At 58.8% G+C, this 113,741-nt stretch carries 89 protein-coding genes, 3 tRNA genes and 1 pseudogene; 37 read left to right on the top strand and 56 right to left on the bottom strand.

Annotation, left to right across the window (positions count from 1 at the left end; translation table 11 throughout):
• The first annotated feature begins 187 nt into the window (after positions 1 to 187).
• From ACNA0I_RS18905 to ACNA0I_RS18885, 5 genes are all read left to right on the top strand, one after another.
• Positions 188 to 1,453, top strand: coding sequence for an aspartate kinase (locus ACNA0I_RS18905; RefSeq protein ID WP_415807576.1), 1,266 nt, complete (start codon positions 188 to 190; stop codon positions 1,451 to 1,453).
• 70 nt (positions 1,454 to 1,523) lie between these two features.
• Positions 1,524 to 1,616, top strand: a tRNA-Ser gene (locus ACNA0I_RS18900).
• 162 nt (positions 1,617 to 1,778) lie between these two features.
• Complete coding sequence (locus ACNA0I_RS18895) at positions 1,779 to 2,975, top strand: tyrosine-type recombinase/integrase (protein ID WP_415807575.1); 1,197 nt, start codon at positions 1,779 to 1,781, stop codon at positions 2,973 to 2,975.
• A gap of 193 nt (positions 2,976 to 3,168) precedes the next feature.
• Entirely contained in the window at positions 3,169 to 4,344 is a 1,176-nt protein-coding gene (locus ACNA0I_RS18890) for an STY4528 family pathogenicity island replication protein (RefSeq protein WP_415807574.1), read from the top strand.
• A gap of 1,051 nt (positions 4,345 to 5,395) precedes the next feature.
• Positions 5,396 to 6,259, top strand: coding sequence for a phage integrase N-terminal domain-containing protein (locus ACNA0I_RS18885; RefSeq protein WP_415807573.1), 864 nt, complete (start codon positions 5,396 to 5,398; stop codon positions 6,257 to 6,259).
• Positions 6,260 to 6,488: 229 nt separating this feature from the next.
• Here ACNA0I_RS18885 and ACNA0I_RS18880 read toward each other — a convergent pair.
• Positions 6,489 to 6,854 (bottom strand): annotated as a pseudogene (locus ACNA0I_RS18880) (ArsB/NhaD family transporter); the annotation flags it as partial.
• Between the two features lie 198 nt (positions 6,855 to 7,052).
• Here ACNA0I_RS18880 and ACNA0I_RS18875 point away from each other — a divergent pair.
• Entirely contained in the window at positions 7,053 to 8,021 is a 969-nt protein-coding gene (locus ACNA0I_RS18875; protein WP_415807572.1) for an arsenic resistance protein, read from the top strand.
• A gap of 232 nt (positions 8,022 to 8,253) precedes the next feature.
• Here ACNA0I_RS18875 and ACNA0I_RS18870 read toward each other — a convergent pair whose 3' ends face one another.
• From ACNA0I_RS18870 to ACNA0I_RS18840, 7 genes are all read right to left on the bottom strand, one after another.
• Positions 8,254 to 8,703: an ArsR/SmtB family transcription factor gene (locus ACNA0I_RS18870; protein WP_415807603.1), complete on the bottom strand. Its 450-nt coding sequence runs from the start codon at positions 8,701 to 8,703 to the stop codon at positions 8,254 to 8,256.
• A gap of 256 nt (positions 8,704 to 8,959) precedes the next feature.
• Positions 8,960 to 9,592 (bottom strand): cation efflux transmembrane domain-containing protein, encoded by a 633-nt coding sequence (locus ACNA0I_RS18865; protein WP_415807602.1) that lies wholly within the window; start codon positions 9,590 to 9,592, stop codon positions 8,960 to 8,962.
• A gap of 185 nt (positions 9,593 to 9,777) precedes the next feature.
• Positions 9,778 to 10,443 carry a DsbA family protein gene (locus ACNA0I_RS18860; protein ID WP_415807571.1) on the bottom strand — a complete coding sequence of 222 codons (666 nt, stop codon included), beginning with the start codon at positions 10,441 to 10,443 and terminating at the stop codon, positions 9,778 to 9,780.
• The gene (locus ACNA0I_RS18855; RefSeq protein ID WP_415807570.1) at positions 10,440 to 10,889 is read right to left on the bottom strand and encodes a disulfide bond formation protein B; all 450 of its coding nucleotides are present in this window, start codon (positions 10,887 to 10,889) and stop codon (positions 10,440 to 10,442) included. Before ACNA0I_RS18855 ends, ACNA0I_RS18860 begins: the two co-directional genes overlap by 4 nt.
• Positions 10,890 to 11,029: 140 nt before the next feature.
• Complete coding sequence (locus ACNA0I_RS18850) at positions 11,030 to 14,209, bottom strand: efflux RND transporter permease subunit (RefSeq protein WP_415789058.1); 3,180 nt, start codon at positions 14,207 to 14,209, stop codon at positions 11,030 to 11,032.
• A gap of 12 nt (positions 14,210 to 14,221) precedes the next feature.
• Positions 14,222 to 15,724, bottom strand: a complete 1,503-nt coding sequence (locus ACNA0I_RS18845) for an efflux RND transporter periplasmic adaptor subunit (RefSeq protein ID WP_415807569.1) — start codon at positions 15,722 to 15,724, stop codon at positions 14,222 to 14,224.
• 19 nt (positions 15,725 to 15,743) lie between these two features.
• Positions 15,744 to 17,015 (bottom strand): TolC family protein, encoded by a 1,272-nt coding sequence (locus ACNA0I_RS18840; protein ID WP_415807568.1) that lies wholly within the window; start codon positions 17,013 to 17,015, stop codon positions 15,744 to 15,746.
• A 747-nt stretch (positions 17,016 to 17,762) separates the two neighbouring features.
• Here ACNA0I_RS18840 and ACNA0I_RS18835 point away from each other — a divergent pair.
• Together ACNA0I_RS18835 and ACNA0I_RS18830 are read left to right on the top strand one after the other, a co-directional pair.
• Positions 17,763 to 18,452 (top strand): heavy metal response regulator transcription factor, encoded by a 690-nt coding sequence (locus tag ACNA0I_RS18835; RefSeq protein ID WP_415789067.1) that lies wholly within the window; start codon positions 17,763 to 17,765, stop codon positions 18,450 to 18,452.
• Positions 18,452 to 19,822, top strand: coding sequence for a heavy metal sensor histidine kinase (locus tag ACNA0I_RS18830; protein WP_415807567.1), 1,371 nt, complete (start codon positions 18,452 to 18,454; stop codon positions 19,820 to 19,822). The genes ACNA0I_RS18835 and ACNA0I_RS18830 overlap by 1 nt, the downstream gene beginning before the upstream one ends.
• A 618-nt stretch (positions 19,823 to 20,440) precedes the next feature.
• Here the strand turns inward: ACNA0I_RS18830 and ACNA0I_RS18825 are convergent.
• The 11 genes from ACNA0I_RS18825 to ACNA0I_RS18775 all read right to left on the bottom strand — a co-directional run bounded on the left by ACNA0I_RS18825 (position 20,441) and on the right by ACNA0I_RS18775 (position 28,698).
• Entirely contained in the window at positions 20,441 to 21,208 is a 768-nt protein-coding gene (locus ACNA0I_RS18825; RefSeq protein WP_415807566.1) for a 5'-methylthioadenosine/adenosylhomocysteine nucleosidase, read from the bottom strand.
• Positions 21,209 to 21,260: 52 nt separating this feature from the next.
• Positions 21,261 to 21,572, bottom strand: coding sequence for a chorismate mutase (locus tag ACNA0I_RS18820; protein ID WP_415807565.1), 312 nt, complete (start codon positions 21,570 to 21,572; stop codon positions 21,261 to 21,263).
• A gap of 91 nt (positions 21,573 to 21,663) precedes the next feature.
• A complete protein-coding gene (locus ACNA0I_RS18815; RefSeq protein ID WP_415807564.1) occupies positions 21,664 to 22,323 on the bottom strand; it encodes an NrsF family protein in 660 nt (219 codons plus the stop codon).
• A complete protein-coding gene (locus ACNA0I_RS18810; RefSeq protein ID WP_415807563.1) occupies positions 22,283 to 22,849 on the bottom strand; it encodes a sigma-70 family RNA polymerase sigma factor in 567 nt (188 codons plus the stop codon). Before ACNA0I_RS18810 ends, ACNA0I_RS18815 begins: the two co-directional genes overlap by 41 nt.
• A 163-nt stretch (positions 22,850 to 23,012) precedes the next feature.
• Positions 23,013 to 23,789: an alpha/beta fold hydrolase gene (locus ACNA0I_RS18805; protein WP_415807562.1), complete on the bottom strand. Its 777-nt coding sequence runs from the start codon at positions 23,787 to 23,789 to the stop codon at positions 23,013 to 23,015.
• Positions 23,790 to 23,822: 33 nt separating this feature from the next.
• Positions 23,823 to 24,296, bottom strand: coding sequence for a DUF4148 domain-containing protein (locus tag ACNA0I_RS18800; protein WP_415807561.1), 474 nt, complete (start codon positions 24,294 to 24,296; stop codon positions 23,823 to 23,825).
• A gap of 193 nt (positions 24,297 to 24,489) precedes the next feature.
• A complete protein-coding gene (locus tag ACNA0I_RS18795) occupies positions 24,490 to 25,266 on the bottom strand; it encodes a molybdopterin-binding protein (RefSeq protein ID WP_415807560.1) in 777 nt (258 codons plus the stop codon).
• On the bottom strand, positions 25,263 to 26,129 hold the full coding sequence (locus tag ACNA0I_RS18790; RefSeq protein ID WP_415807559.1) for a cytochrome b/b6 domain-containing protein: 867 nt from the start codon (positions 26,127 to 26,129) through the stop codon (positions 25,263 to 25,265). Before ACNA0I_RS18790 ends, ACNA0I_RS18795 begins: the two co-directional genes overlap by 4 nt.
• Before the next feature lie 57 nt (positions 26,130 to 26,186).
• Positions 26,187 to 26,822 (bottom strand): hypothetical protein, encoded by a 636-nt coding sequence (locus ACNA0I_RS18785; RefSeq protein ID WP_415807558.1) that lies wholly within the window; start codon positions 26,820 to 26,822, stop codon positions 26,187 to 26,189.
• 171 nt (positions 26,823 to 26,993) lie between these two features.
• On the bottom strand, positions 26,994 to 27,575 hold the full coding sequence (locus ACNA0I_RS18780; RefSeq protein ID WP_415807557.1) for a TetR/AcrR family transcriptional regulator: 582 nt from the start codon (positions 27,573 to 27,575) through the stop codon (positions 26,994 to 26,996).
• A 169-nt stretch (positions 27,576 to 27,744) separates the two neighbouring features.
• Positions 27,745 to 28,698, bottom strand: coding sequence for a M14 family metallopeptidase (locus ACNA0I_RS18775; protein ID WP_415807556.1), 954 nt, complete (start codon positions 28,696 to 28,698; stop codon positions 27,745 to 27,747).
• A gap of 316 nt (positions 28,699 to 29,014) precedes the next feature.
• On the opposite strand from ACNA0I_RS18775, the gene ACNA0I_RS18770 reads away from it, so the two are divergent.
• The 4 genes from ACNA0I_RS18770 (at position 29,015) to ACNA0I_RS18755 (ending at position 33,355) form a co-directional block, all read left to right on the top strand.
• Positions 29,015 to 30,160 (top strand): muconate/chloromuconate family cycloisomerase, encoded by a 1,146-nt coding sequence (locus ACNA0I_RS18770; protein WP_415807555.1) that lies wholly within the window; start codon positions 29,015 to 29,017, stop codon positions 30,158 to 30,160.
• A 47-nt stretch (positions 30,161 to 30,207) separates the two neighbouring features.
• Complete coding sequence (gene catA / locus ACNA0I_RS18765) at positions 30,208 to 31,143, top strand: catechol 1,2-dioxygenase (RefSeq protein WP_415807554.1); 936 nt, start codon at positions 30,208 to 30,210, stop codon at positions 31,141 to 31,143.
• Positions 31,144 to 31,215: 72 nt separating this feature from the next.
• Positions 31,216 to 32,559, top strand: a complete 1,344-nt coding sequence (locus tag ACNA0I_RS18760) for an MFS transporter (protein ID WP_415807553.1) — start codon at positions 31,216 to 31,218, stop codon at positions 32,557 to 32,559.
• Positions 32,560 to 32,575: 16 nt separating this feature from the next.
• A complete protein-coding gene (locus tag ACNA0I_RS18755; RefSeq protein ID WP_415807552.1) occupies positions 32,576 to 33,355 on the top strand; it encodes a 1,6-dihydroxycyclohexa-2,4-diene-1-carboxylate dehydrogenase in 780 nt (259 codons plus the stop codon).
• A 91-nt stretch (positions 33,356 to 33,446) separates the two neighbouring features.
• On the opposite strand, the gene ACNA0I_RS18750 is transcribed toward ACNA0I_RS18755, so the two are convergent.
• Positions 33,447 to 34,118 carry an O-methyltransferase gene (locus ACNA0I_RS18750; RefSeq protein ID WP_415807551.1) on the bottom strand — a complete coding sequence of 224 codons (672 nt, stop codon included), beginning with the start codon at positions 34,116 to 34,118 and terminating at the stop codon, positions 33,447 to 33,449.
• Between the two features lie 107 nt (positions 34,119 to 34,225).
• Here ACNA0I_RS18750 and ACNA0I_RS18745 point away from each other — a divergent pair, with 107 nt between their 5' ends.
• Positions 34,226 to 35,083, top strand: coding sequence for a LysR substrate-binding domain-containing protein (locus tag ACNA0I_RS18745; RefSeq protein WP_415807550.1), 858 nt, complete (start codon positions 34,226 to 34,228; stop codon positions 35,081 to 35,083).
• A 92-nt stretch (positions 35,084 to 35,175) separates the two neighbouring features.
• Positions 35,176 to 35,252: transfer RNA gene (locus ACNA0I_RS18740), tRNA-Arg, on the top strand.
• A gap of 141 nt (positions 35,253 to 35,393) precedes the next feature.
• Here ACNA0I_RS18740 and ACNA0I_RS18735 read toward each other — a convergent pair.
• Together ACNA0I_RS18735 and ACNA0I_RS18730 are read right to left on the bottom strand one after the other, a co-directional pair.
• Positions 35,394 to 35,738, bottom strand: a complete 345-nt coding sequence (locus ACNA0I_RS18735) for an EthD family reductase (protein ID WP_415807549.1) — start codon at positions 35,736 to 35,738, stop codon at positions 35,394 to 35,396.
• Positions 35,739 to 35,802: 64 nt separating this feature from the next.
• On the bottom strand, positions 35,803 to 36,555 hold the full coding sequence (locus tag ACNA0I_RS18730) for an SDR family oxidoreductase (protein WP_415807547.1): 753 nt from the start codon (positions 36,553 to 36,555) through the stop codon (positions 35,803 to 35,805).
• A gap of 86 nt (positions 36,556 to 36,641) precedes the next feature.
• On the opposite strand from ACNA0I_RS18730, the gene ACNA0I_RS18725 reads away from it, so the two are divergent.
• The gene (locus ACNA0I_RS18725) at positions 36,642 to 37,328 is read left to right on the top strand and encodes a TetR/AcrR family transcriptional regulator (RefSeq protein ID WP_415807546.1); all 687 of its coding nucleotides are present in this window, start codon (positions 36,642 to 36,644) and stop codon (positions 37,326 to 37,328) included.
• A gap of 154 nt (positions 37,329 to 37,482) precedes the next feature.
• Entirely contained in the window at positions 37,483 to 38,175 is a 693-nt protein-coding gene (locus ACNA0I_RS18720) for an aspartate/glutamate racemase family protein (protein WP_415807544.1), read from the top strand.
• A gap of 37 nt (positions 38,176 to 38,212) precedes the next feature.
• Here the strand turns inward: ACNA0I_RS18720 and ACNA0I_RS18715 are convergent, their stop codons facing one another.
• From ACNA0I_RS18715 to ACNA0I_RS18705, 3 genes are all read right to left on the bottom strand, one after another.
• Positions 38,213 to 39,325, bottom strand: coding sequence for an alkene reductase (locus ACNA0I_RS18715; protein WP_415807543.1), 1,113 nt, complete (start codon positions 39,323 to 39,325; stop codon positions 38,213 to 38,215).
• A gap of 62 nt (positions 39,326 to 39,387) precedes the next feature.
• Positions 39,388 to 39,681 carry an ArsR/SmtB family transcription factor gene (locus ACNA0I_RS18710; protein ID WP_094822372.1) on the bottom strand — a complete coding sequence of 98 codons (294 nt, stop codon included), beginning with the start codon at positions 39,679 to 39,681 and terminating at the stop codon, positions 39,388 to 39,390.
• A gap of 118 nt (positions 39,682 to 39,799) precedes the next feature.
• Positions 39,800 to 40,603 carry an AraC family transcriptional regulator gene (locus ACNA0I_RS18705; RefSeq protein ID WP_415807541.1) on the bottom strand — a complete coding sequence of 268 codons (804 nt, stop codon included), beginning with the start codon at positions 40,601 to 40,603 and terminating at the stop codon, positions 39,800 to 39,802.
• A 222-nt stretch (positions 40,604 to 40,825) separates the two neighbouring features.
• On the opposite strand from ACNA0I_RS18705, the gene ACNA0I_RS18700 reads away from it, so the two are divergent.
• Positions 40,826 to 42,133 carry an MFS transporter gene (locus ACNA0I_RS18700; RefSeq protein WP_415807601.1) on the top strand — a complete coding sequence of 436 codons (1,308 nt, stop codon included), beginning with the start codon at positions 40,826 to 40,828 and terminating at the stop codon, positions 42,131 to 42,133.
• A gap of 140 nt (positions 42,134 to 42,273) precedes the next feature.
• Here the strand turns inward: ACNA0I_RS18700 and ACNA0I_RS18695 are convergent, their stop codons facing one another.
• The 4 genes from ACNA0I_RS18695 to ACNA0I_RS18680 form a co-directional block, all read right to left on the bottom strand.
• The gene (locus ACNA0I_RS18695) at positions 42,274 to 43,266 is read right to left on the bottom strand and encodes a Bug family tripartite tricarboxylate transporter substrate binding protein (protein WP_415807539.1); all 993 of its coding nucleotides are present in this window, start codon (positions 43,264 to 43,266) and stop codon (positions 42,274 to 42,276) included.
• A 135-nt stretch (positions 43,267 to 43,401) separates the two neighbouring features.
• The gene (locus ACNA0I_RS18690; RefSeq protein WP_415807538.1) at positions 43,402 to 44,733 is read right to left on the bottom strand and encodes an NAD(P)/FAD-dependent oxidoreductase; all 1,332 of its coding nucleotides are present in this window, start codon (positions 44,731 to 44,733) and stop codon (positions 43,402 to 43,404) included.
• Positions 44,734 to 44,767: 34 nt separating this feature from the next.
• Positions 44,768 to 46,846: a hydantoinase B/oxoprolinase family protein gene (locus ACNA0I_RS18685; RefSeq protein ID WP_415807536.1), complete on the bottom strand. Its 2,079-nt coding sequence runs from the start codon at positions 46,844 to 46,846 to the stop codon at positions 44,768 to 44,770.
• Positions 46,846 to 48,897, bottom strand: a complete 2,052-nt coding sequence (locus tag ACNA0I_RS18680; protein WP_415807535.1) for a hydantoinase/oxoprolinase family protein — start codon at positions 48,895 to 48,897, stop codon at positions 46,846 to 46,848. Before ACNA0I_RS18680 ends, ACNA0I_RS18685 begins: the two co-directional genes overlap by 1 nt.
• 107 nt (positions 48,898 to 49,004) lie before the next feature.
• On the opposite strand from ACNA0I_RS18680, the gene ACNA0I_RS18675 reads away from it, so the two are divergent.
• Positions 49,005 to 49,652: a helix-turn-helix domain-containing protein gene (locus tag ACNA0I_RS18675; RefSeq protein WP_415807534.1), complete on the top strand. Its 648-nt coding sequence runs from the start codon at positions 49,005 to 49,007 to the stop codon at positions 49,650 to 49,652.
• 44 nt (positions 49,653 to 49,696) lie between these two features.
• A tRNA-Arg gene (locus ACNA0I_RS18670) sits at positions 49,697 to 49,773 on the top strand.
• 137 nt (positions 49,774 to 49,910) lie between these two features.
• Here ACNA0I_RS18670 and ACNA0I_RS18665 read toward each other — a convergent pair.
• Positions 49,911 to 51,281, bottom strand: a complete 1,371-nt coding sequence (locus ACNA0I_RS18665; protein ID WP_415807532.1) for a hypothetical protein — start codon at positions 51,279 to 51,281, stop codon at positions 49,911 to 49,913.
• A 126-nt stretch (positions 51,282 to 51,407) separates the two neighbouring features.
• A complete protein-coding gene (locus ACNA0I_RS18660; RefSeq protein WP_415807531.1) occupies positions 51,408 to 52,097 on the bottom strand; it encodes a GntR family transcriptional regulator in 690 nt (229 codons plus the stop codon).
• Between the two features lie 143 nt (positions 52,098 to 52,240).
• Between ACNA0I_RS18660 and ACNA0I_RS18655 the strand changes: the two genes are divergently transcribed.
• The 3 genes from ACNA0I_RS18655 to ACNA0I_RS18645 all read left to right on the top strand — a co-directional run bounded on the left by ACNA0I_RS18655 (position 52,241) and on the right by ACNA0I_RS18645 (position 54,660).
• The gene (locus ACNA0I_RS18655; protein ID WP_415807530.1) at positions 52,241 to 52,678 is read left to right on the top strand and encodes a carboxymuconolactone decarboxylase family protein; all 438 of its coding nucleotides are present in this window, start codon (positions 52,241 to 52,243) and stop codon (positions 52,676 to 52,678) included.
• 27 nt (positions 52,679 to 52,705) lie between these two features.
• Positions 52,706 to 53,593, top strand: coding sequence for an amidohydrolase family protein (locus ACNA0I_RS18650; protein WP_415807528.1), 888 nt, complete (start codon positions 52,706 to 52,708; stop codon positions 53,591 to 53,593).
• Positions 53,594 to 53,685: 92 nt separating this feature from the next.
• Positions 53,686 to 54,660 (top strand): Bug family tripartite tricarboxylate transporter substrate binding protein, encoded by a 975-nt coding sequence (locus ACNA0I_RS18645; protein WP_415807527.1) that lies wholly within the window; start codon positions 53,686 to 53,688, stop codon positions 54,658 to 54,660.
• 91 nt (positions 54,661 to 54,751) lie between these two features.
• Here the strand turns inward: ACNA0I_RS18645 and ACNA0I_RS18640 are convergent, their stop codons facing one another.
• The 9 genes from ACNA0I_RS18640 to ACNA0I_RS18600 all read right to left on the bottom strand — a co-directional run bounded on the left by ACNA0I_RS18640 (position 54,752) and on the right by ACNA0I_RS18600 (position 70,316).
• A complete protein-coding gene (locus ACNA0I_RS18640; protein WP_415807526.1) occupies positions 54,752 to 56,860 on the bottom strand; it encodes a TonB-dependent siderophore receptor in 2,109 nt (702 codons plus the stop codon).
• A 255-nt stretch (positions 56,861 to 57,115) separates the two neighbouring features.
• On the bottom strand, positions 57,116 to 58,783 hold the full coding sequence (locus tag ACNA0I_RS18635; RefSeq protein WP_415807525.1) for an AMP-binding protein: 1,668 nt from the start codon (positions 58,781 to 58,783) through the stop codon (positions 57,116 to 57,118).
• Positions 58,784 to 58,801: 18 nt separating this feature from the next.
• Positions 58,802 to 59,998: an acetyl-CoA C-acyltransferase gene (locus ACNA0I_RS18630; RefSeq protein ID WP_415807524.1), complete on the bottom strand. Its 1,197-nt coding sequence runs from the start codon at positions 59,996 to 59,998 to the stop codon at positions 58,802 to 58,804.
• An 18-nt stretch (positions 59,999 to 60,016) separates the two neighbouring features.
• Entirely contained in the window at positions 60,017 to 62,410 is a 2,394-nt protein-coding gene (locus tag ACNA0I_RS18625; RefSeq protein WP_415807523.1) for a 3-hydroxyacyl-CoA dehydrogenase/enoyl-CoA hydratase family protein, read from the bottom strand.
• Positions 62,411 to 62,494: 84 nt separating this feature from the next.
• Positions 62,495 to 63,787, bottom strand: a complete 1,293-nt coding sequence (locus ACNA0I_RS18620; RefSeq protein ID WP_415807521.1) for an OmpP1/FadL family transporter — start codon at positions 63,785 to 63,787, stop codon at positions 62,495 to 62,497.
• 63 nt (positions 63,788 to 63,850) lie between these two features.
• A complete protein-coding gene (locus ACNA0I_RS18615) occupies positions 63,851 to 65,812 on the bottom strand; it encodes a 3-hydroxyacyl-CoA dehydrogenase NAD-binding domain-containing protein (protein ID WP_415807520.1) in 1,962 nt (653 codons plus the stop codon).
• Positions 65,809 to 67,095 carry an acetyl-CoA C-acetyltransferase gene (locus ACNA0I_RS18610; RefSeq protein ID WP_415807519.1) on the bottom strand — a complete coding sequence of 429 codons (1,287 nt, stop codon included), beginning with the start codon at positions 67,093 to 67,095 and terminating at the stop codon, positions 65,809 to 65,811. Before ACNA0I_RS18610 ends, ACNA0I_RS18615 begins: the two co-directional genes overlap by 4 nt.
• Positions 67,096 to 67,118: 23 nt before the next feature.
• Entirely contained in the window at positions 67,119 to 69,467 is a 2,349-nt protein-coding gene (locus ACNA0I_RS18605) for an acyl-CoA dehydrogenase (protein WP_415807517.1), read from the bottom strand.
• Between the two features lie 84 nt (positions 69,468 to 69,551).
• Complete coding sequence (locus tag ACNA0I_RS18600) at positions 69,552 to 70,316, bottom strand: TetR/AcrR family transcriptional regulator (protein ID WP_415807516.1); 765 nt, start codon at positions 70,314 to 70,316, stop codon at positions 69,552 to 69,554.
• A gap of 302 nt (positions 70,317 to 70,618) precedes the next feature.
• On the opposite strand from ACNA0I_RS18600, the gene epsC reads away from it, so the two are divergent.
• Positions 70,619 to 71,566 carry a serine O-acetyltransferase EpsC gene (epsC, locus tag ACNA0I_RS18595; protein ID WP_415807515.1) on the top strand — a complete coding sequence of 316 codons (948 nt, stop codon included), beginning with the start codon at positions 70,619 to 70,621 and terminating at the stop codon, positions 71,564 to 71,566.
• A 13-nt stretch (positions 71,567 to 71,579) separates the two neighbouring features.
• Positions 71,580 to 72,437: an NAD-dependent protein deacetylase gene (locus ACNA0I_RS18590; RefSeq protein ID WP_415807514.1), complete on the top strand. Its 858-nt coding sequence runs from the start codon at positions 71,580 to 71,582 to the stop codon at positions 72,435 to 72,437.
• Between the two features lie 324 nt (positions 72,438 to 72,761).
• Here ACNA0I_RS18590 and ACNA0I_RS18585 read toward each other — a convergent pair whose 3' ends face one another.
• A complete protein-coding gene (locus ACNA0I_RS18585) occupies positions 72,762 to 73,610 on the bottom strand; it encodes an inositol monophosphatase family protein (RefSeq protein ID WP_415807513.1) in 849 nt (282 codons plus the stop codon).
• A gap of 243 nt (positions 73,611 to 73,853) precedes the next feature.
• On the opposite strand from ACNA0I_RS18585, the gene ACNA0I_RS18580 reads away from it, so the two are divergent.
• Positions 73,854 to 75,515 (top strand): L-lactate permease, encoded by a 1,662-nt coding sequence (locus tag ACNA0I_RS18580; protein WP_415807512.1) that lies wholly within the window; start codon positions 73,854 to 73,856, stop codon positions 75,513 to 75,515.
• 772 nt (positions 75,516 to 76,287) lie between these two features.
• Here ACNA0I_RS18580 and ACNA0I_RS18575 read toward each other — a convergent pair.
• On the bottom strand, positions 76,288 to 77,181 hold the full coding sequence (locus tag ACNA0I_RS18575) for a DUF72 domain-containing protein (protein WP_415807510.1): 894 nt from the start codon (positions 77,179 to 77,181) through the stop codon (positions 76,288 to 76,290).
• 83 nt (positions 77,182 to 77,264) lie between these two features.
• Here ACNA0I_RS18575 and ACNA0I_RS18570 point away from each other — a divergent pair, with 83 nt between their 5' ends.
• The 7 genes from ACNA0I_RS18570 to ACNA0I_RS18540 all read left to right on the top strand — a co-directional run bounded on the left by ACNA0I_RS18570 (position 77,265) and on the right by ACNA0I_RS18540 (position 87,843).
• On the top strand, positions 77,265 to 79,343 hold the full coding sequence (locus tag ACNA0I_RS18570; RefSeq protein ID WP_415807509.1) for an ATP-dependent helicase: 2,079 nt from the start codon (positions 77,265 to 77,267) through the stop codon (positions 79,341 to 79,343).
• A gap of 74 nt (positions 79,344 to 79,417) precedes the next feature.
• A complete protein-coding gene (locus tag ACNA0I_RS18565; RefSeq protein WP_415807507.1) occupies positions 79,418 to 80,422 on the top strand; it encodes a magnesium and cobalt transport protein CorA in 1,005 nt (334 codons plus the stop codon).
• A 157-nt stretch (positions 80,423 to 80,579) separates the two neighbouring features.
• Complete coding sequence (locus tag ACNA0I_RS18560) at positions 80,580 to 81,299, top strand: thermonuclease family protein (protein WP_415807506.1); 720 nt, start codon at positions 80,580 to 80,582, stop codon at positions 81,297 to 81,299.
• Between the two features lie 154 nt (positions 81,300 to 81,453).
• Positions 81,454 to 83,712 carry an ABC transporter substrate-binding protein gene (locus tag ACNA0I_RS18555; RefSeq protein ID WP_415807505.1) on the top strand — a complete coding sequence of 753 codons (2,259 nt, stop codon included), beginning with the start codon at positions 81,454 to 81,456 and terminating at the stop codon, positions 83,710 to 83,712.
• Complete coding sequence (locus ACNA0I_RS18550; protein WP_094822352.1) at positions 83,709 to 84,686, top strand: ABC transporter permease; 978 nt, start codon at positions 83,709 to 83,711, stop codon at positions 84,684 to 84,686. Before ACNA0I_RS18555 ends, ACNA0I_RS18550 begins: the two co-directional genes overlap by 4 nt.
• A 5-nt stretch (positions 84,687 to 84,691) precedes the next feature.
• Entirely contained in the window at positions 84,692 to 86,170 is a 1,479-nt protein-coding gene (locus ACNA0I_RS18545; RefSeq protein WP_415807504.1) for an ABC transporter permease, read from the top strand.
• Positions 86,167 to 87,843, top strand: coding sequence for an ABC transporter ATP-binding protein (locus tag ACNA0I_RS18540; protein WP_415807503.1), 1,677 nt, complete (start codon positions 86,167 to 86,169; stop codon positions 87,841 to 87,843). The genes ACNA0I_RS18545 and ACNA0I_RS18540 overlap by 4 nt, the downstream gene beginning before the upstream one ends.
• A gap of 101 nt (positions 87,844 to 87,944) precedes the next feature.
• On the opposite strand, the gene ACNA0I_RS18535 is transcribed toward ACNA0I_RS18540, so the two are convergent.
• From ACNA0I_RS18535 to ACNA0I_RS18490, 10 genes are all read right to left on the bottom strand, one after another.
• A complete protein-coding gene (locus tag ACNA0I_RS18535) occupies positions 87,945 to 88,475 on the bottom strand; it encodes a DUF1178 family protein (RefSeq protein WP_415807502.1) in 531 nt (176 codons plus the stop codon).
• Positions 88,476 to 88,563: 88 nt separating this feature from the next.
• Positions 88,564 to 89,121: an elongation factor P gene (gene efp, locus ACNA0I_RS18530; protein ID WP_415807500.1), complete on the bottom strand. Its 558-nt coding sequence runs from the start codon at positions 89,119 to 89,121 to the stop codon at positions 88,564 to 88,566.
• Positions 89,122 to 89,274: 153 nt separating this feature from the next.
• Positions 89,275 to 90,465: an elongation factor P maturation arginine rhamnosyltransferase EarP gene (gene earP, locus ACNA0I_RS18525; RefSeq protein ID WP_415807499.1), complete on the bottom strand. Its 1,191-nt coding sequence runs from the start codon at positions 90,463 to 90,465 to the stop codon at positions 89,275 to 89,277.
• A gap of 11 nt (positions 90,466 to 90,476) precedes the next feature.
• The gene (locus ACNA0I_RS18520) at positions 90,477 to 91,679 is read right to left on the bottom strand and encodes a DUF2863 family protein (protein WP_415807498.1); all 1,203 of its coding nucleotides are present in this window, start codon (positions 91,677 to 91,679) and stop codon (positions 90,477 to 90,479) included.
• 147 nt (positions 91,680 to 91,826) lie between these two features.
• Positions 91,827 to 94,526, bottom strand: coding sequence for an aconitate hydratase AcnA (gene acnA / locus ACNA0I_RS18515; RefSeq protein WP_415807497.1), 2,700 nt, complete (start codon positions 94,524 to 94,526; stop codon positions 91,827 to 91,829).
• 204 nt (positions 94,527 to 94,730) lie between these two features.
• Complete coding sequence (locus ACNA0I_RS18510) at positions 94,731 to 98,453, bottom strand: ABC transporter ATP-binding protein/permease (protein WP_415807496.1); 3,723 nt, start codon at positions 98,451 to 98,453, stop codon at positions 94,731 to 94,733.
• Between the two features lie 149 nt (positions 98,454 to 98,602).
• Positions 98,603 to 99,181, bottom strand: coding sequence for a transglycosylase SLT domain-containing protein (locus tag ACNA0I_RS18505; protein WP_415807495.1), 579 nt, complete (start codon positions 99,179 to 99,181; stop codon positions 98,603 to 98,605).
• 71 nt (positions 99,182 to 99,252) lie between these two features.
• The gene (locus ACNA0I_RS18500; protein WP_415807494.1) at positions 99,253 to 101,445 is read right to left on the bottom strand and encodes a TonB-dependent receptor; all 2,193 of its coding nucleotides are present in this window, start codon (positions 101,443 to 101,445) and stop codon (positions 99,253 to 99,255) included.
• Positions 101,446 to 101,621: 176 nt separating this feature from the next.
• Complete coding sequence (gene acnB, locus ACNA0I_RS18495; RefSeq protein WP_415807493.1) at positions 101,622 to 104,213, bottom strand: bifunctional aconitate hydratase 2/2-methylisocitrate dehydratase; 2,592 nt, start codon at positions 104,211 to 104,213, stop codon at positions 101,622 to 101,624.
• 206 nt (positions 104,214 to 104,419) lie between these two features.
• A complete protein-coding gene (locus ACNA0I_RS18490) occupies positions 104,420 to 105,400 on the bottom strand; it encodes a tripartite tricarboxylate transporter substrate binding protein (protein WP_415807492.1) in 981 nt (326 codons plus the stop codon).
• Between the two features lie 184 nt (positions 105,401 to 105,584).
• On the opposite strand from ACNA0I_RS18490, the gene ACNA0I_RS18485 reads away from it, so the two are divergent.
• On the top strand, positions 105,585 to 106,514 hold the full coding sequence (locus tag ACNA0I_RS18485; protein WP_415807491.1) for a LysR family transcriptional regulator: 930 nt from the start codon (positions 105,585 to 105,587) through the stop codon (positions 106,512 to 106,514).
• Between the two features lie 47 nt (positions 106,515 to 106,561).
• Here the strand turns inward: ACNA0I_RS18485 and ACNA0I_RS18480 are convergent, their stop codons facing one another.
• A complete protein-coding gene (locus ACNA0I_RS18480) occupies positions 106,562 to 106,852 on the bottom strand; it encodes an antibiotic biosynthesis monooxygenase family protein (RefSeq protein WP_415807490.1) in 291 nt (96 codons plus the stop codon).
• 103 nt (positions 106,853 to 106,955) lie between these two features.
• Here ACNA0I_RS18480 and ACNA0I_RS18475 point away from each other — a divergent pair, with 103 nt between their 5' ends.
• From ACNA0I_RS18475 to ACNA0I_RS18465, 3 genes are all read left to right on the top strand, one after another.
• Positions 106,956 to 107,255, top strand: coding sequence for a YciI-like protein (locus ACNA0I_RS18475; RefSeq protein WP_415807488.1), 300 nt, complete (start codon positions 106,956 to 106,958; stop codon positions 107,253 to 107,255).
• 112 nt (positions 107,256 to 107,367) lie between these two features.
• Entirely contained in the window at positions 107,368 to 108,249 is an 882-nt protein-coding gene (locus ACNA0I_RS18470) for an EamA family transporter (protein ID WP_415807487.1), read from the top strand.
• A gap of 48 nt (positions 108,250 to 108,297) precedes the next feature.
• Entirely contained in the window at positions 108,298 to 109,059 is a 762-nt protein-coding gene (locus ACNA0I_RS18465) for a TSUP family transporter (RefSeq protein ID WP_415807600.1), read from the top strand.
• Between the two features lie 161 nt (positions 109,060 to 109,220).
• Here ACNA0I_RS18465 and ACNA0I_RS18460 read toward each other — a convergent pair.
• On the bottom strand, positions 109,221 to 111,585 hold a 2,365-nt coding region (locus ACNA0I_RS18460), incomplete at its 3' end, for a DUF3772 domain-containing protein (protein WP_415807486.1).
• Between the two features lie 120 nt (positions 111,586 to 111,705).
• Positions 111,706 to 112,680 (bottom strand): LysR substrate-binding domain-containing protein, encoded by a 975-nt coding sequence (locus ACNA0I_RS18455; protein ID WP_415807484.1) that lies wholly within the window; start codon positions 112,678 to 112,680, stop codon positions 111,706 to 111,708.
• 175 nt (positions 112,681 to 112,855) lie between these two features.
• On the opposite strand from ACNA0I_RS18455, the gene ACNA0I_RS18450 reads away from it, so the two are divergent.
• Complete coding sequence (locus ACNA0I_RS18450; protein WP_415807483.1) at positions 112,856 to 113,056, top strand: hypothetical protein; 201 nt, start codon at positions 112,856 to 112,858, stop codon at positions 113,054 to 113,056.
• Positions 113,057 to 113,535: 479 nt separating this feature from the next.
• Here ACNA0I_RS18450 and ACNA0I_RS18445 read toward each other — a convergent pair.
• Positions 113,536 to 113,741 (bottom strand): hypothetical protein (locus ACNA0I_RS18445; protein ID WP_415807482.1); only part of this gene is annotated, 206 nt, incomplete at its 5' end.

The raw sequence follows: 113,741 nt of genomic DNA, 5'->3' as shown, positions 1-113,741 counted from the left end.
CATCAGGCGGGGCGGACTCANCGNNNNGGCCAGCGCCCCCTCAGACACGCCGCCGGTACGTCTAAATAGAGATACTTCGAACGTTAAACCTCCTCAAAATTGACCCCCTCTGCGCAAATTTTCACCACGCGCTAAAATACTCAGCTTTGCCTGCCCAGCAGTGGCAGGTTTCCAGCCAGAGTACGAGATGTCCCTGATCGTTCACAAATACGGCGGTACCTCGATGGGCTCAGTCGAGCGCATCCGCAACGTCGCGCGTCGCGTCGCCAAGTGGCATGCCGCTGGCCACCAAGTGGTCGTCGTGCCGTCGGCCATGGCCGGCGAAACCAACCGCCTGCTGGGCCTGGCCCGCGAAATCGCGCCCCAGCCCGACCCCCGCGAACTCGATATGATTGCCGCCACGGGCGAGCAAGCCAGCAGCGGCCTGCTCGCCATTGCCCTGCAAGCCGAGGGTGTTGCCGCCCGCAGCTATACAGGTTGGCAGGTGCCGGTCCGCACCGACTCGTCCTTTACCAAGGCACGTATCACCTCCATCGAAGACGCCCGCATCCGCGCTGACCTCGATGCCGGCCGTGTCGTCATCGTGACTGGCTTTCAGGGCATCGACCCCGAGGGTCACATCACCACGCTCGGCCGCGGTGGCTCCGACACCTCGGCCGTGGCCGTGGCTGCTGCCCTCAAGGCAGACGAGTGCCTGATCTACACCGATGTCGACGGCGTCTACACTACAGACCCGCGCGTCGTCCCGCAGGCACGCCGCATGTCCGTCGTGTCCTTCGAAGAAATGCTCGAAATGGCCTCGCTGGGCTCCAAGGTACTGCAGATCCGCTCAGTGGAATTCGCTGGCAAGTACCGCGTTCCGACCCGTGTGCTGTCCTCGCTGACCGACCCCCTTATCCCGCTCGAAGAAGAAATGACTTCGGGCACGCTGATTACTTTTGAGGAAGACGAAAAAATGGAAGCCGCCGTTGTCTCCGGCATCGCCTTCAGCCGCGACGAAGCCAAGATCACCCTGTTGGCCGTGCCCGACACCCCGGGGGTAGCCTTCTCCATCCTGGGCCCCGTCGCCGCCGCCAACATCGACGTCGACATGATCGTGCAAAACCAGTCCGTCGCTGGCACGACCGATTTCTCGTTCACGGTCAACCGCAACGAATTCCAGCGCACCATCGAACTGCTCCAGCGCGAAGTCGTGCCCGCCGTCAAGGCGCGCGAACTGGTCACCGATGACAAAGTCGCCAAAGTCTCCATCGTCGGTATCGGCATGCGTTCGCACGTCGGCGTCGCCAGCCTGATGTTCCAGACGCTGTCGCAAGAGGGCATCAACATCCAGATGATCAGCACCAGCGAAATCAAGACCTCGGTGGTCATCGACGACAAATACATGGAACTGGCCGTTCGTTCGTTGCACAAGGCGTTTGGCCTGGATCAGGTACCCGCTGAAAAAGTCTGATTCCGCGTCCGTTTTTGGCATGCGTCAGTGGCGTATGTCAAAAAAACCGTGCTAGAATTACAAGTTCTGCGGAGACGTGGCCGAGTGGTTGAAGGTACTCCCCTGCTAAGGGAGCATGTGGCTTAAAACTGCATCGAGGGTTCGAATCCCTCCGTCTCCGCCAGTTTAAGTTCTACAGAAATCTATAGAAGTCCACAAAACCCGCATGAACACTATGTTCTGCGGGTTTTTTGTTATCTGGACATCCAAGCTGATCTGTTGACAGCGACAAGATTCTGACGGTATGTTGGACGGTATCTGAACGACCGTCAGGAGAGATACCGTCATGGCGTTATCGGATATCACCGTACGGCAGGCCAAGCCGAAGGACAAGCCCTATAAATTGACCGATGGTTCCGGGCTCTATCTACTAGTCAACCGGGCGGGCAAGTATTGGCGCTACGACTACCGCTTCAACGCCAAGCGCAAGACTGTGGCCTATGGGGTGTATCCGGTTCTGACCTTGGCGGCAGCGCGCGATGCGCACCTTCAGACCAAGCGCCAGTTAAAGGCCGGTATCGATCCGATGGCCGGGCGTCAGGAAGAACGTCAGGTGGCCAGCCTGACGTTTCGCAAGGTGGCGCAGCAGTGGCGCGAACAGTGGAAAATCGGCAAAACCACGAAACACGATGCTGATGTTTGGCGACGTCTGGAGATTGACGTGTTTCCTGCCATTGGCGACAAGCCAGTCGCGGAACTGACTACTGCCCATGTGCGGGACTGCGTAAAAGCCATCGAACAACGCGGCGCACTGGATATTGCCAAGCGGCAATTGCAGAAATGCAGCCAGATCATGCGCTATGCTGTGGCCCACGATCTTGCCGAGCGCAATCCGGTGGCCGATGTGCAGCCGGCAGACATCTTGCCCACCCGCAAGAAACGCAACTATGCCAGACTGGATGCCAAAGACCTGCCGCAATTGCTTTGCGACATTGACCATTACGTCGGCGGCGAACATACCCGGCTGGCACTGCAATTGATGGTGCTGACGTTCGTGCGCACATCCGAGTTGATTGGCGCAACATGGAGCGAGTTTGATCTGCCCGGCAAGCGCTGGGATATTCCTGCCGAACGGATGAAGATGCGCACGCCCCACATTGTGCCGCTCAGTCGTCAGTCCATTGCCGTTTTGGAAACGCTACGGGCGCTGTCCTTCGGGCGCGATTATGTCTTCCCCGCCGATACGGGCAAGCCTACGCACATGAGCAACAACACGATTCTTTATGCGCTATATCGTATGGGCTATCGGGGCCGCATGACCGGCCACGGCTTTCGCGGCATGGCGTCCACCATTTTGCATGAGCAAGGCTGGCCTCACGCCCACATTGAACTGCAATTGGCGCATCAGGAACGCGATGACGTGAGCGCCGCCTACAACCATGCGCTGTATCTGACGCCCCGGGCGAAGATGATGCAGGCCTGGGCGGATCACGTAGGCAGGCTGCGTATGAGCAAGGTCGTCGCTATGCGCACGGCGGGTTGAGACTTGCCTCTCGTAACGAGTGCGTTGGAAAAGTGGGTCAGTGAACGGGCCGTACCCCGAGGCGATAATAGTGCGATCTACGCACCGGTCAATACGGGTATGGAGCAGATCGCATTGTTGCCTGACGGGTGAGCGAGACTGCGATGAGATGGGAGGTAACGGGCCGCTGTGGCCCGATCTCTGGAGGCTTCTCATGTCAGACCATCATCATCACCACCACGATCCGCAGAGGCACAATGCCCTGTTTACCACGCCCTCTGCGCTCATGCTCGATACCCGGCTCACGCCGCTAGAGCGCAATGCCTGGCAAGTCCTGCGCATGCTGCGCGGCGCAGACGGTGTGAGCCCACTGGCTAGCCTGGGGCAATTGCGCCGCTACCTCACTACCACGCCCCTGGGGCAGCGTGCGGGCTACCTGACCGCGCGGCGCGTACTCGTCGTGCTGCGTCTGACCGGCTGGATCAGTCTGATTGGGCAGCATCGCGATCCCATGACGGGCCATGTCCTGAGCGAGCGGTATGAGGTGCATGAGCTCGCATTGCGCTTTGAGCAGGCCAGCGAGCGGGATGCTGGCTTGGCGCAACTGTTGCACGAGTCCGTCGACGGCGAAGACAACCAGGTGGATCGCGTCGCCATGCACATCCGGGAAACGTTGGAGCAAGCGCCCACGGCGAGCGATAACGACGCTCGCAAGCCGAGCCACGACGACGACGAGCCACCTGGTCCCATGCCGCCATCGCCATCGGACCAGGACGCTGCCCAAACACCGGCGTTGGAGGATTCCGTCAGCAGCATGGAGAGTCCGCTGCAGACCGGCCACGCCCACCCCATGCCGCACGAGCAAGACAGTACGTATAAGACGTATATGTATAAAAAAGAACGTACGTACCGCGCACGCGCGTATAAGGAGGGCGGCTCAGTATCCTCCCCCTTGGCCTTGCCGCCTTGCCTGAGTAACGCTAAAACTGATCAGCAAAAAGATGTGCAGGCCGCCTTGCGCCGGCTGCCGCCCGCGCATCGCCAAGAGGTGCTGGACGAATTGCAGGCACGCAGCCAGAGCGGCACCGTGCGCAATGTCATCGCTTACTTTTTTGGCCTGATCAAGCGGGTGCTTGCCGGAGAATTTCGCTTGTGGGCGGGCCGCAAGGCGGAGCAACCTGCCAGCCTGCCACAACAGCCCGGTGCGAGTACAACAGCGGCGACCCCGCGTCTGGCCACCCGTCCAGAGCCACCCATGCAGCCCGCATCGCGCGAAACCGCGTTTGCGTACCTCGCTCACCTGCGCAAGACGCTGAATATGCCGGAGCATGCGGGCGAGCTTGCCGCGCAGGTGGTGCAGGCTAACGGCTGGCGGCCTCGTCCTGCCTAGGGCTGGCCTTGGCTTCGCGCTCCTGCGGGCCTTAACGAGGCGCGGCCGCTTGGAGCACCGCTCTCGCCGAAGGGCAAGAGTGCAGGGGGACACACATCCCTGGCACCCAGCCGACAGGCTGATACGCTGCGTGGGCGTCGATGGTGCGCTTACGCCGGGTGCTCACCCGTTCGGTGCTCGCCGGCGGCGGCACGCCGCTGCTGCGGCTTACGCGCCCGCCAATGACACCCACTACTCGCGGCTTGCTCTGACCGATTGCACGTCGCTCGTGTGGAGGCTGCCGCATGGCTTTGCACGCGAGCTGCCTGTGCAGGCGTGACATGGGAACCATGGCATCCCTGCGCAGGCAGCCGACAAGGCCGAAGGCCGCGTCAGTGCCGCAACAGGTAAGGGACCGGCGCGAACGCTGCCGCAGCGCCTTTTGCCGCAGCACGGCACCGATGCCGCGACATGGGCCGTCACTGCGCGCCGCAGTGACGGCCCCACGCATCCCAGCAACAATACGGGCAAAACCAAATCCTATTGTGTGCGGCATACATGATGATGGCCGGCCTACACTGACCAGACAGTTGCCAAGACCGATGGGCTTCATACATCGGCACCCCAGCACCGCGGGTTCCTTCAAGCACTGGCCCGTCAGGGTGGAACCCATCCAGGTATGCCCAGGCTCCTGCTGCATACCGACCCCTACCCATGGGGTGGAGCCTTCTTTTATCTACTTGTACTCATCCTTTTTCGCGCCCACGGCGCACTGTCCCCAGCGACCATGCCTTGCGTGCAATGCGCTAGGTTGCGGCGGCTTTCCCTACTTATCTCACTCACTTTTAACACGGAGGGTTCATCCACGTTCAGCGCATTTTCATCTCGCAGTACGTCCGTTCGGCCTTCCAGCAGGGAGCAAGACGGAGGCCTCATTCGAGGCTTTGGTGTCCCCTGAACACCATGCCCTTGCCCTCACGGGATCTCGCCTAGCGAGTTGGCACTAACACTAACCATTGGGTTTCAGGACAACACGACAGTACCGACAACACGTTCACCCAGAGACGGAAAAATGGATGACTTGACCTATACCCTGCGCCAGCTTTGCCAGCGCAACCGCGACGGCAGTCACACCACCCAGGCCGACCGCACACGCTCGCTGACGTTGGTTGCGCGGCAACTGCGCGAGGCCGGTTTCCGACAGATGAAGGCCCCATCGCTCAAGGGAAAGCATGTCGAAGCCCTTTTAGAACGTTGGCAAGATGAAGGCTTGTCCGCTGGCACCATCAAGAATCGACTTTCGCACCTGCGTTGGTGGGCCGAGAAGATCGGCAAGGCGGGCATCCTGCCGGCGGACAACACGCAACTGGGCGTGGCCGAGCGCCGCTATGTGACCAATGTCAGCAAGGCACGCGAACTGGGCACAGGTCTTGCTCACGTTACCGATGCCCACGTGCGTATGAGCCTTCAGCTACAGGCCGCCTTTGGATTGCGCCGGAAAGAATCGCTCCTCTTCCAGCCCCGTTATGCAGACAAAGGAGACCATCTCGCCCTGAAAGGCTCATGGACGAAAGGTGGAAGGGAGCGAATCGTACCAATTACCACGCCAGCCCAGCGTGAGGTGCTGCAAGCGGCGCACCGTCTGGCGGGAACCGGGTCATTGATCCCGGCGCACAAGAACTACATCCAGCAGCGGCACGTCTACGATGGGCAGTGCAAGGCAGCGGGCCTAAGTCATATGCATGGGCTACGTCATCAGTATGCGCAAAGCCGCTATGAGGTCTTGACCGGCTGGAAAGCCCCTGCGGCGGACGGACTGTCAACGAAGCTCCTGACGTCTGCGCAGCGCGTGCAGGATGCTCACGCGCGGCAAACCATTAGCCAGGAGCTGGGGCATGAAAGAGCACAAGTCACCGCTACCTACCTCGGGAGGTAGCTCGGTTTCTGAACAAACAATGGGGGCAAAGATTTACCGGTACCGACGCTCAGTGCTGCGCCAACCGACCAGAGGCTGGCTACAATTCCAGGCATTTTTTTTGAAAAAAACAATGTACTGAATTAAGAGTTGATCGTGTGCGTCCGAGCCGGGGACTCGCACAGCGATCATTCCACATATCCGCGGGAGGAGAGCTCGCGTCAAGCCCCTGGTGTAGCTGACGTACGACCTAATCTAATCGCCAAACTAGGGCAGCCAAAGTCACGGCGAGCACTGGCAACGTCAACACGATACCGACCTTGAAGTAATACCCCCAGGAGATGACGGTGCCTTTGCACTCGAGTACGTGCAGCCAGAGTAGTGTGGCCAAGCTTCCGATGGGCGTGATCTTGGACCCCAGATCGCTACCGATGACATTTGCGTAGATCATGGCCTCTTTCACGACTCCGTCGGTTTGCCTAGCATCAATCGACAATGCACCTATCAATACGGTGGGCATGTTGTTCATGACAGAGGAAAGAAAGGCTGCCAGAAAGCCTGTGCCGAACGTCGCGGCCCACATGCCCTGCTCTGCCAATCCCGACAACATGTCGGCACGAAGATTGCGACAGCTGCTATCATGAGAAATTATTCGTATGGCTTTTCTTAGTTTGGAATTTATGGGTACCGTCCTGGCCCGATGCCGTCGTACTTGAACGATTCTTGTGGTACCTATAGGGCCAAGCCCGTACCCATATAGGCGGTGGCGATGTGCTTCATCGCGCTGTATACCATCGCTTTTCCAGGATTTACCGTGTCCCTAGCCAAATATCGCGAACGCCTGGAATCCTGGCAGATCTTTGTCTACTTCGCGGCCGTCATAGTGGCTTTGTGCCTAGCGTGGCAATTGCCTGGAACAGTGGCGCTGGCGCCAGCTATCGATCCTCTGCTGGCCTTCATGCTTTTTGTGACCTTTCTGCAGGTACCTCTGACGGAATTGCGGGAGGCTCTATCGAACGTACGCTTCCTGGGCGCGCTGCTAACGGCGAACTTCATAGCGGTACCGCTACTAGTTGTCGTGCTGCTACCCTGGCTGCCTGCTGATCCGCTGCTACGCATAGGCGTCCTGCTGGTACTACTGACACCATGCATCGATTATGTCGTGACCTTCGCACACTTGGGGCGCGCTGACGCTCGGCCACTGCTGGCCTCCACGCCGGTGTTGTTGATTGGGCAAATGTTGCTCCTACCAATCTTCCTCGGATGGCTCTTGGACCATACGGCAGCTGACCTGGTGAAATGGGAGCCATTTATGCATGCCTTTATCTGGCTGATTGCCGTACCGCTGGTCCTGGCCGCTGCCTGCCAAGCCTGGGCATCGCGCGGAAGACCGGGCCAGGATATCGTGAACATGCTGGGCTTACTACCGGTGCCAGCCACCGCGGCGGTGTTGTTCGTCGTCGTAGCCGCAACGACACCGCAACTTGGACATGCACTGGGTGTCGTGCGTACTGTTGTGCCGATCTATGTCGTCTTTGCTATCACTGGACCGCTTTTGGGTTGGTACGTGGCGCGTGCTTGGCGGCTGCCCACCGCCCAAGGGCGTGCCGTGGCATTCAGCGCCGCCACCCGCAATTCGCTGGTGGTTCTGCCGCTCGGGATGGCCATTCCAGGCGCCGTTCCCTTGATTCCTGCGGTGATCGTCGCGCAGACGCTAGTTGAGCTCATCAGTGAACTGGTCTACGTGAAGCTGCTTCCGCGTATGGGAGCAGGGCCTCGCTAGCGCGAGATTAGCCGCGTAGGTTACCGTCTGAAGTCAACCCCTCCCGTCAATGTCACGGCGCACTGGGCTTGCTGGCAGATTCGTCCAGTCCCGCAGGGGCGGTGGATCGAGACTGCGTGGAAGCGCGATAGATCGCCGAGATAGCCCCCTTCTAAGTCCATAAAATTGAGGCTTCAACCTCGTATGCAAGAGTTTGCTCGCAAACGCGCGTCTATCCGAAACGACCGATAATCTAGTCAGAGGTTTGCTGCTGCTTCGAATTGGTAAATATGTCGCCAATCGCCCTCATTTCAATGAGTCCGCCGGCACACATAAATCCGGTGAAATCTGAGCATCTGGCCGCCTGATCGGTCAACATGAAGGACATCAAAGCGCCCATCAAGGCAACATCAGCCTGGTAAATAATGCTAGGCCCTTGTCGGCCCCCCAAACTAGGCCCGCGCGCCAACACTGATAGGTGCTGCGATACCGTGTTGTGGGGGCCACCCACGCGTTCTGCAATCGTTCCTGCTGCGACACCTTCGGGCTCTCGGCTCACCCGCAGGCGAAATATCTCTAGGCGCGTCGGCTGAGACAACGCGTGAAAGGCGCTCAATGCGTGCTGAAAAGACGTTTCTCCGTGTGGAGGATCAGGGTTGAAATGGCTGGCAACGGCTGGCGATGTAGGGCGTACTGTAGACATATTGGCGCAAATAGCGTCATTGATTCTGTATATCCAGACAGACCATATCGCAAACATGACAGATTGGTGTCAGCAACAATCCAGCAATCATCGTGGTTGCACGCAGACTATCGCCGGAGTCCCGCGGTCAGCCGGAGACCATTCCACCGAGTTACTGCTCGCCTCTGGCGTTAGGGCCGCATTGTCCGCCTGCTGAAAGGCAGCAGGCGGGTTATTAGTCGACAGGCATGGTCCTGACGGACAAGTGTCGCGGTGTCTAAGCCGAGTCGGCACTCTCCACGGCCTTGCTAGCCTCGCCCAGAATGTCGCGACCACCTTTGGCCGCGATAACCGACACAACCAAGCCAAGAATGAGGTCCGGCAGATTGGAGTCCAGTCCCAATACCAGGGCACCTGAAAGGACAATTCCGAGGTTGACGACCGAGTCGTTGCTTGTAAAGATAGTTGACGCCTTAAAGTTGACGTCCTCTCCGCGATGGCGCTTTAGCAATCTCAAGCAGATGATATTGAGTGCCGCATTCGCTGCGGCCATCGCCATCATTGCCGGACCCACTGGTGCCTCGCCGCCAAAGAACCGCCGAAGGACCTCAGCTGCCAGCATCGCCGCCAAGGCAATCAACAGCCAGCCCGAGAGACGGGCGGCTCGGATTTTTATCGCCTGTGAACGTCCAACCGCATAGAGGCTGACGCCGTACACGGACGCATCGGCCAGATTATCCAGGGCAGCTCCAATTAGTGCAGTTGAAGAAGCCCACATTCCAACCACGACCCCAACTGAGCACTGGCTCAGGTTGATAATTAAAACAAGCAACAAGATCTTACGATCGCCCATTGAGCGGTCATCAAATTTGTCGCTCTCATCACTGCCGTTGCTGTCGTTCATTGACAATGCCCAGATAGTTTCAAAGGGATGAACTAAAGGTCTTGAGTGATTCGCCTCAGCAGTGGCGGAATTCAAAACCTCCGAAAACGCCTACCGAATCGGGATGCCTTCATAAATCAACAACGATTAATCTTGAGGCGTCGGTATTTGAACCATTCAATATGAGGCAGAACAAAGCTGCCCATCACACGTTACTGCTGCCGTTTGTGGCGGCCCACTGCTTCTCCGACTGCATTTGAAAGCTCCTGGGGCGTAAGCTTGTCAAGTCGGCTTCCCTCGACGAAGAATGTGGGAGTGCCCTTTATACCTACAGCGTTGACGTCCTTCGCGTCGGCCTCAATGATTGCGCTGACGGCTCCGTCCTGCATATCAACGCGGGCTTTCGCTTCATTCAGGCCCGCGCGTGCCGCAGCGCTCCATGCAGCAGCGACGTTTGGATCGTCATGCCATTCTGGCTGCGCGTTCAGCACTGCCTCTAAAACCGGGAGAAAGAGCTCCTGCTTACGAGCCGCCTCCAGCATTCTCACCACTGGCTCGGATCCTTTGTGAAGCAACACATAGCGCAACACCAAGCGGACGTCGTCTGGGTGCTTCTTCAAGAGTTTTTTAACGTGTGGATAAAAAGCACGGCAGCCTTCGCACGAAGGATCAAAGAACTCGACGATGGTTATAGGCGCATCGAAGCGCCCAATCACAGGGGAATGAAAGCGCACTAGCATTGCTCCGTCCTTACGCGCGACGGATTGCTGGATCGTTTTCGATTCCGGCGCACCCGTTAACCGTACAGATAGGACGGCGACAGCAAATACGATAAGCGAAGTTGCACCGATGGTGATGATAAGCAGACGTCGATTCATTGTTTGGAATAGTGTCGGGCCGTGAAAAGGGAGGCTACGATCATAGTAAACGCAAGCAGTGAGAGAAACGGCAAGGGTACAGAACCAAAGATTGTCATGGCGGCACCTGAACAGGAGCTAGCCGCCGAACAAACGGAGATCTCCGGCTCAATCACATGCCAGTACAACAGCGTGTGATAACCTGCGATCCCACCGCCGACTAGCGCCAAGGGTGAGGCGTAACGCCAGACCCCATAATCCTCACGATAGCAGGCGACACCTAGTATCCAGCAGAGCGGAAACATGAATATCCGCTGGTACCAACACAATACACAGGGGGTCTGCCCCAACACTTCGCCAATGAAAAGGGCAGATAATGTTGCGCCCAGCGCAGTTGCCCATGCCAGAACCAGGCCGGCCCAGGAGCGTCGAATGTGGTTCCCTTCTGAAGCAGCGGCGACGATCACGAAGCATTCTCCCTAACGGTTCTGCGCGTTACTACGCAAGCTGAATGCCTCGTGTAGATTGCGGCGCATGCGGCCCTTCAGCAGTAAGCAAGGTCGTCGCACATCAGCGGAGGTTTTGGCCGACATTTCGGCCAAAACCTTCATACAGCGGGTGCATGCTTGGCTTGTTCAGACACCTCTTCCAGCTCCATCTCTTCTCTGTCGTGCCGGTGGACCAGCCGATACAGCGCCGGAAGCACGAGCAGGGTGAGGATCGTTGAGGATATGATTCCGCCAATCACTACTGTCGCCAAGGGCCGCTGCACTTCTGCCCCTGTCCCCGTTGCGATTGCCATAGGCACAAAGCCAAGCGAGGCTACCAGAGCCGTCATTAAAACCGGCCTCAGCCGGCTGATCGCACCCTCCCGTACGGCCTGGTCCACAGATCTGCCAGCCTCGCGCATCGAACGGATGAACGACAGCAATACCAAGCCGTTCAGTACCGCTACGCCGCAGAGTGCAATGAAGCCAACGGCGGCTGTGATCGACAGCGGAATACCGCGCAACCACAATGCCACTACACCGCCGGTAAGCGCAAATGGAATGCCTGTAAAGACGATCAAGCCGTCCCTAACGTTGCCAAACATGGCAAACAACAATCCGAACACTAACAACAACGCAGCTGGGACCACTATTCGGAGCCGGTTGGCTGCGGACTGGAGTTGTTCAAATGTACCTCCCCAGGAAGTCCAGTAGCCAGAAGGGACTTTCACCCGTGCTTCGATCTCGCTGGTTGCCTCGGACACGAATGAGCCCAAATCGCGTCCTCTCACATTGGCACTCACAACGATACGGCGCTTGCCGTCCTCTCGTGAGATCTGATTAGGACCTGGCGAAAGATCAAAGTCTGCTACCTCACTTAGCGGAATATAGGTCGTCTTTGAATCAGGCGCTGCAGGCAGTGCAATTGGCAGATTGCGAAGCTCCGCAATGTTTTCCCGCACTTTTTCCGGTAAGCGCACTATGATGTCGAAGCGTCGATCCCCTTGGAAAAACGTCCCAGCCTCGCGACCGCCCGCAGCAATAGCCAACGTATCCTGTATCGCAGCCATACTCAGTCCATACCGTGCTGCACGCGCACGATCGATGTTGACAGTAAGCATCGGCAATCCCGTAGTCTGTTCAACCTTCACCTCAGAAGCGCCAGGGATTGTTTCCAGAACTTCCGCGATCTCCGTGGCTGTCGCGTTCAGGACTTCGTTATCATCGCCAAAAACCTTTACCGCCACATCGCTGCGAACCCCCGAGATCAGCTCGTTGAATCTCAATTGAATGGGTTGCGAGAACTCGTAATTATTACCCGGAATTTGTGCTGCTTCTTCCTGAATCGCTGCCAGCAGTTCAGCATGTGACTTCCGTGGCGCTGGCCATTGATCTATAGGCTTAAGCATGATGTAGCCGTCTGAGATATTCGGCGGCATGGCATCCGAAGCAATTTCCGCCGTCCCCGTGCGCGCGAACACCCGTTCAATTTCCGGAAATTTCTCCTTAAGCCGGCTCTCGATTTGCTTTTGCATTTCGACCGACTGTGTGAGACTAGTTCCGGGAACGCGAAGGGCTTGGATCGCCATGTCCCCTTCGTTCAAGTTCGGAATAAATTCGCTACCCAGACGAGAAGCAAGCACACCACAAACGATAACCAATATAGTTGCTGCGGCCAGCACAATTGGAGTGCGGCGCAGCGTGCCCTCCAGCAGAGGCTGATATCGACGCGTCGCCCACGTCATTAAGCGGTTTTCTTTCTCCGATACTTTGTTTCCCATAAAGAGTGCCACTGCCGCCGGCACAAAGGTCACGGATAGAATCATAGCGCCCAGCAGCGCGAAGACCACGGTCAACGCCATAGGATGAAACATCCGTCCTTCTACACCACTCAGCGCAAAAATTGGCAGGTAAACCACCATGATAATTAACTGCCCGTAGAGCAAAGGCCGGCGCGCCTCCCGCGCAGCCGCAAAAACCTCGTGAAAGCGTTCAGAGCGCGTCAGTGCCCGCTGCTGAAGAGCTTGAGCGTGGCTCAAACGTCGCACGCAGTTCTCCACGATTACGACTGCGCCATCTACGATGATGCCAAAGTCCAACGCCCCAAGACTCATCAAATTGGCACTGACTTTATAGGTGACCATCCCCGTGAAGGTAAACAGCATGGAAAGTGGGATGATCGCCGCTGTAATAAGCGCGGCCCTTATGTTCCCAAGAAATACAAACAAGACGACTATGACCAACGCCGCCCCTTCAAGCAGATTTTTCTTGACCGTGGCTATCGCCTTGTCAATCAAATTCGCCCGGTCATAAACCGTGACAGCTTTAACGCCGTCCGGTAGGGTTTTGTTGATGGAATCTAGCTTTTCCGACACTGCTTCGGAGACGGCAAGGCTATTCTGCCCAATGAGCATGAACACCGTGCCGAGCACGACTTCCTGACCGTTATCCGTAGCCGCGCCCGTTCTCAATTCGCGGCCAATTCCTACGTCGGCAACATCCCGTATGCGAATTGCTTGCCCGTTGACCGAAGTCAGCACGATATTGCCGATATCTTCGATGGACTTGACCTGACCTGGCGCGCGTATTAGGTATTGCTCGCCCTTGCGCTCGATATAACCCGCACCAACGTTGGCGTTATTGCTTTCCAACGCCGTCATGACGTCGGCGAGTGTGAGCCCATATGATGCAAGCCGCTCGGTGCTAGGTGCGACTTGGTATTCCTTCGCAAAGCCACCAATGGAATTAACCTCGGTCACGCCAGGGATATTACGCAATTGTGGCTTAATGACCCAATCTTGTATCTCACGCAGATCCATTGGCGTATACGGGGAACCATCTTCTTTTCGGGCATTAGGCTCCGCTTCTACGGTCCACAAGTAGATTTCGCCCAAACCTGACGAAATTGGCCCGAGCGTAGGAGTTATTCCGGCCGGCAAGCTATCCCTGGCTTCTTGCAGGCGCTGGTTTACCAACTGCCTTGCAAAATAGATATCCGTTCCATCCTCAAAAATTACTGTCGTCTGAGAAAGACCATAACGTGACAATGATCGCGTCTGCTCCAACCCCGGAAGGCCAGCCATGACAGTTTCAATCGGATAAGTGATTCTTTGTTCAGTTTCCAGCGGAGAATAGCCTGGTGCCCCAACGTTGATCTGTACTTGCACGTTGGTGATATCGGGAACCGCATCAATTGCAAGGCGTGAATAGTTATATACACCGATGGCGGCCATTCCAAGTGTCAGGAATAGAACCATCCAACGCTGCTCGATTACAAAGCGGATGAGGCGCTCAAACATGGTCTCTCCGCTTCAATGTGCGTGATCGGCACTGGCTTTGCCGAGCTCCGACTTTAATGTAAAAGCGTTTTCAACAGCATAGCGAACGCCAGGCTTCAGGCCTCGCGTTATTTCAACCATCGAGTTGGAACTCTTTCCGACCGTGATCGGCTGCGCCAGAAAGCCACCGGGGACCTCGATGAACACAATGGACTGTCCATCAACTGTGTGAACGGCATCTGCGTCGACACCGACCGCGACCTCCGAGTCGTCGGTAATCACCTGCACCGTCACAAAGAGGCCCGGTCGCCAGGCGGCTGCCGGATTGTTCAAAGTAACGCGTGCCGTCGCCGTGCGCGTCTGCTGACCGAGCAATGATCCGATGTAGGAGACTTTGCCCTGTACAGTTGCCTCGAACGCAGTGGATGACACGATGGCGTCCTCTCCGATGCGTACCGAGGCCAGATCTTTGGGAGCAATCACAAACTCCGCCCAGACGGTGCTTAAGTCCGAGATTGTGAATATGCTGGCGTTATCTGCAAGTGCCTCCCCAAGTGCTATGTGCTTCTCCACTATCATTCCATCAAATGGTGCGCGAACCTCCAACAGCGCGAGATCTTTCGTCTGCGGGAGTGCGCCCACTGCGCTCAATTTCTGCGTAGCATTTTGCACGGCGATTTCGGCCTCGTTTAATGCCGCACGTGCGATTTGGTAATCCTGCTCTGCGGAAACCTTTTCGCGCCATAGGCGCCTCTCTCGGGCATGCGTCTGTGCGGCCAATTCTCGTCGCTTTGTGGCAGCCAGCCACTCGCTGCGCAAATCCGATAACGACGCACTGGAAATCACGGCCAGAAGCTGGCCCTTCTTAACTTGTTGCCCTAGGTCGGCTGAAACGCTTTCCACCACGCCCGCCATCCGCGGCACTACGTGCGCGGTACGATCGGCATTGAACTTGACTTCCCCGGGGAATTGGGCAGACGTCGGCAAAGGTGCAGGCCCCGCCACCGCGATTTTGATACCAGCAGTCTTGACCTGCTCCGGCGATAGGGAAATCCTGCCCTCCTCTTTCTCTAGAGAAGCGCGGACGACCTGTTGATCAGATAAGTGGACGTCGGCTTCAATTTTAAAGAAGTGGGGCTCCGCGATAGATTGCACACTAACCAAACCGCCACCTTCTTTGCGAAATGTGAGGTTCTCCACTTCTCCATTCGGACGCGTCAACTTCGCAACCACCTCCCCTGGTTCTACTGCAATCGGCTGCCCTTCGGCATACCCCCAAACCTTCAGGCGAGGCTCTCCTCCCTCTTCGCTAAGCAGCAGTTCCACCCCAAATGTTTCGACGGACGTGAGCGTACCGCCATTTGGGCCGGCGGCCTCGGCCATTTGGGCGGAGCTTGCAGGAGTGCTCTCGTGCTCTTCATGGTCATGTTCATCCTGAGCAGCGTACAGAGGACCAGAGCCCGTAAGAAACAGCACAAAAATCGCTACCGCGTACTTGACATGCTTTGCGATGCTCGAATATCCGTTGTTCAACATATTGTTTTCTCTACTGGACTCAACGTCCAAGGATCCGCTGGATTTCAGAATGGGCTTGGTATGCTGATGCCACTACCCTGAGGTATGCGATGTTTGCGTCTGATAATGTACGTTGCGCGTCCAACACGTCGAGAAATCCAAATTTCCCTGCCTCAAATCCCTTGCTGGCTGACTCAAACGCTTGCGAGGCTCCCGGGATAACCGACCCTCGGTAATCACGCGCCGCCGCGACGGCAAGATCGAACTGAGAAACAGCTTTTAGTAAGTCTGCCGTCAGTCGTGCCTGCAAGTCCCGATATGTGTCCCGGGCCTTGTAAGCCTGCATTGAGGCGGCGTACACATTGCCTTGATTTCTGTCGATGATAGGTAGAGGGATGGAAATACCGATCTGCGGCTTGTTGCGTCCGACCTCATTGTCACGAGCAACACCTACGCTGACCGTGATATCTGGATAGCGCTTACTCTTCTCGACTTCGATTAACGCCTGTCCCAAGTCGACCGCCATCCGACCCGACTGCAAAATAGGCGACCCCGCTAACTCCGCGCGGAGTGCATCCAAGGTCCCTCTCGCCGGAAGTAGATCGATGTCTGCCTCTACCGAATCAAATTTTGGATCGTTTTCCCCCCAGAGAACGGCTAAATTTCGGCGGGCATTCAGCAAGTTTTCTTTCGCCGCTCGCGCCTCAATCCGAGCGTTTGCCATTGCCACTCCGGCCTTGCTGCTCTCCAAAGGAGGAGCTTTTCCTGCAGCGACCCTACGCTCTGCTAGGCGCAGCGCACTGGCCGCAATCTCAACATTATCGTCCGCAACGCGCACTGATTCTTGCGCTACGGCCAGATCGAAAAATGCAGCGATTACGGAGGCGCGCAGCGTTGCTCGGGCGCTATTTACGTCCTGCTTTGCAATGTCACGCGAAAGCTCCGCCGCAGTGACGCGCGCGGCACGTTTGCCGCCGAGCTCGATGGGCATGTTGAGCAAGGCGGTCGTCGTACGCGTGGCCTCCTGAGTATCGTCGACGCCAATATCGAGGGACGGATTTGGCATAAGTCCAGCCTGGGTAACAAGACCGTCGCCTGCGGAAGCCTCATATTTTGACGCGGCAAGCATCGGATTGCGCTCCAGCGCCATGCTCAACGCCTGCTCGAGTGTCAGCAAGCGCCCGTCAACGCTTACCGTATCTATAGGCGCCGCTTTAGCAAGAAATGAGTCGAGTTTCGCAGGCTCTTTGGCCTGCGTCGAAGTGACGAGCAACAGGGCCGCGATGGCCAGCGGCGGCGAGAGTAGACGCATTTTTTACCGTAAGGAATTTAGGCTTGGCGAGGACTTAGCTGGACCGATCAGGTCGGGCCATGTTTCACCGGCGGGATCACAGGCAGATAGCCGGCACTGTAGCTAACACGCCTCGTCAATATCTCGACAGAAAAATGACAATTCCGTAATGTTCGGAACTTTACGAATTCGTAATCAGGGTGTTTGCGAATTGACGAGGTTCATTTTGTAGAGTGTCACCAACGCTTAACGAAAAGCGTGTAGGCGACGCAGCCGCGCGCCTGCTGCATACGGAACATGGAGATTTTTATGCTGATTCGTCACACCCGCAATGTACTGATACTCGGTGCCGCGCTCACTCTGCCTTCCATCGCCCAAGCGTCGGAGACCTGGCACCAAACTGACACTGAAATCGGTTACGAGACTGCCCCCAGTCACGCCGCGGGAGGGAAGACAGCTGAGCAAGTTCGGGCAGAACTTGCGGAGGCCAAAGCCGACAAGCGTGCATGGGCATTGCAGTACAGGGGCCTACCCCTGCCGGCGTCGGCTCAGCAAGGTAGTGGGCGTACCCGAGCAGAGGTCCGGGCGGAAGCAGAGGCAATGAGCGAAGACGAACGAGCTCGACTCAAGGAGATCTATACGCCCAGCTAAGGCTCGTTATATACGGTCAAATCTCCGTCTGACCCTGCGGGGTTGGCAACCCCGGGAAATGCCTGGACTAGAATATGTCTACATCGCCATTCTTGGCATTTCCTTTACACAACGCCCATGAAAGTTCTGGTAATTGAAGACGAGAAAAAGCTCGCCGAGTACCTACGGCGGGCACTTAGCGACCACAACTATATCGTGGACGTGGCGGCCGACGGTCTTGCCGGCCTGCATCTTGCGAAGGAAATCCAGTACGACCTCATACTGCTCGACATTATGCTGCCAGGAATGGACGGCCTGAGCGTTCTGAAGGAGTTGCGCAGGAGCAGTCGCGTTCCTGTGTTAATGCTTACAGCAAGGGATAAGCTTGAGGACCGTGTTCATGGGCTGCATGAAGGGGCCGACGATTATTTATCCAAGCCGTTCGCCATGTCCGAGTTGTTAGCTCGAGTTCTCGCTCTGGGTAGGCGCAGCGGCTTACACCCCCCCCAAACAGATGGCCCAAATTTACTACGGGTCGGAGACCTCGAACTTGATCTTCTGCGGCGGCGAGCAAGCCGTAATGGCCAGCGATTGGACCTCACGGCTAAAGAGTTCACGCTTCTGGCGCTATTGATGCGTAGACAAGGAGAGGTGCTGTCCAGGCTGGATTTAGCCGAACAAGTTTGGGATATGAATTTCAATAGCAACACCAACGTGGTGGAAGTCGCTGTCCGGCGTTTGAGAGGCAAGGTGGACGATCCCTTTGAGAGGAAGCTTCTGCATACCGTACGCGGGATGGGCTACGTGCTAGAGATTCGGGAGCCCTGATGGCAATAAAGCGACCGGAATCGCTAAGAACATGGCTTTCGTGGTGGCTCGCCATCCAGACGTTTATGGCGCTTAGCCTCGTGTGCGTGGCGGTCTATTACGCTACGAACCTTAATCTAGCCCGGCGTCAGGAGGCCTTAATACAACAAAAAGTTGAAGTTGTACGGCACGTAGTTGAAGAGAACGGTGCAGACGATGATGCGGCAAGAATGCGGCATAAGCTGGAGGACTTCTTCTACGGTCGCCCAGAGTTTACCCTGGTTCTGGAAATCGATGGGCAACGTGTGGTTTTCGGCAATCCCATTGACAACGACCCCACCCGAGAACGCCGCATCTCATTCACATTGCCGTATCCTGGAACGCCCGGCGACTCACTGACGGCAGAGTTGATCCTGGACATATCCGACGATATCCGTCTCCGTAAGGGACTGGCTGGGACGTTGTTCGCTTGTGCACTATTTGGCGCCGTCGTTGTCGCCGCTATGGGAACTGTGACGGTGCGAAAGGCATTGGCGCCGCTGGACTCACTCGTACAGCAGGCGGCTAAACTATCACCAGATCGCATCGGTGAACGCCTCAATGAGAAAGGGCAGGCAAGGGAGATCCTGCCTCTTGTACGCCAGTTCAACGCCGTATTGCAGAGGCTAGAAAGGGCCTACGTCCAAATGGAGGGATTCAACGCCGACGTAGCCCATGAGATGCGCACACCGCTGACCACCTTGATTGGCGAAACTGAGTTAGCCCTACATAAGCGGCTCGATCAGGAAGAGTTGCTGGACATCCTGGGATCAAATCTGGAAGAACTGCAACGCTTATCAAGTATCGTAAAGGACATGCTATTTCTATCGCAAGCTGATCGAGGTGCTAGAGTCAGAGGGGCATGGGAGCCGAGCGTGTCGGCGATCGTGCAAGAGGTAAGTCAATATCACGAAGCGGAAGCACTGGAGGCAGGCGTGGTGCTCGCAGTGGTGGGTGACGCCGCTTTTCAAATCGACCGTCCTTTATTTCAACGGGCAATATCAAACTTGTTGTCCAACGCTATTCGCTATGCCAGTGCAGGTAGCACTATTGAGATCGCTATATCTTCTACCGCTGCGGGCGAACTGACGGTAGCGGTTCGCAACGAAGGCGAGCCGATTTCACCTGAACATTTACCACGCCTGTTCTACCGTTTTTACCGTAGCGATAGCGCGCGGGAATTTGATGCTAACCATCATGGACTGGGTCTTGCCATCGTATCCGCCATTGCCCGCATGCATGGCGGCGATACCTTTGCGAGATCTTCTGGGCGATACACAACGATAGGCTTTCGCACTCAAGTCGCCGAGCAACAAGGGAGACAAATCTCGGATAGCGACAGCATTGCGTAGAGTCAGATGTTTGCCGTTGATCTGTGTGTAGTCTTCCACAACGTCTACGCCATCTACTATCGACCTGACGATAAGACCGCAACGATTATGCGCGTACTGCACGGTGCACGCGGCCTCGCTGCGATCTTGACCAAGGTAGGCTTGGAAGCGAATAGGATCAAGCGATGGCCAGGCACTTTCGATCCTTGTAGACATATGTCGCAACAACGTCAGGTGTGAGGATATACGTAAACGTCGCCAAGACCTCATCAACTCCGAGTGCAGCATCGACGTTGCCTACCCTAACCGCCAAACCAAGGCCGCAAGTTGAACCGCCCCGGGGGCGGTTCACCTCGTTGGTTTAACGACCATAACCAATTCGGTTTCTTTGATCTGGACGAAGAACAAAACCGAGTTAAACAAAAAGCCGCCCGAGGGGGAACTCCTGCTTGTATTCGACACACGTTGTGTGGAATACGGTATTTTTAGCGGTATTTATTTTCTTATTAAATCTATCCAATTGATTTATATGTAAAAAATCAAAAATATGAATCCCTCCGTCCCGCCAAGAATAGTTCGAAGTAGTTCAGACCAGCCCCGCCGGGTTTCCGCGCGGGGCTTTGTCTTAGGGGAAGACGTCTACAGGCCCGGCGACGTCCAAAGCCTCGCCCGGCTCGCTATGAATTTCAACAGCACGCCGCATGTGTAGTGCCTGGCCTTTTTTTCAAGAAAATCAGAGAAATGATCTTTTGCGGCGTGATCGGCGTGATCTGAGACGACTCGCATTACCGCGAACGGAACCCCGAACTCGTAGCACACCTGAGCCATGGCTGCGCCCTCCATTTCAACGCAAAGCACTTCAGGCAAGCGCTGCCGTATCTCTGCACCACTGTCCGGATCGCTCACGAAAACATCACCTGTCGCGATGATGCCTTGATGCGTCTGGGGACGGCGACCAGCCGCCGCTTTCAATGGCAAGGCTCCCCCATTTTCGATAGGCAGCTCGCTCAGATAAGCACTGGAGTGATTGAAAATCGCCAAGCTCAATGTCGGATCGGACTCGAACTGCGAAAGACCCAGCATCGGGATTTCGTAGCGGTCAAACAAGGGACGGGCATCCAGATCATGCTGGATCAAATGGCTTGCCACAACGATATCGCCGATCTGAACGGCATGGTGAATGCCACCTGCCAACCCGGCGAAAACGATCTCCTTCACATTGAATGTTTCTATCAAAATTGCTGTCGTTGCCGCTGCCGCAACCTTGCCAATACGACTCAACACCACGACACAAGGCTGACCCGCAATGTCTCCTGAATAAAAATCGCGCATGGCAACCCGTTGCACAACGACCGGCGGTGTCATGGCCGACACGAGGCCTTCCAATTCCTCGGGCATGGCGGCCATGATTGCCAGTCTTTCTGTCGATCGTTCTGATTTCAGGAAATGGTTCATGAGTTCAATTTTTAAACGGCGCGGACGAATGCTCGGCCGCGATCTGGCGATGCCGTTGAACCACCTGCTTGATGATGGATTTCATCAAATGTACGATAAAGTCTTGATCGACTTGGGAATCCCTGGCCAACGCTCTCAATCTGGAAAACTGGCGGTCCTCCCGTCCCGGATCCACCGCGGGAAGATCATGCATTGCTTTCAGCAGACCGACCTGGTCCGTACAGCGAAAGCGTTCGGCCAATATATGTACAAGGGCAGCATCGAGGTTATCGATCGTCTGCCGATAGCTTGCAAGTTGAGATGCCGCATCGGACATTGTTGTACTCCATTTACTCATAACAAACCCCACATCTGATTTACCTCTTTTTCCCGTTCCGAACGTGACGAGCCACCCATCAGTCAAACGCTCACCAAGCCAATACGTGCCGTCCTGTAACGGCTCCGATCAAGGTCGTAATGGAAATGGCGACCACATACCAGACGGCGACGAATGACGGACCATCGTTGACGCATGCGATCGTATACACCAAGGCGGCGAGCGAGCCGGACAAGAGGCCAGAGACCGCCCCAGCGAAGATCGGCCGTGTGGGAGTTCCCCTGCGCAATCCTGCCATGATGGCAATGAGACCAGGTAATGAGGCCGCGACGATTAAGGCGACACAGAGCGGTGCAGCAAATGCCCCGTCGCCCCAGAATGGAAAACCTGTGTCATCAAAGATCGCTCCAGCGAACAAGAGCGCAACGCCAGGAAGCAGAGCCAGAACGGGCCTGGCCGATGCGCCTGGAATTCCGGACATACGGACGAGGACAGCGCTGCCGCCAGCGAGCAGCGTCATCGTTGATACCTTGAACTGGAAAACCCATGTCGTCAGCACTGCCAATAAATCAGGACGTGCGTGGGATAGGCCGAGGACCACCACCATGGCCATGACGAGTGACAGCGTGATACCGGTCACCATGGCCTGGTTGAAAGTGATGGAGCTCTTTTTCTTCATACCGGCTTGTCTGGATAGCTGCTGGATCAGGTCATCGGTGCGCATGATCTCTTGCTCGTTCACGTGTGTCATTGTTCTCTCCTGATGCAGTTGCCATCAGTTTCTGCAACGCTCGATGAAACGCCACCCTCACGGCATTCTCCTTCATGCCGAGCCGGGCGGCAGTTTCACTGGCAGAAATGCCTTCGATTCCCATCGCGCGCGCGACCGATTGCTGTCCCGCAGGCAGATCGGAAAGCAAACGCTCGATATCTCCCTGCGATAGCTCGACGCCATTCTGATCATCCGCAGGCAGGGAGCCCCATTGCTCCTCCTCGAGATCGACTCTGCCGCGTGATTCCTTACGCAGGCGCCGTGCGGCATCGATCACCTTATAGCGCACGATGGCATTTAACCAGGGCATCAACGGGCGATCGGCATTCCATTGGTCGCGCCTCGTGTGAATGGCAATCAGTACTTCCTGCACAACATCCTCGGTTTCGTCGGAGTTCAAGCCAAAATTATGTAGCCGATATCGCACGATGTGTCGCAAATATGCCGCCAGATCCCGCAGAAAGCGCTCATAGGCGACACTATCGCCCGAGCGCTCTTTGCGCATTGCCGTCGCCCAGGCGTTTTCTCGGTTATGCGGTTCCACGCTTAATACGCACTTTGCGTCGCACGGTGGCGCTGCGGCACAATGCCGAGCAAGCCGATGCCATCGCTTGGTCGAATCAACATGAAACCTGCTCCGTCAAAAAGCACTGGTAGCCACCACTCTTTTAATGCGACGGTATGCCCGCGGCTTCGAGGATAAGATCTGCAATCTCTTTCGGATGTGAAACCAGAGACAGATGACCTGAGTCCAGTTCCACCGTCGTGGCATGCATACGGTTGGCCAGGAATCGCTGCAGATCGGGTGACGTCGTCTGGTCATCCTTTGAGACTGCGTACCAGGACGGTTTGGTATGCCATGCGGCAGTGGTCGTTTTTCCCGCAAACAGGTCCGTCGCAACGGGCTGTTGTACGGCGAAAAGCGTTTGCGCTTTCTCTGCCGGGACGCCGTTTGCAAAGAACTTCAGAAATGCGTCCTTTGCTATAGTCGAGAAGCCATTGTGCGTCTCGATCCCTGCCCGTACCGGCATCGTTGGAAACCTGCTGGCAAGCGCATTGAAATCTTCACCTGCGTCCGGTGCACGCGCGGCTACATAGACCAATGCGGAGACTTTCGGATCGTCGCCAATCTCACTGATGACATTGCCCGCGTAGGAATGCCCTGCGAGTACGGTTGGTCCGTTCACCAATGCAAGCGCTCGTTTTGCGGTCGCAGCATCGTCCTGCAGCGAGGTCAAGGGGTTCTGAACTGATATCACGTTCAGCCCGGCCGCTGTCAGATACGGAATGACATCGCTCCAACTGGAGCCATCAGCCCACGCGCCATGAACGAGGACGACATTCTTTGCCTCGGCGCGTGCAGTTTCTTGCGCAGAGGCGACGCTAGCATGAGTTGAGAACATCAACCCGCATGCCAGCGCAAGGCCGGAAAAAAGTGCTTTCATGGTTTTCTCCTGATTGCTGGGTGACTGAGCTCGTCAAGATGCTATGTGCGCATCTGCTTGCTGTTGGGTTTTCAGGTGCTGGTAGTAAGCCAGCTTCTGGCGGTACGCCGTGCTGTAAATATCCGGCGTTGCGTCACCATGCCATTCGTCGGCCAGGCCGGCCTTGCGCCACGCAGCGGTATCCGTATTGACCTCTGCACGCGACAGCGTCGAGACGCTGGGCGGCACATAGGTTTGGTCTCCGCGCTGAATCGTGCCAGCCGCGATGGCGGCAGCTAACTCGGCCTTGACTTCAGTACGCGAACGGGTCGATACGCTCGGTGGAACATAGGTCTGATCGCCTCGTTGAAGGGTGCCCGCGGCACGTGCTTCGGCCAACTCGGCTTGGACTTGCGCACGCGACAATTCTGCAACGGGTGGGGCGGTAAACGAGTTCTGGGCGGCTTGTACTGAGGTAGCAGCACACAACGCAGACAAGATAATGGTGGTGAGAGTAAAGGTTTTCATGATCAGCTTCGATATATAAGTGATTTCAAGAACGGGCGAACCCTGGTCAGTCATCACGCGGTGCAAACTGATTGCGATGACTGTCAGCGGCCGGTGGGTTCCGGATAACAATGAAGGCGTGTACGTGAGTGCATGACGCTTCATATAGATATTCGACAGCAAGATCGATTTATTACATCGGCATCAAAAAAATTCAGATGCCCGCATACCACTCATAGCCGCGATCTTCCCAATAGCCGCCTCGGCCTCCCCATAATGTGTCGAAAGACGAGACGACTTCTATGCGCATCAGGTATTTGGCTTGCTTGTAGCCAAGCTGCCTTTCGACCCTGAGCCTCAGCGGCGCACCATGGGCGACGGGCAGATTCTTGCCATTCATCGCATACGCCAGAATCGTCTGTGGGTGATAGGCGTCTAGCAGATCTATGCTTTCGTAATAGCGGCCGCTGCCGTCAAACGTGACCTCCAGCTCGTCCGCGCAATGAAGCACGACATAGCGCGCACCCGGTTTCAACCGGGCCAGGTCCAGTATCTGCCCCAACGGAACGCCTTGCCATTGGCCGATGGCGCTCCAGCCCTCGACGCAATCGTGCCGGGTAATCTGTGTGCGAGATGGCAGGCTTTTCAGTTGGGCGAGTGACAGGCTGAGAGGCTGTTGTACCAATCCATCTACCTGCAATCGCCAATCGACGAACTCGTTCTCCAGCAAGCGGTTGTACTCGTCAGAGTCAGGTGCTTGCGTGCCATTGGCGCGGAATACGGGCGACAAGTCTGCCACGCTGTATTCCCGAGCCAGCGATTGGCGGTCAAGCAGCAATCGCTGGCTGCTCATCGTGAGCTTTTCGGTATTGCGCAGCACCGTGCCGAATGCCGTGCTCTGTGTCATGCGGTCGCACCCAGTCAGCAGTGCAGTCCCGGCGCCGGATAGCAAGCCAGCCAATATCCGCCGGCGGGAAAATCCTGAGTTCATGATGTTTCTCTCGAATGGCCGATGTCGTAGCGTCCGTTGATCATCGATCGCACGTTATTCCAAAAGCCGGATAAGACGACCATCAACACATGGACCACGACAAACAGCACGAGCGAGAATGCCGTGATGAAGTGCAGTGTGCGCGCGGATGGGCGGCCGCCGAATAGATCGGGTAAAAAGGGAAAGACGGCGTTCATACCAGGCGACATCGTCAGTCCTGTCAGCACCATCAATGGCAACAGACCAAAGGCCACGAGCAGGTACGTGATTTTTTGCAAAGCGTTGTAGCGCCGGGCCTCATCGCCTTTCGCGAAACGAAGGCGCGCATGATCGAGTACTTCTTGCCATAGGTGCCGCGGTTTCAACTGATCCCGATTCGGTAATAGGTCCCGGCGAAAATGGCTACGCAGAAAACCGTATGCCAAGTAGATAAAGCCGTTGATGACCAGTAGCCAGGCAAAGAGGAAGTGCCAATTTCTGGCTGCGCCGAGATCATAATAAGAAGGAATCGTCAGCCACGCGGGAAACGCACGCGAGACAGTGGAACCGCCTTCATTCGAGACACCCAGAACGCCGGTCGTTTCGATACTCAGCGAACCGATTCGAAAGAAACCATGTGGGCCATCGTCACGATTCTCGGATCCGATCGCAATGAATGACTGATCGGTATCAGCCCCATACTCGCCCCAATATAGCTTGGGGTGTGCGTTAAAGATCTGGAGTCCGCTCAGCAACATGATGAACAAGCACAGCGCGTTTACCCAATGCGTGAGGCGTACGGTAATGGAGTGCCGCCGTATGAATTGATGGCGCGCGGAATCGGGTGGCATCTGCAAATGCGTTGTTGATTCAGGGATAGTCATTGGAATAGCCTCTAGCCGGCTGGCGGATAACGCCAGCCAACCCTGGTTGTCGCGCCATTACATGGGCGGTACGACCCCGTCCTTGCCCACAATCAGCTGTCCTGCGGACAACATGCCGTTTGAGTCTTTCTGTGCGGGAATGAACACCGCCGTACCAGATTTCACATCGGCAGCGGTAGCGGGAGCCAGCGTCACAACAGGCGTCCCGTTGGGGATGGAGATCTTTTTCTCTTTGCCGTGATAGTTCACGGTCACCGTGCTGCCATCGACGGACTTCACGGCGTCGCCCACGGTGGCATTGGTCATCGTGCTGTTGGGTTTCAAATCCCAGCCGTAACTGCCTTCACCCGTTCCTTTCAATGCAGGGGGGAAGATCAAGACTTCCAATGCGCCATCGCCACCCTCGGACTTGGGCAACGATGCAATGCCAACAAAATCACCAGGTTTGATATCGCTAATGTTGGCTTTCTTGACTGCCGATACCTTCCAGCCGTCTGCGAGTTTCACCGACAGCGATTGGCCCTCGCGCGATTTCACTTGAAGCTGGTCGCCCGATACCGAAACGACAGTACCTCTCACGCGGACCCCGTGATCTGCCGCGCCAGCCGCAGTGGCGGTGGCCATCGCGCCGGTCGTGAGGGCGATACCTGCCAGGCCGCCGGCCAGCAATTTGCGAAACTGTGAAATATTCATGCTGATTCTCCTGAGCGATGCGAACATCGCACTATCCATACATGGCGCATTAACGAGGAAAACTGTCGAAAGCCGCGCCGGGAAAACTTCCGAAAAGCGACCAACTAGTTGGTCGATTGAGTGGGTAAAAAAAGATCACCTTGCTGCGCTAACGCACCAAGACGATCGGGTTTATGCAGTCAGCCGATGAAGGGCAATGCGCGAAATTGCCTGGAATGATTCCGGATCCTTCAGGGCCCTTGCGGTCAGCATTGCTCCGTGCACGGTGGACATAAAGGTTCGAGCTTCGGCCAAGGGACTGTCTTGCAATTTGAATTGCTCCATGGCGGCGCCACGTTCCAGCACGGTCGCAATCCAGTCTGTCAGGTCTTGAAAGTAGCCTTTCACCTCATTGGAGATTTCCTCCGGGATCATCGGCGCCTCGGCTGCCAGCATGGCGCATATGCACATCGTCGCCGTGCCCTCGCGTATGCATTGCGCCCAATAATCGGTGTAAGCAGTCAGTTGGGCTAACGGACCTTCGACCTGCTGCGCTAGTGCCGCCAAGCCATGCCGAGTCTGTTCGCGATGGCGTATGACTACCGTCAACACCAGTTCGGCCTTACTCGGGAAATGATGATGGATACTGGGTTTACCGATATGCACTCGCTCAGACAGGTCCGCATAGCTGAATCCGTTATAGCCGCCTTCGGCGAGCAGGAACCTGGCATGGTCGGCAATTTCGCTTGCTCGGGGGGAAAGTTCCATACTCATAGGCCGTTATCTGATTGGATGAACACAAATGCGAGACAACGAACCCTGTACGGATTACAGGGCTGTCATCGACAATGGCAGCCAATCTACTAGTTGGTCGGTTGAATGTCAAGCCCACGTCGCGGAATCGAGGCTGCCGGGATGTCGCTCAGTATTGGCTCGAGCGCAGTCAAATCGACTTCGTCAGGTAAACCGCCTCTCTTCCCACGATCGGCGATCGCGTAGGCATGAATATCGTGCACTGGTCGCAGGGGGAACGAATTTCGTCCGTGCCGTTCATCGCGATCAATTCACCTTTGTCAAAGGTCTCGAATCCGATAACGGGACGTGTGAAACTGAAATCCTCTGACTTAACGACGTGCGTTTCCAATAAACGATACCGTTGCGGTACAGGTGGGGGCGACGTGTCTGGGCGAGCCTTGATCAACCCCAGGTGCGTGAGAAACCGCAACGATACGTCGGTGGCCAGTTCAGCGGCTGCGCGGGAGAAATGCTGGCCGCATTCGACTACCAGCGAGCCGCCGTGCTGCGCAATCGGATCGCCGTGGCGGCCATAGCCGATCACGGGCGTGCCTGGGAATTTGTCCGGAGACATCACCAGGTGCACGATAGGCGCACCGACGGCCGAGGCCAGCGCCGTATTGCGGTCTGCTTCGTTATATACCCAGAACGGCTGTACCGGCGTGCTCGTCGAGTGGATGTCGAGGACGAAATCGGCGGCATCCAGCACGGGCCGCAGTTCGCGCGCACGGCGGACCTCGGGACTGCCATCCTCGGCATCCAGCATATTGGCCGTCCAGATGCGATTCAAATTGTGCACCAGTTGCCGGTTCGCGTAAGGGTCTTCGATATCAAAGGCTTCATAGGCCTCGATATGTGCAAAGCTGATCGTTAGTGTGCCGATGTCGGGCCGGATATTGTTATCCAGCAGATGTGTCGCCGCGACCATGCCGCAGATTTCATTGCCATGAGTAATGGCGTTAATCAGTACATGCGGGCCAGGCTGGCCAGACTCAAAACGATGAACGTAGGGGATTCCGATATTGCCTTCGCGATACGCCGACAGATCGCGCGGCAAGATTTCCAAGGGAGGATCGGCAGGGGCGAGCGTGGCGATATTCAACGGAGACTCCAGGAAAACACCGACATGCAAGCGATGTCGGGGAGCGCAAAGCGCCTCGGCGTCAAGGCTGAGGGATTGCTCTACTCTCAGGCTGCGGGTGAATTGATTCTACTCAATGCAGTGCAGGGCGACGCAAGGTGTCGTCACCGGATAAGGATTCTCCCCCGGTGATCGAGGGCAGCAAGGCGATCAGTCTGGAGAAGCGAGAAAGGGATATCCATACCTGTAGGGTATGGATGTGATCCATAAAGTATTGGACGTTAAAAGCGCGTGGATCTTATAAAGCAGGCTGTGTTTCAACTCGACAGCCTCCAACATGTCTGCAGCAACCATCGAACGTATCGAAACTTCTCTGGTCGATCTCCCTACCATCAGGCCGCACAAGCTGTCGGTGGCCACGATGTATGGCCAGACGCTGATGCTGGTGAAGGTCTATTGCAGTGATGGCGTCGTGGGCATCGGCGAAGGCACGACGATTGCCGGCATGGCCTACGGTCCGGAAAGCCCCGAAGCCATGAAACTGTCCATCGATACCTATTTTGCACCTGCCATGATAGGCCAGGACGCCTCGCGTATTCAGGCGCTGATGGCGCATGTGGGAAAGTTGGTCAAGGTCAATCACTTTGCCAAGAGCGCAATGGAGACGGCTTTGCTGGATGCTCAAGGCAAGCGTCTGGGCGTGCCCGTCAGTGAGTTGCTCGGCGGCCGTTGCCGCGAACGTCTGCCTGTCGCGTGGACGCTGGCGTCAGGGGATACGGCTCGTGACATTGCCGAGGCCGAGGAGATGCTCGACAGACGCCGTCACCGGATTTTTAAATTGAAGATTGGCGCAAAAGCGCCTGAAATCGACATCAAACACGTCGCCGAGATCAAAAAGGTATTGGGAGACCGAGCGGCGGTACGTGTCGACGTGAACATGGCGTGGAGCGAGACGCAAGCGGCCTGGGCGATTCCTGCGCTGGCCGATGCGGGTTGCGAGCTGGTGGAGCAGCCGGTCGCCAGCGCTGCCGCGTTGGCGCGTTTGATGCGCCGTTTTCCCGTGGCGCTGATGGCCGATGAGATTCTGCAAGGTCCGGAAAGTGCGTTTGAGGTTGCCAGGCAGCACGGCGCCGACGTTTTTGCCATCAAGATCGAGCAGAGCGGCGGACTGTTTGCCGCGCAGCGGGTCGGCGCCATTGCCGATGCTGCCGGTATCGAACTGTATGGCGGCACCATGCTGGAAGGCGCGGTGAGCACCGTTGCTTCGGCGCATCTATTTGCCAGCTTTGCCCATCTGCAGTGGGGGACTGAGCTGTTCGGTCCGTTGCTGATTACCGAAGAGATCTTGACTCAACCTCTGGACTACAGCGATTTCGGGTTGACGGTTCCGCGTGGCCCAGGACTGGGTATCGAGCTGGACGAGGCAAAGATCCAGCGGTTCACGCGTGCGGGGCTGACCAAGATCACTGATACGCGGTGCTGAGCGGATATCCGCTCACGCTGACTGATTACCTGTTGGAGAGACAAATCATGAGCTTGAATGTATTCAACACCAAAGAAGTCCAGGAGTTGCTGGCAGCAGCAACGAATATTGCAGGTCAAGAAGGCAATGCCCGTTTCAAGCAGATCCTGCATCGCCTGTTGAGCGATTTGTTCAAGGCCATCGATGATCTGGACATCACGCCCGATGAGGTCTGGGCGGGCGTGAACTACATCAACCAACTGGGACGTGATGGCGAAGCCGCCCTGTTGGCAGCGGGTTTAGGCCTGGAAAAATATCTCGATATCTGCATGGACCATGCTGACAAGCAGGCCGGCATTGAGGGCGGCACGCCGCGCACCATCGAAGGGCCGTTGTATGTGGCAGGCGCGCCGGTGCGTGAAGGGGTGTCAAGAATCGACCTCGATCCGGACCAGGACGCAGGCCCGCTTGTGATTCGCGGCGTAGTGACGGACACGGACGGCAAGCCGCTCGAAGGCGCGATTGTCGAATGCTGGCATGCCAATTCGAAAGGTTTTTACTCGCACTTCGACCCGACGGGCGCGCAAACCGAATTCAACCTGCGCGGCGCAGTCAAGACGGCGGCTGACGGGCAATATGAATTTCGCACTTTGATGCCCGTGGGCTACGGCTGTCCGCCGCAGGGAGCGACGCAGCAGTTGCTGGACGGAATCGGCCGGCATGGCAATCGTCCCGCACACGTGCACTTTTTTGTCAGTGCAGATAGCCATCGAAAATTGACTACGCAGTTCAACATCGAGGGCGATCCCTTGATCTGGGATGATTTTGCTTATGCCACGCGTGAGGAATTGATTCCTCCCGTTGTAGAGAAAACCGGCGGCGTCGAACTGGGTTTGAAAGAGAACGCATATAAGGAAATCGAATTCAACTTTGCGCTCACTCGCCTGGTGAAAGGCAAAGACAATCAGATCGTTCATCGTTTGCGCGCAGCCGTGGCCGCATAAGTCCGCTGACGGCAACCACAACGACATCAATTATTTTTATAACACTCGCGCAGGTTGCGCGAGGAGACACTCATGCCCGCAACGCTTTCCATTCCCGCCCTGATCGATCAGGAGCGAGTCAGCGCCTTTCAATGGCGTGTTTTGATCCTGTGCTTTTTGATTGCTTTGTTCGACGGCTTTGACACCCAGGCAATGGCTTTTACCGGGCCGGCGATCCTGACTGCCTTTAAGTTGGAGTCCGGTGAGCTCGCGCCCATACTGACGGCGGGGATTGTCGGCATGACCGTCGGCGCCATGCTGCTGGGTCTGGTTGCCGATCGTATCGGCAGGCGTCCTGCGGCGCTGCTCGGTGTCGCGACCTTTGCGATTGCGACCCTGTTGACGGCGGGGGCGACAGAGACATGGCACATCCTGGTGCTGCGCTTTATTGCGGGGTTGGGTATGGGCGGTTGTACGCCTATCGTGCTGGCATTGGCTGCCGAGTACGCACCGGCGCGCCTGCGCGGCACCGTCATTACCGGTGTGTTGCTGGGGCTGCCGGCGGGCGCCATGCTGGGCGGCCTGCTGGCTGCGCGTATGCTGCCTGTCATCGGCTGGGAAGGGATTTTCGTTGTCGGCGGCGTGGCGCCGCTGGTCTTGTTGCTCGCGCTGGTGGCGATCCTGCCGGAATCGTTGCAATTCAAGGCCATGCGTGGCGATCAGGCTGGGCAAAGCTACGTGGCCCGGATTCTGGCGAAAATCACCCGGAGCGCGTTGCCGTCCGACGCCCAGTTTTCCGTGCCGGAGGAGGCGAAGGTCCGAGGCAGTGTCAAAGCGCTCTTTTCAGGCGGGTACGCTCGCAAGACGTTGGCGATCTGGGCGGTGTATCTATTGAATTGGGTCGCATGGTTCATGCTGCTGTCATGGCTGCCCACGGTGCTCAAGGCTGCGGGTTTGCCGGCGGATCAAGCGCCCATGGGCACGTTTGCCGTGAATCTGGTGTTCATTATTTGCGCCATTCCGTTGTCGGCCGTGATGCCGCGTGTGTCGACCCGATCGTTGCTGATTGTCTTGTTTGTCCTGGGCATCGCGATTGCGCTGGGGTTGGGCTATGCGGGGTCGAATTGGACGCTGGTCTTTATTCTGGTCGGGGCAGCGGGCCTGGGTATCGGCGGGCAGCAATTGGCGCTGAACTATCTCGTCATCGGGGCCTATCCCACGGCCCTGCGCGCGACGGCGACAGGCTGGTCTATCGGTATCGGCCGCGCGGGCGCTATTGTCGGCTCGTGGATTGGCGGCGGTATCCTGACGGCACTCGGCCCCTCCGGTTTTTTCATGGCGCTGGCCATCCCGCTGGCCGGGGCGTTGCTGGCCGTGCTGGCGGTAGAGGTCAAATCGCCGGAGCCGGTATCGGGCAACCTGTCGCGTGCGCATTGAATTCGAGAGTATTCACATGAACCGTTTTGAAAAGCAGGTTGCACTGGTCACCGGTGCGGCTCAAGGGGTGGGGCGTGCGACGGCTAAACGCCTCGCGGCCGAAGGGGCGACGCTCGTCCTGGTGGACCGTGCTATCGAACAAGGCATGTCTGTCGCCGAAGAAATCCGTGCGCAGGGCGGGCAGGCATCCTTCATTGACGCCGATCTGGAAACCCATACGGGTGCGCAGCGTATGGTGCAGTATGCGTTGGATACGCATGGCCGCATCGACGTGTCGGTGCATAACGTTGGCGGCACGATCTGGATGAAGCCATTCTGGGAATACACGCCAGAACAGGTGGAGCGGGAAATCAATCGCTCGTTGTGGCCGACACTCTGGTCCTGCCGGGAGGTCGTTCCGGTGATGCGCAAGCAAGGCCGCGGTGCGATCGTCAATGTAGGATCGAATGCGACGCGTGGGATCTACCGTGTGCCGTATTCCGCCTCTAAAGGCGGTGTGCATGCAGCGACCGTATGCATGGCGTTAGAGCTGGCCGACAGCGGCGTGCGGGTCAATTGCGTGTCGCCGGGCGCGCTGGATAATGGTGTGCGTGCGATTCCGCGCAATACCGAGCCGCTCTCCGAGCAGGACCAGGCGTGGACACGAGAGATGTACGAAGACTGCCTGGCCGGTACGCCTATGCACCGCGTTGGGACGGCAGACGAGGTGGCTGCTGCTATTTGCTTCATGGCCGCGCCCGAAGCGTCCTACATTACGGGGCAAGTAATGTACGTCGCCGGCGGGCATCAGGGCTGAGCCAGCCGGCACTGGTTCGCTGGCGATCCTCATGCGTTGTTTGTACGGCACGCCGGCTGGCCGGGTCGGCACACCGCAGTCGCGCTATCCGTCAGCGCGATACACGCGCCAACGAAAAGCCGTCCCATCCTTTGATTCCCACTGTCTGGATCGCCGTCGATGTCAGCCGCAGATCGTGGCCCAATGTCTTCAGGAAACGGCAGGCGCCCAACACATCAGGCTGGTCAGTTGCCTCGCGATCCGCGATGCGTCCGCCGCGGATGATGTTGTCGCCCACGATGATGGTGCCATCGCGGGCCAGGCGCAATGCCAGTTCCAGATACTGCGGATTGTCGGCCTTGTCGGCGTCGAGAAAAATCATGTCAAAGGGCTCGGCATCCGAGGCGGCCCATTGCTGCAGGATGTCGCGTGCATCGCCCACGATGATGTCGGTGCAGGCTGCGAGCCCGGCGGCGGCCAGATTGGTGCGCGCCACATCGGCATACGCCGCATTGCGCTCCAGAGAAACCAGCCGGCCCGAGGGTGGCAGGGCTCGCGCCAGCCAGATGGTGCTGTAGCCGCCGAGCGTACCGATTTCCAGGATTCGTCTGGCGCCGACCATCTGTGCAAAAATTTGCAGCAAGCGGCCTTGATTCGGTGCCACCTCATGAGGTGGCAGCCCGGCCTCGCGCGCACGATCCCGGGCATGTTCGAGGGCAGGATCGTTCAGATGCAACACCTCTGAAAAATAATCATCAACGGTATTCCACAGCGACTGATTCATGACGGTCCAGCAATGAGTGACGATGACTGGAATCGTACGCATTCGCCCCGTTTGGGGATATCGAATTATTCTTTGCAGTACGTCAGTTTTTCTCACATACTCTCTGCATGAGATCGCTTCCTCCTTTATCGGCCCTGAAAGCCTTTGAGGCCATTGCCCGCACCGGCTCGGTGACCGCAGCCGCGCACGAGCTGCATCGCACGCACGGCGCAGTGAGCCGCCAATTGCGCATGTTGCAAGAGCACGCAGGGATCGCGCTGTTTGAGAAACAGGGCAACGGGTTGCGCCTGAATGCCCATGGTGCGGAGTTGTATGCCTTGATCCGCCCCTTGTTCGATCAACTGGAAACGGGCTACGAAGGCCTATTGCGCCGTGCCCGTCATCCCGGTCTGCATGTGGCATGCAGCGCGACGTTCGCCATGCGCTGGCTGGTGCCGCATCTGCCGGATTTTTATCGCCTGCACCCCGATATCCGCATTCGTTTGTCCATGACGTCGGCCCGCGAACTGCACAGCGAAGGCGCCGATTTGCTGATTGCCTGGGATCTGAGCAGCGCGGCCTATTCGCAGGCCGATCTGGCTGCAGCGGTACCGCTGGCGCCGGTGGCATTCGGCCCGGTACACGCCCCAGGGCGAAAGGGCGTGCGCAAACCCACGGTACGTATCGCCCACGATTTCACCGCCAGCGCATGGACGCAATGGCACCGATTGTCCGGTCGGGACCTGAGACTGACGAGCGAAATCACGTTTCCCCATACTCATCTTTGTATCGAGGCTGCGGTGTCGCGTTTGGGGGTCGCCCTGGTAGAGCAGCGCCTGGTGCGTGGCGAGCTGGAGGAGGGGACTCTGGTTGCGCCATATGGCTTTGTGCCATTTCCGGATCGCCTGATGGCGCTGCCCGCGCAGGGGCGGCCGGCCAATCCGCATGCGGCGGCGTTTATCGATTGGTTGCGGGTGGCATTGTAGGGACAGATCCGACGGAATCCGTTTATCGTCGCAACGACTCGATCTGTCATTTGCATAGATATAAAAAAACGTGCTATAGTCTTCTTCTTGCAGCGCCCGTAGCTCAGTTGGATAGAGTACTTGGCTACGAACCAAGGGGTCGTGGGTTCGAATCCTGCCGGGCGCGCCAAATTTAAAAAGGGTCTCCATTGCGGAGACCCTTTTTGCGTCAGTGACGATCATTGACGCTTGGTCGTTGCCGTGGCCTTTCTGGTTTCTGCGGAAGCTTCGTTCATTGTCGGAGCATGCAACGACGTGAACGGCGGCGCCTTCATGGGCCCAGCTCCTTGAACAAACTACGCACCACGACTGGCGCGTCGGTGAAGTTCTTCACATCGTCCATGACTCGCTGCGTTGCGGGGCTTTGCAGCGCGTCATGCATTCCCTGCACCGAGGAAAAGGTGTAGATGCCAATGGATTTCCAGTCGCCGGCTTCGGCGTACGGGAAAAATGCTTCCACAGATTGAAGTCCATACTGCTCCCAGCATGCCCTCGCCAGCGCAAAATGAGCATTCGCATAGTAGTCCCGATCAAATCTCGTGTTAGCGTCGCCAGCGCAAACGACAATCATCTTTGTCATGTTTTCTCTCTCATTGTTCGCCATGATTTTCGTCATAGCGAACTCAACTGAATTTGCCGTGCATACAGGGCCTGACGAAGCAGTCCCCCTCGGGTGGTACTCAGGCGTTGATACCGCCATCGACAAGAATGCCTGAACCGGTTACATAGGCGGCGCCTGGCCCGGCGAGGAAGGCGACAGCCTCGGCGACCTCTCGGGGCTTGCCATAGCGGGCAATCGACAGGTTCGGGAGTATCGACGGCGCGAGCGGGCCATCGGCAGGGTTCATGTCGGTATCAATTGGTCCGGGGCGGACCAGATTGACAGTAATGTCGCGAGAGCCCAGTTCGCGGGCGAGACCACGAGTGAAGCTCTCCATCGCGGATTTAGTGGCCGCATAGACTGCGATACCAGGGAATGGGACAGCCAGGCCCGCATTGCTGCCGATCGTGATGACGCGGCCGCCATTCGGGATGTGTTTCAACGCAACCTGGGTGGTCACGAAGACGCCGCGTACATTGATGTTCAGTTGCAGATCTATCTCTTCCAATGACTGCGAGGAAAAGTCACCCGCGATGAGGACACCTGCGTTATTGACCAGGATGTCAAGACCGCCAAGGTCGGCTACGGTCTGTTCGACCGCCGTCTTCGCGGCTTCCGGGCTGGCGGCATCGGCTTGGATGGCGACGGCCTTGCGGCCCAGGGCGCGAATCCTGGCGGCGAGGGCCTCGGCCTTTTCGGCCGATTTCTCGTAGGTGATAGCGATGTCGGCGCCGTCTTCGGCCAGCTTCAGTGCAATGGCTGCGCCAATGCCGCGCGCTGCACCGGTGATCAGCGCTCGCTTACCGGCGAGAGGGAGGGCGGGAGTGTTCATGACGGTATTCCTATGCTAAATTAATTTTGTGTCATTCATTACAGAATGATATCTACGCCACTCTGCTGATGCAACAGGATTATGTAATGATCAGTAAAAAAATAGACTGTACGGTGCCGCGCCGATCGACGCCCCCCGCTCCAAAGCGGGGCCGCCCTGTCAGTTTCGACCGAGACGAAGTGCTGGAACAGGCAATGAGCGTCTTCTGGGCAAAGGGCTTTGGCGGCGCTTCAATGAGTGACCTCACGGCGGCCATGGGCATTGCCTCGCCCAGCCTCTACGCAGCCTTCGGCTCCAAGGAGAGCCTCTATCGGGCAGCCCTCGATCACTATGTGGCGCTTCATAAGGAAGCCGTATCGCGCATCATGGAACTGCCGACAGCGTATGAAAGTATTGAAGGCCTGTTGCGCAACGCCGTCATTGTCTTTTCTCGTACCGATTTCCCGAGCGGATGTATGGTCGAACAGACAGCCGGAGAAGCCTGTGACATGTCTGCCGAACTCATGGCGGGCCTGCGCGAAATGCGCGCGGCGAATGACGAGAACTTCTTCGCACGGCTGCGCAAGGGGGTTGAGGACGGCGATGTCGCCGCGGGAACCGACATCCGCGCGGTCGCCGCCTTTTACGCCACTGTCAACAAGGGCCTGAGCCTGAGCGCGCGAGGTGGGACCGGCCCGGACGAGCTGAACTCCGTCGTCACTTCGGCCATGGCGGCCTGGCCGCTGCTGGTGGAGGCCCGAAAGCAACGCACCTCCGACAAGGACTGCTTTTGATAAAGATCGTCGCGCGCCCGGCCGGCACATCATCAAGGAGCGCTACGGCGGTTGTCCAATTGGGCCACGGCTGCGCTGATGACGACAACCTTCTCTTGATTACCGCAACTCTATTTCTTGTTTGACGATAACACCGCGATCGGTCTGGAAAGCTATGAAAACAATTGGAATCCTGGGAGGCATGTCTGCGGCCTCGACGCAGATTTACTATCGCAAGATGTGCGAGATCACCCGGCAGCGCCTTGGTGGCCTGCATTCTCCCGAGCTGTTGATCCGTTCGCTGGATTTCGCAAAGATCGAGAAGCTGCAGGCCGGCGGCCAGTGGGATGAGGCAGGATATATCTTGAATGCCGAGGCCAAGGCATTGGAGCGTGGCGGCGCAGACTTCATCGTTCTGGCAACAAATACCATGCACAAGCTGGCTGGCCAGATGATGCGGGCAGTCGGCATTCCGTTGCTGCACATCGCAGATGCGACGGCGGATCGAATCAAGAAAGCGGGCCTCCATTCCCCGGGCCTGATGGCTACCGCGTTTACTATGGAGCAGGACTTCTACATCGATCGCCTCAAGGCAGCTGCGCTCCAGCCTACAGTGCCCGATGCCGCTGATCGAGCCGAAGTGCATCGCATCATCTACGACGAACTGTGCCAGGACATGATCACCACGGCTAGCCGCACCATCTATGAAAGCATCGCGCAACGCCTGGTCGGAAAGGGAGTGGACTGCGTGATCCTGGGTTGTACGGAGGTTGGAATGTTACTCAACCAAAGCAATGTCCCCGTTCCCGTCTTCGACACTACCCTCATCCATTGTGAGTCCGCTATCGACATGGCATTGGCTCAGTAGAGCAGATGAGCCGCATGGCCCATCTGCAGGCAGGCCATCAGGCCAACACGGGATAGTCGAGATAACCCTTGGTGCTGCCACCATAGAACGTCGTATTGTCCGGCGTGTTCAGTGCAGCGCCTTCGCGCAGGCGGCGTACCAGATCGGGATTGGCGATGAATGGCTTGCCAAAGGCGATCAGGTCCGCCTGCCCGGATTCGACAACATCTTCGGCGAGCTTGCCGTCGTAACCATTATTGGCCATCCAGGCGGCTTGGCCGCCGGCTTGTTCATATGTCCGGCGCAGCGCCGCGTAATCAAACGGTGCCTCGCCCTGTTGGAAATGGCGGTCGCCGCCGGTGGCGCCTTCGATGATGTGCACGTAGGCCAGTTTGTAGCCAGCCAGGATGCGCACGACGTGGTCGAACAGCGGCTGCGGGTTGGGATCGCTGGCGTCGTTGGCGGGCGTGACGGGAGAAATACGGATGCCGGTGCGGCCGGCGCCGATTTCCTCGGTGATGGCCTGGACGACCTGGCTCAGCAAACGGGCGCGGTTTTCGATGCTGCCACCGTATTCGTCGGTACGCAGGTTGCTGCCGCTGCGTAGGAACTGATCCAGCAGATAGCCGTTGGCGGCATGGATTTCCACACCGTCAAAGCCGGCCTCGATCGCTGCGCGCGCTGCGCGACGGTAGTCCTCGACAATGCCCGGCAATTCGCTTAATTCCAGGGCGCGCGGCTCAGAGGTGGGGACGAATTCGCCCGTGCCGTCATCGTGTACCAGATAGGTCTTGGATTTGGCTTGCACGGCCGAAGGAGCGACAGGCGCGCCCTGGTTCGGCTGCAGCACGTTGTGCGAAATACGGCCCACGTGCCACAACTGCACGACGATTTTGCCGCCTGCTTGGTGGACGGAGTCCGTGACGCGTTTCCAGCCGGCGATCTGATCGGCCGAGTAGAGGCCGGGAACTTGCGCGTAGCCTTGTCCCTGATGGGTGATCGCAGTGGCTTCGGTGATGATGAGGCCGGCGGTAGCGCGCTGCGTGTAATACGTCACCATGTCAGCGGTCGGGACGGCGCCCGGCGCGCGGTTGCGGGTGAGGGGCGCCATGGCGATGCGATTGGACAGTTGCAGGTCGCCAGCGGCGATGGGATCGAAAAGAGTAGGCATGGTTCGGGTCGTGTAATGAGTGGCGGGGTGAGGGAAGTCGTACGTCAATAGGGGCGTGGGCCCTAAAGATCCTGGCCTAGTTCACGTAGAAAGGCCGAGATCGTGTCCTCGTTGCGTTTGTAGAAAATCCACTGGCCAATGCGGCGCGTGGTGACCAGGTCGGCGCGCTGCAAAACAGCCAGATGCGTGGACATGGTGGATTGAGACAGCCCGCAGCGCTCGAATTGGCCCGCACATACTCCGATGTCCAGGGGATGTTCCTGGGTGGAGAAATGCTTTTCGGGCGTCTTGAGCCACTGCAGAATTTCGCGGCGCACCGGATTGGCCAGCGCTTTGATGATGAGATCAATGTCCATGTCGTATGGATTCAGTATATCGGGTTTTTTCGAATTATAAATCTGCAAATCTAGATATATCAATATACTGAAAATTGAAGGTCGGCAGAGTTCTTGACAGGAATTCCGAATAGCGCGCTCAGGCCTCGCGCAGATAGGCTTGTGGTGGTGCGCCCAGAGCCCGACGGAACATGGCGCTGAACGCGCTGGGGCTGTGATAGCCCAGCTCGGCGGCTACGCGGGTAACAGGCTGGCCGAGAGAGAGGCGATGCAAGGCGTCGGCCAGCCGTACCTGCTGCACCCATTGCCGATAGTTCAGTCCCAGTTCCGCCTGAAACAGCCGGATGAGAGTCCGGCCACTGGCACCGACCTCGTCGCCCCAATCGTCCACCGTGCGGTTCAGGCTCGGCTGAGCCAGAATGGCGCGGCAGACAGTCTGCAGTCGCCGGTCCTGGGGCCAGGGGATCTGGATCGGGATCGTTGGTGCGGTCTGCAATTCGGTCAGCAGTAACGTGGCGATCTGCCCGCCCCGGCCCTCCAGCGCGTATTCGATAGGCTCGGCGGCCAGGGCCAGGATCAATTCGCGCAACAGGGCAGATACTTCGATGACCTGACAGTGTTTCGAGAGGACTTCGGCGGCATCGGCACGCACATACAAGGTACGCATTTGCACTGTGCCCACCATCTCGATGCCATGGGTGACCCCGGGCGGCACCCACAGGGCGCGCAGCGGCGGCAGTGTCCAGAAACCGTCGGGCGTGCTGACGCGCATGGCTCCCTCGATTGCATACACCAGTTGGCCGCGCGGGTGACTGTGCGGTCCAGTGGTCGCGTTGGGCACAAAGGACTTGGCCAGGGCTGTGATCAGGCGCGGGACGTGCTGATAGTCGTCGGCGTTGCGGCTGCGGGTAGGGTCCAGTGGCGGTATGGAGCGCGCGGGCATGGTGACTCTGTCACTTTTGCGATAAAAGTTGGCATATTTGTGTATTAGGGACTTTATACACTGTTTGTTTGCAGTAATCGCCCTCGCGTTTCGGGCGGGTGGGCGATTCGTTGTCTGGTCCCGAGATCCCTGGCGAGCTGCCGTCCGGTTTCTGATTTCCTACGCGATTTGCTGACATCTATGACTTCTTCACAACCAGCCAATTCCGGCTCCGTCTCCGCCATGCCTGCGGGTGCAGGCCTGGTTGAGCCTGCTTTTGCCGCTGCAACGACGGACCACGGCGTGCCGGCATCTTCGGCACCTGCCACGCCCACGGTCTCTGCAGCGTCCGTGACGCAATCGTCGACCTCGTTCAAGGTCCTGGGCGCGATCAGCGTGGCCCACATGATGAACGACATGATCCAATCGATCCTGTTGGCCATCTATCCCATGTTGAAAGACTCATTCAATCTGAGTTTTTCGGAAATCGGTTTGATCACGCTGACCTATCAGATCGCGGCGTCTTTGCTGCAGCCTGGCATCGGCCTGTACACAGATAAACGGCCGACGACGTATTCCTTGCCGATCGGCATGGGATTTACGCTGGTGGGTTTGTTGTTGCTGGCCTATGCGCCGTCGTTGCCTTACCTGCTGGTTGCCGCGGCGTTGGTAGGAACGGGGTCTTCGGTATTTCACCCTGAATCGTCGCGGGTTGCGCGCATGGCCTCGGGCGGGCGCCATGGCCTGGCGCAGTCGTTGTTTCAAGTGGGGGGCAATGTGGGCTCGGCGCTGGGGCCCTTGTTGGCTGCGCTGGTCATCATCCCTCACGGACAGGCCAGCGTCGCGTGGTTTTCCCTGGCCGCGTTGTTCGGCATGATCGTGCTGGTGGGAATAGGGCGTTGGTATGGCGCCAACAGGGCGCTGCTTAAACCCAAGGCAAAGGCGGCGAGTGGCGGCACGACATTGACTCGCCATCAAGTGCTGGGCGCGTTAGGCGTGCTGGGACTGCTGATTTTCTCGAAATACTTTTACTTGGCCAGCCTGAATAGCTATTTCACGTTCTATTTGATCGACAAATTCGATTTGCCTGTGCGCACCGCGCAGTTGTACTTGTTCTTGTTCCTGGCTGCTGTCGCTTTTGGCACCGTTGCCGGTGGGCCGGTGGGGGATCGTATTGGCCGCAAAATCGTCATCTGGTTTTCTATCCTGGGCGTGACGCCATTCACATTGATGTTGCCGCATGCCAATCTGTTCTGGACAGGCGTGCTGGTTGTGATTATCGGGGTCATCCTGGCCTCGGCTTTTTCGGCCATCGTGGTGTACGCGCAAGAGCTCGTGCCTGGCAAGGTCGGCATGATCGCCGGACTGTTCTTTGGCTTTGCGTTTGGCATGGGAGGGCTGGGAGCCGCCGCGCTGGGCAAATTGGCGGATGCGACGAGCATCAGCTATGTCTATGAGCTTTGCGCCTATTTACCGTTGCTCGGCGTTGTCGCGTTTTTGTTGCCTGATATTGAGGGAAAGAAACGGGCTCGCGTCGCACGTACATCGTGATTTGCGGTAGGCCGGGGCGTTGTGTCGAGGGCCGTGACAAATCCAGCTAACCGACCGGCACAAGTGATGTGGATCATTGGCGCGGTACACCTCGATCACCATCTGTAGGCGACGCCTGATCGTTCCGTTAATACGGTAGGCTACGACGGTTTGATGCCAGCAGCTTCGACATATTGCTTCCAGCGCATCTTGTCTTCTTTGACAAAGCGGTCGATTTCCTCGGGAGAGGCTGCCGGGTAAGTAAGGAAGCCTTGCTCGGCAAACGCCTGTTGTACGGCCGGCTGATCAATGATTTTTTGCAGCTCGCTATTGAGTACATTGATAATCTCGGCCGGCGTCTTGCGTGGCGCGAAATAGGCGTGCCAAGTGACCACTTCGTAGTCTTTTTTGATGGCGCTTGCGATGGTAGGCAATTCAGGCGCCCAGGGAAGCGGCTCGTTGCTGGTTACCGCTAGTGGAACAAGCTTTCCTGCTTTTATGAGTGGGCTGACTACTGACCACGCATCGATCTGAAAAGTGTTGCGCCCGGCGGCCAGATCCGACATCGCTGTCATGTCTTTGTAGGGAACATGTAGTAGATTAGGAAAGCCGATCTTTTCGCTGAATAGGGTGCAAGCGATATGACTGGACGTACCGACGCCGTACGAACTGAAGCTGCATCGCGAAGGATCTTTGCGGATGTATTCGATCAGTTCTTGTATCGTTTTTACGCCCAGGCCCGCATGTGTCACGAGGACCAGCGGCAGTTTGGCGGTTCGAGAGACGGCGGCGAAATCGTGATCGGGGTCGAAAGGCAGGCTGCGGTACACATAGGGATTGATGCAGAACGGTGTCGCGGTGGAGTAAAGCAGTGTCTTGCCATCCGCCGGAGAAACGGCGACCTGGCGTGTACCGATGTTGCCTGCTGCACCTGGTTTGTTTTCGACGACAAAATCAGCACCGAGACGCTTTGCGAGTCCCGTCGTTAACAGGCGAGCGATCACGTCTGTGCTGCCTCCAGCTCCGTACGGCACAATCACCGTGACGGGGCCATTCGGGTAACGCTGTCCTTGCGCCAACGCAAGGCGGGGGAGAGCGGCTGCCCCACATAGTCCTGACAATATTCTCAATGCTTGACGGCGCTGACTATTCATAGATAACCCCTTGTTGTTGGACCACGTTTGCACCCGTCCTTTGTCATAGTGGAGTGGGTGCGAGAACTGATTCCGCCTTTAGCGGACTGGAATAACAAAACAGCTTGTGAGAAACCTAGTCGGAAGCGTGGTGTGTTAGCCGGCTCTCCAATGGTCGTACGCATCGCGCGCTTGATACCAGCTTCCGATCGCGAACAGGAACCAGGTGTTCCCGAAGTAAAACGGATGGCCGGGAATCTCGCCCATATCGAAGGCATTGATAGGGTCACGGGATTGCGAAGCAATTTTGCGGCCGATGCTGTGACCCAGATAACTCATCATGGCGACGCCACTGCCGTTGCAGCCCACGGCGTAATGCAGTCCATCGGCCCCTCCGATGTGAGGCATAGAGTCCAGCGTCATCGCGACATTGCCACCCCAGCTATGGCTAATTCGTGTTCCTGCCAGTTGGGGAAAACGTTTGAGCATGGCGCGGTGCAGGAGTTGGGCTGTGGTGCGCTCGCTAGCGGGCGTGAATCGGGCCCGTCCTCCAAACAAGAGACGCCGGCCATCCGGGGAAAGTCGATAGTGGTTAACGACACGGCGCGACTCCGAAACAGCCCGGTTGGTGGGGAGCAGGCTGGCCGCCAAATCTGCAGGCAACTCCTCTGTTGCGACCATGTAAGTTCTGATCGGTACGACCTTGCGTTTTAAGCCGGCCATATTCGGACCGGTATAGCCGTTGGTGGCGATCACGACTTGTTGGGCGTTTACCTTGCCACGAGGGGTGGCGATTTGGTAGCCACTGGAGGTTCTCTGTATATGTTCAACGGGTGTGTTGCCGTGGACGCGTGCACCCGCTTCGCGTGCCGCACCTAACATTCCGCCATAGAGTTGCGCGGGATGCAGATGTCCGGCTTGCTCTATTAGTGCTGCACCATGGTAGATGTCGGATCCGATTTCTTGGCGTAGTGCGTCGCGAGAAAGCATGCGTGCGTGGGATTCCGTGCATGCATTCAATTGATCGATGCGGGCGGACCAGGCCTTGTAATGCTCCGGCACCCACATGGTGGTTAATCGCCCTGTCTTCTGCCAGCCGCATTCAATGTTGTGCCGTTGAATCAACGCTTCGACATAGCGCATAGACGCCGACGCATCTCGTAGCCGAGCGGCCAATCGCTGCTCTCGTTGCGCCGTGCTTTCGCCCACTGCAGCCAGGGCTTTTTTCTGCACATTGACACCACCGGACATCTGGCCGCCAGACCGAGTGCTGGCGCCTTGACCGGGAAGCCCGGCTTCTAGCACCAGCGCCTCTATACCGGCCTGGCGTAGTGTCAGCGCGCAGCAAATACCGGTGTATCCTGCACCGATGATGACGACGTCCGCATGCTGAGGTAGCGTGTCATCCCCGGTTGCCGGCGGAGCAAACGCCTCCCACCAATATGGTCGCAACTGAAAATCCGACGTAAAGATGTCCGAAGAGGCCATGCTACGCTCCTGGTAGGCGGCTTGTCCGTGAGGGTTACCGTGACATTGTTGTTTGATTGTCGATAGACGAGAGCGGTGGAAGCTCAGCGTACCGTTCAGTCAGTTCAACGTAAATCTTGTTGATATCGGATGCGCCACCATCCGCAGGCGGGGTGGTATCAGCCAACGCCGCAAACATCTGGTGTTTGACGAAATGCCGCCAACTGACCGGGAGATCCGCCATGATTTTTGTCATGGCGTCATAGCGCTCGGCCGTCCAGATACTTTCGAATTTCGATCGGCCCGGCCCGTAATCGAAATGGTCACCACTGTCATGCCTATCCGTTCTCACTTGGCGTGTGGCCACTTCATCGAGGACGAGGCGTTTTCGCGCCCTTGCATCTCCTTGTTTGGATGCGGCCGCAGATGGGCTGTTGTCGCATACGCGTTCGTGGCGCACAACCACGCCATACGCGTCGCGCGCTCGTTGTATAGACACGAAGCCGCAGCGTACGTCCTCCAGCACAGCCTCGGCGGGTCTGTCATAAGGATGACCATAGCCACCTCCTGCTGGGCCTTGTAAACGAATGACGTCGCCCGGCGCGCAGTTCACCAGGTCACTGTTGCGCAATTCCTCGGCGCGATCGGAGTCCGGATTTTTAGTGAACCGAGAGTTTGCTCCGGCGCGTCCTTCGAGTACGCCCCACGCGGCCAATTCCGATCGGTTGCGGTTTCTCGCGGTCACGACGCCATTGGGAGCAAGCAATTTGAATTCCATCGTGGCGGCATTACCCCCGCGCAGTTGGCCAGCGCCGCCCGTATCGGGTACGAGTCCATAGCGGATGATTTCGATGGGAACTTCGGCTTCGTTGATTTCTACAGGGGTGTTTTTCAAGAATGCGTTGTTGGCACCGCAGCCTTCTACGCCGTCATATTTTGGTCCACCGCCACCGCCGCCGCCGCATGGGCCGATGGACGCCAATACCTGGCGTCCTGCTCGCGTTGCTGTCTTCACGTTCAATAGGGTCGAACCACCGGCAGGGCACGCGGGGAGACGATCGGGCAGTGCGCGACTGAAAACGCCGAACGTGCACGCCTGGATCACGGCGGCCATCAGGCTGCGCATTCCTACCGCGGCCGGGGCATGGGGATTGACGACAGACCCTTCGGGCAACACGGAGTTCATGGGCCGAACGGTGCCGGCGTTCAACACATTATGCGGAGCCAGCGTGTGCAACACGTAGATCAAGCCGACGGTAATGACAGAGTGATGTTGATCACCGCCCGTTGGGACGTTCAGCGATGAGGCGACTTGTGGATCACTGCCGGTAAAGTCCAGCTCTAACGAGTCGCCTCGCACGCGCAGGGTCATATGGATGCGGCAAGGATAGCCGCCAACTGAGTCTTCATCCGCATATTCGGAGAATGTATATTCACCATCAGGGATGTCGCGAATGAGGGCGCGTGTTTGTTGCTCCGCATAATCCAGGATGGCTTCGGCACCCTGCATGAATTCTTCGACACCAAAGCGATCAATGATCTCGTGTACTTTGCGTTCTCCTACGTTTAACGCAGCGATTTGAGCATTGAGGTCGCCCTGGTTTTGCTCTGGCATGCGCACGTTGACTTGCAAGATGCGCAGTAATTTTTTGTCAATCACACCATCGCGCATCAACAACATGGGAGGAATACGCAGCCCTTCTTGGTGGACTTCGGTCAGCGTACGTGAAAGCGAAGCCGGTACGGCACCACCCATGTCTGTGTTATGAATATGGGTGCCGATAAAGCACACAAGTTTCCCGCCGCGAAATACCGGTTTCCACGCATGCATGTCAGGAGTGTGTGTGGCAACGTGGCCGCTGTAGGGATCATTTGTCAGATAGATGTCACCCTCGCGGTAATCATCGAACATGGCGATGACGCGCCCGTAATCAAGGCCCGTGTACCAGGTGGCGCCGAATGTCTTGGGTGAGGCAAACGTTTTGCCTGAGGGCGTCAGCAACTGTGCGGAAAAGTCTTCGGTTTCCTTGACGAAGGTTGAATAGGCCGTACGCATGAGCGTATAACCCATCGCCTCGGCGGCGGCTGTGCAGTGGTTCGCGAGAATCTGCAGGCGAAAGTTGTCTACGCTCATTATTCTGTCGCTCCTTCGGAAGTGATGCGCAGATTGGCAAATTCATCCACGCGGCATACATAGGCGGTGGGGATTACTGTCGTGCAATCGTCTTGTGTAATGATGGCGGGACCATTGAAGGCATGGCCCGCATGCAGTGCCGAACGGCGATAGAGATCGACGTCTCGGAAACCTCCATCTACCCAAACACGCAACGATTTTTCGGGCGTGGGCGTGCCGTGTTGGACGGGCTGGCGAGGAAAGCGTGGTTTGTTGTTATTGCCTGAGATGACAATGCGCAGGCTGACGAGCTGCACAGGGGCGCGCTCATCCGCATGGCCATATAACTGTCTATGCATGGCGTGAAACGCCTGGCCAAGGGCCTGTAGATTGTTGGCCTCCAAGTCGGCAGGGTTGAGCACCGTGTCGATTTCGTACGACTGGCCGCGATAGCGCATTTCTGCCGAGTAAACGAGTTCGGCTGATTCGATGTGTCCTTGTTCTTGCATCAACCATTGTTCTGCACGCTCACGTAGAACGGCGAACTCTTCACGGACGAGAGCGAGATTGGCAAGGGTAAGGTCGGTATAGACAGTCTTTAGAAAATCGCTTTTCAGATCGGCAATCAGACCGCCCTGTGCACTGAGCGTGCCAGGCGAAACGGGTACGACAATTTCTTTGACTTTGATTTCGCGGGCAAGAAAACATCCCAGCATCGGCCCCGCGCCACCAAAAGCCAATACGGAATAGTCTCGAGGATCGATGCCATAGCGTGACACGAGTCCGCTAACCTCGCTGTACATGCCGGACACCGCGATCTGAATGATGGCTTCAGCGGTTTCTTCGATGCTGCGTCCCAGCTTGAGTGCCAGGACTTCCACGGCTTTGCGAGAGGCTTCGACATCGACCTCTACGGCTTGATAACCCAGGTCGGAGTGCCCGACCAGACCGCAGCATACAAAAGCATCTGTGATCGTGGCGCGGGTGCCTCCTCGCCGGTAGCAAGCGGGACCGGGGCGAGAGCCCGCGCTTTCGGGGCCGACCTGCAATACGCCCAATGAGTCCACCCAGGCAATTGAGCCTCCGCCTTCGCCCACAGAAGAAACTGACACCGAAGGAATATGGATCTGGAAATCGCCGATCAATTCGCCTACGCCATATTGAGGTTTCCCATCAATAATCACGGCGATGTCGGCACTGGTGCCGCCGATATCCAGGCTGAGACAACGATCAATACCCGCAGTCGCTGCAACATGGCTCGCCCCAATCACGCCGGCGGCTGTGCCAGAAAGAATCATCTGTACGCAATCGTGTTTACCCTGTTCGGCGGTCATCACGCCACCGTTCGATTTCGTCAGTCTGGGCTCGGGGCGTACGCCGGCATTTTTCAAGGCCTGCTGGAGAGAGGTTAAATAGTGCGCGACGCGAGGTTGCACATAGCCGCCAATGACCGCGGTGATAGTGCGTTCGTATTCTCTGATGATTGGCCATGTCTCGCTTGAGCAGAAAACTGGCAAGCCCGGCGCGATCGACTCGACGATTTCCTTTACTCGCAATTCGTGCACTGAGTTGCGATAAGAGTGCAATAGTGAAACGACGATGCCTTCCGCGCCCTCGTCCATGGCCTGCTGCACAGCGCGTTCGACGCTGGCCTCGTCCAGCGGTTGCCGAATGGAACCGTCTGGCGCCATGCGTTCCGCGATGCCGAACACCATGCTGCGTTTGATCAATGGGGCGGGGCGACGCGACAGTAGGTGATACATGTCGGGCGTTTTCAGTCGGGCAAGCTCCAGGACATCGCAGAAATTTTCCGTGGTGAACAGCGCCAAACTCAGGCCTTTGCGCTGAATGACCGTGTTAATACCTACTGTCGTGCCGTGCGTGAAATAGCTGATTTCTTCGGGGCGTATGCCATAGCGCTCTTGCAGCATACGAATGCCGGCGATGACTTCTTCGCCAGGCTGATCAGGACGGGAAAAAACCTTCAGACTTTTAATTTCGCCGCTTGCTTCATCAATGACCGCGAAATCCGTAAATGATCCGCCGATATCAACACCAACCCTGTATCCCATTAGAGCTCCCGGTATGTGCCGCGAAGTCGTGAATCCGCACTTGCTGATCACTACTAGATCGGCTATGATTTTTCACTGGATGAACAAAATGTTCATGGAATGGTCAAATGAATGATAATAGGTCGGTTCAGCGGTGTCTAGCGCTTCTGCGCTGTTTTCGTCGTGGCCCAGGGCAATCCCTAACCGAGTTGTCTAAATCGGTGGGGCTCCATCATTCCACGGTGTTGCGTCTGCTGAGCACGCTGCAGAGCGAGGGGTATGTTCGTAAAGAGGGCATGCAGTGGTCATTGACCCCACAGTTGCTCGAGATAGGTTTTGCCGCCTTGGCCAACACTGGGGTGAGCGATTTGATTCAATCGTCGTTGCAGGGACTGGCAGACCAGTTTTCCGGTAGTGCCAATATCGGTGAGAAAATCAAAGACGAAGTGATCATCATTGCGCGTGCCAATTCGGTGTCCGAACTCCGCAAGATCCTCATCGTGAATTTGCGCGTGGGCAGCGCGCTGCCGCCTGAGTCAGCGCTGTACTCCGCTTTGGATTTACCTGAAGCGGAGTGGTCGATCGCGAAGTATCCGGATCGCAAGGTCACGACCGTTGGCATATCTTTATTTTCCGGGGCAGTGCGTAGCCTTTCGCTCGGATTATCGATAAATGACGATGAGTATTACGGAGACAAAATAGAGACCGAACTGCTGCCAGCCCTACGAGTAAAGCGGGACGAGATTCGTCGCCTAATGCGGCTGGGCGACGTCTGATTGGACAAATAAAAAATCTCAGCTATAATTTCGCCTCTTTATCAGCGCCCGTAGCTCAGTTGGATAGAGTACTTGGCTACGAACCAAGGGGTCGTGGGTTCGAATCCTGCCGGGCGCGCCAAATTTAAAAAGGGTCTCCATTGCGGAGGCCCTTTTTTTCTTGGCTCTTCCCTACGAGCAGGGCGGGCACTCTCACCGTTCCTGGTTCGCAGAGGGATGACGGGTGCGAAGCCGCTGATCTGATTACAGAGGATCGGCCTAGCTGCTGATGCCGGCAAGACGCTGTGCGATTCCCGCCATCATCATTGCCGACATCTCGTCGTTCAGCTCGCCGAGAAAACGCATGGCCTGGCTGTAGTCTCCTTTTACGGCCAGCTTGTCGGCAGCCATGATCAACGCCATGTCGCGGCGTGGCTCATCAATCTTCATCACCAAGTCGTAGGCAATGTCCGGTTTGCCGAGCAATGCGAATTGTGCTGGCACAGCGCTCATATAGTGCCTCAGGGCTGAGCCTTGCGGGCCGGGTCCGGGGCGAAGCTCAAGAATCTCGTTCAGCAGTTTTTCCGATTTGGTGACTTCGGCTGTGCGGGTCAGTGCCTCTGCCACGATCAGCAGGGTCTGTGCTTTCTCGAGAGGCGCGGCGAGTGCGGATGCTTGTGCTGCGGTATCGTCCAGCAGGGCTTGTGCCTCATCCCCCTTTCCATCCTGTCGCAGAACTCCGGCAAGCTTTGGCGCAAGCTGAAGCACGGCAGCGCGTTCCGGTGCTTTCGCCATGGATCGGCGGGCGCTCGCGATGGCGGCTGTGCGATCTTCGGATGACGGCAGGCCAACGGACAGGCCCGTCCAGATCGCGAACTCGAACGCCGAGGGGCCTCCCTCTGCGATCACCTTGACCAAATCAGTGGCAACCGTTGCCGCTGTCTTCGGGTCGATCGATGCCCACGTCTCGAAGAACAGGAAGATTTGTTCGGGCTCCAACGACAGTCCCTGGTCCAGGGCCTTGTCCATCGATTCACTGAGATACCGCGCCGCTTCATCCTTGAATCCGATCGCCGCCTGTGATTTTGCAACCTGGACCATCAGCGCAAGCAGCATGGAATTCATCGGAATGCGATGACGGTAATCGGCGATCTCCGCAAAGATGGCGCGCCCCTCGTTCGGTGACCCGGCATCCGCAAAAGCCTGCGCGATCGATTTGCTTTGCCCTGTGGTGTCCAGGCGGGTGAGTGTTCCCTTTTTATCTGTCAGCAGCGCATCGGCCTCGCGCAGTGTTGCCAGCGCCCGCGCCTTGTCACCCTGAAGTATCAGGACCTTGGCGTAGGAGGTCAGGAATTCGGCCTTTCCCATGGCGGCGGACAGCTCGCGATAGGATGTCATCGCTTGATCGATCTTGCCATCGAAAAGCTGTGCATTGGCCAACGCCAGCACGATCCGTTGACGACGAAACGGATCCTGTTCCGGCTCAAGAAAGGTCTGGATGGCGCCGACCAGGCAGGTCGTTGTGACTGTCGTGGAGCAGTGCTCCATCATCGCTGCGCGTGCATTGGCCGGTTCGGAAGAAGACGCCTGTCCCCATGAGGGAGAGGCAAGAAAAATCGAGGCGAAAAAGAGAGGTAGATATCTGTTCATGAAACCGGTATGGACTTTTAGTTTTACTCAGGCTCTGCCTTTTGGGGGCATGCTCTGGCGTTCTTAATACGTTTCGCTGTTCGTTGTATCTCAGTCCTTTGGACTCTACCACGCCTCATCAAGAGGCTAGGCAGCCTGCGTCAGCACCATCATGACGTTTTGGCCAGTGCGTCCCAGGTGCCGGGTGAGTATTTCAGCGGCGCGCGCCTCATCGCGGGCAATGGCGGCTTCGAATAGTGCCTGATGTTCTCCTGGCACATTTGCGTCCGGGGCATGCCGGGTGAGGAAAAGGCGTCGATAACGATCGCTCAGATCGTGCAGGCTGCCACAGAAACGCAAGAGCAACGGCATATCGCAGGCAGAGACCAGCGCCAGATGAAAGGCCCGGTGCGCTTTTTCCCATCCTTCGGGGCGCTGCCCCCCGTCTTCCAGGCGATGCAGTCGGTGATAGGTGGCAACCAATGCGTCTTCCCAAGCCTCGTCGCCTCGTTTTAACGACTCTTTCAGTGCCGTGATTTCGAGTTGCGTGCGTAGCACGGTGACTTCCCTCAGGTTTTCGGCGGACACCGGGGTCACCTGGTAACCGCGCTGGTCGGTGATTTGGACCAGGTCTTCGGCAGCCAGGCGAGTCAGGGCTTCGCGCAAGGGGCTCAGACTGACGTCGTAGGTCTGACGCAGTTCGTCCAGGCGCAGTCGCATGCCGGGCGGATAGGTGCCGTCCAGGATAGCGGCCCGGATCTGGATAGCGACTGAGGCCGTCAGGGAGGTGCTGGCCTGAGGCTTGGAGGGAGCAGGAGGAACCTGAGCTTTTTTCATGCCGCATATTGTAGCGCTGAGGCTAAAAAATCGATTTAAAAAATAAAATCGATTTTTTATTGACTTTACCGACGGCTTCGTCAACCATAAAAAAGAGGCGCGGCATGCTGCCGGCCTGATACGTCTTGACGAAGGAGTCCGGTATGTCTGCATCTCGCATAGATGCTTCGGTTGTTGTTCAAGCCATGGGCGCACCGCGCGATCCGGCCGCCCTGGAACGCCAAGCGGACAGTTATCGAGAATTGCTTGGTTATTTGCCGCCGCGCGTTGAGGCGCGTTTGCAGGTGACGGGTGCCCTGGATCCCGTCTTGGTCGACATGCAGGAGCGAATTCGGGCGCACGCCATGAATCCTCCGTGCTTCGACGTCAAGACGGCGCAACTGATGATTTTTGGCATGTTGATGGCGGAATTAAGTGATGCGGCCGTGATTCACGGTATTGCCGCCCGCCGTGCGGGCGCGAGTTGGGAAGAACTGCAGGCAGTGGTGAGCATGGCGTATTTGTTCCGCGGAGTGTCTGCGGCTAATCGGGGAGCGGATGTGCTGGCCCGCATTGCCGAACGCGAAGCACAAGCCCGTTGATGTTGTCATGGTTCAAAGGAGACATACATGAACAACTCGAACGAGGCACGAGAACCAAAGCGTTGTGCTGGTCCTGACCGTCATACTCGACCACCCCGTTTTCAGATGCCTGTGGGGGCATGTGATTGCCATGCCCATATTTTTGGTCCACAGGCGCAATTTCCTTATTCGCCTCAGCGTAGCTATACGCCGGAGGACTGTACCGTTGATGATTACATCAAACTATTGGCGACGTTAGGCATCGATCGAGCCGTCATCGTGCATGGCGGTGCGCATGGAACGGATAACGCTGCCACGCTGAATGCGTTGGAGCGCATGGGGCCCCGCGCCCGCGGTGTCGCAGTGATGCCGCCGGGGTGCCCATTGCCCGAACGAGAGCGCATGCATGCGTTAGGAATGCGTGGCTATCGTTTGTCTACCGTCGTGGGCGGAGGCGTAGGTTTCGATCAATTGGAGGCTTTGGCTGACGAGGCGCAACAGCTGGGTTGGCATTTAGTGCTGCATTTCAAGCATGCCGATGAATTGGTCTCGCTGTTGCCACGGTTGCAGGCTTTGCGAGTCGACATTGTGCTGGATCACATGGCGCGTATACGCGGTGACGAAGGCGTGGACAGTCCTGCATTTGAGGCTCTGGCAAGCTTGATGGACGCGGGGCGTGCCTGGGTCAAGCTGGCGAGCTTATATCGCCTGTCGTCGCAGCCGTATCCTCATGCCGATATGTTGCCGATGATTCATCGTGTGGCAAAACACTGGCCTGATCGCATTATCTGGGGCAGCAATTGGCCGCACCCGATCTGTGATGTGTCTATGCCCAATGACGGCGATCTGGTCGACCTGATTCCCTTGTGGGTGCCCGATGTGGCGGTTCAGCAAAAGCTATTGGTGGACAACCCGGCCGCGTTGTACGGATTTTGACTCGCAAAAATGATTTGTGACGGGAGGCGTGCTTAAAGCTGAACCCGGCCGCGGTCATCAAAAACTCAATATAAAAATGACGGAGACAAGTTATGTTCAGACAAGTCTGGCGCATGCTGGCGAGCGCCGCCGCGATGGCATCGCTGTGTGCCAACGCAGCGTTGGCAGCAAGTTATCCCGAGCGCGCAGTGACGATTGTTGTGCCGTTCCCGGCGGGAGGGACCACCGACGTGGTGGCACGCGTTGTCGCTGAAAAACTATCGACGATTCTCAGGCAGCCGGTGATCGTTGAGAACAAGCAAGGAGCAGGAGGAAATATCGGTGCAGCCTATGTGGCGCGCGCCAAAGCGGATGGTTATACCTTGCTGGTATCCAGCGCCGGTCCACTGAGTATTAATCAACAGCTATATGCTAATCCCGGATATGACCCCATTCGCGACTTTGCGCCTGTGTCTCTATTGGCATCGGTGCCTATTATGTTGGCAGCCAATCCCAAGGCGCCGTTCCATTCAGTGACAGAGTTGATCGCCTACGCCAAACAACATCCGGGACAGGTGGCTTATGGATCGCAAGGCAGCGGTACAACGAGTCATTTGACGATGGAACTGCTCAAATTGGAAACCGGCATCGATTTGCAGCACATTCCCTATCGCGGCAGTGCGCCTGCGGCTACGGATTTGATGGGCGGGCAAATTCAAGTGATGTTTGATAATTCACCCACCACCTATCCGCAAGTGCAGGCCGGCAAGATGCGGGCGCTGGGCGTAGCTTCGGCGAAGCGGCTTGATAGTATGAAAAACATTCCCGCGATTGCGGAGAGCGTGCCGGGCTTTGAGTCAGAGGCTTGGTTTGGTGTAGTTGCTCCTGCGGGAACGCCAGACGATGTGGTTGATCATTTGAATAATGCGGTGAGGCAAGTGTTGTCCAATGCCGAGGTGATCAAGCGTTTCGATGAGGTCGGAGTACAACTGGTGGGAGATACGCCTCAGGCCTTTGGTCAATTCATTCGTGCCGAGAAAGATAAGTGGGGGAAAATCATCAAGGCGACAGGCATGCAATTGGGTTAAGCGCGGTTTAGGTGCAGGCCGGTAGGTCAATCGCCGTAGGAAGAGGAAAACTCCTCTACGCTACGGCAATTTTATTGTTGCGGTCGTCAGATCAGAACCGATAGGTCGCGCTCGCCGTGACCGTGCGCCGTTGCCCATAGAAGCAATCGCCGCGGCTCAGGCACGTGACCTCGTAGGTTTTGTCGGCAATGTTGTTGACGTTCAGCGCGTAACGCCACGCGCCGCTGTCATAGGCCACCATTGCGTCGAACAAAGTGACCGACGGGGTTTCCGGCGCGGCGCCGTCGGTGAACGAGCCCAGATAGCGCACACCTGCGCCGACGGAGAATCCAGGCAGGCTGGCCACGGCAAAACGATATTTCCCCCACAGCGATGCCATGTGTTTGGGCACGGGCTCCAGGTCGGAATCGATGTCGGTGTAGATATAGTTGGCGATGACGTCCAGTTGCTTGGTCACGCGGCCGCGCAGTTCCAGTTCAATGCCACGAGTCTTCGTCTTGCCTGCCTGAATCTGGTTGTTCGGATTGGACGGATCGGGAGCCTGGCGGTTTTTCTCGCGCAGATCGTAGGCTGCTGCGGTGAACTCCAGCCCGGAGTCGGGCGGCATATATTTCAAGCCGAGTTCCCATTGCTTGCCGCGCATCGGCTTCCAGCGGTTGCCATAGAAGTCCGTACCACCAATAGGGGTGAAAGACTCGCTGTAGCTGACGTACGGCGACAGACCGTTGTCTGCGGCGTAGAGCAGGCCGAATCGTTTGGTCGTGGCGTTGTCGACTTCGCGGTCGTTGCCTTCGATATCGGTCTGGGCTCGGTCGTGGCGGATCCCTGCGACAAAGATCCAGTTTTGATAACGCATCTGGTCTTGCGCGTAAAAACCGAGTTGCTGTTGCTTCGTCTTGGGCGTATCGCTGAGATCGTATTCCGGGATGTTGCCGTAAACAGGATGGTAGACGTTCAACGGGCTGCCGAGGCCCGTGGCTTCTTGTCCCGTTTCGCGATAGCGGCTGTAGTCCGCACCAAACAGCAAGGTATGCTGGGTCGCGCCCCAATCCACCTTGCCTTCTACGTTTTGATCGACCAGCAGCGTACGCATGCGTGGCTTGTGCACGTAATAGTAGCGGTTGAGCGTCATTTGCTCCGGGTCGATGTACGGGGCTTCGGGATTCGAGTACGAATCCGGATACATCGACTTGTAGTCGACTTTGCTGATCGTATTGCGGAAACTCTGCCGCACGGTCCAACGATCGTTGAACTTGTGCTCAAATAGCCAGCCTACGCTGAATTGCTCGGTGTCATAGGCATCGAAGCCCGGTTCGCTGGCAAAGCGGCGCGTGGGAATCTGACCGTTGGGGTTACCGCTGACGCTGCCGCTCCAGGGCAGGAACGATTGCGTCGTGCCGGTTTTGTCTTTCTGGAAATAACCTTGCAGGGTCAGTGAGGTGGCGGCGCTGGGTTGCCACGTGAGCGAAGGGGCAAGCATCAGCCGATCGTCGCCGACGTGTTGCACCTGTGTGTCGCTGTCTCGAGCGACTGCGACGACGCGGTAGAGCCATTCGCCGTCTTCGGTCACCGGGCCGGTCAGGTCAGCCTGGATTTCTTTGCGATTGTGATTGCCCAGGATGACGCCGATTTCGTGCTGGGCCTCCGATAACGGGCGTTTGCTGACCAGGTTCAACACGCCGCCGGTGCTGCCTTGGCCGTACAACATTGATGATGGGCCGCGCAGGACTTCGAGTCGTTCCAGTGCGTAAATATCGGTGCGCGGGTTGTTATAGCTGAAGAACTGACGCAGGCCATCCAGATACTGTACGGGCTCGACGCCGCGTACGCGAACGTAGTCGGCGCGATTGTCGACGCCGTAGGCATTGGGGCGCACGCCGGCGGCGTAGTTCAGCGCGTCCTGGACATTTTGTGCGCCCTGGTCGACGAATTGTTCACGGGGGATAACCGTGATGGCTTGCGGCGTTTCCAGCAGTGGCGTGTCTGTCTTTGTGCCTGTGGCGCTGCGCGTCGCTACATATCCCTCGACAGGGCCGGTGGCGGTTTCTTGGGTGCCGGTGACGCGCACCGCTGGCAGGGTCGCGGCGTCGGTATCTGCGCCTTGTGCCTGGGCAAAAAGCGGGGCCAGACTGGCGGTCAATAGGGCTAAGGTAAAGGCGGGCGTCTTGCGGACGGGTGTCGCAGGCAAATAACGGTTCAACACAATCCCCAAATTAGGAAAAAATATCCGATAGTGATAATGATTTGTATTAATTTTATCGAATTATAGTGGGGCTTTAGAAAACGCCAGCGGCTCGCCTTGCGAGGTGTTGTATCTGGCTGTTGCCGTGCTGAGGCAGATTGTCAGGCTGCTTATGTCAGGCCGGGGGAGATTCGCCGCCAGCGGCGGCAATGCTGTGGCGGCTCTGTGAGGGCCTATTTCCGCGCGACCTCTGTGTGTCGCATGCTGGTGTTTTTACGGGCGGGCACCGGGTTTCAGCTCGCGGCGCAAGATCTTGCCAACAGCGCTGCGAGGCAACTCATCGCGGAATTCGACGTGACGCGGGACTTTGTAGCCGGTCAGGTGCTGGCGGCAATGGGCGATCAGGGTGGCGGCATCCAGGGATGGGTCGCGGCGGATGACGAATAGTTTGACCGCTTCACCCGAGCGCTCGTCAGGTACGCCGATGGCGGCGACTTCGCGTACGCCGGGGTGCAGGGCGGCGGCGTCTTCGACTTCGTTGGGATAGACGTTAAAGCCTGATACCAGGATCAGGTCTTTTTTACGATCGACCAGATAGACGTAGCCGCGTTCGTCGACATAGGCCATGTCTCCGGTGCGCAGAAAACCATCGGGATAAAAGACCAGGGCAGTTTCGGCGGGCTGTTTCCAATAGCCCGACATGACCTGGGGACCTCGGACGCAGAGTTCGCCGGTTTCGCCTTGCGGCAGCTCGCGGCCGTCATCGTCGCGGATGGATATCTCGGTAGAGGGCACCGGCAGACCGATCGAGCCGGTAAAGATGCTGACATCCAGGGGATTCAAGGTGACGGCAGGAGAGGTCTCTGTGAGGCCGTAAGCTTGGCACAGCGAGACGCCAGTCACCTCGCGCCAGCGTTGGGCGACTGCCCGCTGTACGGCCATGCCGCCACCGAGTGTGATGCGCAACCGGGAAAAATCCAGCTTGGCAAAGTCGGGATGATTCAGCAATGCACAAAACAAGGTGTTGACGCCCGTGAGGGCACTAAAGGGTGTCTTGCGCAAGGCCTTGATAAAGGCCGGCAGATCGCGAGGATCGGGAATCAGCAGGTTGCGCGCGCCCAGCTTGATGAAGGTCAGGCAATTGGCCGTGAGGGCAAACACGTGATAGAGCGGCAGGGCGGTGACGATGCATTCCTCGCCTTCGCGCAGATGGCCGCGTATCCACGCATGGGCCTGGCACAGATTGGCCAGCATGTTGCCGTGGCTGAGCACGGCGGCTTTGGCGACACCGGTGGTGCCGCCGGTGTACTGCAGAAATGCGGGGTCAGCGCGCGTCAGCGTGGGTGGGTGTAACGACAGGCTGCGACCGGCAGCCAGCACGGTACGCAGGCGCACGGTGCCGGGCAGCGACCATGCCGGGACTTTGCGCTTGATGTGGCGCACGGCCAGATCGATCGCTCTGCCCTTGATGGGACCCAGCAATTCACCTATGGAGGTAACGACGATGTGACGCAGAGCGGTATGCGGCAGCGCCTTTTGCAGCGTGTGGGCGAAGTTCTCCGCAATGACGATGGCTTGTGCGCCGGCATCGCCCAATTGGTGCGCCAATTCGTGGGCGGTATAGAGCGGATTGCAGTTCACGACGACGCACCCTGCACGCAATGCCCCGAACAGGCAGATGGGATATTGCAGCAGATTGGGCAGCATCAGCGCGACACGGTCACCCTGGCGCAGGCCGCGCGATTGCAGCCATGCGGCAAAATCGCGCGACAGACGATCGAACTCGGCGTAGGAGATCGTGGTGCCGAGACTCGTGTAGGCAGGGTTGCCGGCAAAACGCTGGCAACTATCGTCGAGTATCGTCAGCAGCGATTCGTAGGGCGTAGTGTCGATGTCGGCAGGGACGCCGGGCGGGTAATGATCGAGCCAGATGCGTTCCATATGTTGAGTCGATGCGAGCTACAGTGCCTCGAATATACCGGCCGCACCCATGCCGGTGCCAACACACATCGTGACCATGCCGTATTTGCCGCCGGTACGCCGCAGGCCATGCACGATGGTGGCGGTGCGGATAGCGCCCGTGGCGCCCAAGGGATGGCCCAAGGCAATCGCGCCGCCCAATGGATTGACCTTGGCCGGGTCCAGTTGCAGGTCGCGCATGACGGCTAATGATTGTGCGGCAAAAGCCTCGTTGAGTTCGATCCAGTCCAGGTCCTGCTGTGCGATGCCGGTCTGGGCGAGGGCTTTGGGGATGGCCATCTTGGGGCCGATGCCCATGATCTCGGGGGGAACTCCTGCGACCGAGAAACCCACCACACGCGCCAGCGGCGTGAGATTGAGTTCACGCACGATACGCTCGGACACGAGCACGACGGCGGCGGCGCCATCGGACATTTGCGAACTGTTGCCTGCGGTCACGGAGCCGCGCGCGGCAAAGACGGGACGCAGTTTGGCGAGCGCCTCGGCGTTGGTGTCGGGGCGTGGGCCTTCGTCTTGCTCGGCCAGTTTTTCCACGGTACGCACGGACCCGGCGTCGCCGGGCAGGTGCGTGACAGTCTGATAGGGCGTGGTCTCGTTGTTGAAGTGTCCCGCTGCGATGGCCGCGCAGGCTTTTTGATGCGAGGCCAAGGCAAAGGCATCCTGATCCTCGCGCGAGATCTTCCATTGGGCTGCGACTTTCTCGCCGGTCAGGCCCATGCCATAGGCCATGCCCAGGTTTTCATCGTGCGCAAAAATCTCGGGATTGATGGCAACCTTGTTGCCCATGATTTGCGGCATGGCGCTCATCGATTCTGTGCCGGCGGCAATCATGACGTCGGCCATGCCCAACCGGATTCGCGCGGCAGCATCGGCGACGGCTTGCAAACCAGAGGCGCAGAAACGATTGACGGTAACGCCCGGGACATTGTCCGGCAGACCGGCGAGCAGCAGGCTCATGCGGGCGACGTTCATGCCTTGCTCGGCTTCGGGCATGGCGCAGCCCGCAATGACGTCTTCGACGCGAGCGGGATCTAAAGCAGGGACCTGGGCCAGCGCGGCGCGCAGGGCGGCGGCCAGCATATCGTCGGGGCGGGTGGTGGCATACAGGCCATTGCGCTTGCCCACGGGCAGGCGGGTGGCGGCGACGATATAGGCGTCTTGAATTTGTTTGCTCATGGGGAATCCTTGTCGGTGTCAGTTGCGCAGAGGCTTGCCGGTTTCCAGTGTGTGCTGGATACGTGCTTGCGTTTCCTTGGTACGCAACAAGGCCACGAATTCGCGGCGTTCGACGGCCAGCAGCCAGTCTTCGTCCACGCGTGTGCCGGCTTCGACTTCGCCGCCGCACAGGGCGACAGCGGCGCTGCGGGCGACCCGGTAATCATGGGCGCTGATCATGCCGCCCTCGCGCATGTTGATCAGCACCATTTCAAAGTTCGCGATACCGGTGCGGCCCGCGACGGGAATGTTGGTCACGGGCAATGGGGGGGTGTGGCCGGCATCGGCGGCAGCGCGGGCTTGCTTGATGGCGACCCACAGTAATTCGTCGGGATGGAACACGACTTGGTCGTGTGCTTGGGCATAGCCCATGTCGATGGCCTGCAGTGCACTCTTTGAGACTTGCGCAGTGGCAATGTTCTGGAATACCGGTTGCAGATACGGAAACACCTCTGCGGGCGTCGCCGTCATCGCGGCCAGTGCGGCAGCGCGTGCGGCGAGGGCTTTGCTGCCGCCTCCTGCCGGCACCAGGCCGACACCGGCCTCGACCAGGCCGATATAGCTCTCCAACGCCAGGACCCGCTGGCTGCAATGCATGAGAAACTCGCAGCCGCCTCCCAGTGCCATGCCTTGTACTGCGGCCACGGTCGGCACACGTGCATAACGCAATGACAGCGACGCGCGCTGGAATTTTTCTACGTTCGCCTCCAGCATGTCGAATTGACCGGCGACGCAGGCTTGTACGACTTGCGATAGATTCGCGCCAACGGCAAACGGTGCGTCATGCCAGACGACCAGCGCATCCAATTGTTGCTCGCTATAGGCCACCGCATGCAGAACGCCGTCCAGGACTTCGTCACCAATGGTGTGCATTTTTGAGGTGAATGACAGGATGCCGATGCCCGGATCGAGCTCGGGCAGGTGCCACAGGCGCACACCTGCGTTTTCCCATAGCGTGGCGCCTCGTGGGATGGAGGTTTCGCCAACCAGGCGTTCGGGGAACAACTGGCGTGCGTATATGGGCAGCGTGGACCGCGGTTTCTGTTTACCGTCCCGTGCAGAATAAGAGCCCTGCGCGTTGTGCACGCCTTCGCGGCCGCTTTCTTGTACCCAGTCCGGCAGGGGAGCCGTGCTCATCGCTGCTCCCGCAGCGATATCGGCTGCGATGGCATCGGCAATACTGCGCCAACCAGCCGCCTGCCAGGTTTCAAAGGGGCCTTGCGCCCAGCCGAATCCCCAACGCATCGCCAGGTCGAGATCACGAGCGTTGTCGGCAATATGTTCGAGCTGGGCGGCGCTGTAGTGAAAAATGTCGCGGAACAAGCTCCACAGGAATTGAGCCTGAGGATGTTTGCTCGTGCGCAATGCTGCAAAGCGTTGGGCCGGATCGCGTTGTTTCAGGATCGCATCGACTTCGTCAGCAATGACACCTGCCGAGGGGCGATAGTCGCCCGCCGCGGGATCCAGCACCTGGATCTCTTTGCCGACTTTGCGATAGACGCCGATGCCGCTTTTCTGGCCCAACGCGCCGCGTTCGATGAGGGCATTGAGCCATGCAGGCAATTGAAAATGGGGATGCCAGGGGTCAGAAGGCAGCTTGTCGCGCATGGTGGCGACGACGTGGGCGAGCGTGTCCAGGCCTACGACGTCGGCGGTGCGATAGGTGGCGCTTTTGGGGCGGCCGATCTTGGGGCCGGTCAACGCGTCCACCTCGTCAAAGCCCAGGCCGAGCCGTCCGGTGTGATGCAGCGCGGCCAAAATCGAAAACACGCCGATGCGATTCGCGATGAAGTTGGGGGTATCCAACGCGCGGATGACGCCTTTGCCCAATTGGCTGGTCAGCCAGCTTTCCAGGTGATCGACGACCTCGCCTTGTGTGTGGCGGGTGGCGATGATTTCGACCAGACGCATGTAGCGCGGTGGATTGAAAAAATGCACGCCGCAGAATCGGGCGCGCAGATTTTCAGGCAGGGCGTCGGCCAATTCACCGATAGACAACCCGGATGTGTTCGAGGCCAGGATCGCGTCGGGAGAGACATGCGGGGCGATACGCTCGTACAGTGCCGTTTTCCAGTCCATGCGTTCGGCAATGGCTTCGATGACCAGATCGCAATGAGGCAGCTGATCGAGATGGTCATCGTAGTTTGCAGGCCTGATCAACGCGAGGCGTGAGGGGCTGGCCAGCGGCGCGGGCTCGAGTTTTCTCAGGCCTGCCAGGGCTTTGTTCGCGATGGCATTGCGATCGCCGTCTTTAGCGGTCAGGTCGAACAAGGTAACGGGAACGCCAGCGTTGGCGAGATGGGCGGCGATTTGCGCGCCCATGACACCAGCTCCCAGCACTGCGGCGTGTTTGACAATGAACTTGCTGCTCAAAGTGGTCTCCTGTTTGGGCAGCGCCAGGCGCTGCCCGATAGCATGTGCGGCCTCGATACGGCGAACCCGGGCAAATGATGACAATCAGAACCGGGTGGACACCTGGATCCCCAGGATGTTCCCTTTGCTGCGATAGTCGCCTGCGACGCGGCCCTTGGTCAGCGCATTGCCCGAGGTAGTATCGATGTCGGCATCACGCAGGTACAGATAGGTATAGCCTACGTCGATCTGCGTGTCTTTGCTCACTGCATACTGTACTCCGGTCGAGAACCACCAGCGATCCGTGTCGGGCAGCGACGTGGGGCGATCGCTCGGGTTGTGCACGGGGGACTGATCCCAGGCGACACCAAAGCGCCATTTCCATTTCGGCGCGAACTGATAATTGGCGCCCAGCGCGACGCGCCAGGTGTCGCGGAAATCCAGCGGCAGCGTGTCGGTCGGCCCGCCGTCGTTTTTGATCTTCAGTTGGGGCAGGCTGCTCCAGCCTGTCCACGAAATATCGGCCAGCAATTCCCATTGCGGATTCAACCGATGCACGGCGCTCAATATCAAGGAGTCGGGCAGTTCGACACGCGTGCTGGCGTCATAGGACAAGGATTGTCCGGGAGCAAAGCCGTCGATCTGGGTATCGCCTTTGGCGCTGTGACGGATCTTAGACCGGTAAGATAGCCCGATGCGGGTGTCCTCGGTCGGTTGCAGCATGAAGCCGATGTTCCAGCCCCACGCGTCGCCATCCAGATTCAAGTCGGCATCGCCAGGCAGAAAAGGACCGGCAGGTGTCACCGGAACCACCACTTTCTTTTTGTATTGCGCGTCGATGTGTTGCCAGTTCACGCCGAAGCCCATCGAGAATTGGTCATTGACCTTGTAGGCAATCGACGGGTTGATGTTGATGGTCTTGATGTCGAATTTATTGGAGTGATACTGGCCGACCCAATCGTCGTTGTATTCGGTCATCAATCCAAACGGTGCTCCGACGCCCAGGCCGACAAACCATTTTTCGTTCAGCTGCCACGAAAAATAGGCGTTGGGCACGACCCCGAGGTCGCCGGCATCGCCGCCATTGCCTCCCATGGGCGCACCGCCGCCCAGCGCGGTGGGGTTGCGGCTATTGCCGTTGTCGCGAAACTTGAAAGACGGTTGTATGGCGTTTACGCCGGCGGAAATATTGAAGCCGGGCAGATAGGTCATCCCGGCGGGGTTGTAATAAATGGTGCTGGCGTTTTCCGCGATGGCAGCCGAGCCGGCGTAGGCGTTGCCGAGGCCGCTGGCATTTTGCTCCAACAACTGGAAGCCGGCGGCGTGTACGTTATTGGCACTGCCGATCGCCGTGATAGCAACGGACAAAGTAGCCAAGGCCAACGATTTTTTATGCATGGTGTGTCTCCTCTCGTCAGGCGTAAATACAGGTACTGCATGGGCCTGTGCGTCGGCGCCTTTTTATGTCGTACTGGTGTTGTGCAGCTTGTTATTCCGGTAGTGCAGCGGCCCGCCCGTGAATGGGGCAAAGCCTGTGCCAAAGATCACGCCCGCATCAGCCAGGTCGGCGTCGGCGACGACGCGTTGATCGACCTGCTGTTGCGTGCGTTCGATAAGGGGTGCGATTAATTGTTCTGCCAGGCCCGCGGGCGGTGTTCCTGGTTCGCGCTTGCGAGCTTTGCCGTCATGCCAGGTGTAAAAGCCCTGGCCGCTTTTGCGGCCCAGATCCCCGCGGGCAATACGATCGGCCAGGCAGCGCGGCGGCTCTGCCTGTTGCGTGAGTTGCTGCCCGGCCGCCAGGGCGATATCCAGGCCCACTGTGTCCGCTAATTCCAGCGGCCCCATGGGCATGCCAAAGTCTGTCATGGCGCGATCGACGGTCTCCGGCGAAACGCCCTTATCCACGTGGCGCATGGCAGCCAGCATATAGGGCGCCAGCACCGCATTGACCAGAAATCCTGGCGCATCGTTCACGGGCAACGGCAGTTTGCCGAGCTGGCCGACAAACGCGCAGGCGCGCGCTTGTATTCCTTGTTCATCGGGGCCTGCCTGGACGACCTCGACCAATGGCATTTGCGCGACGGGATTGAAAAAGTGAATACCGACCAGCCGATGCGGTACAGTCAACCCGGCCCGCAAGGTGGCCAGCGACAGACTGGACGTGTTTGTGGCCAGGATCGCATCGGGTTTGAGGCGGGGTTCAATCGCACGATACAGGGCCTGCTTGGCCTCGGCCTGTTCCGTGATGGCTTCGATCACCAGGTCGGCGCGTGCGACGCCGTCGCCCGCCGGATCCGGGATCAAGCGATCGGCGGCCGCCCGCGCGGCATAGGGGTCTTTGAGTTTGCGTGAGTAGAGCGTCGCGGCTCGGCCGATGGCGGGGGCGATGCGTGCGGCATCCTGGTCTTGCAACGTAACCGTCATGCCTTTCAGTGCGCACCAGGCCGCGATGTCGCCGCCCATCGTGCCGGCCCCGACCACGTGCACATGCTGTACAGGCGAAGCCCCCTCACGCGCTTTGCCGCAGGACTTCAGGCGTTCTTGCAAACGGAATACCCGCAGCAGATTGCGCGCTGTATCGGAGGTCAGGATGCGATCGATGACCTGTGGCGCTGCAAGGGCGTTGCCGCCGTATTGCGACCAGAGGGTGATGATGGCAGGCGCAGCAGGATAGTGGCCCAGGGGGTCTTTGGCGTTGACTTGTTTCTGCGCGCGTTTGGCCACCAGCGATTTGAAGGGTGCATGGTTCATCCACCCGGCGATGCCGCGCGCTCGACGAGCCGGTTTGCCAGACAATACATGACGGCGCGCAGCCGTGTCCGATAGCCTCGGCGGCACGCGTGCATCGACCAGGCCCAACGTGGCGGCCTTGCGCGCATCGGCAGGGCGTCCCGTCAACATCATGTCCAGCGCGGCGGCGGGACCGATCAGGGCAGGCAAGCGGCGCATGCCACCCCAACCGGGAAAAATACCCAGCATGACTTCCGGCAGCGCCAGCGAGGTGCCCGGTATATCCACCGCTAATCGATAGCGGCATGCGAGCGCCAGTTCCAGGCCACCGCCCAGGCAATGTCCCTGGATCAAGGCAAGGGTGGGATAGGGTACGCTGGCCAACCGGTTGAACAACTGCCAACCTCGTTCCACCAGCACGTGCGCTTGTTGCGGCGTATCGAGCCCGGCGAATTCTTCTACGTCGGCGCCGGCGATAAAGCCTGCGGCCTTTCCGGAACGTATGATCAGACCCGCCGGCGGCGCCGACTGCAAAGTGTCCAGGACCTGGGCAAGCTCGGTCATGACCTCGGCCGACAAGGCATTGACGGCGCTGTCGGCGCGATCGATCGTCAGCCATGCCAAACCATCGGCTTCGCGCGCCAGGCGCCAGTGCCGCCATTGCGATGGCGAGATCTCTGTCGTGGACGTCATTGCGCAGTCTCCGTTTCGAGCAGCATGGCGCCGCCTTGTCCGCCACCGATGCAAATCGCTGCCATGCCACGTTGCAAGCCACGCTCCCGTAGCAGTTGCAGCAGATGCAGCACGATACGTGCACCCGAAGCGCCGACGGGATGGCCGAGCGCGATGGCGCCGCCTTCGACGTTCAAGCGTGCTTGATCCAGCACGCCCCAGGGTTCAGTGCCGAGCTCCTCACGGCAATAGACGGTATCGTTCCACGCCGCCAGGCACGCCAGCACCTGCGCGGCAAAGGCCTCATTGATTTCCCACAGGTCCAGATCGTTCAAACCCAAATGATGCCGCTGCAGGATCGAGGTGGTGGCGTGTACCGGCCCCAACCCCATCTGCGCGGGATCCAGGCCCGCCCATTGCGAATCGACGATACGTCCCAAGGGTTGCAGGTTCCAGCGTTTGACTGCGTCCTCGGAGGCCAGTAGCAGCAACGCCGCGCCGTCGGTGACTTGCGAGCTATTGCCGGCGGTGATGTTGCCCCAGGGTTTGTCGAATACCGGACGTAGTTTGCCCAGCCTCTCGACAGTGGAATCATCGCGTACGCCGTCATCGGTGGGATAGAGTGTGCCGCGCGCATCGATCAGCGGCGCGATCTCGCGAGCGGCCGCCTCTCTGGCCGCCAGAGCTCGGGCATGACTGCGTGCCGCGTACTCGTCCATCGCCTGGCGACTGATGCCAAATCGTGTGGCGAGGTTTTCTGCGGTCTGTCCCATGGACAGCCCCACCACGGGATCGGTGAGTCCCTTGACCAGGCCGATCACGGGGGCGATGCTGCGCCATGGAAAACGGCGCAGCGCCGTGAAACGATCGCCTGCGCCGCGCGCTGCGGCCCAGCTTGCGAGCCAGCGCGTCATCTCATCGGAGACAAGCAATGGTGCACGTGACAGGGCATCGACGCCACCCGCCAGGACGAGCGAGGAACGGCCGGTGTGTATGTTCGCGATGGCGCTGTCGAGCGCCTGCATGCCGGAGGCGCAGTTGCGCATGACGGTCCAGCCAGGCACGCGATGACCGCAGCCCAACCGCAACGCAATCACGCGGCCGATGTTGACCTCGTCTGCCGACGGCGCTGCGCAACCCACGATGACTTCGTCGAGGTCGGCGGGTGCAAAGGGTTGCCGCAGCAAAAGCTCACGTCCGGCTTGTACCGCCAGGTCCGCGGCAGAAAAGGGACCCGGCGCATTGCGCGCCTTCAGGAAAGGAGTGCGCGCACCGTCCACGACGTAGATAGGGGCGTGTGGCATAAGGTTTCCTTGGCGTATGTGCCTTAAGCGGCCTTGCGTTGAGCGCCGGGCTGGACGGCGCCTGTCATTCCGAAGTCGAACGGAAAATCGTCGACCCGGATGACTTGATCGCGCAGCGTATCGCGGCGCTTGATGCATTCATAATCTCGCTGATCTAATCCCCCGCGCGCATGTGCTGCCTCGGCCAGGTCGCGGACGTTGGCGCGCGGATCACCTGTGAGCGCGCCGGTTTTTTCATAGGCGCGCAGGTGCGCATCGGCAGCCTCTGCATCCAGCGTGGCGACGAGAGCTTGTTCCAACGCACCGACGGGCTCATCATCGGTGTCCGGCACATGGCAGTTGGCAGTCAGACGTTCTCGTGTGGCGCCAGGCTCTGTCAGCAGGCGAGCAACACGTTGGCTTAACTCGTCGGATGGTGTGTGCTGCATGAGTCCCCAGGGAAACACCAGTCGGCGTAGCGTCCAGCCTACCGAACGTTGTGGCAGGTTGTCCAGTACGCCGACGAATGCAGCCTGCAAATGTTGCAGCGCGTCCTGCAGTGCCCAGTGGGCCAGCGGCGCATCTGCCGATTGCCTGCCGTCATCCTCGAATCGCTTCAGTACGGCAGAGGCCAGGTACATCTGCGACAGGATATCGCCCAACCGTGCCGACAAGCGCTCGCGGCGTTTGAGGCTGCCGCCCAGCAGCGCCATCGATAGATCGGCAAGCAACGCAAAACTGCACGCATAGCGTGTGAGCTGGCGGTAATAGCCATGCATCTCAGGCGCCGCCGAGGCCGGCGCGCGTGCTAGGCGTCCTCCGGTCACTGCGTGGCCCACTGTGCGTAAACCATTACCCACTACAAATCGGATATGACGCCAGAACGCACGGTCGAAGGCTTTCAACCCCTCTTGGGTATCGCTGTTTCCCGCGGCCTGCATTTCTGCCAGGACATACGGATGACAACGGATCGCACCTTGGCCAAAGATAATCAGACTGCGCGTCAGGATGTTTGCGCCTTCCACTGTGATGCCTACAGGGACCTGCTGATAGGCCCGCCCCAGAAAATTCGACGGCCCCAGGCAGATGCCCTTGCCGCCGATCACGTCCATGCCGTCGTTGACGACTTGCCGCGCGCGTTCAGTGATGTGGTATTTAACGATGGCGGACACTACCGAGGGCTTTTCGCCGAGGTCGATCGCGCCGGCAGTCATCACTCGCGCTGCGTCCATCAGATAGGTATGTCCACCAATACGGGCCAGGGCTTCTTCGACGCCTTCAAAGCGTCCCACCGGCGTGCGGAACTGGCTGCGCACTCGCGCATAGGCGCCGACGGTGCGTGCTGTCAGTTGCGACATTCCCGTATTCGAGGCCGGCAATGAGATCGAGCGGCCGGCTGCCAAGCATTCCATCAGCATGCGCCAGCCTTGACCCGCTCTGGCCGGGCCGCCGATGATGAAATCCAGCGGCATGAATACATCCGTGCCACGCGTGGGGCCATTCATGAACATGGCATTCAACGGGAGATGACGCCGTCCCGTTTCTACACCGGGATGATCGTGCGGCACCAGTGCGCACGTGATGCCGACATCAGCGGGACCGCCCAGCAATCCATCCGGGTCATAGAGCCGGAATGCCAATCCCAGCAACGTGCACACCGGGGCGAGCGTGATATAGCGCTTGTCCCAGGTCACGCGCATGCCCAGCACTTCCTGGCCCTGCCACATGCCTTTGCAGACGACGCCCGAGTCTGGAATCGCGGCGGCATCGGAGCCGGCCCAAGGGCTCGTCAGCGCGAACGCGGGGACTTCTTCGCCACGAGCCAAGCGGGGCAAATAATGATTTTTTTGAGCATCAGTCCCGTAGTGCAGCAGTAATTCTGCTGGTCCCAGCGAGTTGGGTACCATGACCGACACAGCCAGCGCAGACGAGCGCGTCGACAGTTTGGTGATGATCTGCGAATGCGCGTAGGCTGAGAAACCCAGGCCGCCGTATTCGCGCGGGATGATCATGCCCAAGAAACCATTGCGCTTGAGATAGTCCCAGGTATCGGCAGACAGGTCATATTGTTTTTGCGTGACCTGCCAGTCATCCACCATGCGGCACGCTTGTTCCGTCTGATTGTCCAGAAATTGTTGTTCGTCGGCAGTCAGTGCGGGCTTGGGCAGATCGAGCAGTCGCTGCCAATCAGGCCGCCCGCGAAACAGTTCGCCTTCCCACCAGACGGTGCCGGCCTCCAGCGCATCGCGTTCGGTGTCGGACATCGGCGGCAGGACTTTGCGATAGGCCTGAAACAAGGGGCGCGACAAGAGCGTGCGCCGGATCGGTGGCACGGCCAGTACGATGACGATCGAGGCTATCAAGATGCCGCTGATCGCAAAGAGTCCGTTCATCTTATGTTGTCTCCGTCAGGGTTGTTGCCGGTGCCCGTTGCGAGTCTCAAATGCTGCATGCGGGCGAATGTTTTATTCGTGCCGTCAGGGCGTTGCGTGCGACGCCGACGCAGGGGGCAAGGGCGCGCGCAAACCGCCCAATAAAAAGCTCATCAATCGTTGCAGTGTGCGCTCGGGATCGTGAGTCGGATCGCCGTCTTCCACGCTCCAGCCCATGGCAAGTCGCAAGACTTCGGTGCCGACGATGGCGTACGAGGTGGCGCCGAGCATGAATTGAAATCGCCAGATGATCTCGGTGCGAGGCACATCGGGCAGCGCCTTGAAAAAGGCGTTCTGATAGCGTTCCATGACACTGGCGTATTCCTCGGCCACGATGGCGCGGATAAAACCGGTGGGATCCGTCATGGTGCGCTCGAGCAGCGGCAGAAAGTTCTTGCCCACGTGTTCGGGACGCGATGCCAGGCGCAGCAGGGTGCCAAAGAACGCATCGACGATTTGCGAGGGCTTGAGCGGTTGTCCTTGTGCCTGAGCCTCCAGTTCGTCCAGCAGGCGCAGCCGTTCCTGATTGAGCACAGCCAAGCGGCGCTTCAGCACGGCCTGTACCAGTGAATCTTTGGAGCCGAAGTGGTAGTTCACGGCAGCCAGATTGACACCGGCCTCACTCGTGATCTGCCGCATTGAGGTGCCATCGTACCCTTGCTGTGCAAAAAGCCGTTCTGCCGTGTCCAGGATGATGTCGCGTGTTGGCTGCCCTAGCGGCTGGAGGTCATCGGACCCGTTCGCCGACGAGTTCGGGGCGCCATGGAGAGGCCTGGGGCTTTCTGCAGCGGCAGCAGTGGGCTTATTCATCAGTTATTTCATTCAAACGTTCGTTTGAATGAAATATAAAGGCAGATAGGTTTTTGATCGAGTCAGCATTAACCCGTAGGTGGTTTTTGGGGATGGCGCAGGCGTTCTGCCGGGTTGATCAACAGGCGATGCGCGCGCAATGTAGCGCCAAAACCCCATTGTGAGACGGGTCGCGCGAGGCAAAATCCGCGCTAGCGGTTACAGTTCATGCATATTGCGTTGCAGAATGCGCGACGCAGGCTTTTCTCCGAGGTTTTCATGTTTGAATGCACGCCGGCTGCGTTAGCCGCAGGACTGTTGTCATGAACGATTCGTCTCAAGCTCACTGGAATCTGGACCATATCGTTTCCGGGCTGCGAGCGGCCCGTGTCGACTGGCGCGGCCCGCGCGGGCGCCTGCGCGAGGATTCGGGCGATCGCGAGTTTCCCTCGCAGGAAAGTCTGCGCACCATCATTCGGCAATTGTGCGGAGCGTTGTTTCCGATGCGCCTGGGGCCTATTGATCTGCGCGCCGAGGTCGAGGACTTTTACGTCGGGCATACCATCGGTGCGGCGTTGGACGCGTTGCTGCACCAGGTCTGTCTGGAGTTGCACCACATGGGCCGTAACACGGGCGAGGCGGAATCAGACGATACGATACATGCCCGCGCAGTGCAGATCGTGCGTCAGTTTGGCGCTGCGTTGCCGCAAGTTCGGCGGGCATTGGATCTGGATGTGACAGCGGCCTATCAGGGAGACCCTGCCGCGCATAGTGTCGATGAAGTGCTGCTGTGCTATCCCGGCGTAGCCGCGATGATTCATCATCGCTTGGCCAGTGTGCTTTACAAGCTGGGCGTGCCCATGCTGGCCCGCATCGTGGCCGAGATCGCGCATGCCGATACGGGGATCGACATCCACCCGGGCGCGACCATCGGCAAGAGCTTCTTTATTGATCACGGCACAGGCGTCGTGATCGGCGAGACGGCCATCATCGGGGACCGTGTACGGCTCTATCAGATGGTGACCTTGGGCGCGAAGCGTTTTCCGCCAGGCGAAAACGGCGAGCTCAAAAAAGGCCTGCCGCGTCACCCGATTATTGAGGACGATGTGGTGATTTATTCCGGCGCGACGATCCTGGGGCGCGTGACGATCGGCCGCGGTTCGGTCATCGGCGGCAACGTCTGGCTCACGCGCAGTGTGCCGGCCCAGAGCACCGTGACGCAGGCCAGTCTGGTCAGCAACATGCCCAATTGCGGGCTGGGCAGCTTATAAGGCATCACCACACATGCCAGACTTCGAGGCGCTGGGCGAGTTTATCGATGGGCACAGGCATCTGTTTGTGTTGACGGGCGCAGGCTGTAGCACGGGCTCGGGCATTCCTGATTATCGCGATGCCGATGGCCAATGGAAACGCAGCCCGCCGATCGATTTTCAGGCCTTCATGGGCAGCGATGCCGCGCGGGCGCGCTATTGGGCGCGCAGTACCGTAGGGTGGCGCCGTTTTGGCCATGTGCAACCCAACGCAGCGCATCGCGCGCTCGCGTTGCTCGAAACGCGAGGCCACATCCGCCTGTTGGTTACGCAGAACGTCGATGGGTTGCATCAAGCCGCCGGCAGTCGCAACGTGCTGGATTTGCACGGCCGTCTGGACGAGGTGCGCTGCATGCGTTGCGATTGGCGCGGCCCGCGTGCTGCCTGGCAGGCACAATTGAACTCGCGTAATCCGGATTGGGCTGAACTGGATGCTGCCGATGCGCCCGACGGCGATGCCGATCTGGAAGGCGTGGATTTCGGCAGTTTTGTCGTCCCGGCCTGTCCCCGCTGTGGCGGTATCGTCAAACCCGATGTGGTGTTTTTTGGTGAAAGCATTCCGCCAGAACGCGGAGTGCGGGCACGGGATGCGCTCGAGCATGCGGATGCCGTGCTGGTCGTCGGATCGTCATTGATGGTGCACTCGGGCTATCGCTACGTGCGAGCAGCCTCGGAGGCCGGGCTGCCTATCGCTGCGTTGAATCTTGGGCGTACGCGAGCCGATGAGTTGTTCACCTTGAAGGTGTCGGCCTCCTGTGCAGAAACTCTGGACGCGTTATATGGTCCTTCTTTTTTGTCGCCGGGCCGCCCCAAGGCAAAAAACGCCCCCTAGGGGGCAGCAAGCCGAAGGCGCGGCGTGGGAGCCTTTTTCGCCACTGAAGGATTCAGCGGTGAGAGCCGGTGCAGTGGGTTCTGGCGCGTCTGACCCGGCTGCGTGACGGGTATCCGCTGGGGGGGCATGCAGCGATGGTGCTGATCAGTCCTGAACGAAATTCCTAAGTCTTTGGCCCCGTTGGCTTTTTCGCCAAAGACCCCAGGCTGTCCATAGGGTTGTCCACAAAATCTGGGGATAAGTTCCGACGGCAGTCGTCATATTTTCCAGAGAGTGGCGATGCTCGCTGGCCAACATCACATGCGTCGCGCGGCATCCGCCTCTCTATAGCGGTGGGAAATCCTCGCCCATCAGCGCGCGTCGCGTCGCATGCCAACTGCCTACATCCGGCGCATAAAGCAAACCTCCCGTACGATGCGTCGGTTTGTACGGACTGGCGTCAAAGTGCGCGGAGAATCCGCCGGCTTCGCGATGCAATAACCAGCCCGCCGCGTGATCCCAGGGATCGAGCTTGTTGTAGAGCATGACGTGGCAGTGGCCACTGACTGCCAGACGATATTCGTGTGCGGCACAGCGTAGCGACGCAGTCGCGCCCAACGCGGCCAGATTTCCGTTGACGGTGCTGCGTAGAGGCTCTGGCAGAAACCCGGTTGAAATCATGCCATCCATGTCGTGGGGCGGCGCCGGCTGTGCCACTTTCAGTGGCGTCTGTGTGCCATCGGCCGACTCGGACCAGGCGCCATCGCCCCGTACGGCCATGGCCCAGTCATGCGCAACCGGGTCGTAAATGACGCCGGCCAACACGTCGCCGCGATGGCACACGGCGACCATCATGCCAAACAAAGGCAGGCCCGCCACGAAATTGCGCGTGCCGTCGATCGGATCGATCAAAAAAGCCAAGTCGGCATCGACCAGCATATTCAGCAAGGCGGGATTACGCGCCGAGGCTTCTTCGCCCACCATGATCGCGCCGGGATAGAGCTTGGCGAGTTTGGTGGTGATAAAGCGTTCCGCGGCCTCGTCGGCATCGGTGACCAGGTCACGCGGCGAGCTCTTGGTATGCACGGCGCCGGCAGTGAGCCGGCGAAAACGCGGCATCACTTCGACCTGCGCGGCTTCGGCCAGGATAGCCGCAATGCGGCGGGTGTCGTCTCGGGTAAAGGTGCGGGTCATGCGAGGCTCTAGGGAACGGTGCACAAATCTAGCACGTTTGCAGGGCAGGGTGTTTAGGCTCGGCAGACAGATTCTTAGTCAGCTTAGATGGTTTCCTTACCGGGAACTTACGTTCATGCAACTGTCAGGAACTCGCTGGTTACATGCGCGGGCTAGACCTGTGATTGGCAGTTATCTGAACAACAAACGTGCGTTCCCGTGGGGGACGCTGACGACTTACTAGGTTGAACCGGAGACGACAGCATGACTTGGCAGCAGATCTATGACCCCTTTGGAAATATGTTTATTTCCACGCTACTGGCAGCATTACCCGTAGTGGTGATGCTGGCAGCGCTCGGGGTTTTTCATATCAAGGCGCACATCGCCGCGGGCATGGGGCTGATCACCGCCTTGCTCGTCGCGATCTTTGCCTATGGCATGCCGGCCGAGATGGCGGGGCGTGCAGCGGTGTTCGGGGGCTTTACCGGCCTGCTGCCCATCGGCTGGATCGTGCTCAATATTATTTTCCTGCACCAGCTGACCGAGCAGAACGGCAGTTTCAAGGTCTTGCAGGACTCGCTCTCGGGCATTACTGAGGACCGCCGCATTCAGTTGCTGCTGATTGCTTTTAGCTTTGGGGCCTTTTTTGAAGGGGCGGCCGGGTTCGGCACGCCCGTAGCCGTGACCGCAGCCATCTTGATCGGCTTGGGTTTTTCGCCACTCGCAGCCTCGGGCCTGTCGCTGATTGCAAATACGGCACCGGTGGCGTTCGGCGCCTTGGGTACACCCGTGATCACCCTGGCCAAGGTGCACGGCTATGAGCTGGATCAGGTCACGGCCATGATCGGGCGGCAACTGCCGTTCTTTTCCTTGCTGGTACCGTTCTGGCTGATCTGGGCTTTTGCGGGGCGCAAGGGCATGTGGGAAATCTGGCCCGCCATCCTCGTGACGGGGGTTTCGTTCGCGGTGCCGCAATACCTCGTCTCGAACTTTATGGGCCCCGAGTTGGTGGACATCATCGCGGCACTGGTATCGATGGCGACCCTGGTGGCATTCTTGCGTGTATGGCGGCCCAAGAACATCTGGACCTCGGCGTCGTTGCGAGGCAAAGACATCAGCGCTGCCGAAGCCAAACCTATGCAGGCGGTTGTGAGTCACAGCCGCGAGCAACTGATTGCCGCGTGGACGCCGTGGGTCATTCTGTCTGTTTTTGTTTTCATCTGGGGCCTGCCTCCGGTAAAGGCGTGGCTCAACAGCCTCTTTGCACCGGCCTTTCCGATGCCCGGTCTGCATAATCTGATTTTCAAAGTCCCGCCAGTGGTGCCGGAAGCGCACGCCGAGACTGCGGTGTATTCGTTGAATCTGTTGTCCGCGACGGGAACGGCGATTTTGCTGGCGGCCGTGGTCAGCGCCTTCGTGATGAAATACAACCCGATCGCGATCGTGCGCACGTTCTTTAAAACGATATGGCTGGTCAAGTATTCGCTGCTGACCATTGTGCTGATGCTGGCGTTGGGCACGCTGACGCGTTATTCGGGCACCGACACCACGCTGGGTCTCGCCTTTGCCAATACGGGCGTGTTGTATCCCTTCTTTGGAACCTTGATGGGATGGTTGGGTGTCGCATTGACGGGGTCCGATACGGCATCGAACGTGCTCTTTGGCGGCATGCAAAAAGTCGCTGCCGAGCAGTTGGGGCTGTCGGCCAACTTGATGGGCGCGGCAAACAGCTCGGGTGGTGTGATGGGTAAGATGATCGATGCCCAGTCGATCGTGGTTGCGTCAACGGCCACGCGCTGGTTCCATCACGAAGGCGATATCTTGCGCTATGTGTTTTTCCACTCGATTGCGTTGGCCTCCCTGGTCGGGTTGTATGTCACGTTGCAAGCCTACGTGTGGCCATTTTCGGCTATGGTGGTGCAATAAATGGGCGGCTACTGAGTAGTTTTGCGTTCCTCATGTCGTCGGGGGTTCGATGGGTGAGGAGGGCGTGCTTATTGGACGTCGAGCCGAGGCAATCGGGCCGTGAGGGCTTCACAAAGCCGGTCCGGCGCGCGGGCGCCGGACACCGTGTTCGCTCGTCTCGTCCGCGCCTTCGCGCTCCCTTCGCGCTCCCTTCGACGTCCGCTCCACTCGGCTTTGAGGCGCCCTCACGGCCCGATTGCCTCGGCTCGACTCGCAGTAACTCAAGCTCGTCACACCGCTGGCACGAGTCTCTTGCTTGGCGTTTTTCTGTGNCCGTGTTGGTAAAGAGGAAGATCTTGCAGGGCTGCCATTTTCGGGTGCCCTGCACCCCCGAAAATGGCGATCAGTCCGGGCATGCAGCGGGGTGGCGTGGTGCTGGTTTGGAAGATCTGCTTGGCTAGAGTTGACGCGTGCGGCGATGATGCGTAGTTCATCTCTAGGTATAACGAACTCGTAGCTCGAGAGATCTTCTGCTTATCTCCAATGCCAAAGCCATGGCATGCAGATCACGAACGCTATTCATTGGCGCGCCCNTAGGCGCCAATGAATAGCGGCCCTGCAAGATCTTCATCCTTGCAAACGCCAGTTCCTACGAAGCCTAAGAAAACCACCCGTGCCAGCGACGAGGGAATCAGAGATGCCCCGCTTCGACGCCCCACAGAACTCATACCCCGTCTTGCCCCGCTAAAAAACCGCGTTATTTACTTCACGGCCAACTAAAGCCCCACGTAATTCACTGATGAATACGCAATGCGGCAGCCAACCCCGCCGCGTTACGCATCCCCTGGTCCTGATAGTTGGTATTCAGCACCGCATGAGCGCTACGCACCTGCTCCGCCAAACGCTTCAGCCGTTGCGCCAGATCCGCGAGTTCCTCTGGCGAATATTCGTATTGAAAACGGCCTGAGGAGGCACCGCTAGTATTGTTCCATGCAGCCGTATTGCGCCCATGCAATCGCAACACGGCCAGCTCGGGATGCGTACTGGCCCACACCGCAGGGACCGTATTGTTGAACCCTTGCGGCGCATCGACCACCGTGTGCACCATACCTGCATCGCGCAGTAAATCCAGCGTCCACGCGCTCGCCGAGGCATTTTCAAACCAGCTACGATGGCGAAATTCCACCGCCATCAGATGCTCTTGCATGTGCCGTTCGCATTCGTGCAACAGTGCGGTCCCGCGAGGGTTTCTCTGTATCCAGGGCGCAAATTGAAAATGGATGGCACGCAGTTTGCCCGCCATCCGCAGCGGCTCCAGGCCCACCAGAAAACGTTGCCACAGTTCGCGCTGCAGCTCCGCAGGCAATTGGTGATAGAACACCGTGGGCGAAACATCGAGTTCGCGTTGAATGTCAGCAGGCAAGTCCCGCACGGGCGCCGGGTGTCCGGTAAACAGGCGAAACGCCTTGGCATGAAAGACAAAGTTGTCGGGCGTGCGTGTGGCCCATGCATGCGCGGTGCGGCCATCGGGCAGGCGATAGTACGTGGCGTCGACCTCGACCAGCTTGAACTGACTGGCGTAATAGCGCAGACGCGCCTCGGGCGTGCGCACGTCCGGCGGGTAAAAGCGGCCGCACGCCAATAGCGTCGGGTCGGTCCAGGATGCGGTGCCAGTGAGGATAGACATGGTGGGGCGCGGGACGTGTCGCGGTGGGCAGTAACAGGAAAGATCCGTTATTATCTGTATGAATATACAGTTATTTTTCCCTCATGGCTGCTGACTCCGATTATCTATCCGACCTCAATCCCGCCCAGCGCGAGGCCGCGGAATTCGGCGTGGGGCGGCCGGACGCGCCCGCTTTGCTGGTGATTGCGGGCGCCGGCTCGGGCAAAACCAGCACCCTGGCGCATCGCGTCGCGCATCTGGTCGTCAACGGCGCTGATCCCCAGCGCATGCTGTTGCTGACCTTTTCGCGCCGCGCGGCCATGGAGATGGAACGCCGCGTGGGCCAGGTCTTGCAGCGGGTGATGAAACTGCATCGCACGCAGCAGGCCCCCTCGTTGCCCTGGGCCGGCACGTTTCACAGCATCGGCGCGCGGCTGCTGCGCGATTGCGCCAGCCGCATTGGCCTGTCTGAAAACTTCACGATTCATGATCGGGGCGATGCCGAGGATTTGATGGGCATGGTGCGTCATGAGCTTGGATTGTCGGCCACCGCTGAGCGTTTCCCGCTCAAGGGCACTTGCCTGGCCATCTATTCGCGCGTCGTCAACAGCCAGGCCTCTGTGGCCGAGGTGTTGAAACACGCCTTCCCGTGGTGTGCGCAGTGGGAGGATCAGCTCAAGCGTTTATTTGCCGCCTATGTGCAGGCCAAACAAGATCAACAGGTTCTCGATTACGACGACCTGCTGCTGTATTGGTCCGAGATGATGCAGGACAGCGTATTGGCCCAGGATGTCGGCGCACGATTCGATCATGTGCTGGTCGATGAATACCAGGACACCAATCGTTTGCAATCCGCTATTTTGCTGGCGATGAAACCGGATGGCCGGGGCCTGACTGTCGTCGGCGATGATGCGCAATCGATCTATTCTTTCCGCGCGGCGACCGTACGCAATATCCTGGATTTCCCCTCGCAATTCGCGCAGCCTGCGCATGTCATCACATTGGATCGCAACTATCGCTCGACGCAGACGATTCTGGATGCGTCCAATGCCGTGATCGATCTGGCCAGCGAACGCTTCACGAAAAACCTCTGGACCGATCGAGAGTCCACCAGCCGCCCCGCACTAGTCACGGTGAGCGACGAGGCCGGCCAGGCGCGTTGGGTCGCCGATCAAGTCCTGGCGCATCGCGAGGCGGGCGCCACACTGAAATCGCAGGCCGCCTTGTTTCGAGCCTCGAATCACAGCGCGGCGCTCGAGCTCGAGCTCACGCGTCGCAATATCCCGTTCGTGAAATTCGGGGGGCTGCGTTTTCTCGAGGCCGCCCACATCAAGGACGTCCTGTCATTGCTGCGGTGGGCGGAAAATCCCCGCAGCCGTCTGTCCGGGTTCCGGGTTGCTCAATTGCTGCCCGGCATCGGGCCCGCGATCGCGGGCCGGTTGATGGATGCCTTGGCAGACGCCGCCGATCCTATGGCCGTGCTCAGGGACTTCAAGCCCGGGACGGCAGCGAAAGCGGACTGGCAGGCCTTTGTGGACGCCTATGCCGCGTTACGGGCGCCTGGGCAGCGTTGGCCGACGGATCTGGACACCGCGCTGCGCTGGTACGCCCCGCAACTAGAGCGCTTGTATGACGATGCGCGCGTGCGCAAGGCCGACTTGGATCAGTTGGCGCGTATCGGCGCCGGCTACGGCAGCCGCGAGCGCTTTCTGACCGAGTTGACGCTGGACCCGCCCGATGCGACCAGCGCCGAATCCGGTCCGCCGTTGCGCGACGAGGACTACATGATCTTGTCCACGATCCATTCAGCCAAGGGGCAGGAATGGAAATCGGTATTTGTGTTGAACGTGGTGGACGGATGCATCCCCTCTGACATGAGCACCGGCACCAGCGATGAAATCGAAGAAGAACGGCGTTTGCTCTATGTGGCGATGACGCGCGCGAAAGAACAATTGCAATTGATCGTGCCGCAGCGGTTCTACGTGCATCAGCAAACCGGCTTGGGCGATCGGCACGTGTACGGATCTCGCACCCGTTTCATTCCTGAATCGTTATTGCCCTTGTTCGAGTCACTGCCAAAGCCTCCCTCGCTAGAGGACCTGCCGTTCGGACGAGGGGTGCGAACGGTCGACTCTGCGCCGCGCATCGATATTGCGCAACGGGTTCGCAAGCTGTTCAGCTGAGCTATCATGCGTTGATTGCCCTGGCGAGCGCTTTGAGTCCCTGCACGTCTGGGCCTGCAACAGCGGAGGTTTGCGTGTCGCACAAAGAACCCACTCCTTCTCCGCCACAAAGCGGGGTGGTGGCATCGGTGGCGTATGTACAAGGGGAGCGTTCCCATGACGTGCCCCTGGACGAGATCAAGTCATACAACTGCCAACCGGAAAACCTGCTGTGGATCGGATTGCGCAATCCCGATCCCGAATTGTTGCGCCAGGTCGCGGACGATCTCGGTATCCGCCCCAAGACCCGCGACGAGATGCTGGAGACACACCGCCGGCCAAAGATCATCGATTTTGGCCAATGTGTCCTGATCGTGGCGATCACCGTCGAGGTCGAGAATGGCCGGCCGAGTTTTGGCGAGACTCAGATCGTCATCGGGCGCGGATTTTTGGTCACCGTGCGGCGCGGCGCGCTCGCGACGCATAGCGGGCTGCGTGAGCGTCTGGAGTCCGCCCCGGACCTGCTGCGGCGTGGCAGTGACCATGTGGCCTCTGAATTGCTCGATCTGCTGATTGATCGCTATGTTACTGCCGCCACCGCACTCGAGAGCGTCGTCGAGGGTGCGGAACAAAAATTGATGATTCGTGGCGCCAAGGATTCCGATATTCGCAAACTCTATCGGCAGCGCCGCGATTTATTGCGCATTCATACGGTCATTGCTCCGTTGGCGGAAATCTGCCGCCGCTTGGCGACCATGGATATGTCCAACGTCGACGTCAACGCACGGCCGTATTTTGCTGTCGTGGCGGACCGGGTCCTGCGCGTCGATGAACTGATCAATGGATTGCGTGAGGCTCTGGCCTTTGCCTTTGAAGCCAGCCTGATGATTGCGCAAACGCAGCAGAACGACATCACTCGGCGCTTGGCCGCCTGGGCCGCCATCCTGGCGGTGCCGACAGCCGTCGCGGGGATTTACGGGATGAATTTCGAGTTCATGCCGGAGCTCAAGTCCCATTGGGGATATCCGCTGACGTTGTTGGGTATCGCTACTGCATGCGCGGTGTTGTTTTGGCGGTTCCGTAAGTCTGGGTGGCTGTAGGGCTATAGGCTGGTCCTCTGTGCCGAGCATTGCCGGCACGGGTTTTCCTGGATCACTGCCACGGCGGCTGGTGCTCAATTTGACACTGTCCAGGCAGACCTCCGAGGCCTGAATATGGCAAACTGCATGGCGTTGTTTTTTTCAGGATATTTCCATCTTGCGTAGGCAGTTTTCCTTTGGTGGCATTGGCCGCAAACTGGGCAGCGTTCTCGGCATTGCGATCGCGGCCGTGGTGGTTCATTGGTTTCAGGGCGGCCAAGACAGTCCTCCCGCGGACACGCCTGCCAGTCAATCCGCGTCCGGCCAGCAGGTCCAGTCCTCCAGCGGTTCCGCGGGGGCTCAACGGGCGCCCACGCCTGCAACCACTCGGCCGGCAAGCTCAGGCGCCAGTGCGGTGCCCGCGGGCCGTTATACCCTGCACGGCGTGGTGAGCAAGGTCGCCGACGGCGATACCGTCACGCTGACGGTCAACGGCAAATCGCATCGTGTTCGGCTCGATAGTATTGATGCCCCCGAGGCCGGCCATAGCGCGCAGGAGCCCGGTCAACCCTATGCCGAGGCCGCGCAGCGGTATCTGGACAAACTGGTCGGGGGCAAGACTCTGACAGCGCAATGCTATCGACAAGACCAGTTCGACCGCGATGTGTGTGCGTTGATGTTGCCAGATGGCAATTCGGCCAATCGCGTGATGGTCACCTCGGGTTATGCCTGGGCCTATACCGCGCGCCGTGGCGATTATCTGAATGACGCCGCGATGCCGGGCCTGCAACAACAGGCGCGGCAGGCCGGCCTGGGTCTCTGGGCGCAAGGCGGGCCCACCGAGCCCTGGAAATGGCGCTACGAATGCTGGCGTAATCAGCGCTGCGATACTCCCTGAGCCGGCAACGTTTCCGGACCTGATGCAGTCGGGCCATCAGAACCGTGATAGCAAGGGTTATCGCTGATCCCACGGCTATTAAGGCAGGACTCGGCCGCGACCTTTGCTATGCTGTGCCCCAAGGCTTGAACGGGACATTACACGGAAACGGTTTATGGGTGCATGGCTGCAGCGGATGTCGATGGTCATACTGGTGTCGGTACTTACCCTGACGGGATGTACGCGAGACCCCATTAACAGCCCTTATGAAACCGGCGACTTGTCCGAAAACACCCTGTATACGGCGTTTGTCAGGCAGTCGCCCAAATATCTGGACCCCGCCCGCTCGTATTCCAACGACGAAACCCCCTTTACGTACAACATCTACGAGCCGCTCTATGGATATCAGTATCTGAAGCGGCCGTACGAATTGATCCCGCGTGCAGCGGCAGAGATCACGCCGCCGCGCTATCTTGATGCACAAGGGAACGTGCTACCCGTGGACGCGCCGGGAGAGCAAATTGCGGAAAGCGTTTACGACATTCCGATTCGGCCTGGCATTCGGTTTCAGCCGCACCCGGCGTTCGCCCGCGAACCTGACGGCAGCGAGAGCTATTTTCCGTTGCGGCCAGGTGAGTTGGACGACAAGTTTTACCTGACGGATTTTCCCAAAACCGGCACCCGGGAGCTCACCGCCAACGACTATGTATATGCATTCAGGCGCTTAGCCAGCCCACGGGTGGCTTCTCCGATTTATTCCCTGATGGCCGATTACGTCATCGGCATGCAGGACTACGGCAAACGCTTGCGGCAACGCGATGCCGAATTGCGCAAGGCGCTGCCGGCAGGGCAACGTGATCTGCCCTGGCTGGACCTGCGCGAGGATGACGGGTTCGAGGGCGTGCAGGCGGTCGACGACCACACCTTGCGCATCCGTATCAAGGGCAAATATCCGCAGTTCAAATATTGGCTGGCAATGACATTTACCGCGCCTATTCCTTGGGAAGCGGATCGCTTTTACAGCCAGCCAGGCATGGCCGCGCACGATTTGTCGTTGAATACGTGGCCGGCAGGGACCGGCCCCTACATGCTGGTGGAGTCGCTTCAAAACCGCCGCCATGTGCTGGCGCGCAACCCAAATTTTCGAGGCGAGCCGTACCCCTGCGAAGGCGAACCCACAGACCAGGCGCGTGGCCTGCTGGCCGATTGCGGCAAACCCACGCCGTTCCTGGACCATATCGTCTTCAACATCGAAAAAGAGGCTTTGCCTTTGACCGGCAAATTCATGCAAGGCTATTACGATATCCCGCAAGTCGAGCGCGGCGAAATCGGCGTGGCCATGCTGGTGGCTGCGGGCGACTCGCCCGACAAGGCCAAGACCTATCGCGATCATGGCATCCAGTTGCCCACGACCATCGAGACCTCGATCTGGTACATGGGGTTCAATTGGCTGGATCCCGTTGTCGGTCAGGGAGATACCCCCGAGCAACAGGAAAAAAACCGCAAGTTGCGCCAGGCCATCAGTATTGCGTTCAACTGGGAAGAGTACATCGCGGTCTTTGAAAACGATCAGGCGGTGGCGGCCAATGGGCCTGTGCCGCCGGGCGTACTCGGCTACCGTGAGCCGCCCGAGGGCATCAACCGCGAGGTCTATGACGTCGTCGACGGCAAGCCCAAACGCAAATCGCTCGAGGTGGCCAAACAATTACTCGCCCAGGCCGGCTACCCGAATGGCCGCAATGCGCAAACGGGCGCGCCCTTGATCTTGTATTACGACGCCATGACCGGTGGCGGATCCAACCCGATGTTCGACTGGATGCGCCGCCAGATGGCGCAGATCGGCATCCAGCTGGACATACGGTCGACGGACTATGGCCGTTTTCAGGACAAAATGCAGCGCGGGGCCGCGCAGATTTTTCTCTGGGGCTGGCTGGCGGACTATCCCGATGCCGAAAATTTTCTGTTCTTGTTATACGGCCCGAACGGCAAGGCCAAGCATGGCGGCGAGAACGCGGCCAACTATACCAATGCCGAATTCGATCGGCTATTCGAGCAACTGAAATATCTGGACGACGGTCCCGAAAAAGTCGCCGTCATCGATCGTATGCAAGCCATCGTGCAACGGGATGCACCGTGGATGTTCGGCTACTTTCCCATGTCGGGCGGGGCGTATCAACAATGGGTCGGTAATGCCAAACCCACGCAGATGGTGCGCAACATCCTGCAGTACATCAAAATCGATCCGGCATTGCGGGTGAGCAAAATCGACGAATGGAATACGCCACGCTGGTGGCCGTTGTGGTTATTGGTGATTGTCGTAGTGCTGGCTATCTGGCCGTCTTATGTTGCCTTGAAACGCCGTGAGCGGCAAACCGCATTCGGGTCTCGGCCGGCCACGCCGGCTGTGCAGGCATCCAAGGAGTCCCAATCATGATCGGCTATGTGATTCGCCGCCTGCTATACGGGGTGTTGATCCTGATCGGGGTGAACCTGTTGACCTTTGTGCTGTTCTTTGCCGTGAATACGCCTGACGATATGGCGCGTCTGGCTATCGGCGGCCAACGCGTGAGCCAGGAGGCGATCGACCGCTGGAAGACCGAGCATGGTTACGACAAGCCGCTGTTTTTTAATACGCAAGCCGCCGGAACGCAGCAACTGACCGATACGGTCTTCTATCAGCGCTCGGTGCCGTTGTTGACCATGGAGTTCGGCGCCTCGGATGCGGGGCGCGATATCAGCCGAGAGATCCGCATGCGCATGGGTCCCAGCCTCGCGCTGGCGATTCCGACGTTTTTCCTGGGCTTGTTTGTCAGCGTGGTGTTCTCGTTGCTGCTGGTGTATTTCCGGGCGACGCGACTGGATTTCTGGGGCGTGGTGTTGTGTGTGATATTGCTGTCGATATCCAGCTTGTTTTACATCATTGCAGGGCAGTGGTTGTTCGCAAAGTTGCTGCGGCTGGTGCCTTATTCCGGCTTTTCGGGTGGGCTGGACATGATCAAATTCCTGGCATTGCCCGTGCTCGTCGCTCTGGTGTCGCGCTTGGGACCCGAGGCGCGCTTTTATCGCGCCTTGTTTCTGGAAGAAGTCGGCAAAGACTACGTCCGCACCGCACGCGCCAAAGGTCTGACCGAGCGCGTAGTCTTGTTTCGTCATGTGTTGCGTAATGCCATGCTGCCGATCTTGACGGGGACGGTGTCGGCTATTCCCTTGTTGTTCATGGGCAGTCTGATCGCCGAGTCGTTCTTCGGGATTCCCGGATTGGGCAGCTACACCATCGACGCCATCAATGCGCAGGATTTTTCCATCGTGCGGGCCATGGTCTTTCTGGGCGCTGCGCTGTATATCGTCGGGCTGATTTTGGCCGATATCTCTTATACGCTGGCTGATCCCCGCGTACGTTTCGAGTGACCGCCATGCCAAAGTTCGTATTTCTGTGGACGGATATTGCGCTGTTTCTGCTGGTGGCTGCGGTGCTGTTTTATGTGTGGCGCGTGCGTCGCAGCCCGACGCTGCGTGCGACATGGGCCAAGGTGGCGCGTGATGCACCGGCAATGAGTTCTGCGGTTGTATTGCTGGCGTTCGTCGTTGTCGGGGTGCTGGATTCCATTCACTATCGGCCACAGTTGCCGCCTGCACCAGGGGCCGCAGCCGATGCGCCACCGATATACGCGCCTGCTGTGCAATCGGCGTTAGATGGTCTGCTGCACGGCACTGTACTGACGCGCCCTGAAAAAACCTATTCAAGCCCACTCGCCGCGCGTCAGTTCACCAAAGAAACCGAATTGATCGATGGCCGTCCGTTGCGTGACTTTCCGCGGTTGCGCAGTGGCGGCGCGCATTTGGAAAATCCCGAGACTGAGTTGACGGGCGATGTATTGCGGCGCCTGGCGTGGGGGTTGGCAGGTGGCGCTGTGGCTGTGCTGTTGGGCGGGCTTGTGCTCGTCGGGGTACTGTCTCGATCGTATGGCGGATGGCGGCAAACCTTTGCCGACGTGGCTTGCGGCCGCACCGAGCTCCCGTGGCGCGCGATGTGGATGACCTATGCGGTGCTGTGCCTTTGCGCCGGAGCCATCGTCGGTCTGGCCAGTGGTTATCACGTGTTCGGCACGGACCGCACGGGCAACGATGTGTTGTGGCAGGCGCTCAAAAGCATACGCACGGCATTGGTGATCGGCAGTTTGACGACCTTGGCCATGCTGCCTCCGGCGATTGGTTTCGGATTGGCAGCGGGTTATTTCAAAGGCAAAGTCGATGACGCCATTCAGTACATCTATACGACGCTGACGTCTATTCCAGGTGTGCTGTTGGTCGCTGCTTGCGCGCTGATGATGCAGGTATATATCGACACGCATCCCGATTTATTCGATACGTCGGCAGCGCGTGCGGATTTGCGCTTGTTCTTGTTGTGCATGATCCTCGGGCTGACAGGGTGGTCGGGTTTGTGCCGCTTGTTGCGCGCGGAAACCTTGAAACTGCGCGAGCTTGAATACGTGCAGGCAGCGCGGGCGTTTGGCGTGTCGCATTGGCGCATCATGCGCCGTCACCTGTTGCCCAACGTCATGCACATCGTGTTGATCACGGTCGTGCTGGAATTCTCCGGCCTGGTGCTATACGAAGCCGTCTTGTCTTATCTGGGCATAGGCGTGGATCCCGGCATGAATTCGTTTGGATCGATGATCGATGGTGCGCGCCTGGAAATGTCGCGTGATCCGATGGTGTGGTGGAATCTGTTGACGGCCTTCATTTTCATGCTGGCATTGGTGCTGTCCGCCAATCTGTTCGCCGATGCCGTGCGTGAAGCCTTTGACCCGCGTGCGCGGCGCTATCGTCCGGGAGGATGGTTGAAAAAGAAACTGGGCGCACCCAAAGCAGAGAAGGGGGCCGCACAATGAACGCAGCCGCTGATACGTTGCTGGCCGTAGACGGCCTGGATGTTGCGATTGACGGCGAGACCGGCCTGACCCATGCCGTCAAACGTTTACAGCTTGCCATCGAGCGCGGCGAGACTTTTGCGCTCGTAGGTGAGTCCGGTTGCGGCAAAAGTATGACCGCGATGGCGTTGCTGCGTTTGTTGCCCGACGCAGGACGTATCGTCGGCGGACAGATTGCGCTCGACGGCATGGACCTGAATCAGCTGCCCGAAAGCGAGATGCGAGGGGTACGTGGCGGCCGTATCGGCATCATTTTCCAAGAGCCATCAACCAGTCTGAATCCGGTGATGCGCATAGGCGACCAGATACTGGAAACCTTAATGGCACATACTCCCTTGCGTGGTGCCGCCGCCCGCGCGCGGGCCATTGACTGGTTGCGTCGTGTGGGCATTCCCGAGCCTGAGCGCAGGATCGATGATTACCCATTCCAGTTCTCCGGTGGGCAGAAGCAGCGTGTCATGATTGCCATCGCGCTTGCAGCCGAGCCGACGCTGCTGATTGCCGATGAGCCTACGACCGCCTTGGACGTTACGGTACAGGCCCAGGTGTTGGATCTGCTTGCTGACATCCAACGCGAAATGGGGATGGCGATATTGCTGATTACCCATGATCTGGCGGTGGTGCGCAATGTGGCCAAACACGTCGCGTTGATGCGCGGTGGAGAGATCGTCGAAAGCGCTCCCGCAGACGTGTTCTTTGAGCGGCCGAAACATCCGTATGCGCGTCAGTTGTTTGACGCGATTCCCACCTTTGAAAAGCGCGGGCGGCCGCTGGCGGGGGCGGCGGCCTCGAATGCACCGGAATCATCCCATCTGCATCAGTCGGATGACGTCGTGCTGGAGGTGCAGGATCTGCTCGTGCACTACCCCGTGCGCAAAGGCCTGCTGCGCCGTATCGATTCGTGGGTACAGGCGGTCAATAGCGTGACGTTTAGCCTGCGCGCAGGCGAGACGCTCGCATTGCTGGGCGAGTCGGGCTGCGGCAAGACGACGACAGGCAAGGCCTTGTTGCGTTTGATCGATGGCGCAAAAATCGAGGGCCGCGCCTTGCTTAACGGCCGTGATCTGCTGCACGTCGACCGGCGTGAATTGCGCCGTTTGAGGCAGGACATTCAGATCGTGTTCCAGGATCCTTTTGCTTCGCTCGATCCACGCATGCGCGTTGGGGATATTCTCGACGAGGGCATCGCCTCGTTACGCCCCGATATGTCACCGTCCTCGCGACGAGATCGCATACAGCATCTGCTGCAACGAGTGGGGCTGCCGGGGGATACCTCCAGCCGTTACCCACACGAGTTTTCGGGGGGGCAACGCCAACGTATCGCCATTGCGCGCGCCCTGGCGGTCGAACCTAAAGTATTGATCTGCGACGAGCCCACCTCAGCGCTGGACGTGTCGGTGCAGGCGCAGATTCTGGATCTGTTGCGCGAGCTGCAGGCAGAGTTGGGCATTGCCTATCTGTTCATCACGCATAATTTTGGCGTCGTTGAATACCTGGCTGACCGCATTGCGATCATGCATGACGGACGTATCGTCGAAAACGGCACGGCCGATGCCGTGCTGCATGCACCTCAGCATGAAACGACGCGCCGTTTGCTGGAGGCCGTGCCCAGGTTGGCCTTCGGAGCTGTCTAGCTGATTGTGACGCTGTGGCCGGCAGGTTAGGGCGACCGGCCCTCATCAGGGCTCAGGGCCGCGCGATCGCACGCGCCATCGGGAAAACGACCCTTGCCCAGCTATTGCAGCCGATCGTCATCCAGAAAATCGGGCAGCGGCATGATGTCGATGCCCTCTTCACTCAGGGCTCGGTGTTCATCAGGCGTGGCAGTGCCTCGGATCGGACGATCCTCTGCATCACCGGCATGAATGCGGCGGGCCTCCTCGGCAAAGCGGGGGCCGACGTTTTCTGTATTGCGAATGACCTTGCGGATTTCCCGCAACACGGCCGCTTGCAGGCGAGCCATGGCGGCTGGATCGTCGCTCGCGACGGGCGAGGCCTCGGACTCTGCGGGCGCTGGCGTGCCACCTGACGAGGTCGTCGCCGAAGGCTCTGCCTTGGCGGATTCCATGGCCAGCGCTGCAGGTGCCCTCAGGTGCGAGACATTCAGCCTCGGGGCCGACAGCCGTTTGGTGATCGTGGCGGATCCGCACATCGGGCAGGTGAGCAATCCGCGTGCCTGTTGCGTGTCGTAGTCTTCGTGCGAACTGAACCAGCCCTCGAAAAGGTGGCCTTGATCACATTGCAGGTCGAATACTTTGAGTGCCATGAGAGTGATAGTAGCGCGACAGTAAAACGGCGCCCGCAGGCGCCGTCGGAATACTGCCGCTGACAGGGCGGGCGGGCCGCCCAGGCGATCAGTTGACGCGGCTACGGTATTCGTTGGTGCGCGTGTCGATTTCGATCTTGTCACCGATGGCGCAGAACAACGGCACGTTCAACTCGTAGCCGGTGTTGATCTTGGCAGGCTTGAGGACCTTGCCCGAGGTGTCGCCACGGACGGCGGGCTCGGTGTAGGTGATCTCGCGGACCAGGATGGTGGGCAGCTCGACCGAGATGGCACGGCCGTCGTAGAAGACGACTTCCACGGGCATGGCTTCTTCGAGGTAATTCAGCGCATCGCCCATGCTTTCGGCTTCGATTTCGTACTGGTTGTACTCTTCGTCCATGAAGACATACATGGGGTCGCCGAAGTACGAGTAGGTGCACTCCTTGCGCTCGAGCATGACGACGTCGAATTTTTCATCGGCTTTGTAGACCGATTCGCTGGCCGAGCCGGTCAGCAGGTTTTTGAACTTCAGCTTGACGACGGCGGCGTTACGGCCAGATTTGTTGTACTCGGCCTTTTGGACCACGAGGGGATCCTTGCCGACCATGATCACGTTGCCGACTCGCAATTCCTGAGCGGTTTTCATTGATTAAAAACTCCGGGTGATATAGCGCACTCGCCGTGCTTGCGCGCAGAGGGTCCGATACGGGCGGCCCTGCGTGCCCCGGGAGGCAGTCAAAGTCGAGGCCTGGCTCGACGCAACATGCGCGGGCAGAGGTAACTCGGAAAACTCTCTATTCTAGCGTTTCCTGGATAATTTTGCGCAAAATTCAGCCAAGCTGTCCCCTAAATCGAGACGGGCAGCCTGCGCGGCGTCCCAGTCGCGGGCGGCGTCTTGCCAGTTTGCCCAGGCGGGAGAGAGCAGGGAGGCCCTGAGGGCGGCAGATGCCTTGGATATGCTCAGATCAGCCACCAGCGAGGCAGCAGCCGGATCGTCAAGTACGGCGCGCTCGGTATGCAGAGGGGTGTTCCAGGCGCGAATGGCCGCCTGGGCCTCGGCAGGGGCGGGATACCGGGTTAGCCAGGCCTCGAGTTTTTCGAGATGCACGTTCTCTTCCTGAGGATAAATTTGCCACACCAGCGGACGCGCGGCCCAGGCGGCGCGTACGAACGAATCCTCGCCACGAACAAAATTCAGATCGGCACACCACAGCAGGCGATCAAAATCCGGCTGCGGGACGAATGGCACCCGGGCGATCCGCACGTGTTCGCCAGGTGCCAGCGTCTGCTCCAGGCTCGGCGCCACGCCTTCTGGCACCAGCAACAAGGAGGGGCGGGCATCGTCAGCCAGCGCCTTCACCAGTGCGGCTATCGGCGCTTGGGGGTAACAGAATAGCGAGACCAGCCGGGCCCCGGTAAGCCAGTGCTTCAAAGCATCATCGCCCAACCCCAGAGCGCGGAGAAAACTTTCTTGCTGATCGCGAGAGGCCTGAAACGCATCGCGCTCGGCGCTTAACCCCGGCTCGCGCAGCAGTCCGCCCGTGGACGGCGTGAATCCGGGAAAAAAGAAGTACTTGGTCAACCCGTCAGGACGTTGCGATGGCAGACCATGACAGCTCTCGACCCACGGCTCTGCGCTGAGATATTCCAGATTGATCCATATCGGCGGTTGTGCCTGGCCGTCTTGCAGCTGCTGCCGCATGGCCTGCACGAAGGCAGGGGGCGGATCGCAGGCAAAGGCTTCGATGACCACGTTCCCTGGTTCCAGGTCAGGAGGCTCAGGCGTCCAGTGCACAACGTCGATGCCGTCAAACGTCTGCCAACCCGCCTCGGCCGTGATGCCGGGCTGGATGCGGGCAAAGGCCCGTAGATCGTCAACCCACAGCCGTATCGACCACCCGTGTCCCTGCGCCATCCGCCGCGCCAGCCGCCAGCAGACCCCGATGTCGCCGTAGTTGTCGACGACTCGGCAGAAAATATCGGCCTGCATGGCTGGTCCGCTCAGTGGAACTTGGCGGGGGTGGTGTCGGCGTCCTCGGGCAATTCGGCGTGTACGAATTCTCCCAGGGGATTGGGAAATGTCGGCGCACCGCAGTCTTCGCAGTATTCCGCGGGATGGGCGCCAGGAATGTGGCGTACTTCGTGCACGCCGTATTCCTTGAGCAGCGCGGCGATCTCGTCGATCAGCGCCGGCTGATTCTCGTCCTCCTGCGGGTCGTCTTCACGGCCATAGATAGGCCAGACACACCCGTAGTACACATCGTTGCTGTTGCGCAGAGTGAACCCGATGCGGTATTCATCGATATGGCCCTCGCCACAGCCCGCAATCACCGCTCGCAAATCCGAGGCGCTGACATTCACGGCGCCTTCGAGCCAGTTGATGGCAGCGCGCAACGACAACGGCCGTACGCGGCGATCGGCTTCGCGGTTGCTGATGTAATAGGCGTCCGGCAAGAGGCATTCGATACCGCAGCCGGGCATCAAGGTCGCCAGCGAGGGCTGCGCCTGCGCCACCCAATTTGCCAGGCAGGCTTCGCGGTTATAGGCATCGTCTCCGGCATGTTCCTGCCAGCGAAAGATCGGTGCTCGTTCCGGGACCGCCACCGCGCCGACCACATATCTCGTGTCAGCCAACATATTGTTGGGCTCGGTCTCAGTATTTAGGGCAGGCTGGAGCGCTTCGGTATCCAATGCCTGGTTGCCCAGGCGCTGCATCCAGTGCCACGTTTCCGAAAAGGTCCGCGGCATCTGGTCGATACTCACCAGATTCGGCATCAGCACTGCGCGGGTTCCCTCAGCCAGGATATGCCCATGCAGTTGGGCCAGCAGCGTTTGCTGGGCTGCTGCGGGAATGGCTCCCGTCGGAATGGCATAGCGTGTCCAGGCGGCGATAGGAATGACAATCAACAAGACGTCATAACGCTGACCGTCTTTGTCGATCTGCATGGATTCGGACAGGGTCTCGGCCTGTTCGATCAAAACCTCATAGCCGCCGACATCGCGTTGCGAAAGATGGTCCAGCGCAGCCTCCAGCGCGGCATCCTGGCTGTTGCGCAACAGTTTGGAAATCGCCTCGGACAGCAGATTTTCCCAATACAGATCCTCCAAGCGGCTGCCGGAGCGGCTCAATGATAGGGCGAACGAGGCCAAACGCGACGCGTCACGATTCAGGCGGGGGGAGGCGGAACTGCGGACTCGGGCCATGTGTGATGAGGGGCACTCAAAGAGATTGGAACCCCCTAGTTTAACGCCGGTCCGCTCTGTCGGCTCGGGCTGATGCGTGCTGGAAATATCACGTATCAGCCCTGGCCTCCCGGCGGCATCAGTCGCCCCGGGATACTGGGACGCCCGTCAGGCGGCCAACAACTGACGCAGCACGAAGGGCAGAATGCCGCCGTGTTGGTAGTAATCGACCTCGATGGGAGTATCAATACGCAGCAGGACCTGCACGTCTTGCTTGGAGCCGTCGGCGCGGTGGATCGTCAGCGTGACGTCTTGCATGGGCTTGATACCGTTTTCCAGGCCCGAGATATCAAAGGTCTCGGTGCCCGTGATGCCCAACGAGACAACGCTGTCATCGCCCTTGAATTGCAGCGGCAGAACGCCCATTCCCACCAGGTTGCTGCGGTGGATACGTTCGAAGCTACGAGCCACCACGGCCTTGACGCCCAGCAACTGAGTGCCCTTGGCCGCCCAGTCGCGCGACGAGCCCGTGCCGTATTCTTCGCCGCCGAATACCACCGTGGAGGTGCCCTGCGCGACATATTTCATCGCGGCATCATAGATGGACATCTGTTCGCCGGTGGGCTGGAACAACGTTTCCCCCCCTTCGACTCGGCTGCCATCGGGCAAGGTCGGGATCATCAGGTTCTTGATCCGCACATTGGCAAAGGTGCCGCGCATCATGATTTCATGATTGCCGCGACGCGAGCCGTAGCTATTGAAGTCGGCCTTCATCACGCCGTGTTCTTTGAGCCATTTGCCGGCGGGCGAGGTTTCCTTGATCGAGCCAGCCGGAGAGATGTGGTCGGTCGTCACCGAGTCGCCAAAGATACCCAGCGCGCGTGCCCCCTGGACGGTCGGGATCGCGCCCGGCACCATACCAAAGCCCTCAAAGAAAGGCGGCTCGGCGATATAGGTAGAGTCAGGCCAGTTGTACGTTTCGCCCGTCACGCCCTTGATGTTTTCCCACAAGTCGCCCGGATTGGTCTTGACCTGGCCGTAGTTGGTGCGGAAAGCCTTGGGGTTCAGCGCATATTTGAGCAGCGCGTCGACTTCTTCGGTGGTGGGCCAAATGTCGCCCAGCCACACGTCGCCCTTTTTGCCCCTGCCCACCGGCTCGGTCATCAGATCGCGCGTGATCGTGCCTGCCAAGGCATAGGCGACGACCAGAGGGGGAGAGGCCAGGAAATTGGCCTTGATGTTCGGGTGAATCCGCGCTTCGAAGTTGCGGTTGCCCGACAGCACTGCTGCGCAGACCAGGTCGTTGCCGAGAATGGCTTCGTTCAAATCCGGCGTCAGATCGCCCGCGTTGCCGATACACGTGGTGCAACCATAGGCGGCAATGTCAAAGCCCAGTTGTTCCAGATAGGGCAGCAGGCCGGTTTTGGTCAGGTATTCCGTGACTACGCGGGATCCGGGGGCCAGCGAGGTCTTGATGTGCTTGGGCACCGTCAAGCCGGCCTTGACGGCCTTTTTCGCCAGCAGGCCGGCCGCCAGCAGCACGCTGGGGTTGGACGTGTTGGTGCAGGAGGTAATGGCGGCGATCAGAATGTCGCCATTCTTGATCTGTGTGCCCGTGCTGGTGGTGAAGACCTGATCCAGCTTTTCTGCCGGCTGGTTAAAGCCGTTTTCTGCGGTCGGCTTGGAAAACAGGTCGCTAAACGTGGTCTTGACGTTGCCGATTTCGATCCGGTCTTGCGGACGTTTCGGGCCGGCCAGCGAGGGGGTGACCGTGGACAGGTCCAGCGTCAGCAGCTTGGTGTAGTTGATGTCCTTGGCCTTGGGAACGCCGAACATCTTTTGAGCCTTGAAATAAGCCTCGAACGCCGCGATTTCCTCGGGCGTGCGGCCCGTGCCACGGAAATAATCGATGGTGCGCTCGTCTACCGGGAAAAAGCCCATCGTGGCGCCATACTCCGGCGCCATGTTGCCGATCGTGGCGCGCTCTGCCACCGACAGACTGGCCGTACCCGGGCCGCAGAATTCCACGAACTTGCCGACGACCTTTTCGCGACGCAGCATTTCCGTAATGGTCAGTACCAGGTCGGTTGCGGTCACGCCGCCGCGCAACTGGCCTTTGAGCTCGACACCCACCACGTCGGGCGTCAGGATATAGACAGGTTGGCCCAGCATGCCAGCCTCGGCCTCAATGCCGCCTACGCCCCAGCCGACCACGCCGATCCCGTTGATCATTGTGGTGTGGCTATCGGTGCCCACCAGCGAGTCGGGGTAATAGACGTTGTCTTTCTTATGGACGCCGCGAGCCAGATATTCCAGGTTGACCTGGTGAACGATCCCAAAGCCCGGAGGCACCACGCCAAAGGTATCGAATGCCTGCATGCCCCATTTCATGAACTGGTAGCGCTCTTGGTTGCGCTTGAATTCCAGCTTCATATTTAGGTCTAACGCATCTTTCGTGCCGAAATAATCGATCATGACCGAGTGGTCGACGACCAGGTCGACCGGGACCAGGGGCTCGATGCTTTTGGGGTTCTTGCCCATTTTCTCGGCGACCGAACGCATGGCGGCGATATCGGCCAACAGCGGCACGCCGGTGAAATCCTGCAGCACGACACGTGCTACGACAAAGGGGATTTCGTCTTCGCGTTTGGCGTTGGCCTGCCAGTTGGCCAACTGCTTGATGTGGTCTTCGGTGACCTTTTGGCCGTCACAGTTGCGCAGTACTGATTCGAGCACGATGCGAATCGAGACCGGCAGACGCTGCACGTCGACTCCCAGCGCCTTGCCCAGGGCCGGCAGGGAATAGAACTGACAGGATTTGTCGCCGATCTTGAAATTCTTGAGGGTATTAAACGTGTTGTGCGGCATGATGGGACTCCGTGGGTGTGGGACCGCGTAAAGCTGCCATTTTCTGGCCTTTTGGCGCGTTTGTCATGTGATGCAGAGACATCGCTATGTTGCTTATTTTAGTCTTATGTCTTATATAAGACTATAGGGGTGACACAAAGTTCTCGCTGTTTTCAGACAATTTGTCATGGGTTTCGACCAGCGAGAGAACCGGCACGATCAGCGTCATTGTCGCGCCGCCTGCATTTGCCGGTTGACCAGATTTGCATAAGCGCCACCTTGTTGCAGCAACGCATCGTGCGTGCCCGACTCCACTATTCGTCCGCCAGCTACCACAGCAATGGTATCGGCTTGGCGTATGGTCGACAGGCGATGCGCAATGATCAGGGTGGTGCGATGGCGCATCAACTCGGCCAAGGCCTGGTGCACCTGGGCTTCACTGATGGCATCCAGATGCGACGTGGCTTCGTCCAGAATCAGAATCGGAGCGTCGCGCAAGAATGCCCGCGCAATGGCGATGCGCTGGCGTTGGCCGCCCGACAACGCCACGCCGCGTTCGCCTACAGGAGTTTGCAGACCCTCAGGCAGGCCGGCGACAAAATCCGACAGCGCAGCGCGTGCCACAGCCTGATTCAATTCGTCCTGGCTGGCATGGGGGCGGGCCAGGCGGATGTTGTCTTCCAGCGTACCGTTGAGCAACCAGGTGTCCTGGGCCACCAGTGCGATACGGCTGTACAACGCATCCAAGGTCAGTTCCGGCAAGCGTTCTTCTCCGATGCGCACCGCACCTTCCTGCGGATCCCAGAACCGCAGCAACAGGCTTGCCAAGGTGCTTTTCCCGGCGCCCGACGGGCCGACCAGCGCCAGTGTCGCTCCTGCTGGTAACGAAAGCGATACGCCGCGCAGGGCCGGTTGCTGCCGGCCCGGATAGGTGAATGTGACATTCTCAAACGCTAACGGCAGACCCTTGCCCGTCAGGGGAGGTGCAAGCGGGCCGTCTATGACAGGTACCGGCTCGTCGTGAATCGTGCGCAAGCGCCGCGTAGAGGCCAGCGTATCCGCCAACTGGCGGCTGACCTGCGCGATCTCGGATACGGGTAGAAAGGCGGCCACCGACAGCAACATCAGTAACGGCAGCAGACCGGCCGCCAGCGCGCCTTGCGTGACCCACCAGGCGCCTGCCGTCGCCACGGCCAGGCCGCCCAGGCCCGTTGCGATCTCCAACAGGGCGCTTTGCCGCGACAAGTCGGCCAGCAGTGTCAATCGCACGCGTTGGTAATCCTGGCAGATCGTCAAAAAGGCGTTACGTCGGCGCCCCGTCGCGGAAAAGGCCACCAGATCGGACAGCCCCTGGATGGTCTCTGCGAGATGCGCGCTCAGCAATCCCAGCGCCTGCCTGGCGCGGCTGCCCTGTGCGTCTACGCGAGCGCGATTGAGCCAGGGCGACAGCCCGGCCCATAGCAAAAAGGGCAGCAACGCCAACATCAACGGCCAGGCGGCGACCCCCAGGATGGCCAAGACAATGACAGGTACCAATATGGCAACAAATGCGGGCGCCACCGTGTGCGCATAGAAATACTCGACCGTTTCAACATCCTGTGTGGCCAGGCCGACCAAATCCCCAGAACGGCGGCGCAATAGATACGCAGGGGCCAGCGACTCGAGTTTTTGATACAGCGATATCCGCATTTCCGCCAGTAGCTGATAGGCGATCGCGTGGGCGAGCCAGGACTCGATCCAATGCAGCGCGGCCGCCGCGATGGCCGCGGCAAAGAGCCCGATCAGCAAACCATCGAACGGCTCGCCATTTTTCAGCCGGGCAATGACGAGCGCGCCCAGCACCGACACGCCGATAAAGGCTGCCACCCGCCCGATGCCACTGCCGACGGTGATGGCAAATTGTTTTTTCCAAGGGCGGATGATTTCCGTCAAGGTTTGCAGCACCTGACGTGTCGTGATGTCCCGTGCCTCGGTATCTAACGAGGCGGGGGCAGGGCGCTTGTGATCGTCGCCGGCCGAGGCCGCCGTGGCGTCACCGGCGAGGATACCGTCGCTTCTAGTGCCGAGAGTGCCTGCTGTTTGCGGCAGTGACATCAATGGGCTCTGTACGCTGTCCGCCAATTCCCCCCGGGACTCCCCTGGCGCCGCATGCAGTGAGTCCTGTTGCCCTCCCATCAATTGGCGATACAGCGTATCGCCCGCCATCAAGGTCTCGTGAGTGCCTGTTTCTGCAATGCGTCCACCATCCAGCACCAGGATACGATCTGCGCCAATCACGCTGGACAATCGATGCGCCAGCACCAGCGTCGTGCGGCCGCGGCTGAGCCGGTCCAAGGCTTGCTGAATCTCGGCCTCATTTTCGGCATCCACCGATGACAGGGCCTCATCCAGAATCAAAATCGGCGTATCGCGCAACAAAGCGCGGGCAATGGTCAGCCGCTGGCGTTGTCCCCCGGACAATTGCGTACCGCGCTCTCCCAAGACCGTCTGATAGCCCTGCGGCAACGCCGAAATAAATGCGTGCGCATTGGCCGCCATTGTTGCCGCGAGGATTTGGTCCGGCGTGGCATCGGGGCGCGCCATCAACAGATTTTCCTCCACTGTGCCGTGAAACAGCGTGCTGTCCTGTGCTACCAACGAAATGCTGGCCCGCACGGTCTCGGGATTCAGCGTGCGCAGATCACGGCCATCTATCTCGATGACACCCGATTGAGGATCATGCAGACGCAGCAAAAGGCGCACCAAGGTCGATTTGCCAGACCCGCTGGGCCCGACGATTCCCACGCGCTCACCAGGACGAATCTCGAAATCCATGCCTTGATGCGTGATCTGCCGCCCGCCGGGATAAGAAAACGCGACTTGTCGAAAGGCAATGGCCAAGCCACCTCGCTGCCTGGATGATGACATGGCAGATCGTTGGGCATCCGTGTGATCGGTCTGTGGCCTGCTCGTCGTTGATGACAACGACCCACCAAGGGATGCTCCTTGCGGCGCCGACGTCGTCGCGTCCAACAGCGCACGCACGCTGGCCGCCGCCGACTGTCCCATCAGCCCATTGTGCAGCACCGCGCGCATATCGCGCAGCGGACGGAAAATTTCCGTTCCGGCCATCAACACCACCAGCAGCGCCGCCAGCTCCATCTGACCTTCGGCCACGCGCCAGGCGCCCAGTGCCAAGGCCGCCGCCGCACCGACCGTGATTCCGATATCTGTCGCAAAGCGGGCCGAGACCTCGCGTCCCAGTACCTTGAACGTGTTATCCGACAGCGCCCGCGCGCGCTGCGCCAGGCGCTCGCCCCACAAACGGCTCTGGCCAAAGGCCTTGAGCGTAGGCAGCCCCTGCATCGCATCCAGAAACTCTTCACCAAACGCCTTGAATGCGCGGGCCCGTTGACGCGAGGCATCTTTGTGGCTGCGGTGTGCTGCCAGGGGCAGGACCAACGTGATCAGCGCCGCCACCAACAATACCGATGCTACCGGCCAATCCCACCAGGCGATGAACGCAAAAATCACGATAGGAGCGCAGGCCGCAATAAATAATTGCGGCAGATAGCGCCCAAAAAAAGTCTGCAGTTGTTCTACTCCGTCGATCACGGCCAGCATGACGCCGCCCGTGCGCTGGCCGCCGAACCAGGCCGGTCCCAACTCCACAATCTTGTCGTAAAGCTGAGCGCGCAGATTATTCTGAATCAGCGCCGCATTGCGATTGGCCAGCAAATTCAACGCGTGCTCAAAGCCGCCGCGCAGCACGATTGCCAGTGCCGCGCCAGCCAGGGGCCACCAAAGCGCCGTGCCGCTCGCGCCGGCAAACAATTCCGCCAGGAATTTTCCCAACAGCGCAAAGCGCGCAATGCCCGCTGTCAGCCCCAAGAGCCCCAACAGGGCACACACCAACATCCGCAACCGTACACCGCGCGTCATCGCCCAGAGGGTGGAGTCAAAATACATGCTGCTTCCTTATGGATGGTGGCAGCGTTGCAGGCGCGGCCAACCTCTACCCTAACACTTCGCAGTATGACGGATCAGAGGTGCCTGCCTATGACAGGCCGCGTGGCATAGGCAGTTGGCATTAAATTGGTGCCGATCACGCCGGGTTATCAGCCTTTTTCGCAATTGCGATACTGTGCTCCAAATCGCTCGGCTCGTGCCTGGACCAGCCGAGCGACCCGTTTTAGCCATGCTTTGCTTTCATAACTGCGGTTGCGATAACCCGTCCAGCCTTCGTGATAATTCAGATACTGACCGTAGGCGTCCCATTTCGATACGCCATTCAGACGCTGAGACTTGCTGATGTACCAGCCCATGAAGTCCAACGAGTCCGCCAGATCGTCCCGGCTCGACGTCCAGCCTCCGGCTTCACGTTTATAGTCCGCCCAGGTCTCGTCTTTGGCTTGCGCATAGCCGTACGCCGAGCTGACGCGGCCCCAGGGAATAAAGCCAAGGAAATAATAGCGAGGGGGCAGGGCGTCGTGCCGAAAGCTCGACTCCTGGTACATCATGGCAAAGGGCACCTGCACCGGCACCCCCCATTTCTCGCGCATATCTTCCGCCGCACGCCGCCAACTGGGCTTTTCACGAAAAATTTCGCAGAGGTTTTCGGGGTTGGACGGCGGCGTCGTCGCGCAGCCGCCCAACATGATTGCCAACAGGGTCAGCGCCAGTGGCCCTAATTTCATTGCCGGTTCCTTGTTCAGGGGATGGCGGCATTCTAAGCGTTATGGGCCCCGGTGCCGATATTCGGGCTTGTTCAGAAGTCGACGGACATCGACAGCTTATAGACGCGACCCGTGCCGTGAGTGAGCTGGCCAAAGGAGTTTCCTACCGTGGACCAATACTTTTTGTCAGTGACGTTATCTACGCCAGCACGCCATACTACGTTATGGCCATCGATCTTGGCCGCATAACGAGCCCCCAAATCGATTCGGGTCCATGCCGGTATTTTGCCGGTGTTATCGATATTGACATACTGCGACCCGCGGCGTTGAACATAGGCCTGCAACGTCAAACCGGTGAGTGCGGGCACATCCCATTCCGCGCCCATTATCGCCTGGTAACGAGGGACACCGATCGCGTCATTTCCGTCTTGCTCGGCGCCGGCCGTGCCTCGCAGCTCGGGGTCCATGAAGGTTATCCCGCCCAACAGCCGTACGCCTTTCATCGGCTCGCCGTAGATATTCATCTCGAGCCCGCGATTGCGCTGCGAGCCGGCGATACCAAATACGAGATCCGAGTTTGTATAGGCTTCGGGCTTCTCGATCTGGAAAACACCGATATTTCCGCCTATATCGCCGAAATCAAACTTGACGCCGGCTTCCGTCTGTTTAGTGCGATAAGGAGCGAGCGTGTCGCCAAAATTGACGGCGCCAGACGGTGCGGAATCGCCTTTGCTCAACCCTTCGATGTGGTTCACATAAAACGACACCTCTTCCCACGGACGGACGACCAAGCCGTAAGCAGGCGTCCACACTGATTCATCATAAGTCGTGGTGTGGACACCATTGGTGTCGTAGAGTTTGTCTTTGATCGTTTGACGTCGTACGCCGAGCGTCAGAAAGACGCGATCATCCAGGAACGACAACTGATCCGACAACGCAAAGCTGGTCAAATCGGTACGGCTGCTGGCGTGCGGATCGTCCATGTCACCGCCCACAAACGTCGTAGGCGGACGATCAAAGTACTCGGGATCATAAATGTCGATCGGGCTGCGGGCGCTCGTCTCCCACGCTTGTCTGACGCGCGTCTGCAGCCTGGACACCCCAATATTCACCAAATGGCCGACTGGCCCGGTCTGGAATTTTCCGCGCATGCCAATTTCGCCGCTGACCGAGTCGCGCGTGTACGGCACAGTCAATCGACCCACAGTCCCCTTGCCATCGCCGTCAACAATAGGCTGACCATAATCGCCGTTCTCGCGATCGTGGCTGGTACCGATGGCTGCATAACCCATCCAGTTGCTGGTGAGGTCATATTCCGCGCGAAGCACGCCATACGTGCTTTCCAATTCGCTGTACGTCCACGGTTGTCCGTAGTTCGTGCTATTGGATGGCGGAGACGGCACATCGGGGCCGCTGAGCCTGATCGTGGGGCGTGGTTGCGAATAACGATATTTTTGATAGCCCGCGTCCAACGACACCCGTAGCTTTTCGCCCAGATAATCCAGGCCCACGGTGCCCACTGTCATGCGCTCGCCTGCATCGTCGACGTCGGTGTCGCCATCGCGATGGGCGGCATTGACCCGGATACCGAATTCCTGGTTTTCGCCCCAGCGTCGCCCAATATCGACGCTGCCACCCACCCGAGAATCACTGGTGTAATCGATCGTCGCCCGGGTCAACGGATCCACCCCGGCTCGCTTGGGCTGGATGTTGATAGAGCCTCCCAATCCCGAGCCGCCCGGCGCGGCCCCGTTCAAGAAAGCATTTGCCCCTTTCAGGATTTCGACCCGCTCTACCATCTGGGTCGGTAACACTTGACGCGGCAAAATGCCGTACAGACCGTTGAATGACAAATCGTCATTGTTCAGCGCAAAGCCACGGATAGAAAACGTTTCGGCCGAATTCCCAAAGCCATTCCCCACTTGTACCGAGGAATCATTCTTGACAACATCGCCCAACGTGCGCGCCTGTTGATCCTCAATCAGCTTGGACGTATAGCTGGTGACCACAAAAGGCGCGTCCATATTGTCGATATTGCCCAGCACCCCCAACTGCCCGCCTCGCGCCACTTGCCCGCCTGCGTACTCTACGGAGGTCGGCGCAGAAACACTGGATTCGCCCGTAACTGTCGTTTCTTCCAGCGTGGTGACGCTGCCTTGTACAGTTTGAGACCAAGCCGGCGCTCCAGTGAGCACTCCTGCTGATAATGCGGTATGTAAAGCAATGCTGAGCGGTTTGAGACGGATGCGACCTGCTGGCCGCGCCCGGAAGGCGAAGGTAGGCATAGGAATAGGGAGGTTTTCAGGGAATAGCAATAAGAATCTCTTTTATTATCGTGATGATATCGAAGTTAAGCAATCTTTCATTTTTCAGCCCGAGCCGGCCCGTCTCATAAAACAAAACGGCCCCGGGAAAAATCCCGGGGCCGTTCCACCTACGACTGCAGTCGATAGCGACCGAGTTACACCTCAATCACCGCAGCCACATCCTTGTAATCATCGATCTTGTCGAAGTTCAAGTACTGATAGATCTGGTCGCCGCTCTTGTTGATGACGCCCATATCCGCCATGTACTCGTCCTTGGTCGGGATGCGACCCAGACGCGAGCAGATCGCAGCCAACTCAGCCGAGCCCAGATACACATTCGTGTTCTTGCCCAGACGGTTCGGGAAATTACGCGTGCTCGTCGACATCACCGTCGCGCCTTCGCGCACCTGGGCCTGGTTACCCATGCACAGCGAGCATCCCGGCATTTCCGTACGGGCACCAGCCGTACCGAACACGCCGTAGTGGCCTTCTTCGGTCAGTTGTTGCGCGTCCATCTTCGTCGGCGGAGCCACCCACAGCTTGACCGGAATATCGCGCTTGCCTTCGAGCAGCTTGGATGCCGCACGGAAGTGGCCGATGTTGGTCATGCAGCTGCCGATGAACACTTCGTCGATCTTGGCCCCGGCGACTTCAGACAAGGTCTTGACGTCGTCCGGGTCGTTCGGGCAAGCCACGATCGGTTCATGCACGTCGGCCAGATCGATCTCGATCACCGCGGCGTATTCGGCGTCGGCATCCGGTTCCAGCAGCTTGGGATCAGCCAGCCAGGCTTCCATGGCCTTGATACGGCGGCCCAGCGAGCGCTCGTCTTCGTAGCCATTGGCGATCATCCACTTCAGCATCACGATGTTGCTGTTGATGTACTCGATGATCGGTTCTTTGTTCAAGCGCACCGAGCAGCCGGCGGCCGAACGTTCGGCCGAGGCGTCCGACAGTTCGAAAGCCTGTTCCACTTTCAGGTCGGGCAGACCTTCGATTTCCAGGATGCGGCCGGAGAAGATGTTCTTCTTGCCTTGCTTGGCCACGGTCAACAAGCCTTGCTTGATGGCGTACAGCGGAATCGCATTCACCAGATCGCGCAGCGTCACGCCGGGCTGCATCTTGCCCTTGAAACGCACTAGCACCGATTCCGGCATATCCAGCGGCATCACGCCCGTCGCGGCAGCGAACGCCACCAGGCCCGAGCCGGCGGGGAAAGAAATCCCGATCGGGAAACGGGTGTGCGAGTCGCCGCCCGTGCCCACCGTGTCAGGCAGCAACATGCGGTTGAGCCACGAGTGGATCACGCCATCGCCCGGGCGCAGCGAAATACCGCCACGCGTGCTGATGAACTGGGGCAGCGTGTGGTGCGTCTTGACGTCCACAGGCTTCGGATAGGCTGCCGTGTGGCAGAACGATTGCATGACCAGATCCGCAGAAAAGCCCAGGCAAGCCAGGTCTTTCAACTCGTCGCGGGTCATGGGGCCGGTCGTGTCCTGGCTGCCCACCGACGTCATGCGGGGTTCGCAGTAGGTATTCGGGCGCACGCCTTGGCCTTCGGGCAGACCGCAGGCGCGGCCGACCATCTTCTGGGCCAGCGTGAAACCCTTGCCCGAATCAACCGGATTCTTCGGCAGACGGAACAGCGTCGAGGGAGGCAGGCCCAGTGCTTCGCGCGCCTTGGCCGTCAGGCCGCGGCCGATGATCAGCGGAATACGGCCGCCGGCGCGTACTTCGTCAAACAGCACATCGGACTTGACTTGGAATTCGGAAATGACTTGGCCGTCTTTCAGGGCCTTGCCCTCGTAGGGGCGCAGTTCCACCACGTCGCCCATTTCCATCTTGGACACGTCCAGCTCGATCGGCAGGGCGCCCGCGTCTTCCATGGTGTTGTAGAAAATGGGAGCAATCTTGCTGCCCAGGCACACACCGCCAAAACGCTTGTTGGGCACGAACGGGATGTCTTCGCCCGTGAACCACAGCACCGAGTTGGTGGCGGATTTACGCGAAGAACCGGTGCCGACCACGTCACCCACATAGGCGACCAGATGGCCTTTTTCCTTCAGCGATTCGATGAATTGCACCGGACCGCGTTTGCCGTCTTCCTCGGGCTGGAACGCTGCGCCATCGCGCTTGTTCTTCAGCATGGCCAGCGCGTGCATCGGAATATCCGGGCGCGTCGTGGCGTCAGGGGCGGGCGACAGATCGTCGGTGTTGGTTTCGCCGGGGACCTTGAATACCGTGATGGTCAGGCTCTCGGGCAGCGCGGGGCGGCTGGTGAACCATTCCGCATCGGCCCAGCTTTGCAGCACGGCTTTGGCGTTGGCATTGCCCTTGTCGGCCTTTTCTTTGACGTCATGGAACGCGTCAAACATCAACAGGGTTTTCTTCAGCGCGTCGGCAGCGATGGTGCCGACCTCGGCATCGTCCAGCAATTCGATCAGCGGGCCGATGTTGTAGCCACCCAACATGGTGCCCAACAATTCGGTTGCTTTGGCCCGGCTGATCAGGGCACACGATTCTTTGCCCAGCGCGACAGCGGCCAGATAGGATGCCTTGACCTTGGCGGCATCATCCACGCCGGCGGGCACGCGGTGGGTCAGCAGATCCAGCAGATTGTCTGCTTCGCCTGCGGGCGGGTTTTTCAGGAGCTCGATCAGGTCGGCAGTTTGTTGAGCCGACAGCGGCAGCGGAGGGATGCCCAGCGCAGCGCGCTCGGCAACATGTTGACGGTACGTTTCCAGCATGAATAGGCCTGCATAAAAATCGGGTTGCGGGAAGGGTCTTCGAGGCCGATTGTAGAGGCTGGAGGGGGTGGGGGCAAGTGTCTTATATCTTATATAAGACTTGATTGATTCAGTATGGATTTCAAATCCATATTGTCTCTGGGGGCATGCCGCGTGTCGGGCCGCTGGCCACGCCCGTCGCNCGCGGCCCGACGCGCGCAATAGGACTATTGCAGCTTTATATTGCGCTCTTGCACGAGCTTTTTGCCCTGGATGGTCTCTTTAGCCAAATAAGTCTTCAACTCTTCGGGCGTGCCGCCAATAGGTTCGACTCCGATGGTATCCATTGTGGTCTTCACTTTGGCATCGCTCAGGGCCTGGCGCATTGCAGCGTTGAGTTTTGCGACAATCTCCGGCGGGGTGCCGGCCGGTGCGAAAGCCGCGAACCAAGGCGTCAACTCGTAACCCGGCAATCCGGCCTCCGCTACGGTGGGGACGTCAGGCAGCGCCGACGAGCGTTTGGCCGTCGTGACCGCCAAGGCTTTCAATTTGCCCGACATGATATGCGGTTTGGCCGACGTCACACTGTCGAACATATAGTCCACCTGGCCGCCCAGCAGATCCGCTACGGCGGGGCCGCTGCCCTTGTAGGGCACATGCAGCATGTCGATTCCCGCCATCGACACGAAAAGCTCGCCAGCCAGATGAATCGACGTGCCGACGCCGGCTGAGGCAAAGGTGTAGTGACCAGGCTGCTCCTTGGCTTTGGCGATGACATCGGCAATGCTCTTGCTGTCAACGCGCTGCGGGTTGGTGACGAGCACATTGGGCACGATAGCCAGCAACGAAATGGGCGCAAAATCCGCTTGTGGGTCGTAATTCAGGTTGTCGTACAGTGCCGGATTGACCGCCATGCCATTGGCCGCGATCATGATCGTATAGCCGTCGGGCTTGGCGCGCGACACCATCGCTGCGCCGATATTTCCGCCCGCACCTGCGCGGTTCTCGACCACGAACGAGGTGTTCAGTTGCCGGCCCATGGCTTCGCCCAATGTCCGGGCAATATTGTCCATCGCTCCGCCGGGCGGGAATGGCACCACCCACGTTATCGGACGTTCGGGATACTCGGCGTGGGCAGCCGCGACGGCTCCCGACAACGCGCCCGCCGCGCAGAGCGCGGCCAGCGGCTTTAAAAATCGGCGATGCATGACTGAATGTCTCCTTGGTGTTGCAGAGCACTCCAGGTCCGCGATGATTATCGCGATAGCGTTCATTGCCGTGATTGCCATACCTGAAACAAGTGCTTTTCGGCGTAGCCGAAGTATGCCGCTCGATTTTTCGCGGGTCCAAGACTATATTGGTTGCTTTCTATACCTGAAAGGTATGCGTTTTATGGAACTCCGGCACTTACGCTATTTCCAGGCGGTTGCGCAGGAAGGCAGTTTCACACGAGCGGCGGTCCGATTGCATATCGCTCAACCGCCGCTCAGCCGGCAGATTCGTCAACTCGAAGACGAGCTAGGCGTCACTTTGATAGAGCGTGGTTCGCGTGCGCTGAAATTGACCGAGGCTGGCCGGTTTTTGCTGGAACAGTCGCTGCAGTTGACGGCGCGTCTTGACGAAATTGTGCAAGGCACCCGCCGCCTTGGACGGCACGAACGTGGGTGGTTCGGCATCGGCTTTGTGCCGTCTACGCTGTATGGCTTCGTGCCGGAACTGATCCGACGTTTGCGTGAGGCCGACCCGCGCATTGAAGTCGGCTTGGCTGAGATGACGACCTTGCCCCAGCTCGAGGCGCTCAAGGCTGGACGCATCGATGTAGGGATTGGCCGTATTCTGCTTGATGACCCCGCGATCGAACGCCGTGTGCTGATGGCCGAGCCCTTAGTGGCGGCGCTGCCATTGCGGCACCCCTTGGCGCGGCGCCGGCGCGTAGGCATTGCAGAGCTTGCCGAGCAACCTTTTGTGCTCTATCCGGCGCGTCCGCGACCCAATTATGCGGATCACGTGCTTGGCTTGTTCCGCGCGGCGGGCCACACCCCGCGTGTCGTCCAGGAGGCCAACGAACTGCAGACTGCGATCGGCCTGGTGGCGGCAGGCCTGGGAGTGACTGTCGTACCTGCGTCGGTACATCGTTTGCATCGCGCGGACATCGCGCATGTGCCTATCGACGCCAATACTTTCGTGTCCCCCGTTATCCTCAGCTATCGGAAAGACGATCACTCGCCGTTCCTGGCCGATGCGATTGCACTTGCCGTGCAATTGGCCAACGCGGAAGCCGCAGGCGCCAAGCAAACCGCCGCGTCTCCTTCCGATACCTGACAAGGTTCGGTCAACGATGACCGAACCTTCAGTGCGACGAGCAGTTCTTACAGCACTTTGGCCTCATGATGCACTTGCGGCGGTTGCGCGAAATGCGGACCGACCAGCTTGCGCCATTCTTGAAAGTCGGCGGACTCCCGAAAATCGACCATGTGATTTTCGACCGTTTCCCAGTCCACGACCAACGTGTATTGCTGGGGATTTTCTATCGATCGATGCAGTGCCATGCCATGGCAGCCCTTGGCACGCAGAAACAGCGGCTTGGCTTGTGCCACGCCGGCTTCGAACTGAGCCTCGTGCCCGGCGGTAACGAGAATACTGGCGATTTCCTGGATCATCTGGATTTCTTCCTTGATGTAGTGGACAACTGATAAGCGAGACGAACAAAACTCACGGCAGGTATGATCAAGCTACCTAGTGACTTTAGCGCAGGAGCGTGCCATGCATTATCTGATGTTTTACGACCTGGTCCCCGATTATCTCGAGCGGCGCGGCGCATTTCGCGACGAGCACCTGGCATTGGCGCGCGCAGCCGTAGCCCGCGGTGAGTTGGTAGTGGCCGGCGCTTTGGCCGATCCTGCTGATCAGGCGGTGTTGTTATTCAAAGCCGATTCCCCCGCCGTGGCCGAAGCGTTTGCCAAAGCGGACCCGTATGTGAAAGCAGGTCTGATCAAACAATGGCGGGTACGTTCATGGACTACCGTCGTCGGCGAACTAGCCGAACACCCTGTACCGGGCTGAGCTTGTATTCAGCAGGTTGTCAGTCTTGCGGTGCGTTGATGGCGTGTCCGCATACAGGCGTATGATGCCGCCTTTGTCCTGACATTTCTGCCCGGTACTGGCCGCACTGCTCATGCCACTTTCACATTTGTTGTTGGCGTTGTCCGTCGTCTTCATTTGGGGGACGAACTTCGTGGTCATCAAATGGGGGTTGGCGGAGTTTCCCGCATTCCTCTTTGCGGCATTGCGATTTTTGCTGTCGGCGCTGCCCTGGATATTCGTATTCCGCCGCCCGGCAGTGCCGTGGAACATGCTGGTGCGCGCTGGCCTGTTGTTGGGTGTAGGGCAGTTTGGCCTGGTTTATTGGGCGATGCGCCAGGACATCTCGCCAGGCTTGGCCTCCCTGGTCGTGCAAGCGCAAGTGTTCTTCACCATCATCATGTCGATGATCATGACAGGGGAACGCGCGCGGCCATTGCAAATCGCGGCGCTCGTGTTGGCAACGAGCGGTTATGCGGTCGTCGCATGGCGCAGTGCAACTGACCCGGCTGCCGCCGTCACGCTGCTTGGCTTGGGCTTGGTATTGGCTGCCGCATTCTGCTGGGCATGTACCAACATGGTCATGCGTGGTGCGGGCAGAGTCAATATGGTGGCCTTTACCGCCTGGAGTTCGCTCTTTGCCATCATTCCTTTGCTGATCATCAGTCTGCTGATAGACGGGCCCGCGAATGTGATCGGCGCCTTGACGCATGCCAGTGGCTGGGGGTGGTTGGCTGCACTGTGGCAAGGCGTGGGCAATACCGTGTTCGGATTTGGCGCTTGGGGGTGGTTATTGGCGCGCCATCCCGCTGTTACCGTCACGCCGTTGGCGTTATTGGTGCCGGTCTTCGGTATTCTGTCGTCGGCAGTGCTGCTTGGCGAAGCACTACCCGCCTGGAAAATCATCGCGGCCGCCCTGGTGTTGGGCGGCTTGTCTTTAAACGTTTATGCGAGCCGTGTGCGGAGCAAACGATAACGATATGCCGTGGCAGCGCTTCGCTATGGCGTACATACTCATCGATACATGACGCTGGTTGATCATCTATTGTTCCTGGGTTGCGTGGCCTTGGCCACCTATGCCCAGACCATGACAGGTTTTGCCTTCGGCCTGGTCTTGCTCGGGCTGACAGGGCTGTTGTCTTTGGCACCGTTGCCCGAGATGTCCAACGTAGTGAACATGCTGACGCTGGTCAATGCCGTGGTGGCGCTGAGTGGCACGCGTGCAAAATTGGACTGGTCTTTGATTCGCACGCCATTGATCGCCAGCCTGGTCGGGGTGGCGTTCGGCGTCTTTGCGCTGGAATGGATCAGCGGCAGCGCCGTATTGTTGCTGCGTGGCCTTTTGGGCTTGACCATTCTGGCCTGCGCCGTCATGTTGATCGCCCGCAGCCGGCCATTGGAGCAGGTCTCACCGCGAGCCTCCTTCATCTCATATGGCTTGGTGGCCGGCGTACTGGGCGGCCTGTTCTCCAGCGCCGGGCCGCCTATGGTGTATCTCCTTTATCGACAGCCCTTGCCCTTGTCCGTGATACGGAACAGTCTGCTGGTCTTGTTTGCAGCCAACGCAGTGGTGCGCCTGTCTTTGGTCGCGGCCAACGGCAGCCTGAGCGTGTCGTCCCTATGGATGGGCCTGGAGGCTTTGCCTGTTGTCGTCATCTTGACGTGGCTCGTGCGGCGCTATGCCTCCAAAGACTCGGTGAAAATGGTCAAGCGCCTGGTCTTCGTGCTATTGATGATTGCGGGATTGGGATTGTTGATTCCCGTGACTCAGGCGCTATTGACATAGATCGAGAACACAGACCGAGGCGTGGCACGGATGCGTGCCACGTTGCGTTCACGGCTGTGTTTTCGATTCGGCGGATGCGGCAGGTTTAGGTGGTTCCGGATCCTCGGTGCTTTGCACCTCAGCAGATGCCGCGGCGGGCTCTGATCCTGCCGTAGGCGCCNGCGCCGGCGCAGGCGCCAGCATCATCGTCGACGGCGTAGACAATGGCAATTTCGCATTCGCCAAACGTTGCAGCACGTCATATAACAACGCACTGCGTACGCTATACGCATTGCGTGGCGTGCTGACATATCCGCGTGCGTTAAACAGCAAATGCCCGTTCTCAATGCCTTCCAGATAGACATTGGGGGCGGGAGTGTCCAGCACCCCTTCGTTCGCAGCGAATGCCTCCAGCATGACGTCGCGCACACGCTCTACATCCGCATCCAGCGGCATGGGCAGCTTCACTTGCACCAAGCCCAACGGATTGTCATGCGTCACATTACGTACCGTTTTCGTCACGAACTCTGAGTTCGGCACGATCACGGTGGACCGATCCGCCATTTGTATTTCCGTCGCACGCACATTGATGCGCAAAATATCGCCCTCGACCCCGCCGAGCGATACCCAGTCTCCGACTTTGACCGGCCGTTCAGCCAACAGAATGAGGCCCGACACAAAATTCTGTACCACCGCCTGCAGCCCGAAACCGATCCCCACCGACAACGCACTGGCAATCCACGCGACGCGTTCCAGGCCGATCCCTAACGCCGATAACGACAGCGCAACCGCCAGCACCACGCCCGCATATCCAAACAAGGTCGCGGCTGATAACTGCATGCCCGGATCTAGCTCTGTCGTGGGCAGATATCGATTCGCCAGCCAACGCTTGAGCACGCGCACGCCCAACAGACAAAACGCGAGCACGAGCAAACCCTGCATCAACGCGCCGGGACGCAAGTGCACCTCGCCGATTTGCAACCCGGTGAGCAGTTGGTTCATCCGGTGCAGCAGATCCGATGGTCCTTCGCCAAATGGCGCCAGCAGCAGCGTGGCGGCCAGCAAGCCCACCGTCACTCTTCCGATTCCAGCCAATAGCACGGCCGCCTGGCCACGCAGTCGTTTGCGCGCGTCGTCTTCGCTGTCCGGCGCGGGCGCCAACAGCGTGCTGAAACCATCGGTGATCAGGATCGACAGCAGATATGCAAAACACAGAATTGCCAGCGTCCACAATACTTGCTTGACGACAAAACTGCCGAACGCGACATACCCGGCAAGCAGGCTCACGACGCTGCATGCCAGAATCGCCCACGTGATGCCTATGAATATCGAGAGCCAGAACGGGCGAGGCGGTAGGGGCTGATCGTCGGCGCCGTGCTCCAACTGTTTGCGCAACCGAGTGCTGCGTCGCAGCCCCCATGCCAACGTGGCTATCAACGCCAGGGCGGCTATCGACGTCGCCAAAATCGTCGTGGTCAAGCTGGCGTTCAATAAGATCGGCAGCTCGTCACACAGCCAGATCACTACGACCAATATGCCGAGCAGAGTCGGTAAATGGCGCAGACCTTGCGCTACATCATCGTGAATCGATGGCAAGCGCCAGCTGGACCGTTCGGGCGAAAGCAAAGCATGACCCAGCCCTGCCACACAGCCGCCAAAGCATACGACTGCCACCAGGCTGCTCAACAAATCGCGCGTATCGTCGGACAGCCCGGCATTCCAGGTCACCCCGGCATACAGCAGGGCGGCGATGACGCCCGGGGTTGCCGAGGCCAGGATCACAATGCAGATGGCCAGGAACGATCGGCGCAATCGGCCGGGCGGGACGCGTGTGGCGGTCAGTCGCAACAACAATCGGCTAAAGGCCACGCGCAATAGCAGCGTGATACCAATGGCCACTGCCAGCACGAGCCAGATAGCGCCCTGAGTGCTGGTGACAGCCTCCCGCAATTCTTGACTCCGCTCAGTGAGGCGCCTCCAGTCGCGGGGCAGATCGCTGCGTAGCTCCTTCCAGAACGTATCCCCCACAATCGAGTCGCGGCGCTCTCCCAGCCGGGCTTGAAACTCTGTGCGCCGCAACGTAGATATCTGCTCGGCAGTCTGCGCCGCCTCTACCGCAAGCAAACGCGCCAGCTTGGTTTGCGAGTCCAGCTTCCGGTTGTCTTGTTGCAGCTGTGTGCGCTGCGCCGCGACATCTGGCGCTTCGCGCGTCCCCTCAGGCGGCTGGCCCAGCTCTGACAGCCTGGCAGTCACCGCGGCCAATTGCGGAGTCAGGGCCTCGGCCAAGGTATTGGCACGCGACTGGATATCCAGCACATCATTGCGCCAGCGCACGAGTTGCGCGTCTTCGCCGCCGTCTTCCAACCGTTCCCGGATCTGGTCGATCTGCTTGCGAGCGTCGGTCAGCGCAGTTTCCGCGTCGGCGGCACTGGGCGGTCCCTCTGGTTGCGCGGCCGCCAATCCGGCGACCCCCAACCAGAGCCATATCGTCATTGCCGCCAGCAGGCGGGTCCAGCAGGCGCGTGAGCCGCGCGGGAACTGCATCATGATGGGCGAACCTCGCGCATCCAGTAATAACGATGCAGCATAGCAAGCGTATCGGGTGTCTGGTGCAACAAAACCTGTTTGGATGCACCAGTTGGTCCAGAACGACACCCGTGAATCCGATCAGGATACAGAGGGTGGCCGGGACGCCTCAGTGGCATTTGGGGCATTTTCCGTGTGGCTAGCGATCAGCATGTCGCGTGATCGCTCCAGTTCATCACGTATCCATTGCCTTAAAGCGGACAACGGCAGCCAATCTCTCAACCCGGGGGGATACACCAGGTGATAAGTCTCCGCAGGCTCGAAATCTATACTTACCGGTGATACTTTCACCAACCTGCCCGCCCGCAAGGCATCGACCGCCAGCAGCTCACGGCCCAGTGCCAGCCCAAACCCCTGTTCGACGGCCTCCAGCATCATGCCGACATCGTTGAACGAGGCCACCGGCGTGACATTTGCGGTCAATCCTGCCGCCGCGAACCATTGCCGCCACAGTTCCTTGTCCCCCAGCAACGGCTGACGCGCCAGCGTTTCCGGACGCAAATCGGCTAATTGGTCTACGGTGGCAGGGGCTGCCAACACAATGAGTGGCATCGGAATATCGAAAAGCGGCTCCGACATCACACCTGGCCAAGGGCCTCGTCCTGAGCGCAGCGCGGCATGAAAGCCGTCGCGCTGCAGGTCGGCCAACTGCTGGGACGTCTCGATTTCCAACGTCAAATTGGGATGGCGCTGGCGCCAACGAGCCATTCGTGGCAATAGCCATCGCTGTGCAAAAGACGGCAATACCGACACGCGCAGATGCTGGTCAGCGCCCTGGGCAAAAGACGCCGCTGCCATCACGCCGTCATCCAGCTGCGCCAAGGCGCTTTGCACGCTGCATAGCAGTGCCCGGCCTGCGCAGTTCAGGGTCACGCGCCGCCCTTGGCGATCAAACAGCGTAAATCCCAGTTGTTCCTCCAGCACACGAATCTGCTGACTGACCGCGCTGTGGCTCAGGTGCAGCCGCTCCGCGGCGGCACGCAGATTCTGCAATTCGGCCACGGCGCGGAAAGCGGGCAGGGTGTTCAAAGGCAATCGGCTCATGCTGGTAAGCATAACCGACCAATGTGGGTAGAACAATGCGATTCACAGCGCGCCATTGTGCTTTTACGCTAACCAGTGTGGGACATCCACTTGGGAGACACATATGGAATCGCCGGGAATACTCTCTGCTGCAAACACTGCAACCCCCCAACTAACCGCTTCGCTCCGCGCTGTGGCTGTGCCGCGCATGACCCGCGCCGCAGGGTTTTGGACCGCCTGGTGGCGAGCCTTTCTGATTCGCCGCGCTAGAAAACAAACGGTTGTTGCCCTGAGCGAACTGGACACTGACGTATTGCGCGACATCGGCGTTCCAGAGTCGTTGCTGGGCGAAGCCGAAGCCACGCGTCGATTGGACGAGAATCGTCGGGCTTTCTGGTTATGGTCTTGATACGGAGCGCGGCAGGCCCGGAGTATCGATGCGATCCTGCTGCCGTTATATATAGAGACTCGATGAGGCGACCCTACGGGCAGCCGCGGCCGCCTCTACGGTGTGTCGTCATTTATCTATACACAGATATAGGGAGCGCAGGGACGGGGGGCTCAACTTGATGAGGGTGCTTGACTGTATTTGGCTGTATATCAGGCACCATGCGTATATAAAGAGGGCTGAATGATCCTGCCGATAGGATGATTAGACTCGTTAATTCGTCCTGTTTGCGTCACGCAATTGTCATGTGCTATAGTCTCGCTCCTTCGCTGCTTGAACGCGAATTCAGACGAAACGCAGTTTCGGTTGAGACGGGATCAAGCGGTGGGGCCGAAGTGGTAACGCAGTAAATTCCCGCGACGATGATTATTTGAGATCTAGTTGCACCGAGTTTAAAAAGTGTGTTAATATTTCGGGCTCGGCAGTTGGTGAGGTTAGGGTTAACCCTGATATCCCGAATGACCGAGGCAGCGACTGGGGTGACCTGGTGGCTGTGAGGTGATGAAGCGTTCAGATCGAAACGAAAACGAATCGATTTGACAGCGTGAAAAAAAGCCTTCATAATCTCGTTTCTCTGCTGCTGACACAGTAGCAGATGCGAAGCGAAAGCGACGCAGGTGCAGGACCCGCTCTTTAACAACGAAAC

The sequence above is a fragment of the Bordetella muralis genome (assembly GCF_965139205.1).
GTDB classification, from domain to species: Bacteria; Pseudomonadota; Gammaproteobacteria; order Burkholderiales; family Burkholderiaceae_B; genus Bordetella_A; species Bordetella_A muralis.
Note: the sequence above shows the minus strand (reverse complement) of the source record. Positions and strands in the feature narration are given on the sequence as shown.

Bases quoted from the DNA above. Each gene is read 5' to 3' on its own strand.
- ACNA0I_RS18735 (WP_415807549.1), bottom strand. From the start codon at position 35,738: ATGACGAAAATCATGGCGAACAATGAGAGAGAAAACATGACAAAGATG.
- ACNA0I_RS18760 (WP_415807553.1), top strand. From the start codon at position 31,216: ATGCCCGCAACGCTTTCCATTCCCGCCCTGATCGATCAGGAGCGAGTC.
- ACNA0I_RS18585 (WP_415807513.1), bottom strand. From the start codon at position 73,610: ATGACCCGCACCTTTACCCGAGACGACACCCGCCGCATTGCGGCTATC.
- ACNA0I_RS18550 (WP_094822352.1), top strand. From the start codon at position 83,709: ATGATCGGCTATGTGATTCGCCGCCTGCTATACGGGGTGTTGATCCTG.
- ACNA0I_RS18545 (WP_415807504.1), top strand. From the start codon at position 84,692: ATGCCAAAGTTCGTATTTCTGTGGACGGATATTGCGCTGTTTCTGCTG.
- ACNA0I_RS18645 (WP_415807527.1), top strand. From the start codon at position 53,686: ATGTTCAGACAAGTCTGGCGCATGCTGGCGAGCGCCGCCGCGATGGCA.
- ACNA0I_RS18825 (WP_415807566.1), bottom strand. From the start codon at position 21,208: ATGGCCGCCATGCCCGAGGAATTGGAAGGCCTCGTGTCGGCCATGACA.
- ACNA0I_RS18470 (WP_415807487.1), top strand. From the start codon at position 107,368: ATGCCACTTTCACATTTGTTGTTGGCGTTGTCCGTCGTCTTCATTTGG.
- ACNA0I_RS18810 (WP_415807563.1), bottom strand. From the start codon at position 22,849: ATGCGCAAAGAGCGCTCGGGCGATAGTGTCGCCTATGAGCGCTTTCTG.
- ACNA0I_RS18755 (WP_415807552.1), top strand. From the start codon at position 32,576: ATGAACCGTTTTGAAAAGCAGGTTGCACTGGTCACCGGTGCGGCTCAA.
- ACNA0I_RS18455 (WP_415807484.1), bottom strand. From the start codon at position 112,680: ATGCTTACCAGCATGAGCCGATTGCCTTTGAACACCCTGCCCGCTTTC.
- ACNA0I_RS18690 (WP_415807538.1), bottom strand. From the start codon at position 44,733: ATGGCCTCTTCGGACATCTTTACGTCGGATTTTCAGTTGCGACCATAT.
- acnA (WP_415807497.1), bottom strand. From the start codon at position 94,526: ATGCCGCACAACACGTTTAATACCCTCAAGAATTTCAAGATCGGCGAC.
- ACNA0I_RS18680 (WP_415807535.1), bottom strand. From the start codon at position 48,897: ATGGGATACAGGGTTGGTGTTGATATCGGCGGATCATTTACGGATTTC.
- ACNA0I_RS18885 (WP_415807573.1), top strand. From the start codon at position 5,396: ATGGATGACTTGACCTATACCCTGCGCCAGCTTTGCCAGCGCAACCGC.
- ACNA0I_RS18750 (WP_415807551.1), bottom strand. From the start codon at position 34,118: ATGAATCAGTCGCTGTGGAATACCGTTGATGATTATTTTTCAGAGGTG.
- ACNA0I_RS18615 (WP_415807520.1), bottom strand. From the start codon at position 65,812: ATGACGTCCACGACAGAGATCTCGCCATCGCAATGGCGGCACTGGCGC.
- ACNA0I_RS18465 (WP_415807600.1), top strand. From the start codon at position 108,298: ATGACGCTGGTTGATCATCTATTGTTCCTGGGTTGCGTGGCCTTGGCC.
- efp (WP_415807500.1), bottom strand. From the start codon at position 89,121: ATGAAAACCGCTCAGGAATTGCGAGTCGGCAACGTGATCATGGTCGGC.
- ACNA0I_RS18580 (WP_415807512.1), top strand. From the start codon at position 73,854: ATGACTTGGCAGCAGATCTATGACCCCTTTGGAAATATGTTTATTTCC.
- ACNA0I_RS18675 (WP_415807534.1), top strand. From the start codon at position 49,005: ATGAATGATAATAGGTCGGTTCAGCGGTGTCTAGCGCTTCTGCGCTGT.
- ACNA0I_RS18610 (WP_415807519.1), bottom strand. From the start codon at position 67,095: ATGCCACACGCCCCTATCTACGTCGTGGACGGTGCGCGCACTCCTTTC.
- ACNA0I_RS18905 (WP_415807576.1), top strand. From the start codon at position 188: ATGTCCCTGATCGTTCACAAATACGGCGGTACCTCGATGGGCTCAGTC.
- ACNA0I_RS18745 (WP_415807550.1), top strand. From the start codon at position 34,226: ATGAGATCGCTTCCTCCTTTATCGGCCCTGAAAGCCTTTGAGGCCATT.
- ACNA0I_RS18870 (WP_415807603.1), bottom strand. From the start codon at position 8,703: ATGTCTACAGTACGCCCTACATCGCCAGCCGTTGCCAGCCATTTCAAC.
- ACNA0I_RS18700 (WP_415807601.1), top strand. From the start codon at position 40,826: ATGCCTGCGGGTGCAGGCCTGGTTGAGCCTGCTTTTGCCGCTGCAACG.
- ACNA0I_RS18510 (WP_415807496.1), bottom strand. From the start codon at position 98,453: ATGTATTTTGACTCCACCCTCTGGGCGATGACGCGCGGTGTACGGTTG.
- ACNA0I_RS18490 (WP_415807492.1), bottom strand. From the start codon at position 105,400: ATGCATCGCCGATTTTTAAAGCCGCTGGCCGCGCTCTGCGCGGCGGGC.
- ACNA0I_RS18590 (WP_415807514.1), top strand. From the start codon at position 71,580: ATGCCAGACTTCGAGGCGCTGGGCGAGTTTATCGATGGGCACAGGCAT.
- ACNA0I_RS18720 (WP_415807544.1), top strand. From the start codon at position 37,483: ATGAAAACAATTGGAATCCTGGGAGGCATGTCTGCGGCCTCGACGCAG.
- ACNA0I_RS18685 (WP_415807536.1), bottom strand. From the start codon at position 46,846: ATGAGCGTAGACAACTTTCGCCTGCAGATTCTCGCGAACCACTGCACA.
- ACNA0I_RS18845 (WP_415807569.1), bottom strand. From the start codon at position 15,724: ATGTTGAACAACGGATATTCGAGCATCGCAAAGCATGTCAAGTACGCG.
- ACNA0I_RS18835 (WP_415789067.1), top strand. From the start codon at position 17,763: ATGAAAGTTCTGGTAATTGAAGACGAGAAAAAGCTCGCCGAGTACCTA.
- ACNA0I_RS18605 (WP_415807517.1), bottom strand. From the start codon at position 69,467: ATGAACGGACTCTTTGCGATCAGCGGCATCTTGATAGCCTCGATCGTC.
- ACNA0I_RS18540 (WP_415807503.1), top strand. From the start codon at position 86,167: ATGAACGCAGCCGCTGATACGTTGCTGGCCGTAGACGGCCTGGATGTT.
- ACNA0I_RS18715 (WP_415807543.1), bottom strand. From the start codon at position 39,325: ATGCCTACTCTTTTCGATCCCATCGCCGCTGGCGACCTGCAACTGTCC.
- ACNA0I_RS18660 (WP_415807531.1), bottom strand. From the start codon at position 52,097: ATGAAAAAAGCTCAGGTTCCTCCTGCTCCCTCCAAGCCTCAGGCCAGC.
- epsC (WP_415807515.1), top strand. From the start codon at position 70,619: ATGAACGATTCGTCTCAAGCTCACTGGAATCTGGACCATATCGTTTCC.
- ACNA0I_RS18450 (WP_415807483.1), top strand. From the start codon at position 112,856: ATGACCCGCGCCGCAGGGTTTTGGACCGCCTGGTGGCGAGCCTTTCTG.
- ACNA0I_RS18860 (WP_415807571.1), bottom strand. From the start codon at position 10,443: ATGAATCGACGTCTGCTTATCATCACCATCGGTGCAACTTCGCTTATC.
- ACNA0I_RS18785 (WP_415807558.1), bottom strand. From the start codon at position 26,822: ATGAATATTTCACAGTTTCGCAAATTGCTGGCCGGCGGCCTGGCAGGT.
- ACNA0I_RS18655 (WP_415807530.1), top strand. From the start codon at position 52,241: ATGTCTGCATCTCGCATAGATGCTTCGGTTGTTGTTCAAGCCATGGGC.
- ACNA0I_RS18480 (WP_415807490.1), bottom strand. From the start codon at position 106,852: ATGATCCAGGAAATCGCCAGTATTCTCGTTACCGCCGGGCACGAGGCT.
- ACNA0I_RS18475 (WP_415807488.1), top strand. From the start codon at position 106,956: ATGCATTATCTGATGTTTTACGACCTGGTCCCCGATTATCTCGAGCGG.
- acnB (WP_415807493.1), bottom strand. From the start codon at position 104,213: ATGCTGGAAACGTACCGTCAACATGTTGCCGAGCGCGCTGCGCTGGGC.
- ACNA0I_RS18535 (WP_415807502.1), bottom strand. From the start codon at position 88,475: ATGGCACTCAAAGTATTCGACCTGCAATGTGATCAAGGCCACCTTTTC.
- ACNA0I_RS18570 (WP_415807509.1), top strand. From the start codon at position 77,265: ATGGCTGCTGACTCCGATTATCTATCCGACCTCAATCCCGCCCAGCGC.
- ACNA0I_RS18780 (WP_415807557.1), bottom strand. From the start codon at position 27,575: ATGAGTATGGAACTTTCCCCCCGAGCAAGCGAAATTGCCGACCATGCC.
- ACNA0I_RS18695 (WP_415807539.1), bottom strand. From the start codon at position 43,266: ATGAATAGTCAGCGCCGTCAAGCATTGAGAATATTGTCAGGACTATGT.
- catA (WP_415807554.1), top strand. From the start codon at position 30,208: ATGAGCTTGAATGTATTCAACACCAAAGAAGTCCAGGAGTTGCTGGCA.
- ACNA0I_RS18600 (WP_415807516.1), bottom strand. From the start codon at position 70,316: ATGAATAAGCCCACTGCTGCCGCTGCAGAAAGCCCCAGGCCTCTCCAT.
- ACNA0I_RS18500 (WP_415807494.1), bottom strand. From the start codon at position 101,445: ATGCCTACCTTCGCCTTCCGGGCGCGGCCAGCAGGTCGCATCCGTCTC.
- ACNA0I_RS18705 (WP_415807541.1), bottom strand. From the start codon at position 40,603: ATGCCCGCGCGCTCCATACCGCCACTGGACCCTACCCGCAGCCGCAAC.
- ACNA0I_RS18620 (WP_415807521.1), bottom strand. From the start codon at position 63,787: ATGCATAAAAAATCGTTGGCCTTGGCTACTTTGTCCGTTGCTATCACG.
- ACNA0I_RS18815 (WP_415807564.1), bottom strand. From the start codon at position 22,323: ATGACACACGTGAACGAGCAAGAGATCATGCGCACCGATGACCTGATC.
- ACNA0I_RS18555 (WP_415807505.1), top strand. From the start codon at position 81,454: ATGGGTGCATGGCTGCAGCGGATGTCGATGGTCATACTGGTGTCGGTA.
- ACNA0I_RS18485 (WP_415807491.1), top strand. From the start codon at position 105,585: ATGGAACTCCGGCACTTACGCTATTTCCAGGCGGTTGCGCAGGAAGGC.
- ACNA0I_RS18850 (WP_415789058.1), bottom strand. From the start codon at position 14,209: ATGTTTGAGCGCCTCATCCGCTTTGTAATCGAGCAGCGTTGGATGGTT.
- earP (WP_415807499.1), bottom strand. From the start codon at position 90,465: ATGCAGGCCGATATTTTCTGCCGAGTCGTCGACAACTACGGCGACATC.
- ACNA0I_RS18830 (WP_415807567.1), top strand. From the start codon at position 18,452: ATGGCAATAAAGCGACCGGAATCGCTAAGAACATGGCTTTCGTGGTGG.
- ACNA0I_RS18840 (WP_415807568.1), bottom strand. From the start codon at position 17,015: ATGCGTCTACTCTCGCCGCCGCTGGCCATCGCGGCCCTGTTGCTCGTC.
- ACNA0I_RS18575 (WP_415807510.1), bottom strand. From the start codon at position 77,181: ATGTCTATCCTCACTGGCACCGCATCCTGGACCGACCCGACGCTATTG.
- ACNA0I_RS18790 (WP_415807559.1), bottom strand. From the start codon at position 26,129: ATGACTATCCCTGAATCAACAACGCATTTGCAGATGCCACCCGATTCC.
- ACNA0I_RS18710 (WP_094822372.1), bottom strand. From the start codon at position 39,681: ATGGACATTGATCTCATCATCAAAGCGCTGGCCAATCCGGTGCGCCGC.
- ACNA0I_RS18730 (WP_415807547.1), bottom strand. From the start codon at position 36,555: ATGAACACTCCCGCCCTCCCTCTCGCCGGTAAGCGAGCGCTGATCACC.
- ACNA0I_RS18895 (WP_415807575.1), top strand. From the start codon at position 1,779: ATGGCGTTATCGGATATCACCGTACGGCAGGCCAAGCCGAAGGACAAG.
- ACNA0I_RS18795 (WP_415807560.1), bottom strand. From the start codon at position 25,266: ATGAACTCAGGATTTTCCCGCCGGCGGATATTGGCTGGCTTGCTATCC.
- ACNA0I_RS18890 (WP_415807574.1), top strand. From the start codon at position 3,169: ATGTCAGACCATCATCATCACCACCACGATCCGCAGAGGCACAATGCC.
- ACNA0I_RS18665 (WP_415807532.1), bottom strand. From the start codon at position 51,281: ATGAACAGATATCTACCTCTCTTTTTCGCCTCGATTTTTCTTGCCTCT.
- ACNA0I_RS18725 (WP_415807546.1), top strand. From the start codon at position 36,642: ATGATCAGTAAAAAAATAGACTGTACGGTGCCGCGCCGATCGACGCCC.
- ACNA0I_RS18800 (WP_415807561.1), bottom strand. From the start codon at position 24,296: ATGAAAACCTTTACTCTCACCACCATTATCTTGTCTGCGTTGTGTGCT.
- ACNA0I_RS18805 (WP_415807562.1), bottom strand. From the start codon at position 23,789: ATGAAAGCACTTTTTTCCGGCCTTGCGCTGGCATGCGGGTTGATGTTC.
- ACNA0I_RS18630 (WP_415807524.1), bottom strand. From the start codon at position 59,998: ATGAGCAAACAAATTCAAGACGCCTATATCGTCGCCGCCACCCGCCTG.
- ACNA0I_RS18520 (WP_415807498.1), bottom strand. From the start codon at position 91,679: ATGGCCCGAGTCCGCAGTTCCGCCTCCCCCCGCCTGAATCGTGACGCG.
- ACNA0I_RS18505 (WP_415807495.1), bottom strand. From the start codon at position 99,181: ATGAAATTAGGGCCACTGGCGCTGACCCTGTTGGCAATCATGTTGGGC.
- ACNA0I_RS18820 (WP_415807565.1), bottom strand. From the start codon at position 21,572: ATGTCCGATGCGGCATCTCAACTTGCAAGCTATCGGCAGACGATCGAT.
- ACNA0I_RS18770 (WP_415807555.1), top strand. From the start codon at position 29,015: ATGTCTGCAGCAACCATCGAACGTATCGAAACTTCTCTGGTCGATCTC.
- ACNA0I_RS18650 (WP_415807528.1), top strand. From the start codon at position 52,706: ATGAACAACTCGAACGAGGCACGAGAACCAAAGCGTTGTGCTGGTCCT.
- ACNA0I_RS18635 (WP_415807525.1), bottom strand. From the start codon at position 58,783: ATGGAACGCATCTGGCTCGATCATTACCCGCCCGGCGTCCCTGCCGAC.